The sequence below is a fragment of the Nitrobacter sp. MLSD-S21 genome (assembly GCF_058809865.1).
In genome coordinates, this window is record NZ_JBXASZ010000002.1 from 560317 (window position 1) to 673634 (window position 113318).

The 113318-nt window shown below is 60.7% G+C and carries 108 protein-coding genes, 1 tRNA gene, 1 other RNA gene and 3 pseudogenes (2 of these 113 only partly in view); 70 read left to right on the forward strand and 43 right to left on the reverse strand.

Annotation, left to right across the window (positions count from 1 at the left end; all coding sequences use genetic code 11):
• The 3 genes from AC1RT6_RS08515 to AC1RT6_RS08525 form a co-directional block, all read left to right on the forward strand.
• Positions 1–1146, forward strand: the 3' portion of a protein-coding gene (locus AC1RT6_RS08515) for an arylsulfatase (protein WP_079445510.1). It extends 678 nt beyond the left edge of the window; 1146 of the gene's 1824 nt are visible here — the last part of the coding sequence; its start codon lies beyond the left edge, outside the window; it ends in the stop codon at positions 1144–1146.
• Positions 1147–1288: 142 nt separating this feature from the next.
• The gene (locus AC1RT6_RS08520; RefSeq protein WP_244553392.1) at positions 1289–2260 is read left to right on the forward strand and encodes an HAD family hydrolase; all 972 of its coding nucleotides are present in this window, start codon (positions 1289–1291) and stop codon (positions 2258–2260) included.
• Positions 2261–2439: 179 nt separating this feature from the next.
• Positions 2440–2625, forward strand: a complete 186-nt coding sequence (locus AC1RT6_RS08525; RefSeq protein ID WP_244553386.1) for a DUF1214 domain-containing protein — start codon at positions 2440–2442, stop codon at positions 2623–2625.
• Between the two features lie 164 nt (positions 2626–2789).
• On the opposite strand, the gene AC1RT6_RS08530 is transcribed toward AC1RT6_RS08525, so the two are convergent.
• Positions 2790–3068, reverse strand: coding sequence for a hypothetical protein (locus tag AC1RT6_RS08530; RefSeq protein WP_472791571.1), 279 nt, complete (start codon positions 3066–3068; stop codon positions 2790–2792).
• Here AC1RT6_RS08530 and AC1RT6_RS08535 point away from each other — a divergent pair.
• The 4 genes from AC1RT6_RS08535 (at position 2968) to AC1RT6_RS08550 (ending at position 6452) form a co-directional block, all read left to right on the forward strand.
• Entirely contained in the window at positions 2968–3981 is a 1014-nt protein-coding gene (locus AC1RT6_RS08535; RefSeq protein WP_472791212.1) for a protein rep, read from the forward strand. The genes AC1RT6_RS08530 and AC1RT6_RS08535 overlap by 101 nt on opposite strands.
• Positions 3982–4035: 54 nt before the next feature.
• Positions 4036–4365 (forward strand): hypothetical protein, encoded by a 330-nt coding sequence (locus AC1RT6_RS08540; RefSeq protein ID WP_079445506.1) that lies wholly within the window; start codon positions 4036–4038, stop codon positions 4363–4365.
• Positions 4366–4426: 61 nt separating this feature from the next.
• Positions 4427–5140, forward strand: coding sequence for a hypothetical protein (locus AC1RT6_RS08545; protein ID WP_472791211.1), 714 nt, complete (start codon positions 4427–4429; stop codon positions 5138–5140).
• Positions 5040–6452 (forward strand): FtsK/SpoIIIE domain-containing protein, encoded by a 1413-nt coding sequence (locus AC1RT6_RS08550; RefSeq protein ID WP_472791210.1) that lies wholly within the window; start codon positions 5040–5042, stop codon positions 6450–6452. The genes AC1RT6_RS08545 and AC1RT6_RS08550 overlap by 101 nt, the downstream gene beginning before the upstream one ends.
• Before the next feature lie 104 nt (positions 6453–6556).
• Here the strand turns inward: AC1RT6_RS08550 and AC1RT6_RS08555 are convergent, their stop codons facing one another.
• The 7 genes from AC1RT6_RS08555 to AC1RT6_RS08585 all read right to left on the reverse strand — a co-directional run bounded on the left by AC1RT6_RS08555 (position 6557) and on the right by AC1RT6_RS08585 (position 11875).
• Entirely contained in the window at positions 6557–7189 is a 633-nt protein-coding gene (locus tag AC1RT6_RS08555) for a DNA methyltransferase (protein WP_079445503.1), read from the reverse strand.
• Positions 7190–7191: 2 nt separating this feature from the next.
• Positions 7192–7548: a hypothetical protein gene (locus tag AC1RT6_RS08560; RefSeq protein WP_079445502.1), complete on the reverse strand. Its 357-nt coding sequence runs from the start codon at positions 7546–7548 to the stop codon at positions 7192–7194.
• Positions 7549–7887: 339 nt separating this feature from the next.
• The gene (locus AC1RT6_RS08565; protein ID WP_079445501.1) at positions 7888–8859 is read right to left on the reverse strand and encodes a hypothetical protein; all 972 of its coding nucleotides are present in this window, start codon (positions 8857–8859) and stop codon (positions 7888–7890) included.
• Positions 8860–9076: 217 nt separating this feature from the next.
• Positions 9077–9847, reverse strand: a complete 771-nt coding sequence (locus tag AC1RT6_RS08570) for a hypothetical protein (RefSeq protein WP_472791208.1) — start codon at positions 9845–9847, stop codon at positions 9077–9079.
• A gap of 6 nt (positions 9848–9853) precedes the next feature.
• Positions 9854–10927, reverse strand: coding sequence for a ComEC/Rec2 family competence protein (locus AC1RT6_RS08575; protein ID WP_139372812.1), 1074 nt, complete (start codon positions 10925–10927; stop codon positions 9854–9856).
• A 163-nt stretch (positions 10928–11090) separates the two neighbouring features.
• Entirely contained in the window at positions 11091–11315 is a 225-nt protein-coding gene (locus AC1RT6_RS08580; RefSeq protein ID WP_079445499.1) for a WGR domain-containing protein, read from the reverse strand.
• On the reverse strand, positions 11312–11875 hold the full coding sequence (locus tag AC1RT6_RS08585; protein ID WP_079445498.1) for a recombinase family protein: 564 nt from the start codon (positions 11873–11875) through the stop codon (positions 11312–11314). The genes AC1RT6_RS08580 and AC1RT6_RS08585 overlap by 4 nt, the downstream gene beginning before the upstream one ends.
• A gap of 264 nt (positions 11876–12139) precedes the next feature.
• On the opposite strand from AC1RT6_RS08585, the pseudogene AC1RT6_RS08590 reads away from it, so the two are divergent.
• Positions 12140–12511 (forward strand): annotated as a pseudogene (locus tag AC1RT6_RS08590) (recombinase family protein); the annotation flags it as partial.
• Here the strand turns inward: AC1RT6_RS08590 and AC1RT6_RS08595 are convergent.
• On the reverse strand, positions 12474–13145 hold the full coding sequence (locus tag AC1RT6_RS08595; RefSeq protein WP_139372811.1) for a glyoxalase superfamily protein: 672 nt from the start codon (positions 13143–13145) through the stop codon (positions 12474–12476). The pseudogene AC1RT6_RS08590 and the gene AC1RT6_RS08595 sit on opposite strands and share 38 nt — an antisense overlap.
• Positions 13146–13170: 25 nt before the next feature.
• Between AC1RT6_RS08595 and AC1RT6_RS08600 the strand changes: the two genes are divergently transcribed.
• Positions 13171–13344 (forward strand): hypothetical protein, encoded by a 174-nt coding sequence (locus AC1RT6_RS08600; protein ID WP_158081482.1) that lies wholly within the window; start codon positions 13171–13173, stop codon positions 13342–13344.
• 89 nt (positions 13345–13433) lie between these two features.
• Here the strand turns inward: AC1RT6_RS08600 and AC1RT6_RS08605 are convergent, their stop codons facing one another.
• Together AC1RT6_RS08605 and AC1RT6_RS08610 are read right to left on the reverse strand one after the other, a co-directional pair.
• On the reverse strand, positions 13434–13646 hold the full coding sequence (locus AC1RT6_RS08605; protein ID WP_472791206.1) for a hypothetical protein: 213 nt from the start codon (positions 13644–13646) through the stop codon (positions 13434–13436).
• A complete protein-coding gene (locus tag AC1RT6_RS08610; protein WP_472791205.1) occupies positions 13625–14875 on the reverse strand; it encodes a hypothetical protein in 1251 nt (416 codons plus the stop codon). The genes AC1RT6_RS08605 and AC1RT6_RS08610 overlap by 22 nt, the downstream gene beginning before the upstream one ends.
• Before the next feature lie 408 nt (positions 14876–15283).
• Here AC1RT6_RS08610 and AC1RT6_RS08615 point away from each other — a divergent pair, with 408 nt between their 5' ends.
• Complete coding sequence (locus AC1RT6_RS08615; RefSeq protein ID WP_472791204.1) at positions 15284–15808, forward strand: hypothetical protein; 525 nt, start codon at positions 15284–15286, stop codon at positions 15806–15808.
• Between the two features lie 101 nt (positions 15809–15909).
• Here the strand turns inward: AC1RT6_RS08615 and AC1RT6_RS08620 are convergent, their stop codons facing one another.
• Positions 15910–16359, reverse strand: a complete 450-nt coding sequence (locus tag AC1RT6_RS08620) for a hypothetical protein (protein WP_244553385.1) — start codon at positions 16357–16359, stop codon at positions 15910–15912.
• A gap of 42 nt (positions 16360–16401) precedes the next feature.
• On the opposite strand from AC1RT6_RS08620, the gene AC1RT6_RS08625 reads away from it, so the two are divergent.
• The 7 genes from AC1RT6_RS08625 (at position 16402) to AC1RT6_RS08655 (ending at position 21221) form a co-directional block, all read left to right on the forward strand.
• Positions 16402–16677 carry a type II toxin-antitoxin system ParD family antitoxin gene (locus AC1RT6_RS08625; RefSeq protein ID WP_079445542.1) on the forward strand — a complete coding sequence of 92 codons (276 nt, stop codon included), beginning with the start codon at positions 16402–16404 and terminating at the stop codon, positions 16675–16677.
• The gene (locus AC1RT6_RS08630) at positions 16667–16975 is read left to right on the forward strand and encodes a type II toxin-antitoxin system RelE/ParE family toxin (RefSeq protein ID WP_079445493.1); all 309 of its coding nucleotides are present in this window, start codon (positions 16667–16669) and stop codon (positions 16973–16975) included. The genes AC1RT6_RS08625 and AC1RT6_RS08630 overlap by 11 nt, the downstream gene beginning before the upstream one ends.
• Before the next feature lie 677 nt (positions 16976–17652).
• Positions 17653–18543 (forward strand): phage integrase N-terminal domain-containing protein, encoded by an 891-nt coding sequence (locus AC1RT6_RS08635; protein WP_079445492.1) that lies wholly within the window; start codon positions 17653–17655, stop codon positions 18541–18543.
• Between the two features lie 8 nt (positions 18544–18551).
• Positions 18552–18848 carry a hypothetical protein gene (locus AC1RT6_RS08640; RefSeq protein ID WP_244553383.1) on the forward strand — a complete coding sequence of 99 codons (297 nt, stop codon included), beginning with the start codon at positions 18552–18554 and terminating at the stop codon, positions 18846–18848.
• Positions 18849–18984: 136 nt separating this feature from the next.
• Complete coding sequence (gene parA, locus AC1RT6_RS08645; RefSeq protein WP_079445490.1) at positions 18985–19632, forward strand: ParA family partition ATPase; 648 nt, start codon at positions 18985–18987, stop codon at positions 19630–19632.
• Complete coding sequence (locus AC1RT6_RS08650) at positions 19629–19889, forward strand: plasmid partition protein ParG (protein ID WP_472791203.1); 261 nt, start codon at positions 19629–19631, stop codon at positions 19887–19889. The genes parA and AC1RT6_RS08650 overlap by 4 nt, the downstream gene beginning before the upstream one ends.
• A gap of 48 nt (positions 19890–19937) precedes the next feature.
• A complete protein-coding gene (locus AC1RT6_RS08655; protein WP_493029455.1) occupies positions 19938–21221 on the forward strand; it encodes a replication initiator protein A in 1284 nt (427 codons plus the stop codon).
• Between the two features lie 530 nt (positions 21222–21751).
• Here AC1RT6_RS08655 and AC1RT6_RS08660 read toward each other — a convergent pair.
• Complete coding sequence (locus AC1RT6_RS08660) at positions 21752–23242, reverse strand: gamma-glutamylcyclotransferase family protein (RefSeq protein WP_079445487.1); 1491 nt, start codon at positions 23240–23242, stop codon at positions 21752–21754.
• 480 nt (positions 23243–23722) lie between these two features.
• Between AC1RT6_RS08660 and AC1RT6_RS08665 the strand changes: the two genes are divergently transcribed.
• The 3 genes from AC1RT6_RS08665 (at position 23723) to AC1RT6_RS08675 (ending at position 25027) form a co-directional block, all read left to right on the forward strand.
• Positions 23723–23905, forward strand: coding sequence for a hypothetical protein (locus tag AC1RT6_RS08665; RefSeq protein ID WP_079445486.1), 183 nt, complete (start codon positions 23723–23725; stop codon positions 23903–23905).
• Between the two features lie 6 nt (positions 23906–23911).
• Positions 23912–24040 carry a hypothetical protein gene (locus AC1RT6_RS08670; RefSeq protein ID WP_472791201.1) on the forward strand — a complete coding sequence of 43 codons (129 nt, stop codon included), beginning with the start codon at positions 23912–23914 and terminating at the stop codon, positions 24038–24040.
• A gap of 69 nt (positions 24041–24109) precedes the next feature.
• Entirely contained in the window at positions 24110–25027 is a 918-nt protein-coding gene (locus AC1RT6_RS08675) for a tyrosine-type recombinase/integrase (protein ID WP_472791200.1), read from the forward strand.
• Positions 25028–25035: 8 nt separating this feature from the next.
• On the opposite strand, the gene AC1RT6_RS08680 is transcribed toward AC1RT6_RS08675, so the two are convergent.
• A tRNA-Arg gene (locus AC1RT6_RS08680) sits at positions 25036–25112 on the reverse strand.
• Between the two features lie 371 nt (positions 25113–25483).
• On the opposite strand from AC1RT6_RS08680, the gene AC1RT6_RS08685 reads away from it, so the two are divergent.
• From AC1RT6_RS08685 to AC1RT6_RS08700, 4 genes are all read left to right on the forward strand, one after another.
• On the forward strand, positions 25484–26089 hold the full coding sequence (locus AC1RT6_RS08685) for a YidB family protein (protein WP_079445541.1): 606 nt from the start codon (positions 25484–25486) through the stop codon (positions 26087–26089).
• A gap of 93 nt (positions 26090–26182) precedes the next feature.
• Positions 26183–26461, forward strand: a complete 279-nt coding sequence (locus AC1RT6_RS08690) for a GlsB/YeaQ/YmgE family stress response membrane protein (RefSeq protein ID WP_079445484.1) — start codon at positions 26183–26185, stop codon at positions 26459–26461.
• 98 nt (positions 26462–26559) lie between these two features.
• Positions 26560–27282: a thermonuclease family protein gene (locus AC1RT6_RS08695; RefSeq protein ID WP_079445483.1), complete on the forward strand. Its 723-nt coding sequence runs from the start codon at positions 26560–26562 to the stop codon at positions 27280–27282.
• 145 nt (positions 27283–27427) lie between these two features.
• Entirely contained in the window at positions 27428–28918 is a 1491-nt protein-coding gene (locus AC1RT6_RS08700) for a M48 family metalloprotease (RefSeq protein ID WP_079445482.1), read from the forward strand.
• A 270-nt stretch (positions 28919–29188) separates the two neighbouring features.
• On the opposite strand, the gene AC1RT6_RS08705 is transcribed toward AC1RT6_RS08700, so the two are convergent.
• The 5 genes from AC1RT6_RS08705 to AC1RT6_RS08725 all read right to left on the reverse strand — a co-directional run bounded on the left by AC1RT6_RS08705 (position 29189) and on the right by AC1RT6_RS08725 (position 35989).
• Entirely contained in the window at positions 29189–30040 is an 852-nt protein-coding gene (locus AC1RT6_RS08705) for a CarD family transcriptional regulator (protein ID WP_079445481.1), read from the reverse strand.
• Between the two features lie 403 nt (positions 30041–30443).
• Entirely contained in the window at positions 30444–30782 is a 339-nt protein-coding gene (gene fdxA, locus AC1RT6_RS08710) for a ferredoxin FdxA (RefSeq protein ID WP_079445480.1), read from the reverse strand.
• Positions 30783–30949: 167 nt separating this feature from the next.
• Positions 30950–31231, reverse strand: coding sequence for an RNA-binding S4 domain-containing protein (locus AC1RT6_RS08715; protein ID WP_079445479.1), 282 nt, complete (start codon positions 31229–31231; stop codon positions 30950–30952).
• A gap of 151 nt (positions 31232–31382) precedes the next feature.
• A complete protein-coding gene (locus AC1RT6_RS08720; RefSeq protein ID WP_079445478.1) occupies positions 31383–34754 on the reverse strand; it encodes a helicase-related protein in 3372 nt (1123 codons plus the stop codon).
• A gap of 434 nt (positions 34755–35188) precedes the next feature.
• Positions 35189–35989 carry a DUF3108 domain-containing protein gene (locus tag AC1RT6_RS08725; protein ID WP_244553382.1) on the reverse strand — a complete coding sequence of 267 codons (801 nt, stop codon included), beginning with the start codon at positions 35987–35989 and terminating at the stop codon, positions 35189–35191.
• A gap of 551 nt (positions 35990–36540) precedes the next feature.
• On the opposite strand from AC1RT6_RS08725, the gene rpmB reads away from it, so the two are divergent.
• From rpmB to AC1RT6_RS08740, 3 genes are all read left to right on the forward strand, one after another.
• The gene (gene rpmB / locus AC1RT6_RS08730; protein ID WP_079445476.1) at positions 36541–36834 is read left to right on the forward strand and encodes a 50S ribosomal protein L28; all 294 of its coding nucleotides are present in this window, start codon (positions 36541–36543) and stop codon (positions 36832–36834) included.
• 383 nt (positions 36835–37217) lie between these two features.
• Positions 37218–37757, forward strand: a complete 540-nt coding sequence (locus AC1RT6_RS08735) for a heme NO-binding domain-containing protein (protein WP_079445475.1) — start codon at positions 37218–37220, stop codon at positions 37755–37757.
• Entirely contained in the window at positions 37745–39790 is a 2046-nt protein-coding gene (locus AC1RT6_RS08740) for a bifunctional diguanylate cyclase/phosphodiesterase (protein ID WP_158081481.1), read from the forward strand. Before AC1RT6_RS08735 ends, AC1RT6_RS08740 begins: the two co-directional genes overlap by 13 nt.
• A gap of 98 nt (positions 39791–39888) precedes the next feature.
• Here AC1RT6_RS08740 and AC1RT6_RS08745 read toward each other — a convergent pair whose 3' ends face one another.
• From AC1RT6_RS08745 to cobS, 3 genes are all read right to left on the reverse strand, one after another.
• A complete protein-coding gene (locus AC1RT6_RS08745; protein WP_079445473.1) occupies positions 39889–40956 on the reverse strand; it encodes an esterase-like activity of phytase family protein in 1068 nt (355 codons plus the stop codon).
• 159 nt (positions 40957–41115) lie between these two features.
• Positions 41116–43023: a cobaltochelatase subunit CobT gene (cobT, locus tag AC1RT6_RS08750; protein ID WP_079445472.1), complete on the reverse strand. Its 1908-nt coding sequence runs from the start codon at positions 43021–43023 to the stop codon at positions 41116–41118.
• 43 nt (positions 43024–43066) lie between these two features.
• A complete protein-coding gene (gene cobS, locus AC1RT6_RS08755; protein WP_079445471.1) occupies positions 43067–44065 on the reverse strand; it encodes a cobaltochelatase subunit CobS in 999 nt (332 codons plus the stop codon).
• Positions 44066–44346: 281 nt separating this feature from the next.
• On the opposite strand from cobS, the gene AC1RT6_RS08760 reads away from it, so the two are divergent.
• Together AC1RT6_RS08760 and AC1RT6_RS08765 are read left to right on the forward strand one after the other, a co-directional pair.
• On the forward strand, positions 44347–45006 hold the full coding sequence (locus AC1RT6_RS08760) for a DedA family protein (protein WP_079445470.1): 660 nt from the start codon (positions 44347–44349) through the stop codon (positions 45004–45006).
• Positions 45007–45124: 118 nt separating this feature from the next.
• Positions 45125–45448 (forward strand): polyhydroxyalkanoic acid system family protein, encoded by a 324-nt coding sequence (locus AC1RT6_RS08765; protein WP_079445469.1) that lies wholly within the window; start codon positions 45125–45127, stop codon positions 45446–45448.
• A 43-nt stretch (positions 45449–45491) separates the two neighbouring features.
• Here AC1RT6_RS08765 and AC1RT6_RS08770 read toward each other — a convergent pair whose 3' ends face one another.
• Positions 45492–46139, reverse strand: coding sequence for a J domain-containing protein (locus AC1RT6_RS08770; RefSeq protein WP_079445468.1), 648 nt, complete (start codon positions 46137–46139; stop codon positions 45492–45494).
• A 110-nt stretch (positions 46140–46249) separates the two neighbouring features.
• Here AC1RT6_RS08770 and AC1RT6_RS08775 point away from each other — a divergent pair, with 110 nt between their 5' ends.
• The 3 genes from AC1RT6_RS08775 (at position 46250) to AC1RT6_RS08785 (ending at position 48230) form a co-directional block, all read left to right on the forward strand.
• Positions 46250–46525, forward strand: coding sequence for a BolA family protein (locus AC1RT6_RS08775; protein WP_079445540.1), 276 nt, complete (start codon positions 46250–46252; stop codon positions 46523–46525).
• Between the two features lie 250 nt (positions 46526–46775).
• Positions 46776–47909 carry a DUF2336 domain-containing protein gene (locus AC1RT6_RS08780; protein WP_079445467.1) on the forward strand — a complete coding sequence of 378 codons (1134 nt, stop codon included), beginning with the start codon at positions 46776–46778 and terminating at the stop codon, positions 47907–47909.
• A gap of 3 nt (positions 47910–47912) precedes the next feature.
• A complete protein-coding gene (locus tag AC1RT6_RS08785) occupies positions 47913–48230 on the forward strand; it encodes a PilZ domain-containing protein (protein ID WP_079445466.1) in 318 nt (105 codons plus the stop codon).
• Between the two features lie 77 nt (positions 48231–48307).
• Here AC1RT6_RS08785 and AC1RT6_RS08790 read toward each other — a convergent pair whose 3' ends face one another.
• The 3 genes from AC1RT6_RS08790 to AC1RT6_RS08800 form a co-directional block, all read right to left on the reverse strand.
• Complete coding sequence (locus tag AC1RT6_RS08790; RefSeq protein WP_079445465.1) at positions 48308–49627, reverse strand: hemolysin family protein; 1320 nt, start codon at positions 49625–49627, stop codon at positions 48308–48310.
• Between the two features lie 341 nt (positions 49628–49968).
• Complete coding sequence (gene aroB / locus AC1RT6_RS08795) at positions 49969–51120, reverse strand: 3-dehydroquinate synthase (protein ID WP_079445464.1); 1152 nt, start codon at positions 51118–51120, stop codon at positions 49969–49971.
• On the reverse strand, positions 51117–51749 hold the full coding sequence (locus AC1RT6_RS08800; protein ID WP_079445463.1) for a shikimate kinase: 633 nt from the start codon (positions 51747–51749) through the stop codon (positions 51117–51119). Before AC1RT6_RS08800 ends, aroB begins: the two co-directional genes overlap by 4 nt.
• A gap of 231 nt (positions 51750–51980) precedes the next feature.
• On the opposite strand from AC1RT6_RS08800, the gene AC1RT6_RS08805 reads away from it, so the two are divergent.
• From AC1RT6_RS08805 to AC1RT6_RS08820, 4 genes are all read left to right on the forward strand, one after another.
• On the forward strand, positions 51981–52127 hold the full coding sequence (locus AC1RT6_RS08805) for a histidine kinase (RefSeq protein WP_079445462.1): 147 nt from the start codon (positions 51981–51983) through the stop codon (positions 52125–52127).
• A 16-nt stretch (positions 52128–52143) separates the two neighbouring features.
• Positions 52144–53103 (forward strand): site-specific tyrosine recombinase XerD, encoded by a 960-nt coding sequence (gene xerD / locus AC1RT6_RS08810; protein WP_079445461.1) that lies wholly within the window; start codon positions 52144–52146, stop codon positions 53101–53103.
• Positions 53104–53340: 237 nt separating this feature from the next.
• Entirely contained in the window at positions 53341–54303 is a 963-nt protein-coding gene (locus AC1RT6_RS08815; RefSeq protein WP_079445460.1) for an acetyl-CoA carboxylase carboxyltransferase subunit alpha, read from the forward strand.
• Between the two features lie 298 nt (positions 54304–54601).
• Positions 54602–56089 carry a L,D-transpeptidase family protein gene (locus AC1RT6_RS08820; protein WP_079445459.1) on the forward strand — a complete coding sequence of 496 codons (1488 nt, stop codon included), beginning with the start codon at positions 54602–54604 and terminating at the stop codon, positions 56087–56089.
• A gap of 194 nt (positions 56090–56283) precedes the next feature.
• On the opposite strand, the gene secA is transcribed toward AC1RT6_RS08820, so the two are convergent.
• A complete protein-coding gene (gene secA, locus AC1RT6_RS08825; protein ID WP_079445458.1) occupies positions 56284–59145 on the reverse strand; it encodes a preprotein translocase subunit SecA in 2862 nt (953 codons plus the stop codon).
• A gap of 519 nt (positions 59146–59664) precedes the next feature.
• Here secA and AC1RT6_RS08830 point away from each other — a divergent pair.
• From AC1RT6_RS08830 to mutT, 3 genes are all read left to right on the forward strand, one after another.
• The gene (locus AC1RT6_RS08830) at positions 59665–60585 is read left to right on the forward strand and encodes a peptidylprolyl isomerase (RefSeq protein WP_079445539.1); all 921 of its coding nucleotides are present in this window, start codon (positions 59665–59667) and stop codon (positions 60583–60585) included.
• A gap of 162 nt (positions 60586–60747) precedes the next feature.
• Positions 60748–61989, forward strand: coding sequence for a bifunctional glutamate N-acetyltransferase/amino-acid acetyltransferase ArgJ (gene argJ / locus AC1RT6_RS08835; RefSeq protein WP_079445457.1), 1242 nt, complete (start codon positions 60748–60750; stop codon positions 61987–61989).
• Complete coding sequence (gene mutT, locus AC1RT6_RS08840; RefSeq protein WP_079445456.1) at positions 61986–62387, forward strand: 8-oxo-dGTP diphosphatase MutT; 402 nt, start codon at positions 61986–61988, stop codon at positions 62385–62387. The genes argJ and mutT overlap by 4 nt, the downstream gene beginning before the upstream one ends.
• Before the next feature lie 133 nt (positions 62388–62520).
• On the opposite strand, the gene AC1RT6_RS08845 is transcribed toward mutT, so the two are convergent.
• Entirely contained in the window at positions 62521–63372 is an 852-nt protein-coding gene (locus tag AC1RT6_RS08845) for a methyltransferase domain-containing protein (RefSeq protein WP_079445538.1), read from the reverse strand.
• Positions 63373–63482: 110 nt separating this feature from the next.
• Here AC1RT6_RS08845 and AC1RT6_RS08850 point away from each other — a divergent pair, with 110 nt between their 5' ends.
• The 5 genes and pseudogenes from AC1RT6_RS08850 to AC1RT6_RS08870 all read left to right on the forward strand — a co-directional run bounded on the left by AC1RT6_RS08850 (position 63483) and on the right by AC1RT6_RS08870 (position 66356).
• The gene (locus tag AC1RT6_RS08850) at positions 63483–64298 is read left to right on the forward strand and encodes a ComF family protein (RefSeq protein WP_079445455.1); all 816 of its coding nucleotides are present in this window, start codon (positions 63483–63485) and stop codon (positions 64296–64298) included.
• Positions 64299–64351: 53 nt separating this feature from the next.
• Complete coding sequence (locus AC1RT6_RS08855) at positions 64352–65233, forward strand: carbon-nitrogen hydrolase family protein (RefSeq protein WP_079445454.1); 882 nt, start codon at positions 64352–64354, stop codon at positions 65231–65233.
• Positions 65230–65409 (forward strand): annotated as a pseudogene (locus AC1RT6_RS08860) (DUF1178 family protein); the annotation flags it as partial. The gene AC1RT6_RS08855 and the pseudogene AC1RT6_RS08860, both read left to right, overlap by 4 nt.
• Before the next feature lie 59 nt (positions 65410–65468).
• Positions 65469–65912 (forward strand): DUF1178 family protein, encoded by a 444-nt coding sequence (locus AC1RT6_RS08865; protein ID WP_079445452.1) that lies wholly within the window; start codon positions 65469–65471, stop codon positions 65910–65912.
• Between the two features lie 6 nt (positions 65913–65918).
• Positions 65919–66356 (forward strand): EamA family transporter, encoded by a 438-nt coding sequence (locus AC1RT6_RS08870; protein WP_079445451.1) that lies wholly within the window; start codon positions 65919–65921, stop codon positions 66354–66356.
• Here the strand turns inward: AC1RT6_RS08870 and AC1RT6_RS08875 are convergent, their stop codons facing one another.
• From AC1RT6_RS08875 to ubiG, 3 genes and pseudogenes are all read right to left on the reverse strand, one after another.
• Complete coding sequence (locus AC1RT6_RS08875; protein WP_079445450.1) at positions 66357–67256, reverse strand: EamA family transporter; 900 nt, start codon at positions 67254–67256, stop codon at positions 66357–66359.
• 161 nt (positions 67257–67417) lie between these two features.
• Positions 67418–67697, reverse strand: a pseudogene (locus tag AC1RT6_RS08880) (GIY-YIG nuclease family protein).
• Between the two features lie 81 nt (positions 67698–67778).
• Complete coding sequence (gene ubiG, locus AC1RT6_RS08885) at positions 67779–68552, reverse strand: bifunctional 2-polyprenyl-6-hydroxyphenol methylase/3-demethylubiquinol 3-O-methyltransferase UbiG (protein ID WP_079445449.1); 774 nt, start codon at positions 68550–68552, stop codon at positions 67779–67781.
• 411 nt (positions 68553–68963) lie between these two features.
• Here ubiG and AC1RT6_RS08890 point away from each other — a divergent pair, with 411 nt between their 5' ends.
• The 5 genes from AC1RT6_RS08890 (at position 68964) to AC1RT6_RS08910 (ending at position 76226) form a co-directional block, all read left to right on the forward strand.
• Complete coding sequence (locus tag AC1RT6_RS08890) at positions 68964–70217, forward strand: aspartate kinase (RefSeq protein ID WP_079445447.1); 1254 nt, start codon at positions 68964–68966, stop codon at positions 70215–70217.
• Between the two features lie 281 nt (positions 70218–70498).
• Positions 70499–72766, forward strand: coding sequence for a phosphoenolpyruvate--protein phosphotransferase (ptsP, locus tag AC1RT6_RS08895; RefSeq protein WP_079445446.1), 2268 nt, complete (start codon positions 70499–70501; stop codon positions 72764–72766).
• Positions 72767–73010: 244 nt separating this feature from the next.
• Positions 73011–74087: a peptide chain release factor 1 gene (prfA, locus tag AC1RT6_RS08900; RefSeq protein ID WP_173815890.1), complete on the forward strand. Its 1077-nt coding sequence runs from the start codon at positions 73011–73013 to the stop codon at positions 74085–74087.
• 69 nt (positions 74088–74156) lie between these two features.
• The gene (gene prmC, locus AC1RT6_RS08905) at positions 74157–75053 is read left to right on the forward strand and encodes a peptide chain release factor N(5)-glutamine methyltransferase (RefSeq protein WP_079445444.1); all 897 of its coding nucleotides are present in this window, start codon (positions 74157–74159) and stop codon (positions 75051–75053) included.
• 468 nt (positions 75054–75521) lie between these two features.
• Entirely contained in the window at positions 75522–76226 is a 705-nt protein-coding gene (locus AC1RT6_RS08910) for a DUF4167 domain-containing protein (RefSeq protein ID WP_079445442.1), read from the forward strand.
• A gap of 55 nt (positions 76227–76281) precedes the next feature.
• Here the strand turns inward: AC1RT6_RS08910 and AC1RT6_RS08915 are convergent, their stop codons facing one another.
• Positions 76282–77022 carry a methyltransferase domain-containing protein gene (locus tag AC1RT6_RS08915; RefSeq protein WP_079445441.1) on the reverse strand — a complete coding sequence of 247 codons (741 nt, stop codon included), beginning with the start codon at positions 77020–77022 and terminating at the stop codon, positions 76282–76284.
• Positions 77023–77356: 334 nt separating this feature from the next.
• On the opposite strand from AC1RT6_RS08915, the gene gloB reads away from it, so the two are divergent.
• The gene (gloB, locus tag AC1RT6_RS08920; protein WP_079445440.1) at positions 77357–78124 is read left to right on the forward strand and encodes a hydroxyacylglutathione hydrolase; all 768 of its coding nucleotides are present in this window, start codon (positions 77357–77359) and stop codon (positions 78122–78124) included.
• Between the two features lie 40 nt (positions 78125–78164).
• On the opposite strand, the gene recR is transcribed toward gloB, so the two are convergent.
• From recR to ffs, 4 genes are all read right to left on the reverse strand, one after another.
• Positions 78165–78770 carry a recombination mediator RecR gene (recR, locus tag AC1RT6_RS08925; protein WP_079445439.1) on the reverse strand — a complete coding sequence of 202 codons (606 nt, stop codon included), beginning with the start codon at positions 78768–78770 and terminating at the stop codon, positions 78165–78167.
• A 188-nt stretch (positions 78771–78958) separates the two neighbouring features.
• Positions 78959–79279 carry a YbaB/EbfC family nucleoid-associated protein gene (locus AC1RT6_RS08930; protein WP_079445438.1) on the reverse strand — a complete coding sequence of 107 codons (321 nt, stop codon included), beginning with the start codon at positions 79277–79279 and terminating at the stop codon, positions 78959–78961.
• 60 nt (positions 79280–79339) lie between these two features.
• Complete coding sequence (locus AC1RT6_RS08935) at positions 79340–81178, reverse strand: DNA polymerase III subunit gamma/tau (RefSeq protein WP_079445437.1); 1839 nt, start codon at positions 81176–81178, stop codon at positions 79340–79342.
• 117 nt (positions 81179–81295) lie between these two features.
• Positions 81296–81392: signal recognition particle sRNA small type (ffs, locus tag AC1RT6_RS08940), an RNA gene on the reverse strand.
• Positions 81393–81527: 135 nt separating this feature from the next.
• Here ffs and AC1RT6_RS08945 point away from each other — a divergent pair.
• The 3 genes from AC1RT6_RS08945 (at position 81528) to AC1RT6_RS08955 (ending at position 83555) form a co-directional block, all read left to right on the forward strand.
• Positions 81528–81977, forward strand: a complete 450-nt coding sequence (locus AC1RT6_RS08945) for an HIT domain-containing protein (RefSeq protein ID WP_079445436.1) — start codon at positions 81528–81530, stop codon at positions 81975–81977.
• A 58-nt stretch (positions 81978–82035) separates the two neighbouring features.
• Entirely contained in the window at positions 82036–82959 is a 924-nt protein-coding gene (locus AC1RT6_RS08950) for a sugar kinase (protein ID WP_079445435.1), read from the forward strand.
• 86 nt (positions 82960–83045) lie between these two features.
• Positions 83046–83555: an Lrp/AsnC family transcriptional regulator gene (locus AC1RT6_RS08955; protein WP_079445434.1), complete on the forward strand. Its 510-nt coding sequence runs from the start codon at positions 83046–83048 to the stop codon at positions 83553–83555.
• 120 nt (positions 83556–83675) lie between these two features.
• On the opposite strand, the gene AC1RT6_RS08960 is transcribed toward AC1RT6_RS08955, so the two are convergent.
• From AC1RT6_RS08960 to hrpB, 4 genes are all read right to left on the reverse strand, one after another.
• Positions 83676–85175, reverse strand: coding sequence for a phosphomannomutase/phosphoglucomutase (locus AC1RT6_RS08960; protein WP_079445433.1), 1500 nt, complete (start codon positions 85173–85175; stop codon positions 83676–83678).
• Positions 85176–85429: 254 nt separating this feature from the next.
• The gene (locus tag AC1RT6_RS08965; RefSeq protein WP_079445432.1) at positions 85430–85957 is read right to left on the reverse strand and encodes a TIGR02281 family clan AA aspartic protease; all 528 of its coding nucleotides are present in this window, start codon (positions 85955–85957) and stop codon (positions 85430–85432) included.
• Positions 85958–86199: 242 nt separating this feature from the next.
• Positions 86200–86919 (reverse strand): MgtC/SapB family protein, encoded by a 720-nt coding sequence (locus AC1RT6_RS08970; protein ID WP_244553381.1) that lies wholly within the window; start codon positions 86917–86919, stop codon positions 86200–86202.
• Positions 86920–87002: 83 nt separating this feature from the next.
• On the reverse strand, positions 87003–89516 hold the full coding sequence (hrpB, locus tag AC1RT6_RS08975) for an ATP-dependent helicase HrpB (RefSeq protein WP_079445431.1): 2514 nt from the start codon (positions 89514–89516) through the stop codon (positions 87003–87005).
• 264 nt (positions 89517–89780) lie between these two features.
• On the opposite strand from hrpB, the gene AC1RT6_RS08980 reads away from it, so the two are divergent.
• The 6 genes from AC1RT6_RS08980 to rocF all read left to right on the forward strand — a co-directional run bounded on the left by AC1RT6_RS08980 (position 89781) and on the right by rocF (position 99102).
• Positions 89781–90830 carry an acyltransferase family protein gene (locus AC1RT6_RS08980; RefSeq protein ID WP_079445430.1) on the forward strand — a complete coding sequence of 350 codons (1050 nt, stop codon included), beginning with the start codon at positions 89781–89783 and terminating at the stop codon, positions 90828–90830.
• 104 nt (positions 90831–90934) lie between these two features.
• A complete protein-coding gene (polA, locus tag AC1RT6_RS08985; RefSeq protein ID WP_079445429.1) occupies positions 90935–93988 on the forward strand; it encodes a DNA polymerase I in 3054 nt (1017 codons plus the stop codon).
• 151 nt (positions 93989–94139) lie between these two features.
• Positions 94140–95111: a non-homologous end joining protein Ku gene (gene ku, locus AC1RT6_RS08990; protein ID WP_079445536.1), complete on the forward strand. Its 972-nt coding sequence runs from the start codon at positions 94140–94142 to the stop codon at positions 95109–95111.
• Positions 95112–95123: 12 nt separating this feature from the next.
• Complete coding sequence (locus AC1RT6_RS08995) at positions 95124–95312, forward strand: hypothetical protein (RefSeq protein ID WP_079445428.1); 189 nt, start codon at positions 95124–95126, stop codon at positions 95310–95312.
• A 65-nt stretch (positions 95313–95377) separates the two neighbouring features.
• Complete coding sequence (gene ligD, locus AC1RT6_RS09000; protein ID WP_079445535.1) at positions 95378–98131, forward strand: DNA ligase D; 2754 nt, start codon at positions 95378–95380, stop codon at positions 98129–98131.
• The gene (rocF, locus tag AC1RT6_RS09005; RefSeq protein ID WP_472791189.1) at positions 98128–99102 is read left to right on the forward strand and encodes an arginase; all 975 of its coding nucleotides are present in this window, start codon (positions 98128–98130) and stop codon (positions 99100–99102) included. Before ligD ends, rocF begins: the two co-directional genes overlap by 4 nt.
• A 24-nt stretch (positions 99103–99126) precedes the next feature.
• Here rocF and bla read toward each other — a convergent pair whose 3' ends face one another.
• The 3 genes from bla to AC1RT6_RS09020 all read right to left on the reverse strand — a co-directional run bounded on the left by bla (position 99127) and on the right by AC1RT6_RS09020 (position 102654).
• The gene (bla, locus tag AC1RT6_RS09010) at positions 99127–100023 is read right to left on the reverse strand and encodes a class A beta-lactamase (RefSeq protein ID WP_079445426.1); all 897 of its coding nucleotides are present in this window, start codon (positions 100021–100023) and stop codon (positions 99127–99129) included.
• A gap of 120 nt (positions 100024–100143) precedes the next feature.
• On the reverse strand, positions 100144–101760 hold the full coding sequence (locus AC1RT6_RS09015) for a phosphoenolpyruvate carboxykinase (RefSeq protein WP_472791188.1): 1617 nt from the start codon (positions 101758–101760) through the stop codon (positions 100144–100146).
• 156 nt (positions 101761–101916) lie between these two features.
• Entirely contained in the window at positions 101917–102654 is a 738-nt protein-coding gene (locus AC1RT6_RS09020) for a HugZ family pyridoxamine 5'-phosphate oxidase (RefSeq protein WP_079445424.1), read from the reverse strand.
• A 210-nt stretch (positions 102655–102864) separates the two neighbouring features.
• On the opposite strand from AC1RT6_RS09020, the gene AC1RT6_RS09025 reads away from it, so the two are divergent.
• The 11 genes from AC1RT6_RS09025 to modC all read left to right on the forward strand — a co-directional run.
• Positions 102865–103566 (forward strand): response regulator transcription factor, encoded by a 702-nt coding sequence (locus AC1RT6_RS09025; RefSeq protein WP_079445423.1) that lies wholly within the window; start codon positions 102865–102867, stop codon positions 103564–103566.
• 172 nt (positions 103567–103738) lie between these two features.
• Positions 103739–105550, forward strand: coding sequence for a sensor histidine kinase (locus tag AC1RT6_RS09030; RefSeq protein ID WP_173815889.1), 1812 nt, complete (start codon positions 103739–103741; stop codon positions 105548–105550).
• Positions 105547–106074 carry an HPr kinase/phosphorylase gene (locus AC1RT6_RS09035; RefSeq protein WP_079445422.1) on the forward strand — a complete coding sequence of 176 codons (528 nt, stop codon included), beginning with the start codon at positions 105547–105549 and terminating at the stop codon, positions 106072–106074. The genes AC1RT6_RS09030 and AC1RT6_RS09035 overlap by 4 nt, the downstream gene beginning before the upstream one ends.
• 129 nt (positions 106075–106203) lie before the next feature.
• Positions 106204–106605, forward strand: coding sequence for a PTS sugar transporter subunit IIA (locus AC1RT6_RS09040; RefSeq protein ID WP_079445421.1), 402 nt, complete (start codon positions 106204–106206; stop codon positions 106603–106605).
• Positions 106602–106943 (forward strand): HPr family phosphocarrier protein, encoded by a 342-nt coding sequence (locus AC1RT6_RS09045; protein ID WP_079445420.1) that lies wholly within the window; start codon positions 106602–106604, stop codon positions 106941–106943. Before AC1RT6_RS09040 ends, AC1RT6_RS09045 begins: the two co-directional genes overlap by 4 nt.
• Positions 106944–107193: 250 nt before the next feature.
• A complete protein-coding gene (gene lepA, locus AC1RT6_RS09050) occupies positions 107194–109026 on the forward strand; it encodes a translation elongation factor 4 (protein ID WP_079445419.1) in 1833 nt (610 codons plus the stop codon).
• A gap of 216 nt (positions 109027–109242) precedes the next feature.
• Complete coding sequence (locus AC1RT6_RS09055) at positions 109243–109581, forward strand: plasmid stabilization protein (protein ID WP_079445418.1); 339 nt, start codon at positions 109243–109245, stop codon at positions 109579–109581.
• Between the two features lie 203 nt (positions 109582–109784).
• A complete protein-coding gene (gene mepA / locus AC1RT6_RS09060; protein WP_472791186.1) occupies positions 109785–110747 on the forward strand; it encodes a penicillin-insensitive murein endopeptidase in 963 nt (320 codons plus the stop codon).
• Positions 110748–111067: 320 nt separating this feature from the next.
• On the forward strand, positions 111068–111892 hold the full coding sequence (modA, locus tag AC1RT6_RS09065) for a molybdate ABC transporter substrate-binding protein (RefSeq protein WP_079445416.1): 825 nt from the start codon (positions 111068–111070) through the stop codon (positions 111890–111892).
• Between the two features lie 241 nt (positions 111893–112133).
• Entirely contained in the window at positions 112134–112829 is a 696-nt protein-coding gene (gene modB / locus AC1RT6_RS09070; RefSeq protein WP_079445415.1) for a molybdate ABC transporter permease subunit, read from the forward strand.
• Positions 112830–112831: 2 nt separating this feature from the next.
• Positions 112832–113318, forward strand: the 5' portion of a protein-coding gene (gene modC / locus AC1RT6_RS09075) for a molybdenum ABC transporter ATP-binding protein (RefSeq protein WP_079445414.1). It continues 179 nt past the right edge of the window; 487 of the gene's 666 nt are visible here — the first part of the coding sequence; it begins with the start codon at positions 112832–112834; its stop codon lies off the right edge, out of view.

Consider the following 113318-nt stretch of genomic DNA (forward strand, 5'->3'; position numbering starts at 1 on the left):
GACCACGATGATCCTACCGTCGATCCGAGATTCGGAAAAATCGGCAAACAGACGATCGAAGACACCGGCCCGCTCACCAAGAAGCGCATGGAAACAATCGACGATGAAACATCGGCGGCGGCTATCGACTACATGAAACGGCAAAAGGCAGCCGGGAAACCGTTCTTCTGCTGGTTCAACGGCACCCGCATGCACTTGCGAACACATGTCCGTGCCTCACACCGCGGCCGCTACACACACGGCGACAGCGAGTACATCGACGGCATGATGGAGCACGACGACACGGTCGGCACGCTGCTCAAAGCGTTGGATGATATGGGCATCGCGAACGATACCATCGTCATCTACTCGAGCGATAATGGTCCCCACATGAATACTTGGCCGGACGGCGCCATGACCTGGTTCCGCTCGGAGAAAAATACCAACTGGGAAGGTGCGTTCCGCGTGCCGTGCCTCGTGCGCTGGCCGGGCTCCATCAAACCCGGCACCGTCTCGAATGAACTGATGAGCCACAACGACTGGATACCGACTTTCTGCGCCATTGCGGGCGAGCCGGACATCGTCAACAAGCTCAAGGCGGGTTACACCGCGAACGGCATCAACTACAAGGTGCACCTCGATGGGTTCGATCAATCGAACTTCCTGCGCAACGTGAGCGGCAGTGCCGCGAACAACAACGGCACCAAGAGCGCTCGCAATGCGTTCTTCTATTCGAACGACGACGGTTTGCTGGTGGCCTATCGGCAGGGTGACTACAAATGCGTGTTCTCTGAGCAGCGTATGCAAGGCACCATGGGTCTGTGGGCCGAACCGTTCACGACCCTCCGATTGCAAAAAATCTTCAACCTGTTTCAGGATCCATTCGAACGCGCAGACTTCACATCCAACACCTTCTGGGATTGGCAACTCGATCATGTCGGCTTCATGTATGGCGTCATGGATGAGGTTTTTCAGTTTGCGGCGTCGTTCAAGGACTTTCCGCCGCGCTCATTCCCGCCGAGCTTCAATCCAGCGAACATCCTGGAAAGCGAGATGGATGGCATCAAACGCAGGGAGTCGTTCAAGAAGAACCTCGACCTCGACCGCATTCGCGGCGGGTTGAACAGGATGATCGACGAGCAAATTCAGCAACGCGGGGTCAAATAGGCGCGTCGCCACACCGCGCGTCACCCGGCTCGTCTACGAGCGAGCCGGGTTGATTCAACCTCTTCACTCTCAAACCTGTGTGAGGACTGCTATGGTTGCGTCCCTTGCGACCGTCGTTCGGAGCGCCGTCTTCGTTGTGCTGATGGGGTTCTGTTGCGTCATCCTTCCGTATTCCAACGCCCTCGCGCAGAATGACCCGCTGCCGTCCTGGAATAGCGGCGCGGTCAGGACATCAATCACCGACTTCGTCGCGCGGGTCACGACACCAGGCGGCGCGGATTTCGTGCCTCCGGCCGAGCGTATCGCGGTGTTCGACAATGACGGCACGCTATGGTGTGAGCAGCCGATCTATTTTCAAGCCGCCTTTGCGCTCGACCGCGTCAAGGCGATGGCGCCGCATCATCCGGAATGGAAAAGCCAGCAGCAGTTCAAGGCGTTCCTCTCCGGTGACAAGAAGGCGCTCGCCGAGCAAGGCGAGAAAGGCCTGCTGACTCTGGTGACTGCGGCGCATAGCGGCATGACAACGGATGAATTCGCAAAGTCGGTCGCCGACTGGCTCGCAACCGCGCAACATCCCCGCTTCAACAGACCCTATAACGAGCTCGTCTATCAGCCGATGGTCGAACTGCTGGCCTATCTGCGAACCAACGGCTTCAAGACCTTTATCGTGTCGGGTGGCGGCGTCGAGTTCATGCGGGTGTGGGCGGAAAAGGCCTACGGCATTCCGCCCGAGCAAGTGATCGGCTCGTCCGGCGTCACAAAATATCAGTTAGACACCGCGGGCAGGCCGTCGTTGCTGAAGACGGCCAAGGTCCAATTCATCGACGATGGGCCGGGCAAGCCCGTCGGCATCAACATGATGATCGGCCGGCGCCCGATTCTCGCCTTCGGTAATTCGGACGGCGACCATCAGATGCTGCAATGGACCATGGCGGGAAGCGGGGCGCGCTTTGCCGGGATCGTGCACCACACCGATGCGGCGCGTGAATATGCCTACGATCACCCGTCGAAGGTCGGGCAACTCGACAAAGCTTGGGAGGAGGCGAAGGCCAAAGGCTGGACTGTCGTCGATATGAAGCAGGACTGGAACAGGGTTTTCGCATTCGAGCCGTAGCCAGCAATGCAAGTCGCGAGCTGCAGGAGATGAGGTCATGATCATCGGTACGCACTTTGCCAAATGGGGCCTCGGCCTCTTCATCTTGGCGTATTCCTGACGTTCGGAATCATCGCGCACTACTGCGTGGGCGCACGGTGGCCAACCGGTGAACTGTTCATGCAAAACATATCGCTGTGGTGGGCAAGGCGCTGAAACACAACTCCGATGGTGTGCAGGCCGACGCACCGCCGGCCGCGCAGCGCGACAACTGGCTGCCGGCGCCTAAGGGTAGCGATTTCACCCTCTATGTACGTGCATACTGGCCGAAGGCGGCGTTGGTGGATGGCACCTGGATGCCACCGGCGGTTCAGCGAGTCAGTTAGGCGACGAGGCTGCAAACTAGAACTTCGGAAATGGCGTCCCGGAAGGGGATCGAGAATCCCCCGCTAACACAATAGCGTCAACCAGAGTGCGGGAAACTTCCCGCGCATGGTGCGGCCTCACGAATTTTCCAGCACGCCCGCACCTCGTCGGGTACGCCGCTGGTCTACTGGTCCTGATCCAGCCGGCCGGTTGAACGATGATACAGGCCGGATTGCCGTTCGGCGCGGGGCTGCAGGAGTCCGGCGTCTGGCAAGATTTCCTGCACTACGCCCGCGATCCCGACGACCCGCCAGTGGATGCGGGCGAAAGCGACCTGCCCGACGCCGGCAGGCGCGAGGGCAATGCGAAGCGCCGCTTCCGTCAGCTGTCGAAAGCAGTCCTCGCCAACGGCTGCGACGCTATCGGCAAGTCCGAACGGCCTCCGCCTGCGGAATTGTTGCACCAAAGTTTACAAGCACGTCCACGAACGCGGCGCCCGGTACGTCGCGCACGAATGCGGGGTTCCGGGATGCCCGGATCGCGAGCGTCGCGACGCGCGGCGGCAGGCCGCTGCGATCGAACGGAAAGTGGCCCGGTTCATGGCCAGGCACCCCGGCAGTCAGGCCGTGATGTTGACCGTCACAAACGAGGCTGTACCCGCCCATGAACTGAAAGACGCAACCTCCGCGATCATGAAAGGCACTAGTGCCCTGATGCGGAGTGCCCCGGTCAGGCGGGCGGTGCTGGGCTGGGTCCGAAGCATTGAGCTGGCGAGGCACCCGGTAAGCTGGTTGTGGGGTCCCCACGCCCATTATTTGCTTATCTTCGGCCCCGATTATTTCCGGCGCGAGAAGGGCATCTACCTCACCCAGGAGAGATGGGCGCTTCAGACACAAAAGTGCATGCGATTGTCCTACCGGCCGGTGGTGGACGTGCGGGTTCTCAGGGGCGTAAAGGCGCCGATCGATGAAGACGGCCGCAAAAGCCTCCGTGAGATCAGCAAATACAAGGCCAAGCCTACAAGCCTGATCGTGGCGCGCAACGGCAAGCCACTTCTGGTCGGCTCCGATCATTTGGAGCTTTACGACGCTGGCGACGGCCAAGGCCTGCGGCCACACTACAACGCGCCTTTGCGCGCGTTCCTCGACGCAACCAAAAACCGCCGCATGTTGTCGATGTCGCGCAATCTGCAGGGCGACGACGATCTGGAGCTGGGCGAATTCCCCGAGGATATCGAAGGCGTGCAGGCGCCCGCCGACCTCGGTCGTTTCATCTGCACGGAAGTCTACGTGTGGCGGGTTCGCGGAAGTGATGCGGATTATTTCCTCGTCGCCCGCACGTTTGAAGAACCCGGGAGGTTTGCCATGCCCCCATAGCGCTCGCCCGGAACACCGACTTCCCCGAAACCTCATCAATTCATGGAGTCCAGAATGGACGACTTCGCAATCATACTCGCTCGCGGCAAAGTCATCGGCCACAAGCGCGCGACGTTCGAGGGAAAATCCTCGTTCGCCGTCCAGCTGCAACGGCTCAACAGCAAGGACGCTGTTGAAATGCTGAATATCAAAATGCCGGATGGCGTGTCGGTCGAGGAATACGCCACGCGCTATCCTCGCGGCTCCGAAATCGAGTTTGCCATCGACGCGGTCGCGGTCGAGAGCAGCCTCTATTTCCGGTTTGTGCGCGACCTCAAGGCGGATGCCCCAGCGCCAGAAAACCGGCGCCCGCGGACAACCGATTCAAAGCCCGTAACCGCGTGATCTGGCTAAACGCTACGGCCGGGCAATTACGCCCGGCCGCCTTTTCCGAGGAAATCAGAAAATGAGCAAGCTTGGTGACTACTACGCGAAGGTTGCGAGCGGCGAGATCAGCCGCAAGGAGTTCATGCGCGATGTGCATCGTGCCAACGCGCAAAATGAGCACCCTATCGGCTTTCGTCTTAAGGACCAGGGTCTGTTCGAGCACGAGTGCGTGCAGGATTACTACAAGGCATCTGGTGAACCGCCGCCAATGCCCAAGGCAAAGGTTGGTCGGCTTGTCCCCCGTACCATCTTTCAGCTCGAAGAAGTCGGTGAGGTGTTCGAGCCGAAGTCGACTAACTACGCCGGACGCGCACCGTGGCTTTACAAACTACTGCACCGGGGGCTCGTCGAAACGACTGAGCAATATATCGAGTACGAGTCGGGCGTGCGTGTAAAGCTCTCGGATGCAGAGATAGAGCGTCTCGGCCCCCAGCCGCTCGGCACGGCGCCGCACTATGACGATCTCCAACTCACGCCGCGTTTGCAGCAGCTGTTCAATAGCGTACGGCACGCTAGGCCGCCTCAGGGTCGCGCAAATGATGGAAATATTCGCAGTTGTGGTATCGGCCCTGATCGTGGGCGGCGCCGCAAAAATGATTGCCGACAATCGGCCTCGCAAAACAGGCGACCGTTTGCCGGACGGTGTGCCGGTCTGGACAGGCAGCCTTGGCGGAATAATCGTCGCGCATGGCGGGTGGCATATCGCGGATGTGCCGGAGGAATGCAAGGGTGAAGGCAACAGGGAGTCGTTTGCATCGGTCATCGACTACCCCTTTCCGGGCGCCTACTACACCGACAACTTGCGGTTTCGATATGTTCTGCCCTTCACCCGGTCCAAAGGTTATGTCTTTCATTTTGGCGAAGAGCATCCGATCGAGCCTGAAGCAAAGCGCCTTTACATCTTGCGGGAGGTGATACAGCACATCGAGCGTACCTGTGCACCGCAGGTCAAGGCTATCCGCGAGGAGGAGGTCGCGCACGAAAACCGAAAGCGCGAACTGGCGGCGTTCACCTCGCGATTTAAATTACTCGTGGAAGCAGACGCCAGCAGGGCAATTGCGATCATCAAGAGCGGCGGTCAGGCCAAACTGAAAGATTGGCTGAACGATCCAAACTTGAAGATGCTTCCCGACGTTCGCGCAACGCTTGGTAATCTGATTGCTAACGCCGAACGGGATCTGGAATGGGCTCGGCAGCATGAGCAATCCGAAAGAGAGCGGTCGGTGCACGAAGCTGAGCAGAAGGTGATGGCTGAACGGCTCTTGCGCCTTGAGGGACCGATTGCGCTCACAAGCGTCCCTGCTGCCGTCGTGTTTGGAACGCGGGTAAAAACCGGCGAGGATTGGGTGGTGCCGGTCCGCCAGCTGCGGCACATGCTTGTTGCGGGTGTCAGCGGCAGTGGCAAGAGCGTCCTGCTTCACGCCCTTTGTCAGCAGTTTGTGCAATTGCCGGAAATCGGCCGGCTGGTGCTCGTCGACTTGAAGGGTGGCATTGAGTTCGATCGCTACCGCGACAGTGTCAAAACGGAAGTGGTGTGGGAGTTTGGCGACGTGTGCCGCGTCATCGATGATCTCATGCGGTTGATGGCCGAGCGACAGGAAGTCATGCGGCAAAACCGCTGGCAAAACTGGCCGCAGCACGATCGCGTCGTGGTCGTCATAGACGAATACGCCGAGTTGCAAACCGAAATCGACACGGCAAGTGACAAGGAAGCCAGGGCGAGAACAAAGCGGCTTGAGGCTAATATGGTGAGCCTGTCCCGTCGTGCGCGCGCCCTCGGCATTACTCTTGTTTGCGCGTTGCAGAAGGCCACGACAGATTCGATGGCCTCCTCCTTGCGGAACAACCTCGAGTTGAGGCTGGTGCTGCGCCAGAGCAATGCTCTCACAGCCTCCGGGCTGCTAGACATGAGCGGACAGGAAATGAATGAGCTATCAGTGTACCCGACCACGCTGCCCACCGGCCGCTACTATTTCTATGATGCAGGCGGAGGCGGGATCAAATTGTTGCAAGCGCAAATCGCGCCCGGCGTAGTACTGGATTGATCGCAAATATTCCGGCGGGTGGCGAGCACGGCCGCGTCAGCGGCCGCGCGCAGCCCCCGCCTCTTTTTTCCTTAGATACCTTGTAACATCTCAAGGGATTCATGTCATGCGGCCGTCAGTCGCTTCAGCGCCGTGGCATGGTGTCCAGCGTCAAGCTCGATGCCGATAAAGCAGCGCCCGGTGAGTTTTGCGGCAAGCAGGGTCGAGCCGGAGCCACAGAACGGGTCAAGCACGACACCGCCTGGCTTGCAGAATGACTCGATGAGGCGTTGCAACGGCTTCACGGGTTTCTGCGTCGGGTGTAGCCGGTTGCCGGTGTAGGCCCACGGCACCACATCCGGCAGCGGCTTTGCGGGAAGCGTGGCGCTGCCCTTGGCGAGGAGATAGCCTTGCTCGTGGCGGTGCTCGAAGAACTGCCGCGAAGCCGCGTAGCGCTTGGCAAAGACAACGTGACCGACAACCCGGAAGCCGAGGGCTTTCCAGACCGTCAGGAATTGGTCGGCAGCGTGCCAGCCGTAGAAGCTGAAACACAGCGAGCCTGGCTTCATGACGCGGTAAACCTCGGCAAAAGCCGGGTAAAGCCATGCCAGGTGGTTATCATTGGCAATCGTCTGACCGTCGCGTGAACGATAGCGCACGCCATAAGGCGGGTCTGTCAGCACGAAATCGACGGATGCGCTGGAAAGCTCGCGCATGGTCTGGATGCAGTCGCCTTGCAGGATGGTGGACTGTTGCATGGTTACCCCGCAAACGTCACGGCAAGAGCGAGCAGAATAAGAGCGCCGAAGGCACAACTGGCGAGCTGCTTCAGCTTCCGCACAAACTGGGTCGAAGGTGGCGCCAGTAAGGAGTGCGGTTCATGTTCAAGGCCCTTGCTGTGTTGAGAGATGACATAGGGGCGTGACGCAGCCACCTCCGCCTGTATGCCGCCAAATGCGTTGCTGCTATCGATGATGTGCCGCAGGTATTTGGCGACGACATCGCCGTTGCGGTACGGCACAATGCCGTCGTTGTACCGGAGAAAATCCCGCATCTGTTGTACGGCTTCGTTGTCGTTTTTGATGGTGACGGTAGTGCTCCATGTGGTTGAGGCCATGGGAAGTATGCTTTCATTATTTCAGTTTATACCCAAGGAAAGGTCAGGCGCTTGCGGAGGCCGCACGGCGGCCGAACGCATGCGCTCACCATTTTCCTTCGATACCGGCGCGCAATGTGTGGTAGGATGGGTGAGCCCCGTGGTTGAGCGGGGCTTTTATTTGGCCGCAGCTCTGTAGCTTGTCAAAAGGCTCTGCCCTACAAAAGCTGTTGTGAGGGACACGCTAAGCGTCGCGCGGCAGACTCGTCGATGTCGTGGCGAAAACACCGCCAGCAATGAAATCGGCGGCATGACTGTGCACAACGTCCAAGCGGCCTTACAGGATAACAAGCTTCGCGGTCAGGTAGCAGAATCGGCAGCTTTCGCTTCTCGTCCCAAGCGCTTGATGCCTGACACCACTTGAAATGCAAAATCCGTCAAAAAAATAGAATTCAGGGAATGCCAAACCGAGTTGTAAACGATTAGCCCGTGAATGGCCGCGTGCCGGTTGGGAACCGGATCAGACTTTAACTTCAACCTATTTAATTCATCTACCTTAACATAGATATGATCGGTCAACCGCTCATAGAGCCCGAGAGCATAATAGCCAGGCGGGTTGGTTTCGCTGATCGTCAATTCCATTCCTGGTTCGCCGATTACCTTTTCAATCTTCAGACTACCAAGGCAATCTCCCCTTAGCTCGACGCGAGCAACCCGCTCAATTTCCGGCAAAAGGAGGCGACATACAGCACGGTAGAATCCGCTTTGGTGTGCGGCTAAGGCCTCGGCTAATGTGGTTTTCGCTTCGTCATCGACATCAAACCTCTGCGCGCGACTTTCAAGGTCGTGGCAAACTTCTTTCCAGTTGTCGCGGTAATGCTGCTCAATCTTGATCTTAAGAACATCGTCGGCATCGTCACCATCAAGCAATGCAAAGGGTGTGGAGGGGTGCGGCAACAAACCGATCCTATCGAGGACGCGTTTGCGTCGTTCTGTTTTCTCCAGTTGCTCAAAGAGTCGTATTTGTTGAGGTGACGGTCGTGGAAGGAGCGCTTCAACTCGCTTCACGTTCTCCGTAATTCGTTGAACGGCTTCGAGAGAGGGAAGCGCGGCATGTTCAAGCCTGCGCTGCAACTCAACCAGCGGCCTTGCTTGTTCCGCTAGGCGCCTTTGGATTTCCGGGAATACGGCCAAGGCATCGACCTGAACCTTGGCGAGAGCGGCCATGTCGAGCTTGGGAATAGCCATTGGCTTGATGTCTGGTACCTTTGCCAGCGCCCTCAATATCGATTCGATTCCTGGAAATACCTGCCTTTCATTTTCGGATGACATCTTAAGATCGCGCTGCCTCCGCTGCGATATATCCTGCGAAAGCCGTGATAAATGACCTTAGGTTGGAAAGCTCGGACATGTCAGAAGATTCACCGGTGTGCACGGCCGCTCGCGGCGAGCTTACTCTAGCGAGATGACGCACAGCGTCGTGGAATCGCATTTGCGATTTTGTAGGCACGTTATCGGTACCCCCGCTTCAGCTTGCGGCTGCGTAGCGTTAAGATCGTTCGCACGTTGCGAACAATGCCTCGGCGTACTGCTCGGCGCCGCCCTTCACCCACTCATCGTTAACCACCAGCGTCCAAGCCAGGACGGCCAGGATGTCGATCACCAACGCGCCCCAGATTGCGGGATTTCCCGCTTTGCGTAGCTCAGCGATGAAAAGCTTCATGTCAGCAACGGCCTGTGGCCAGACATCGATCTGAGCGGCTATAGCCACTAGCGACGCTACGATTGCGATAAGGGCGCCCCACAAACCCATAGTTCGCATTCCGCGCATATTGCGACGGAATCCGTACTGTGCATTTTCTTTATCGACGAGGGGCGCCGTTTTGCGAACTTTCTCCTTTAGCCACTTAATAGCGGAGGCATAAATTGCATCGGCTGCGACCTGATTTTTCTTCTCGTCGGCATGCGACGGAAATTGCAGGTCAGGCAAACGAGCCGCTAGATATTGGTGATACCGTCGGCGGGTGTGTTCATCTAGCCTACTCGTGTGCCGCAATAGATAAGTCGTGGGCCAGCCACCCCACTCGTCCAGCAATCGTCGTTCGACAATTTTGCCACGGCTTCTGGCTATTGAGCTGAGCCAATAGAGCAAACCACACGACGTTGCGATGGTCAGCAATGTCGAGGCGATATGAGACGTGACCAACTCTGGAAACCATGCAAGGGCTGTCACGAGCGGCGTAAAAACTGTCAGCAGCGCTGGAAACAGCCGGGCCTGCCGGCTGTACCCATCGAACAAGTTTTTTAGATCCTCAACCACTGCGCTTTAGTCCTCTTGCTCGGGCGGGTAAGGCTCCGGCGTTGCAGCATACCACCCTCGATCGGGGGCGCCTTTGCTCACGCACTTGCCCGAGCCTTCCGTCGTAAGCACATTCGCGCCGCGATGAATCATGGCACGGATTACAGATTTGCGAGGATGGTCCGGGTCTGCCTTTGCCGAGCTAACAACGGCAGTCCACGTGCCGTTCTGTTGATTGGCTAAACGAGGCCCGAGAAGTTCGTCGAGTAGATCAGTAGTGACGTTGTGGCGTCCACCATGATGCGGCACCTGGAAGTAGTGAAGGCCGGGTAGCGGAATGCCGAGAGCTTTGGCGTAGTCGATCACTTCCCGAAGGCCACTCCGACCAGTATCGCCAGTAAGCATAATGCTCTTGTCTAAAATGCGCGTGTACTGCACCACGCTCATTTCGTTTTCGGTGCTTGTTTCTCCTGCCGGAAAATACTCATCTCCCCAAGCCGCCCGTACCAAGGCTGTAACCTGTTTGGCTGCTTCCACAACGAACGCACCGGCTTTCGCAAGTATCCCTTCGTCCTTGGCACCTTCCGGCGTCTTGCCGGACTCAACGATCAGATCAAAATAGCGTTGGCGCGTCGGGGCCATGACCCAGAACGCACCGATCGTGGCACCCTGAAATGGCTCGACGATCTGGATGCCGCGTTTGTTCGCGATGTCTTCGAGTGCTGCCAGGTTGGGGAAAGCCGAACGAAGCGCGCTACGGAGTCTGTCAACACTGGAATAGGTCGGAAAGCGACCAATAAGCTGATCCGAATAGAGCCAAGGTCGGAGCATCCAGAGCGCGCCGATTTCAAAGCTGTCGAGCACGGTCTGCAGCCCTCCAGCATGATCTCCATCGTTATGAGTGCAGATAACATGATCGATGCGCTGAGGATTGCCGTAATACTTGTTGATGTGGTCGACGACGGATTGTCCTGTCTTTTGATACCCGCCATCCACAACGTGGATATAGGTTTTTCCGGCTATTTCGTACCGAACACAAATGGCGTCGCCGCTGCTCTTAGCTTCAACGTCTAAAAAATCGACTTCAAAATAATCGGCCAATTCCACCCTCCGACATGATTCCGAGCATGCTACCAGACGGTGTGATACAAGAAAAATGCAATCATGATGATCAACAGAAGATCGCAATAGTGTATTGATCGGCCTAATGTCAGCCCCGGCAAACACCGGGGCTTTTGAGCCACAGCCACGGCACGAAATCTAGTCAGTGATACCCCTTGCGGGCTTTGCGGCTGTAGTGGCCAACCATGGCTAGGTCGGCGGTGCCGCGCGTCGGGTAATTCTCGGTGCGCACCTGACCCGCGCGACCGAGGCGCCCCCATTCCCGAATAAGCGACCAGCCGCCGAACAAATCGGGCTGCACGTCGAGCTTATAGAACCGCTGCATTTTTTGTGTTGGGTCGATGCGGGTGAGAACGATCGCGGTCATGCTTGCCCCCTTGATATTGTCGAGCGGTGAACGCCGTAAGACTCGGCCAGCTTCACCTGGGATTCGCCGTTGGCCAGGCGCTCGCGTATCTCTGCGAGCTGCACGGCCTTGAGCTTCGGTTTGCGGCCCATCTTCACTCCGCGCGCCTTCGCCTGCCTACGGCCCTCGTTGGTGCGTTTGAGGATGCGCTCGCGCTCGTCCTCGGCCATGGCTGAAAACAGCGCCATGAATCCTTTGCCCATGGGGGTGTCGAGGTCGATGTAAGACCTATCAAGCACGCGGATGCTGGCACCGGCCTCGATGACGGATTTGATGATATGCAGGCCGTCCCAAATCGAGCGTGTGGCCCTGTCCCACTCGGCCAGCACCAGCTGGTCGCCCTTGCGTAGCTGCTCAATCGCCAGTTCGAGCTGCGGCCGACCGGCTAGGCTCTTGCCCGAAGCCTTGTCACTAAACACCGGGTTGCAGCCGTACTGCTTCAGCGCCTTCAGCTGGCGCGTTAAATCCTGCTGGGTCGTACTGACCCGAGCGTACCCGATAAGGCGGCGTTTTCTGCTCATACATTCGCAACTGATTTATGCGGCATAATAAGCCACTGATAAATCAGCGTCAAAAGAAACGTGCAGAATTCTTAAATTTTGCACGCACGCAACACCGCCTGTAGCCCTGTTGCATCAAGGGTATGGCGATTCAGCAGGCCCTGTCAGGCATGGGAGATGCCCGTGCGTATTCCGCTGCGCGAGATTGCCGCGTTCGTGGGGAAGTAAATCGCTTTAGTGTCTGTCCGAGATAGGCGCCACAGCAATTCGATACGTCTGTGATGGCGACGAATATCAGAACGCAAGATTGGCCTGCGTGTGCTGACAGGGAAAGGTGCCAAGATCGACACCACGACCGCATCCGGCCGTATGGTGTTCGGTATCTTCGCCACACTGGCCGAATTCGAACGCGATCTGATCCGTGAGCGCACCATGGCCGGTCTCGCCGCAGCAAGAGCGCGCGGACGAAAGGGAGGGCGAGAATTCGCCCTCACTAAAGCGCAGGTGAGCCCAGCCCAAGCCGCAATGGCTCAGCGTGACACGTCCGTTTCCAAGCTGTGCAAAGAACTGGGGATCGAGCCTGTCACTCTTTACCGATATGTTGGCCCGAAAGGTGAACTCAGAGATTATGGCCTGCGGGTTCTGGGGCAGGCGTAATACATCTGGCCTCCCGAATGCGGGCCAGCTCGGCCGCACGCAGTTCATCCAGTTCGCGAGGCGAAATCTTTACTCGCTGCGTTTCAGTCAAAGCCCAGACATGCCCGAATGGATCGAAAAAGCTTGCCACTCGCTTACGTTCGTCACTGATCTCAAGGCGATTTCGGATCGTTCCTCCTGCAGCAATGGCCTGCTGCAGCGTCTTCTCAGCATCTGCGACCGTGAGCGAAAAAATCGAATTTACCGCGCCATTTGCCTTCGGGAAGAAAGGGCCTCCTCGATGAGGCTCCGCCTCCCGCCTCGGGTTGGCACCAGAGACCGTGATTTTGATCCCGCCTAAGTCGAGATCTATTGCATAGAGAACATTGCTATCTTCATGCGTTCCCATATGGGAGGCGTTAAACGCCGACCTATAAAATGCGGCGGCTTCCTGTTGGCGACCATGTTCCACGAAAACAATCACGGCTAGTTGTTTTTCATGTTCGCAAACGGCACTTAGAACCTGCCAATTTGCGAAACCAAGTTGGCGAGCGACGATTTCAAGGCATGCGCTGTGTGAAAGCTGCAGATTGTGCTCCTCCAAAACTTTGCGAAGAGCCTTAGCCATAGATTTCGAGTCGGAAAAGGAAAACATAGTTTGATCCTCAAAGGGCGCGTCGTTGTCAGTGCTTGCATTGCTGACGGTCGCCCATAAGGGTCAAACCAGGATTATCCGCGCCTTCGCCATTCCAGAGGAGCAAGCGGCTGGCCGCACGGTGCCAAGCGTCAAACTATTGGCGGAGAATGATTCGCGCAATGTCGAGCTCGCGAAAGTGGTCCTCGGCTTAGCGTAGGATTTCGCCCTTCCGCAAACGACCCCGAGATAGCGCAGCAGCTCGGAACGCAGTTTAAAACCGACGGTGGCGGCAACCATGAATGATATTTACGGTCGACATACCTCTATGAAGTGGGTAACCGGGTCGATGCGCATCGTGTTGTAGTGCGCGGCATCGCACGGCTCGCTGCCGCTGCTGGTTAGCTTGAGCGTGCCGGATACTTCGCCACCGGCACCTTGTAGTGCCTTCACGAACGCCGAGCCGCTCACGATGCGGTCGCCAGCGGAGGTAATGCCGGTCAGGCTGCTGCCGTCGCCCACAAAGCGCGAAGCCGATACGAAGCCGATACCGTGCCGGAGACCTCCAGTGCGACCGTGGGGCTGTTGATGTTGATGCCGATGTAGGTGTTGAACGCACGGCCGAGGTCGCCAAAGATGGCATTGCCGATGCTGAGCTGGTTGCTGCCGGTGCCATTCTGTACATCGGCATTGGCGCCGATGGTGATGTTGTTGGTGCCGGTGGTGATGAGGCGGCCAGCATAGGCGCCTATAGCAGTATTACTGTTACCGGTGGTGATACCATCAGCCACCATAGAACCCATCAAGGTGTTGCCGCTGGCCGTCGTCAGGTTGGCGCCGTTACCTGCCTTATAGCCGAATACGGTGTTATCGCTGGCAGTATTGTTTGTGGGCGTGCTGCTGCCGACAAGGGTGTAATAGCCAAGCGCCGTGTTGCGCACGGCACTATTGCCAGCGCCGCTCGTGCCCGAGATGTTCGCCATTGATTTTTCGCCGATGGCGATAAGCCCGGACGGCATCATATGGCTGTAGAGCGCAAAGTAACCCAGGGCGATGTTGCTGCTACCAGTCTGGTTCATTTCCAGGACATGCTGGAAGCCCATGGCGATGTTGCTGCCGCCGGTTCGGTTGTAAGTCATGGCGCCATTGCCAATGCCGATATTACCGGTACCGGTCGAGTTCAGGTAAAGCACCCAAGGGCCGACAGCAACGTTGTTACTGCCGGAGGTATCAGCGTTCAACGCGTTATACCCAATAGCGACGTTATTGGCGCTGCTGACTGTTTTAGCCAGGGCTCGGGTACCAATGGCCGTGTTTTGTGTAGCCCAGGTGGCACTGGCCAGGGCACCGATGCCAAGCCCAACGTTGTAAGTGCCAGTGGTGATGCTACTACCGCCCAGCGACCCCAGGAACATATTGCCGCTGGCCACCGTGCTGGACGCGTCAGACAGATCGTTGATACTGATGACTTCGGGCGATACGGAAGACGCTATGACGCCGGTCAGGCCGCTGCCGTCACCTATGAAGGTCGCCGCCGACAAATTACCGCTCACGCTCACATCACCTGCTGTCGTCAGGCTCGGCGCATAGGTGGGGCAGCCGATGTCACCAGCCCTTGAATGTTCGCCAATACACAGGCGATTGGTGTTGTTGCCCAGCGTCGAGGAAATGACGGCGATGTTACCCCAGTCCTGGGCCACAGCAACGCTCGCCAATAAGGCCAGCATCAACCCGAGCAACACAGCGCGCATGAACTAATAATAAGGCTAAGCCGCTGAATCTGTATCGCGCCGCGTTTACTTTGGCGTCATGTGTGTGGCTTGCCCAAGCCGCATTCCGGCTTAGGCAATGGCCAGCCGCTTGCCTGCGCCAGGCGCGCGCTCAAGCCCCCTGCCCTTGTGGTGCCGAGGCGAACACCTGGAGCCGCAGGCAGGGCTTGAACGCCAAGCGGCCTGCGCGGGGTATTGCGTAAGGGATTGTGACCCGGATGGCGGAGATAGCGCAGCAGCTCCGAACGTAGTTTAAAACTCGGCCTGTGAAGGCACGCCAATCCATCATGTTTGACACGATCACCAGCTGGCTGGAGATTGCTGAAAGGGCTTTTTTCTGAGATCGGCCTGTCAGGAGACGTAATGTTTAGGTGGTTTGTTGGAATTACCTTGAGCGTCATTGCGGCGGCGGTCATCGCAGGCGGCGTTGTGTGGTATCTGGATCGACCTAGCTCTTACGATGAATGTGTGGTCAGGGAAATGCGCGGCCAACCGTCAGTCGCGATGTATACGGTTCAGAAGGTATGCGCGATCCGGTTTCGTAAGGAAGAAGAACTCCCGCTGTCCTACCTTGGTAAAGGCCTCGATATCAGCATGATGCCGGATTTTGACAAAGACCCCGGCGTCGTTTTGATGGGAAGCAAGAATTTCGACAATCCTCCGATGATCTTCACCGTCACGAAAAACGATACTGACTACGAAATCACCCGCGCTCACGTGAAGGTATCCCACAAATGGGAGGCGGATTGCAGCGTCATCGCGGACGGCGATTGGTTCGATGGCCCCGAGCTGATCTTTAAGAACAACGTCGCTAATGTTAATATGCCCGGCGAACTCGACGAGAAAACAAAACTGCATCGCGCTCCGTTTTGCTACCGGTATACAGGCATCTGGGGAACACCTCGAAAGCAATGAGGCTATGCTGGGCTTTTGCGTGAGGGATTGTCACCCGCACGGGCGGAGATAGCGCCGCAGCTCCGAACGCAGTTTAAAGCCCGTCCGGAACGGCACGCCGATCAATTCAAAGCAACAGCACGAACAAACGCTGAATAAAACGGCTCATCCATCGACACAAGCAACGCGCGCTCGATGGGCATGCACAACGTCAACACCTTGCTACGCCGCACCGCGGGCACCTCGTCGAGGTCGAATATCAGCCCTTCGGGATAGATGGTTTTCGCCTTCACGTCGAAAGCCACCATCCCGACGCCGGGAATCCCCACGATGTAATCGGGGCGTTTGATTTGCTCGCGCAACGGCTCCGGCACGGTCAGGGGTGATTGTTCGACATAAATGTGCGGCAGCACGGCCGCGTCAAGCCATTTGCGGAAAGCGGATTCAGCCTGAGCACCCTTGGTGATGTCGGCCGGGGCGATAATATGCGGGCGGCGGCGCAGCTTCATGCTGTCGGATGATGCGCGCCGCCAGCATGCGCTGACAGTACCACGAAACTGCTGCATCAGCATGTCGGCCGTGGTATGGTTCGGTCAAAGGAAAGCGACAAACTCATGGCAGGCAAGGCAATCAACGTCGAACTCGGCTCGAAGCAGCAGGCGATTCTCCGACAACAGCTGGATTCCGGCCGATACGAGAACGCCAGCGAAGTCATGAATGACGCGCTCCGCCTGATGAGCGAGCGCGATGCCGTGTTTGATGAGTGGCTGCGGCAAGAGGTCCTGGCCTCAGTTGCCGACAAACGGCCGCCCTCGCCGATTGACGAGGTTTTCAAGCGGGTACGGACGCGGATCGCCAGGAAGGTGAAAGCCGCGAAGCGTGTCGCGTAAGGTCGTCTTCTTACGTCGCGCCGAGAACCAAATGGCCGACCTCGGCTATTACATAGCCATGGAGGCCGGCTTGGCTATAGCCAATGGCTATCTCGACCGCATCTATGCCATGTGTATGAGCCTGGCAGACTTCCCCGAGCGCGGGCGAAGCCGCGAGGATATTCTGTCTGGGCTGCGCACCATCACCATGGAGCGGCGCGTGACCATTGCATATCGCTTGCGTAAACAGCGGGTCGAGATTGTTGGCGTGCTCTACGCCGGCCAGGAATTGAGGCGAACGCTGCGTAAACGTAAATAGGGGTGCAGGGTATCCCTGCCGCCTGGTGGTGTGGAGGCGTGCGCAACGACCTCCGCTGGGTGCTGGGTGGCGTAGCCCTAAGCACCACGGGAAGGGTTCGGGGAGGCTCCCTCCCCGATGCCGGCAAACCGGCAACACCGCTGAAAGCGCCCTCACTACTCGCTGCCCTCGGTAGTGAGGGCGCGAACCGCAAGCCCTGCGGATACGTCATGGCGGTTCGATGTTCCAACCAACACGGGGATTTTTCAGGCCGTGCAGAATAGGCACGGTCCCTGCATCGCCGGAGTGCCGGCGAGTGCCAGAAGCATGATGTCCGGCTGCCACCGCGCAACACGCGGAAACCCCGGCCGCAAGGCCACTACCTTTTCAAGGAGCAAGCCATGACGAGACCAAAGCGGCCGGGCGTATCCCGGCAACCACGCGGCGTGTGCAACCCCACGGGCAATGCCAGCCGCAACCCCGAAGGAGGGAAGTAATGACAGGAACACGCCACACGTCGGCAATGCCAGTGCACAGCGCAGGAAGAGCTGGCCGCATTCCTGGTAGCGAACCGGTTACAGACCAGAACGAGGCAATGCGGCGTCGCTCGCCGTGTTGAAGCGACCACTCCGCCGAATGGCGGGCCATTGCAGCCAAGGCTGCAACGGCGGTCATAAACACTCACGAAAGCAACGAGAATGGATGTGCTAGCCTATGACCTGAAAGGCATCGCCCTGGGCGATGGTGACGGGTCGTATCTGACGCGCATGCAACGACACCGGGGCTTGCAGCTCATGGCGCGCGACCTGCGCGCCCTTGGGTTCAAGCTTCCGGCCGCGTCGTCCTTGAAGCCGCGCCATGTCGAGGCCCTGCTTGATCATTGGCGCGCGGCGCGCCTCTCGGCCGGTACCATGAAAAACCGCATGGGATGGTTACGCTGGTGGGCCGCTAAAGTGCGTAAACCCAACGTGGTCCCGCGTGACAACGATAGCGCCGGCATTGCCAAACGTGCGGCCTTCGCCGGCAACCGCGCCCATGTCGTGCAAGGCGAAAAACTCGCCGCCCTTCCCTTGTGTCACCAGCTCGCGCTGCGCTTGCAAATGGCGTTCGGCATGCGGTTGGAGGAAAGCCTGAAATTCCGGGTCGGGCAGGCCGATAAAGGCGATCGACTGGTAATGCAGCCGAGCTGGTGCAAGGGCGGCCGCGCCCGCGATATTCCGATCACGCATCCGCGCCAGCGTGCCTTGCTCGATGAACTGCGAAGGGTGTGCGGCGACGGCTCACTGATTCCACAGGGAGAGCGCTACATTGATTTTCGCAAGGATGTCGAGCACGAGACTTGGGGCGTCGGCATTCGCAACATGCACGGCCATCGCCACTGGTATGCACAATGGCGGTATCAAACGCTGACAGGCCGCCCCTGCCCTGCGGCAGGCGGCGCGACGCATGAACGGTTGAGCCGCACCGAGAAAGCGGCGGACTTCCGCGCCCGCATGCAAATCAGCAACGAACTGGGCCACGGCCGGCTGAACGTCACCGATACCTATCTTGGCAGTCGCTTCGCGAAGGCGCAGACTCGGACAAGATGAAATTTGAATTGGCCAAGCTGGTTCCAGAGCTGGAGCGCGCGCGACAAGTGGCGCTAGAGCGGTTAGCAGCCGAGCATTTGCGCAGCGACAAGATAAAGCTGCAGCTCCACGATGCCGCAAAAAACGGCCATCGTGCGCTGCGTTTACCTCTGCCCGACGGCATCGACCTCAGCAAAACGGATGGCGCGGATATGCTCAGGCAATGGGCGAAGCAGAACGCGCTCACGGTGGACTGGATTTCGCGAACAGCCACTCTTGAGGCGGGCCGCCAGGCCAGCGGTTTCGACGTTGAGATTTCCTGGTAATCGCATCGTCGTAAAATCGTAAAGGCGTTTTTGCGGCGAAACAGCCACAGAGCCAGCGCTGGTTTCAGCCAGGTAGCTGTCAAACGGCCTTTGTCGTGCAATCGTAATTGCGACAAATCGCAAAGGCACAAACACGATGATCATTGGAGTCCTCAATCAGAAAGGCGGGGTTGGCAAAACCACCATCGCGATCAACTTGGCGGGCGTATACGCCAAGAGCGGGCAGCGTGTGCTGTTCATCGATGCCGACCCGCAGGGCAGCGCGCTCGCATGGTCGGCAGCGCGGGAAGCCGAGCCGCTTTTTGCGGTCGTCGGCATGGCGAAGCCAACCTTGCACAAGGAATTGCCGGACATGGCCGCCGATTATGACGTGGTAATCATCGACGGCGCTCCTCGCGTCAGCGAGCTGGCGCGGTCGGCGATCCTGGCCAGCGACATCGTCATCATTCCCGTGCAGCCGTCGCCTTACGATGTATGGGCCGCAGCAGAAACGGTACGGTTGGTCGAGGAAGCCCGGCAAATCCGGGAAAACTTGCAAAGCGTATTTGTGGTCAATCGCAAAATCGTAAATACGGCGCTGGCCCGCGCAGTCTATGCCGCGCTGGCCAATTTCAGCGGCACCATTTCGGATGTGAGCCTGTGCCAGCGCGTGGCCTACGCCGAAAGCGCGATGAACGGCCAAGTGGTGCTGGAGACGGCCCCGCGCAGCGAGGCTGCGCGCGAAATCACCCGGCTAGCACGAAGCATCGCCGCTCAACTGACAACGAAAGCCCAAGCTGCATGAGCAAGAACATCGCCTTCAAATTGCCCCTCAAGGTCGTTGAGAACAACACCGCCGACGCCTGGGTGGGGCAAGGGGTTGAACCGCATCTGCAACCGCGCGCCGAACCGGCGGCACCGGCCGAACGCATGAAGCGTCTGACGATCGATGTGAGCGAAAGCCTGCACGCGTGCATCAAGGTGGATTGCGCCAGGCGCGGCGCCAAAATCGCCGATGAAGTGCGCGAGTTGCTGGAAAGGCATTTCCCCACATTGTCGTAAAATCGCAAAATCGTATTTGCGATGGCATAGCTGCCCAATTCGGCGGCGATGCGCTCGCCGGCCACCACTGGCAGCGCTAGATTCCGCCGCATGCACTCCCTCACGCTCGATCTGTTGCCGCGCGATACCTTCGCGGGTCTCAGCCTGCATGAGCGCAATGACTACCTGCAAAAGCTGGCGGCCGAATTTTCGGCAAAATCCGGCCGGCCGCCATTCCAGCTGGATAAAAATGCCCTGGCCCGGCTGCGTCGGTTCTACATGCGCCGCAGTTTCGCCGATCTGGAACCCAGCGAGGCGAACCCGCGCGTCGTCGACTCCGAACTGGCGGCTGCCTTGCGCCGTCTTGGCGAGACCATCAAGGCCAGCGAACGTAAAGAGGATATGGCCGGTATGCTCAAGGCTGAACTGCCGGGGCCTCTGTTACGCGAGGCACCGGCCAATGACGAGCAGTTCTCGCTATTCGTGCCGGCGATCTACGACGCGGCGCTCAAGGACGACGTGAACCTGATGGACATCGCGCCTTTCAGCATCGCCAAGAACCGCCGCGCCACGGTCATTCGTTACGAACTCAACGACAGCATCATCACCGTCGACGGCAGCGCCGAGCATGGTCTTGCCACCGTGTTCGACTACGACATCTTTCTGCACATGGTGTCGTATCTCGCCGAGGAAACGCGGCGCTACCGCATCGACGAAAGCAAGGGACTGCGGCCAAGCCTGCCGCCGCGCGCTTATTGCCCCAGCGCCTCGCACATTCTCAAATTCTGCCGTCGCAGCTCCGGCGGCAAGCAATACAAAAGCCTTGAAGCGGCGCTGGATCGCCTGGCCGGCACCCGTGTGAAGATTGTCCCACTGTATGGCGGCAAACGGCGCGAGGTGGTAAATGTCCCGCTCATCGACAAGTACCGTGTCGTCAGTTCAACCGCCAACGGTCATATCGACCACGTCGAAATCAATATCCCAACCTGGGTGTATGATTCGGTGGTGCGCGAAAAGGGCACGCCGCAAATCCTGACGCTCAATCCGGACTATTTCTTGATTACCCTCGGTCTTGGCCGCGTGGTGTATCGCCTCGCGCGGCGCGCGGCCGGCCGCACCGAAGCCCGCTATTCGATCGGGGAGATTCACAAGCGCAGCGGCTCGCCTCAAGCCCTGCCGCAATTCACCCAAATGCTGAAACAGCTGGTCGCGCACAGCAAGATGTTTCCGTTTCCTGATTATGACCTCGACTTCATCGACGGGCAGAGAGGTCAGCTTCTGCGCATGCGGTTTCGCGGCGAAGGTGCTCATTCGTCGAAGGAAACGTCTGGCGCGCTGTCTTTTGCCATTTGATTTTTGACAATCCATTTTGACAAAATCGTACATCGGCTATCGATGGCCGTACATCGGCTATGACAACCCGTACATCGGCTATGACATCCCGTACATCGGCTATTCGCAGGCCGTACATCGGCTACGTGGATGGCACCCAACCACATGAAAGCATTGAAGTGATTTTGGCATATCCCCAAGGTACGCCGCGCTAAAACTTCTTAAAACTATGAACACCCCTAAAACGCCTTCGGCTGATTTTTTTGTGAATGTCAAAAAGAAAGGAGGCGAAGAAGGAAGCGCACCCTGGTGAGCAGAACAGAGTGCGACTGTGACGCGCCACAACGGCGCTCAAATAATTTGCGAGGTTGAGGATGAAACCCAACCTAGTTCGATGACGAAAAGCATTTAAAGCCGGCTTCATAAGGGCGTGTACTCATTGTCCGCTCAATCCCAAACAGCGGCGGGATAGCAGATATTGCCCGATCTCGCAGAAGGGCTAGAAACTGACATCGCGTTCGCAGTCTTGACCGGCAACTCACACCGTCATCTCACCGCCCGGGACTTCCGAGCGTGGTCCGCTGCTTCCTGTCCCGTGTCTTGTTGGGATCTTCGATCGCCTCTACCGACTGGATGTATTCGGCAATATACTCCGGCGGCAGGCCGTGCTCCTTGCCACCTGCAAGTACAAAGTCCTTGTACCAGCCGTAGGGTTTGAGGCTGTCGTCGATGTAGTCGGGGGTGGCGAGATAGGTAAGAACCTTCCGCCTGCGGCCTTTGTCGTTGATAACCGTGACCATCGCGTGTTTGTAGCCGCTGCCGACGCCTTCGGCCTCATCTAACTTGCCTCGCTCGGCAGGATCGAAGCTGAACAGAACTCCGATCACGCTATTGTCGTTGCCACTGGCAAAAGCGTTGCACTTTCCGGACTTATCAATGCTGCGCTTATGGAAGTGAAGCGCATGACCCGGCAGGGTAGCAGTGCCAAGCGGCTTACAGCTTGGCATGTGCTTGCGCAGCCGGGCGGTCGACATGTTGGGCCCGTAGGCAAAATAGACGAATGGCTCAGGTGGCCCGGTCTCTATTTCCTTCAGCGGCTCTATCGGCGGATTGCCGGGCTTCACGATCGTGCGCAGCGGAACCGTCATGATGCCGTGCTCGTCGGAATCTTCGCCTTCGCGAGTGATGATGGCCTGTCCATTCTCAAGGTCGAGGATTGGAACGGGTCGACCGGTCCATCCGCAGTCGGCGCAGCGCGGTCGTTCCCAAAGTACGCCGGGTACCGCGGTATTTTCGGCCTGTTCGGGTTCGAGACGCGGTGAGTGGCAGTCCGGGCATTCATTAGGCACACCGCGCAACTCGCGAACGATAGGTGAAATCGCCATGCCGCTGGCGTGCTGGGTCAACGAATGCGCCATGTCGGCATCAAGCCAAGTCGCCGACTTTGAGTGCGTAAGCCAGTTGGAAAACGTCCATGCTGACTCAAGCGCACCCTTGAGGGCCCCGCGACGCTCCTTGTTGGTGTCGCCGGGCAAAAGAGCGTTGCAGATGATCTCCGTCCACGCGCGGAAGTTCGCACGCTGCGGCGGTGTGTCGGTCCAAATTGCCGCATCCTGCGCAACGGCGATCAGCTCAAGTAGCGTTTCACGACAGCGGACGCCGACGGCCTGATAACCCGCGAGGTTATGCGCCTGTGTCACGGCGGTGCCAGCTTCTTTTATCTTCTCGAAGACGGGACCGAACGGGAGGATGCGTTGATCGCCCTCGTGCTGTTCTTCTGTACGCGGGATGCGAAGGATCAGGCCAATATGGAAGGTCAGAGCAAGGTCCATATTTGGGAACTGTTCTTGAGAGTAGAGATTTGTGCCGCCTGTGATGACCCACCAGCGATCCTTGTTGGTGTGGATGTCCCACACGTCGTGTCGGGTGTTTATGACGGCCTCCGAGTAAACCTTCTGCATGAAAGTCACTTCGAGGTCGGGCGCCTGCCATTCAAAGTATTCCCGGACTTCCTCGATCTCCTCTGCGGTAGCTTTCAACATAATCAGCTCCCGCGATGGGCTCGTCGCACCGCGCTTCAGTGGGTTGCGAAAGCCTCAACAATAAACCGATGTCGCTGAGCTTTCAAAATCCAGCGCGGCAACGCGGGATGTCGGCTTTGGGTCATAAACGACAGAACTCAAGGTGAGCAATAATAGGTCCGCTGTCGGGTACGTAGCGACGCCCCCTTGGGTCGATCAAGTTGCCGCCGATTCATCCACGCCCTGGTTTTGAGCGCGACGTGTGTTGCGACCTCGCAAAGTGATTCGCGCAAAGCGATTCGCATGCGCCGTCAAGGAACCAAGCGCGAAAACAGGTGATTCGCGACAACCTTATTTTAGCCCGCGCGCCCTGCCTCCAGTAAGCATTTGAAAATATTTGAAAATCGTAAAACTCAAAAAACAATTAAGGGGGTTGCGATGTATGCAATTTTACACCCCTAAATGGGGTGGCCCTGACGCGCACGTTTTTAGGATGATGCCGTGTCCAAGCGAACTGCAAAGATTACGCAAGCTGAACTGGAGCGCGTTTTTCGCGCCGCCAAAGCGCAGGGCTTGCAGATTGCGAGGATCATCGCGCGCTCGGATGCTTACGTGATTGAGACCGACGTCAGTCCAGAGCCGACCATTGCGCCCGCAATGGCCAAGCGCAAACCGGTGCTGTGAGGAACCATGCCGAAGCGTCGCCCGCCCTATCTGCAGTCCGAGCGCACTCGCCACGGCGCGCGGGTTTGGTACGTGCGCAAGCATAAAGGCGCGCGCGTCAGGTTGCGGGCGGAATACGACAGCCGGGCTTTCTGACAGGAATATGCCGACGCGCTGGAAACCACATCGCTGGTTTCTTTGCCTGCGAAGACAAAAGCCAGTTCATTGAAGTGGGCCCTGGACAAATACCACGCCTCGTCAGCGTGGGCGGCGTTGTCGCTGGCCACGCGCCGGCAACGCGAGAATATTTTCCGGCGCGTCATTAAGAGCGGTGGACATACACCGCTGGAAGACATCAGCGATCAGATTATTCGTGAGGGGCGCGAACGCCGGGCAATGACGCCTCATGCCGCGAATGGCTTCATCAAGGCCATGCGAGGATTCTGTGCGTGGTGCGTTGAAGAAAATCTGATGGCAACCGACCCGACGGCCGGCGTCAAGCTGCTGACGGGGCCGAACGATGCGGAAGGTTTCCATACCTGGACGCAGACCGAACTCGACCGCTTCGAAGCGCGCTGGAAGATCGGCACGCGCGAGCGCCTGGCTTTCGACGTGCTGCTTTACACGGGCTTGCGCCGGGGCGATGCGGTCCGCGTCGGCCGGCAGCATGTGCGCGATGGCGTGATCAGCATCCGCACGGAAAAGCACGCGCGTGGCAAACAGGGCGAACTGATCACAATACCAATCCTGCCGCCACTAGCGACATCGCTTGCCGCCGCACCGACAGGCGATCTGACCTTCCTGATCAACGAACGCGGCCAGCCCTGGGTCAAGGAAAGCTTTGGCAACTGGTTCCGCGACGTGTGCCGTAAGGCCCATTGCCCCGGTTCCGCGCATGGCCTTCGCAAGGCTGGCGCGACGCGCGCCGCTGAACAGGGCGCCAGCGAGCGCCAGTTGATGGCGATCTTCGGCTGGACCACAGGCAAGATGGCCCAGCATTACACACGATCAGCCGACCGCGCCCGGCTGGCGCATGATGCCGCGCAACTGTTGTTGCCGGTACAGGCCACGAACGAAAAACGCCCGCACCTTGCCGAGGGTGCGGGCAGAAAACCCAAACGCTCAGGAAATTCAGGAGTCTAGTTTATGAATGGCGTCCCGGAAGGGAGTCGAACCCCTGACCCCAGGTTTAGGAAACCTGTGCTCTATCCAGCTGAGCTACCGGGACTGTACGCCGAACCCTGCCACTTATCCGGCACATCAGCGTCTCGGGCAAGCCGAATCGTTTTGCCGATTCAAAAGCTGGTGCCGTCGCGCGGCCCACTCCAACCGGACCGGAGGTCTCGCCAACATGCACTACCGGTACGGCTCGCCATTTCACAAGGCAGGCGTCCTAAAGCAGACGTCCTAAAAAGGACACGGCGACCCGTTACGCTCGTCGAGCGCTTTTTCCCGGATCCGCCATTCATCTTCCCAGCCACTCTCGTTTCGCTTGCTGAATGAAGCGGCAGCCTCTTCGCCCGCCAAAAATGCCTTGTGACTGTCATATGGCAACCTTATCTTTTTTGCCGCGGGGCTGGATCGCAACAGGAGATGATCATGGGTTTGCTCGACGTCCTCAACGGAATGCAGAACGGCCCGCGCGGTCCAAGCGAGCCCAATAAGGAAAGCGAAAGCAGCGGCATGTCGCCGCTGACAATGGCGATCCTCGCTGTGCTGGGCTACAAGGCGCTGAAACATCTCACCGGAAGCCATTCTGGAGCCAACCCGTCCGCGCCGCCGGCTCCCACGCCCAGAAGCACGATCAATGCGGGCCCACCCGGAGGCACGGTCAATGCTGGTCTGCCCGGCAGCGGAGGCGGCCTTAGTGACCTGCTCAAGGGCGGGCTTGGTGGCCTGCTGGCAGGCGGTGCGGCCGGAAGCATTCTGAGCGGCGGCCTCGGCGACCTGCTGAAGCAGCTTCAGAACAAAGGCCATGGTGAGACAGCTAATTCCTGGGTTAGCCCGGGACCAAACAAGCAGATCGCACCGCGCGACCTCGCCGACGCGCTCGGCGCCGACCAGATCAACGCCCTGACAGCACAGACCGGCCTGTCGCGGGACGAACTGCTCGCCGGATTGAGTCAGCACCTGCCCGAGGTCGTCCACCATCTGACGCCCGACGGGCGCCTGCCGACGGAGAATGAGCTATCGCGATTGCTTTAGGATTGCACTCGCTGCGGGAGTGGTCGCCCCCGGGGGCTGACCGATCTCGCGGAGAGTTCACCGTCACGATTATTTTGAGGAGGGATTTTCATCATGAGCGGCATTCTCTGGATCATTCTGGTCGGCTTCATCGCCGGCGTTATCGCAAAGTTCTTATCGCCCGGCCCGAACAATCCGAGCGGATTCATCCTCACCACGGCGCTCGGCATTGGCGGTGCGTTCCTCGCCACCTTCATCGGGCAGTCGATTGGTCACTACAGCCCTGATCAGGGCGCAGGCTTCATCACCTCAACCATCGGCGCGATTGTGGTGCTGTTCATCTGGAACAGGTTGGTCGCGCGCGGCGCGATTTCCGGTCCTGGATCGAAATAGCAACCTCGTCCTCGGATAACGTCTTGAGGCGCGGTCATCAGGCCACGGCCAAGCCTCCCGGCACGTGCAATATTTTGCTCGGAGTGGTGCTCTGTGGAATGTTGTTCAGCGCAGCGCCGACACTCGCCGACGGTTGCCAACCGGTCATTCAGAACGACGGCGTCGTGAGCGCTGTCATTGACCCGCGGACGCTCCGTCTCGATGATGGCCGTGACGTGCGTCTCGCGGGCGTCGAAGTGATCGCGGGAGAGGCCGCCAATCGCCAGCCAGCACTCGCAGGACTGATCGGTCGGCGCGTGATCCTGCGCGGAGAGCGCGACGATCCGGATCGCTATGGCCGACAAACCGCCTTCATATATCTTGGACCATCCGCGATTTCGGTCCAAAGTGATCTTTTGGCACGCGGCGACGCGCTTGTGTCTGCCGACGTCACCGACAAGGCGTGCGCGGCGGAACTCACGGCTGCGGAAACGACAGCGCGACAGGCCCGGCGTGGAACCTGGGCAGAATTATCTATCGTCAAAAACGCTGAACGTCCGGGCGATATTTTGGCGCGTATTGGGCAGTTCACCATCGTGGAAGGCTACGTCCGGTCTGTCAGGCAGGCCGGCGGCACTATATATCTCAACTTCGGCCCACGCTGGACACGAGACTTTGCTGCGACTATTTCAAGGCGCATACTGCCATCCTTCGAGGCGGCAGGCGTAGTGCCGACGTCTTTCGAACATCGGCGGGTTCGGGTCCGCGGCTGGGTCGAACGACGCGGAGGACTGCGGATTGAGGTGCTCCGGGTTGGGCAGATCGAAGTGGCCGGCGACTAGAGGGCTCGGTGTTCTGCCGAAGCCAACCGGGCCTACGCTGGACATACAAGATGCGGCGGTCGAGTGTCAGCATTTGCCATCAGATTTGCTGACAGATTGCGACTGCTGAAATCGAAACTTCAATCCGAGGGAGAACGTTGCGACCATGACGGCGAGCCCAGTATGGCGCGGGACAGGAGTGAGCCGCCTTTTGGCTGCGCCTGTCGTGCTGCTCTGCGCGGCGCTTGCCCTCAGTGGATGCGGCGACATGACCCGGTTCCAGACCGACTCTCCCTCATCCGTCAAACCGATAAAGCCCGCGCGGGCCGCGACCCATACTCCAGCGTCCGACCGCGAGCACGAGCGCATCCTCGCCTCTTACGGCGGGGCGTATGACGATCCCAAACTCGAAGCGCTGATCAACAAAACGGTCGAGCGGCTTGTGGCGGCGTCCGAGCGGCCCGACCTCACCTACAAGGTCACGATCCTCAATTCAGGCGCGGTGAACGCCTTCGCGCTGCCAACCGGCCAGCTTTACGTGACACGCGGCCTGATGGCGCTGGCCAACGACACCTCGGAATTGTCCTCCGTGCTGTCGCACGAGATGGCGCATGTTCTGGCCAAGCACGCCACCATCCGGGAAGACCAGGCGCGGCAGGCCGCCCTCGTCAGCCACGTCGTCACCGAAATGGGAACCGACCCGGATCTGACGGCGCTGGCGCTCGCCAAATCCAAACTGACGCTCGCAAGCTTTTCGCGCACCCAAGAGTTCGAGGCCGACGGCATCGGCGTCGGGATTTCCGCGCGGGCCCATTTTGACCCCTATGGCGCAGCGCGCTTCCTGACGGCAATGGAACGCAATGCGGCGCTCAAGGCCGGCAAGCCCTCGCTGGACCCGCGCTCGCAGGACTTCCTGTCATCGCATCCCGCAACGCCAGAACGCGTTCAGAACGCGCAGGTCAATGCGCGGCAATACAGTGCTCCCGCGCAAGGCGAACGAGACCGCGAGACTTACCTCGACGCGATCGACAACGTTGTCTACGGCGAGGATCCGAGTGAGGGGTTCGTTCGTGGCCGGCGTTTCCTGCATCCAAAGCTCGGCTTTACGTTTCAGGCGCCAGAAGGTTTCGTACTCGACAATACGGCTCAGGCAGTGATCGGCGTTCGCGAGGGCGGCAGTCAGGCCATGCGTTTCGACGTGGTCCGGGTGCCCGCGGAACAGAAGCTTACCGAATATCTCAACTCCGGGTGGATGGAGAACGTCAACAAGGCATCGACCGAGGAGCTAACTATCAACGGCTTTCCCGCGGCATCAGCGGTTGCCAGCGGTGAGGAATGGCAGTTCCGGATTTATGCCTTGCGCTTCGGCAGCGACGTCTATCGCTTCATTTTCGCCACCCGTCGTAAGACAACGGAAAGCGAACGCAACGCGCGTGAAACGGTCGCCTCCTTCCGCCGTCTGTCGCTGGACGAGATTCAGGCAGCACGACCGCTGCGAATCAAGGTGATCACCGTACAGCCGGGCGATACCGTGGAATCGCTGTCACACCGCATGGCAGGCGTCGATCATCCCGCCGAGCGTTTTCGCGTCGTCAATGGCCTCGATCCGCGCGCCCAAGTCAGTGTCCGCAGCCGGGTCAAGATCGTGGTGGAGTGACGCGAAGCACCGCGCATCAGGACGGATTTAAACTAGCACAGAATCCCTTGACGCTTCGCTCGCGCTTGCGAGAGCGTCCTCTCACTTCAGGCCGAAATCCGCCAAAGCCGGGTCGAGCGGGAAGCACATTGCCGATCCACATGCGCAAGTGGAGGAAGAGTGCTTGAGAGCAAACGAAGGATGCGCGCCTGACGGAATCAGAACAGCACACAGCAAAAAGCCCGGCCTCCCGGCCGGGCTTTTTGTTTGTCTTGGTTCGCCAGAACCCGGTTACGCAGCCTCGTCGGCAACCGCAGCATCATCGCCATCGGCTTCCATGTCGCCGTCGGCCTCGGCGTCCATCTCCGCCTTGGCGCCGCGGCGGGGACTCTTGGCCAACTGCCCCTCGATCTCCTTGACTGCTTCGGTCTCCGTGACGTGCTGAACGACCGCGATCTCGCGCGACAGACGATCAAGCGCAGCCTCGTAGAGCTGACGCTCGCTGTAGGACTGCTCGGGCTGAGATTCCGACCGATAGAGGTCGCGGACCACTTCGGCGATCGCAACAATGTCCCCGGAATTGATCTTCGCTTCATATTCCTGCGCCCGTCGCGACCACATGGTGCGTTTGATGCGCGCGCGGCCCTTCAAGGTTTCGAGCGCCCGCTTGACCAGACCAGGCTCGGACAGCTTACGCATGCCAACATTGGCAATCTTCGCCGTCGGCACCCGCAGTGTCATCTTGTCCTTGATGAAATTGATGACGAACAGTTCGAGCTTGGCTCCGGCAATCTCCTGTTCTTCGATCGCCAAAATCTGGCCGACACCATGCGCCGGATAGACCACAAACTCGTTGGTCTTGAACCCCTGGCGCTGGGTCAGAACCTTCTTCGGCTCCTCGACGTGTGCGGCAGCCCTTGCAACAGACTTCACTGCAGGCGTATTGACCGCAGGCTTATTAGCCATGGTTGCTTTCGCAGCGGACTTTACAGTCGGCTTGACAGAAGTCCTTGAACCTACCTTCGAGGCGGACGCGGTCTTCGAAGCAATCGTCTTCGAACCGGCTTTCGAAGCAGCAGCTTTCGAAGCAGCGGTCTTAGAAGTCGCGGTCTTAGCGGACATCCTGGCGGTCTTGCTTGGCATTTCGCCTCTTTTATTTCTTGAGGATTTTCCGGCCGAGCCCTTGGCAGCCGTCGTTCGGGTGATCGGGGCAGCAGTCCGGGTACGAGCTTTTGCTGCACCGCGGTGAGGGGTAGAGGCCCTCGAGTTCGTTTTTTTGCGTGTTTTCTGTGACACAGCCTGCGCGCGGGTATTCCCACGCCTTCCTGGATGTTCACGCCAGAGCCCTTCCGGACCCATAAGCAGGTAAAAGCATCGTCGAATTCGAAAACCCGTTCAGTTTAGCACATTTTCCGCGAAAATCAATGATTTATGCTCGCCCGCCCGCACTCTGGCGGGACTTCCGGCGCTTCTGGTCGCAAAAAGGTAAATCGTGGCCAGTAAACGCCTGCCCCAAAATCAGACGCCTGAAACACGCCGGAAAGACTCAGTCCCCCGCGCCGGGATTTGAAGAAAAATATTTCTCAAATTTGCCATTTTGGCCCTCAAATTCCTTGGCGTCCGGCGGAGCCTCCTTTTTCTGCGTGATGTTTGGCCAGCTCTTGGCGTATTCGGCATTGACTTCAAGCCACTTCTCGAGCCCCGGCTCACTGTCCGGCTTGATGGCCTCGGCGGGGCATTCCGGTTCGCAAACACCGCAATCGATGCACTCATCCGGATGAATGACGAGCATGTTCTCGCCTTCGTAAAAGCAATCGACAGGGCAGACTTCAACGCAATCGGTATATTTGCATTTGATACAGGCATCGTTGACGACGTAAGTCATCCAAGGCTCCGGCACGCTCAGTTTTGCAGGCTGGGGTAGCGCAGGAATAGCACTGCCGCAAGCGGGGGAACCGCTCAGCGGGCGTAAGTTATCCATGAACCGCGACTGAGGAACCGGATCGAAACGGACGACGACGGTCGCACGTGCGGGTGCAGCTGAATCACAATCTAGCTACCAGCTCCGCCGGAAACATCCGACATGTCGTCATAAAGGGTTCGTGCTGCGGTCGAACCGCCTCGCCGTTCGGCAAATCCCGTGACCTTAAGGATACGGATGCCTCGCTCCAGTCTGATCGTGAGCACGTCAGACATTTTGAGGGAGTGACCGGGGGATTTCTTCCTTATGCCGTTGACACGAACATGGCCGGCCTCGACCAGCGCAGCAGCTTGGGTGCGGGCCTTGACCATCCGCGCATGCCACAACCATTTATCGAGACGCTGGCGCTCCAACACACCCAACGGGTCACTCCAATCGCGAAACCACGCCGCTAGCGCGTGTTCCGTAAAAATGGATACCGGTTTTGCGATCAGAATACGCGCTAGTTATTGATTGAGAGCATCCGGATTCCACTCAGCCAGAAATGCTCTCAGGACCGACCGTTCAATCCTTGCGGCCGGCAAGCTGCTCTTTGAGTGCGGCCAGTTTGGCAAACGGCGAGTTCGGATCTATCGACTGCTCGCGCTCGCGCGGCGCGCTGCTGGCGTAGGGACGATGCGAGGGTCCGGCGTCGGAGCGCCCCTCGCGACCGCCCTTGCGGGAACCCTGAACCCGACCCTTGTCCTGGTCCCTGTCCCGACCCTTGTCTTTGAAGCGCTCGCGCGGACGCCCCCCCTTGCCTTCACGCGATTCCCTCTCGTTCCCCGCGGGCGCGCTTTCGGCTGCCCCACCGGCAGACTGTCCACGCCGGCCTCGCCCATACCGCTCGCGCCCTTGCGCTCCCTCGGACGTCTCTTTGTCAGCGGTTGCCGGCTGCGGGCCATCCGGCCGCGCCTGTTGCCGGCGATGCCGATTGCGATCGTGACGCGGACGCCGATCGGCGGACCGACCGCCGGGCCGCCAGACCTCAATCATCGCGGGCGCGCCATCCGCCTCAGCCGGTGCCGCAACATTCGCGGCGATCTCGGCGGAGACCGCATCGCCTTCGATTGCGCTCCCGGCAACAACGGGAGCGGAATCAACCGGCACACCATTGTTGATGGCCGCCTCGCCGGCGTTGGAAGCCGCCGAGGCGCCGACAACTGGCGATGCCGCGGACGGCTCCTCGGCAACTTCAGTCGCCGCTTCTAAGGCCGTCGCCGCGACTCCGGATGAACCCGCATCCACCGCGGTCTCCGGTTCAACAGGTCCGATATCGGCTGTATCCGCGCGGTCGGAAACAGACTCCTGACCCTCAAGCACGACATCCATCGCAACCGCTTGCTGCGACACGCTTTCCGGTGCTCCGCCAGAAACCGCTTCCGCGGTGATCCCCGTCACAGGACCGCTCTCCGTTGCAGGTGTCGGTACCGGACACCGCTCCATGCGATAGCCAAGAGCGCTCAGGATGGAAGCAAAATCCTCACCAGCAGTGCCCGCGAGCGACGTCATGGCCTGCGTCACGACAAACCCGCGGCCATCGAATGCGCCAGCGGGCTTTTCGCCGGGCGCCCCTTCCCGCCATGACAGAGCCGGACGGATCAGGTCGGCAAGCCTTTCGAGGATATCGACGCGGACGGCGCGTTCGCCACATTGCCGATAGCCGAGGGCGCGATAGGCGTCGCGATCGAGCAGCTTGTCCGCCGGGAACGAAGTGCGGCCACTGCTTGCGAGATGCTGCGCGCTGGACAGCGCCGAAAGGTCGGCATTCTCCTGCTTCAGCGCCCACAACAGCGAGGCCAGCGACCGTGCAGCCGGCTTCAAAAGCAAGGGGAAATAGATATGGTAAGCGCCGAAACGCACCCCGTACTTGCGCAAGGACGAGCGCGACGGCTGATCGAGATCCTTTAGTTCCGCAGCGACCTTTTGCCGCTCCAGCACGCCGAGCGCCTCGATCAACTGGAAGGCAATGCCGCGTGCGATACCGGTGATATCCTCCGCTTTAGACAACTCGAACAGCGGCCCGAGAAGCTTCTCGATATGGGTTTTCAGCCATAGATCGAGCCTGGCTTGCACCGCCTCGCGCGGCGCTCCGGTCAGCCGTTCGTCGGAAATGATCCGCAGCCGCGGATGCAGCGCGTCGTCTGCAGCCACCAGTCGCGCCACCGCGTCTCCCGTCCAGCGAATGGTGCCATCCGAGGTCAGCACAAACTGGTCGTCCGCCGCCCCCGACAATTTCTCCGCGCGCGCCTCGATTTCGCCAGCTAGCGCCTTTTGCGCGATCGCCTGCAAGGCCTTGGCTTCGGAACCCGCCTCCGCCGCATCCGGCGCGAACGTAAATCCGTCGAGACGGCCGATCACATGGCCCTCAACGATCACCTCACCCGTCTTGCCGATTTCCGTATCCAACATCGTGTTTTCCCGCAGGCGGCGCATCAATACACTGGTCCGGCGGTCAACGAAACGCTCCGTAAGCCTTTGGTGCAGCGCATCGGACAATTTATTTTCGACCTCGCGCGAAATTGCCTGCCAGTGCCCGGGATCGGCCAGCCAGTCCGGGCGATTTGCCACGAAAGTCCAGGTCCGGATCTGCGCGATCCGTCCCGACAAGGTATCGATATCTCCGTCGGCACGATCGGCCTGCGCGACCTGGGCCGCGAACCAGTCGTCAGGAATCTTGCCTTCACGCATCAGAAAGCCAAACAGTGTCGTCACCAGTTCGGCGTGAGCCGCCGGCGCGATCTTGCGATAATCCGGAATTTGGCAAGCGTCCCACAGCCGCTCCACCGCGGCCGCGCTTTGCGCCATGGCGCGCACCTCGACGTCGCGCGCCGCGTGATCGAGCACCCGCAAATCTTCGGCGATCGGCGCGCGGGTCAGCGCCTCGTGCGAAGGAGTCAGCGCCAGCGAGACTTGCAACCCGCCAAGCGAAGAAAAATCGAGATCGGAATTGCGCCACTGCAGCGTTCTGACTGCCTCAAAAGTGTGGTTCTGCAGCGCGTCCACGAGTTCGGGCTCGAACGGCGCGCAGCGCCCGGTGGTGCCGAAGGTGCCGTTGCGAGTGGCGCGGCCGGCGCGGCCAGCAATCTGCGCGAACTCAGCAGGCGTGAGCCGGCGAAACTGGTAGCCGTCGTATTTACGGTCCGAAGCGAAGGCAACGTGATCGACGTCAAGATTGAGACCCATGCCGACCGCGTCGGTGGCGACCAGATAATCGACGTCACCGGATTGGAACATCGCAACCTGCGCATTGCGGGTGCGCGGGCTAAGCGATCCCAACACCACCGCTGCCCCGCCGTGTTGGCGTCGGATCAGTTCGGCAATGGCGTAAACCTCGTCCGCCGAGAAGGCGACGATCGCAGTACGGCGAGGCTGCCGGGTGATCTTGCGGTCGCCGGCGAATTCAAGCTGGGATAGCCGCGGGCGCGTGACGATACTCGCGCCAGGCAAAAGCCGCTCGACGATCGGGCGCATGGTGGCTGCGCCGAGCAGCAACGTCTCGTCGCGGCCACGCCGGCGTAGCAGGCGGTCGGTGAAAACATGGCCCCTTTCAAGGTCGGCCGCGATCTGGATTTCATCGATGGCGAGGAAAGACACGTCAAGATCCCGCGGCATCGCTTCGACGGTCGAGACCCAAAAGCGCGGGCGGGCCGGCTTGATCTTCTCCTCACCGGTGACCAGGGCGACGGAATCCGCCCCGGCGCGGTCGACAATCTTGTTGTAGATTTCGCGAGCGAGCAGTCGCAGCGGCAGGCCGATAATGCCGGAGGAATGCGCCAGCATCCGCTCGATGGCCAAGTGGGTCTTGCCAGTATTGGTCGGACCGAGCACTGCCGTCACGCCCGCGCCGGGCGCGCGACCGTTGCCGGGCGAAGATATCGAAGATGAAAAGGCCATATTTTCCGAGGGCTTTTGCGGCGCTAGCGGAGCGGGAAGGCGAATGTCAAATCCAAAGCTCCACTGGAGGCTATTGGCTTGGCTCGATCGATCCCAACATTTGCGTAGGCACCCTGCTTGCAGGGGACGCAACCGCACCACGGGATCGGAGGTGTTTCACAATGCGACGCATGCCGAGCCGCAGCTTAAGCTTTGGAACGAGTCCGGAACGAATCGCGCCCGAATCGCTGACTCCTGATCTATCTGGCTTCGTTCACCGCAACATCTCGTGTTTGAATGGACCTATGGAAACTAGATCAAGTTCTGCACCGCTTAACAAGAGTAGCAATTTCTCTTAGTTTATGAATCCATGAACGCATGAATTCAACAGCAGGAGTCAACAGGATTCTCTTGCAGCGAAACGACCTGTCGCCAGTCCCGCGCAGTGCCCACTCCTACCGGGTTTTAGCTGCCGTCTGCGGCGGTATGGCAGTCGTGTGGAACTCGGTCGCCTCCAGCTTGCCCGTGCCTAGCGGCGTTGGAATTGTCAGACGATAGGGTACGAGCACGCGTGTGCCGGCGATCGGCGCCAGCCAGATCTCCATGTTGCGCTCGGCGGCGAGATATTTGATCGCGAAGCGGTCCGGGACGTAGCCGGCGATCGGCGAGAAAAAGATCGCACAGACCACGACCGGGCCTTGATAGCCTTTTCCCGACTTCACGGTGTCCATGCGCTTGAAGTCGAGGCGCAGGTCGTAGCGCATGCGGCCGTCGAAGATCCCGGTCGAGGCATGACAGGCGCTGGGGCCGAGCGGGTCGGTAGTGCCGGGAGCCCGCAGCAGCGTTGCGCTCATTGGATCGAACACGCCGCGCTTGTGCGCGTCGTTGACCGGAATGCGCTTGGGGTCGACCGGCGGGCTCGGCTCGATGACGAAATCCTTTACATTGCCGCCCGCCAGCGACATGCGAATGGTCTCGGATTTCTTGGAGGACGAGATGGTCGCAATATAGCTCGCGGGAATCAACGCGCCGTTGACGATGCGGCCCTGCGAGGAGCCCGTGCCGGTCCCGTGGGCAAGCGCCTTAAGAAGCCCCGTGGCGCCCCCGCTTGCCGCGGCCGAATACTGATCGTCGAGGATATCGACTGTCCAGGCGCCGGTGCCGACGAGAATCCCCGCCAAGGTGACGTCATAGCGAGCCTCAAGCTTGCCCTGCGCCGCCGCCGGCGCCGCCAGCGTCAACATCGCGGCAAACATGGCAAACGGCACGCCGGCCAGTTGCCAAATTGAACAAAGAATCCATCGGAGCAACGTCGTCCGGCATAAGCTCACAACGGGTGGCCCTGCATGTCTCCGTCTGGTCCCAAATATTCTAACAGACTTGGCTTTCCCAAGCCTGCAGACTATCGCCGGTTGTAACGACCGTTGAATCCTCATCTAAGCAGAAGCCACCGAGGGAACCCAGCCCGGCACATCTGCGAACACGTGAAAAAAACAGGGTCGGCTCGGGATTACCGCTTCGGGCCCTGACAAATCTCGGCCTCCTCTGCAACACCGTGGTCGATGGCCATCCGTCGATACGGATTGCGCCCTTTATATGATGCAGGGCACGATGCAGGCAACGCGCGCAGAAATCCGGCCGGAATCCGGAATAATGAGGGGATGGGCGCAAATAAGCCGAGTTCGGTCCCGACGCCTTGACGCCCTGCTACTGTCCCCCTATACGTCCGGCGTTCCTAAAATGGACACGATTTCGAACCCCGAGCCCGCCTTGAAGGCAGATGCCGGGGACGACAGAGGATTTTCGTATGTCCCGGCGCTGCGAACTGACGGCCAAGGCTCCTTTGGTGGGCCACAGGGTCAGTCACTCCAACATCAAGACCAAGCGGCGCTTCCTGCCGAACTTGGTGAACGTCACCTTCGTGTCAGAAACTCTGGCCAGTTCGGTCCGGTTCCGGGTGTCAACCCATGCCCTGAGGAGCGTGGACCATCGCGGAGGTTTCGATGCCTTCCTGTTGAAGGCGAAGGACTCAGAGCTTTCACCGAAAGCGGTCGAAATCAAGCGCCAGATCCAAAAGAAGCAGACCGCCAAGGCGGACTGATAACGTCGGGCTTGTTCGTTCGCTCGAACTCTCCGCCGCTACCGAGAATACGAAGGATCGGCCCCCCGCCGAACCCGGTCTTTAACTTTTGGTAGTGCGTCAGACGCACGACCTTACTTGGCACTGCCACTGCATTGCAGACGGGCGATCCCCCTTCGCGCGAAAGCTTGTGAATCTCAGTAAGGCATTGCGAATGTGATCGAGGCCGGCGTCGAGCGCCTGCGATCCGGCCGCCATCCAATCCACCCGGCCATCCAATTAGCGATTCGGTAACCGCCAATTGGGTGCGCTTCCGTGATTTTACTCATCCTTCAAGGGTCAGAAAATACAGTCCTGCCTCCGGATCGCGATTTTCGCGGCCATCGAATTCGTGGAGGCTTCCCATGAAGGGGGTAGTTTACAATCTGTTCGAAGAGGCCGTCGTCGAGAAATTTGGCGCCGATATCTGGGACGACCTGCTCGACGATGCCGGCGTAGCCGGCGCCTACACCTCGCTCGGCAATTATACCGACGACGAGATGATCGCACTGGTCGAAGCTGCGGCCGCCAAGCTGGATATGACCAGCAGCGATGTCCTGCGATGGTTCGGCGAACAGGCGATGCCGCTGCTCAAGCAGCGATACCCGGACTTCTTCTTGCCCCACAATTCATCGCGCAGCTTCGTTCTGAGCGTCAACAAGATCATCCACCCGGAGGTTCGCAAGCTCTACTCCGGCGCCAAGTGTCCGTTCTTCCACTTCCGCGAAACTCCGGAGGGCAACGTGACGATGGGCTATGAATCGTCGCGCCGGATGTGCGACCTGGCTCATGGTTTCATCAAAGGTGCTGCAGGCATTTTTTGCGAAGAAGTCAATGTTACGCATCATACCTGCATGAACCACGGTGCGGACAAATGCTTGATGGAAATCAAATGGGTATCCTGACCCCTTCCGCAGCTACGTTTGCCGATCCTTTCGATCAATTCAACCTCAGGATTCTGAAGCTCGAAAATCGCCTGCAGCGCGAGCGCGTGGCGCGACTGAAGGCGGAAGAGATCGCGGAAAAGGGTTTGAGAGATTTGTATGAGAAGCAGCAACAGCTTGCGCTGCTCGAGACCATCGCGACGGCGGCAAACCAGAGCAACTCGATCGACGACACCATGCGTTTTGCGCTCGACGCCATTTGCCAGCACACCGGCTGGGGCTTCGGCAATGTCTACCTGCCCTCCGCAACCATCCCCGACTATCTTGTACCGGCTGGCGTTTGGCATGCCGCCAACCCTGCGCATCTCGATGCTTTTATTTCGTTGACCTTGGAAACCGACTTCGCCATCGGCGAAGGATTGCCGGGCCGGGTCTATCAATCCGGCAAGCCCGTCTGGATTTCCGATCTGACCCTAGATCGCAATTTTCCGCGCACCGTGGTTGCCGCGCTGTCCGGCTGCTGCGCCGCGTTCGCATTTCCAGTGCTGGTCGGCAACGACGTGCTCGGCGTATTGGAATTTTTTCATCACAGCACGGTCAGCCCAGACAATCAGTTCCTGGGCGTGCTCGCGCAAATCGGCACCCAGCTTGGCCGCGTCGTCGAACGCCGCCGCGCCGAACAGAAACTGATGCACGATGCGACGCATGATCCGCTGACCGGACTGCCGAATCGCCTGCTGCTCACCGACCGGCTGGAGCGCGCGGTTGCGACGCATCTGCGCCGGCCGGACATCGGTTTCGCGGTGATCTTCATCGATCTCGACCGCTTCAAGCTGGTCAATGACAGTCTTGGGCATTCCGCCGGCGACATATTACTGCAGGAAATCGCCCATCGCTTCAGCCAGACGCTGATCGAGTCCGGTCATAAGCTCGCCGTCGGCGAGGCGACGCTAGCCCGGCTCGGCGGCGACGAATTCATCATCCTGCTGGAGGACGTCCAGCGCAGTTCCATCGCCGTCGATATCGCACAATCGTTGCAAGATTCTCTACAAAACCCGCTGTTCATCGACGGTCAAGAACTGTATTCGTCAGCCAGCATCGGTGTCGCCTCCAGCGAGGCGGGATATACCTGCGCGCCGGACATCATGCGAGATGCCGATCTGGCGATGTACCGCGCCAAGGCTGAAGGCCGTGCTCGCGTCGAAATCTTCGATCAAAGCCTACACGTCGACGCCAGGCGGCGCCTGACGCTGGAGAGCGAGTTGCGCAATGCGCTGAAGAAAAAAGAATTCGTGCTGCATTATCAACCTATCATCTCCCTTGGCTCGCGCGCAATGACCGGCTTCGAGGCGCTGGTGCGCTGGCAAAAAAGTGACGGGCAAATCATTCCACCGTCGGACTTCATTCCGCTCGCCGAGGAAACCGGCCTTATCGTCTTCATCGGCAGTTGGGTGCTCGAACAATCACTCAAAACTCTAGCAAGGTGGCAGCAAGAATTTCCCCGGGCCGAGCCGCTGAGCATGAGCGTCAACGTCTCGCCACGCCAGTTTCACCAGACCGAATTCGTCGAACAAGTGATCAATGCGGTAACCGCCAGCGGAGTCCCGCCACAAACGCTGCGGCTGGAAATCACCGAAAGCGTCACCATTCAGAACGCCCAGCACGCCGTCGGAATTCTGCAACGCTTGCGCGAGTTCGGCGTGCGCGTCAGCATCGACGATTTTGGCACCGGCTACTCCTCGCTAAGCTATCTGCATCAACTACCGTTCGACACCCTGAAGATCGATCGCTCGTTCGTCTCGGCGCTGCAATCGCGCAGCGACGGCGGGCAGATCGTTCAGACCATCCTTGACCTCGCGAAGAACCTCAATCTCGATGTCGTCGCCGAGGGCACCGAGTCTGAGGACCATGTCAAAATCTTGCATCAGATGGGATGCGGTTATGCGCAGGGCTATTTCTTCTCGCGCCCATTGAACGAAACCGCGGTGGTCGAGATGCTGTCGGCCAAGGACACCGCAGTGGAGGCGCTGCCGCCGTTGCTGGCAAATGGCTAGCGCGTATTTCTAATGGATACCGGCTTTGCGATCAGAATACGCGCAAGTTCTCGATTGAGAATTTTCTTCACGCGAACCGACTTCCAAGCCAAAATGCTCTAGTCGACCAGCGTGAACTGCATCAGCAGCGTGCGCTGGATTAACGAAAAGTTGTCATCGGATACGAGCGTTAGAACGACTTCGCCATCGTCGTTCACGAACGCACTGAGTCCTTCGAAATTGTCGATCTCCTGTCCGAGATCGGCATCGAAAATCGAGGGGCCATCCACCAGCGCGTCGGGCGCGATCGCATCGATCTTGATACGGCGGATGCGGACACCGATGCCGCCGGTCAGCGAGAATTTGCGTTCGAGGATCAACAGGTCCCCCGCAGGCAGCAAACAGGCGTCGCTGACATCGAAATTCTCGGTCCGATGGATGGCGAACCGGCCAGGCGAGGGTCCGCCGATCAGGAACGCGATGATATTGCGACCCGTATCGAGCCCACGTTCGGAGATCGCGATCAGCGTGCCGCCGAGCGGTCTGTCGCGTGGAACGACCACCATCGCCTCAACCCCCCGGTTGAACGGCAGCCCACCGATTGCCGCCGGCACCTCGACCTCTTCTCCCCGCGCGCGGGTATATCCCTTGTCAAAGTCGAAGCGCATGATCCGGTTGGCCCGCTCGATGCCGACATAGACCAGCGATCGATCGAGCGCGATCGATTCAGTATCGAACCAGCCGCGCGCGGTGATCGGCCTGCCATCGTGTCCTAGCATCGGCGCGGCCTCGACGTCCGCGAGCCCGACCATCTCACCGACCGTCCCGTAGACGATGCGGCCGGTGAACCAGGTGCCTTTGTCGCTGGCGGAAATGAACTGTTGCCCTTTTGAATCCAACCGCAGGCTCGACAACCCTCCGAAGCCGCGAAACGAGGAGGTGAGGATCAGCCCGCTACGAAAGGCGAGCGATCCGAAGCGCGTGCGCGAGCGATCACGCAGATCGAACGAGGCGACATGACGGGCGTTAACGGTAATCGACACCGCCGCTGGCGGCGTAAGCTCGTCAGGAGGCGGTTGTTCAGTCGCGTGGGTTGCGAATCTCGCGCGGGCCGCGGAGGGATCCGTCAACAGCAGGCCGGTTGACATCAGAAAAAGCAGGCTGCGGCGATCGATCAATGGTGCCATTCGCGGAGGACCGATCTGTCCGCGATGCGTCCCATACGCAGCACGGCATGTTGGCACCGCCGGGGACGCTGCGGACACCGGCTGTGTGTAATGGCTCCGCTTTTGCGAAGCAACGCGTTTGCGTCCCCGTTCGGGATGCCACCAACGCGCGCCGAGCTACTACGAATGCAGCTTGCGCGGGCGGCGCACTGGCGCGGGCGGCGGATCATGCGTCTCGCTGAACAGTTCGGCGAGCTGTTCGGTAATGGCGCCGCCGAGTTCTTCGGCATCCACGATGGTCACCGCGCGGCGATAATAGCGCGTCACATCGTGACCGATGCCGATGGCAATCAGTTCGACCGGGGATCGGGTTTCGATTTCCTCGATCACCCATCGCAGGTGACGCTCGAGATAATTTCCCGGATTGACCGAGAGAGTGGAATCATCGACCGGCGCACCGTCCGAGATCATCATCAAAATTTTACGCTGCTCGGAACGGCCCAGCAGCCGCTTATGCGCCCAGTCCAGCGCCTCACCGTCGATGTTCTCCTTGAGCAGACCCTCGCGCATCATCAACCCGAGGTTTTTCCGGGCCCGCCGCCAGGGGGCATCGGCGGCTTTATAAATGATATGACGGAGATCGTTGAGCCGCCCCGGCGTGACCGGCTTGCCGGCGGCGAGCCACGCCTCACGCGACTGCCCACCCTTCCAGGCTCGCGTCGTGAAGCCGAGAATTTCGACCTTGACGCCGCATCGTTCCAGCGTGCGCGCCAGAATATCGGCGCAGGTCGCGGCCACCGTGATCGGCCTGCCTCGCATCGAACCGGAATTGTCGAGCAGCAATGTCACCACGGTATCACGGAAGGTCGCCTCTTTCTCGTGCTTGAACGATAGTGGCTGATAGGGATCGATCACCACGCGCGCCAACCGCGCCGGATCGAGAATGCCTTCCTCCAGATCAAACTCCCAGGCGCGATTTTGCTGCGCCATCAAGCGACGCTGAAGGCGATTGGCGAGCCGCGCCACGATGCCCTGCAGGTGCGCAAGCTGCTTGTCGAGATAGCTACGCAGCCGCTCCAGTTCGTCATGATCGCAGAGGTCTTCAGCAGCGATGATCTCATCGAATTTTGGCGCGAAAGCGTGATATTCCGGGCCGCGCGGTTCATTGGCGCCCCTCACATTGGGCCGCGTTGCCTCGCCGGGCATCTCATCCTCAGCAAGGTCGCCATCCTCGAAAGCGTCGCTCGCGGAAGCCTGCGCGCTTTCCATGGCGCCGTCCGGCATTTCATCAGTCGCATCCTGCGCCTGATCCGCATTCATCTCCTGAGCGGCCTCGCTGTCGAGCGAGCCTTCCGCGCCGGACTGATCGTTCTCGCCCTCGCGGTTGTCGTCCTGGTTCTCCTCCTTCTCTGTCTCGGTATTGGTGTCATCACCGAGATCGAGCTCCGACAACAGGTCGTGCACGAGGTCGCCGAACTTCGCCTGGTCCTCGGTAAAATGGCTGAGCTGATCCAGCCGAGTGCCGATCTTGTCTTCCAGGAACGGTCGCCAAAGATCGACCACCTTGCACGCAGCGGTAGGCGGCGGCAGGCCGGTCAGCCGCTCGCGCACCATCATCGCCAGCGCATCCGACAGCGGCGCGTCGGCACGGTCGGTGATCTCATCGTATTTGCCGCGATGGAAATGATCGTCGAGCATCGCAGTCAGATTCTTTGCGACCCCTGTCATCCGGCGAGAACCAATGGCCTCGACCCGAGCCTGCTCTACTGCGTCGAATACGCCCTTCGCCTGCGGATTACCGGGCATCAGCTTGCGGTGCACTTTCGGATCGTGGCAGGCGATCTTCAGCGCGATGGAATCCGCATGACCCCGCACGATCGCCGCGTCGCGCCTGCTCATCTTGCGTCCGGGCTCGGGCAGCCGCGCCTTACCCGGCGACAGACCGGGCCGCTCGATGGCAAACGTCACTTCAAGCTCAGGTTGTCGGGCGATGGCGCGCAGGCAGGACGTCACCGCACGCTTGAAAGGCTCGGTCGGCGCTTCCTTCGGCGCGGTACGGAACTTGTTACTGGGTGATGCGGTGCTCATAACGCCTTTCCCTCGACCCGCGCGCGGGGAGAGGTATACAGAATCAACTCAACGCCACGTTGACCGCGGATTCGCTCAGTTCGACGTTGAAGCAGCGCTGGTAGAATTCAGCGACCAGCGGGCGCTCGAGTTCGTCGCACTTGTTGAGGAAGGTGACGCGAAAGGCAAAGCCCAGATCGTCGAAAATCTCGGCGTTCTCCGCCCAGGTGATGACGGTACGCGGGCTCATCACCGTGGAGAGATCGCCGTTGGCGAAGGCATTACGCGTGAGATCCGCTAACCTCACCATTTTACCGACAGTATCGCGGCCTTCTGGCGTGCGATAGCGTCGGGCCTTGGCCAGAACAATCTCGACCTCGTTGTCGTGCGGTAAATAGTTCAGCGTGGCAACAATGTTCCAACGGTCCATCTGCGCCTGATTGATCTGCTGGGTGCCATGATAAAGGCCGGAAGTGTCGCCGAGACCGATGGTATTCGCAGTCGCGAACAGGCGGAACGCCGGATGTGGCTTGATGACCCGGCTCTGATCGAGCAGCGTCAAGCGTCCTGAGGATTCCAGCACGCGCTGGATCACGAACATCACGTCCGGACGACCGGCATCGTATTCGTCGAAGCACAACGCCACATTGTTCTGGTAGGCCCATGGCAGAATGCCGTCGCGGAATTCGGTGACCTGCTTGCCGTCCTTGACCACGATCGCATCCTTGCCGACGAGATCGATCCGACTGATGTGACTGTCGAGATTGACGCGCACGCAAGGCCAGTTCAACCGCGCCGCCACCTGCTCGATATGGGTTGATTTGCCGGTACCATGATAACCGGTGACCATGACACGGCGGTTCTTGGCGAAGCCGGCGAGAATTGCCAGCGTGGTTGCGCGATCGAAGCGGTAGTCGGGATCAACATCCGGCACGTGCGGATCGGTCCCGGAATAGGCGGGAACCTCGAGATCACTGTCGATTCCGAATACCTGCCGCACCGACACCTTCATGTCTGGCAGGCCTGCGGAGGTTTCGGTTTTGGTCATGGCGGCGGTCGTCATCAATCCTCCGAGGTTCGGGGGGCGCTCCCGAAACCAGGACGCGCATGGCTACGGATGAGAGGCCCGCGCGAAATTTAGCAGAGAGCAGCAGCCGGCAGAAGCCCGTCAGGCGATCAAAGTTCCATTGGGATATCATCGAGATATGCACCAAATGCAGATTTTGAAGGACTGCTCCGCGAATCAGGCCCGCTCAGCCAAAATTTGCCGGAAGAACTCTTGAACCAAGGAGACCTTGGAGACATTTGGTGTAACTAGGCGTCAGCCGGGGCGCGAGGACTTTCGTGACCGATTTCATCGCGCATTTGAGCAGCCTCGTGGCCGCCCATGCAGGGCTCGCCTATTCCGCCGTCTTTCTCGCCGCGTTGCTCGAAGCCGTTCCGGTGTTCGGCTCGCTCATCCCCGGTTCGACAATCATTCTCGCAATGAGCGCCCTGATCGGCAGTGGCGAACTGAAACTTTTACCGGTCATGCTTGGCGCGATCGTCGGGGCCGTCATCGGCGACGGCAGCGCGTTCTGGATCGGGCATCGATCCGAACGCGAAATCCTCGGGGTCTGGCCGATGTCGCGCTATCCCGGCCTCGTCGCGCAGAGCAAAACCTTCTTCAATCGTTATGGCACGCTGGCCGTATTCTTTGCCCGCTTCGTCGCACCGGTACGCGCCCTGGTGCCGCTGACAGCCGGCGCGCTGGGGATGCCGCCGTTGATATTTTCTGCCGTGAACATCCCGGCGATCTTGCTCTGGGCTTCCGCGCATATCTTGCCCGGCGCGCTCGCAATATCGGCGCTGCATCATTATGGCGGGCTACCTCATCATTTCGGCAAACTGATCTGGATTGCTGCCGTGATCGTCGTTGCCGCGATCATCGGCGCCGGGACATGGTGGCGTTACCGCGGGCGCGGCTGCAACGTGTCTGCCACTGTGGATAAGCGAACCGGCTAGTGACCACTAGCAACTATAAACTTCTAGTGGAGTTTTGGATTCTACATTCGCAATGCGAGCCCGCAGCAGGTGGGGTGCGAATGTCAAATCCGCTCCACTAGCTATCATTGGAGCGATCATGACCAAACCTCTTGTGGTGTCGATTCCACACCGCCTCGGCAAGGACGAAGCGGTACGCCGGATGAAAGCGGGACTTGGCAGCGCCCGAACGCAATACGCCCAGTTGATCCAGGTCAATGAAGAACTGTGGAGCGGCGACCGCCTAGTTTTTTCCGTCACGGCCATGAAGCAGCAGGTGTCGGGAATTATGGACGTCTCCGAAGACCATGTTCGTCTCGAAGTGACATTGCCGTGGCTGCTCGCTCGCCTAGCCCACGGAATTCAGGGCGTGATTCAGAAAAAAGGCACGCTGATGCTCGAGAAGAAAACGGATGAACGTTGACAGGTGACGCCAACGTTCGATGGGAGCAGCGCGAGGCGACGCCTCACGCGCTGCGCACGACCGTCTTCAGGTAATTGTATGCCTTGATGATCTCGATCAGGCGGTCTTCCGTCGAGCGATCGCCGCCGTTGGCATCGGGATGATGCTGCTTCACCAGCATCTTGTATTTCGCCTTCACAGTTTCGAGCGTCGCGTCGGCGCCGAGGCCCAATACTTGTAACGCCTTGCGCTCCGCGTTGAATACCTTGCGCGTCTCGGGTTTGGCTTCGGAACCTGACCCCGGACCGGGACGCCATTTTCCGCGGCCATTGAGTTCACCGAACACGCTGAAGGGATCGGCCATGCCGTCGAGATCGATGTCGCCGGCCTTGCCTTTGCCCTTGGTGCCGTTGGCGCCCATCTTCCAGGTCGGGCGGTGGCCGGTCAGCGCATCCTTCTGATAGCGCGCGACCGCGTCCGCATTCATGCCCTGAAAGAAATTGTAGGACTGGTTGTACGCGCGAACATGATTGAGGCAGAAATGGAAATACTCGCGCTCGTTGCCGCGGCCTTTCGGTGCGCGGTGTGATCCTCTGCTCTCACAGTCCGGCCACTCGCAGGCGACCACTTCCTCGCGCGCGCGCGGCTGCTTCGCACCGGCCCTCGGCTTGATGCGGATGCTATCGAAGAATTTCGACGAATCTATCGGCATGATGTGTTTGACACCGCAATGCTCTAGGCTTCAAGTCTTGACATCGCATTTATTCCGTCCGGCGTCCGCACCATTGACGGAAACGAACGATGGGCGTTAAGTCGCTCGCCATGAGCGTGAAGGATAGCATCTCGCAGAAACTCAACGAAGCTTTCGCCCCAGAAAGCCTCGATGTCGCCGACGAGTCGTATCTTCATGAGGGTCACGCCGGCCATCGGCCGGGCGGCGAGACGCATTTCCGTATTCATATTGTGTCGCGAGCTTTCGAAGGAAAGAGCCGGGTCGAGCGTCATCGAATGATAAATACGCTGCTCGCCGCGGAACTGGCCGGACCCATTCACGCGCTGGCGATTCGGGCGACGGTACCGGGCGAACCGGGAAGCTAAATGCGGGGCACGCGGACAGCAAGGTCCGTCCCTCGTGGTGGTTTCAACTGGATGTGGATAGTCGGCCGGCAAGAGCCGCTTCGAAGCAGCGTGTCCATCGCCAGCGCACACGCCGCTCAAAATTCACCTTGCGCTTTTATCGGATATTAACCCGCTTTTCAGTACATCGGAGCAGACTACCTCCGTGTTACGGCAAAACGCGCACGCAGTAGGGCGTAACACATTCGGATTCGACTCGCTGGAATCATCCATGGCCGAAGCAGCCTCGACGGCGCTCATCGCCGAACTGGAAAGTGCGGTGAAGGGCGGCTCATCCGAGCGACGGCTCCAGATGCTTCGCCAGGTCACCGACCTGTTCCTGTCCGATGCCGACCGGCTCAACGAAAATCAGATCGGCGTCTTCGATGACGTTCTCGTCCGGCTGATGGAGCAGATGGAGGCGCGCACGCTGGCGCAACTCAGCACGAACCTTTCGGGGTCAAGCCTCGCACCGAAGGAGACCGTCCGGCAACTTGCTTATCATCAGGATGAGTCAGTCGCAGTACCGGTTTTGACAAAATCAACCAGACTGTCTGACGGCGACCTGATTGAAATCGCGAGCCTGCGCGGGCCGCAGCACCTGCTCGCCATATCGCACCGCGATACTTTGAGCGAGGGAGTGACCGACGTGCTGCTTAAACGCGGCGACTCGCGGGTCTCCCATACGCTGGCCAAGAATGCAGGCGCGCGCTTCTCCGAAACCGGTTACGCGGTCCTGGTTGAAAGCTCCGAAAAGGACGATACTCTCGCTGAGAAGCTTGGGCTGCGGTTGGACATCCCGCTCAAGGTGCTCCGCGAACTTCTTTCCCGAGCCAGCGCCGCGGTGCGAGAGCGTCTGCTCAAGGCGGCGCCCCCTGAAATGCGCGCGAAGATTCAAGCCGCGATCCAATCAGTGGTCGAACAGATCGCCTCTCCCAGCGTGGCACCGGTCAACTACGCCGAGTCGGAGTCGATGGTCCTTGCCCTGAACCGGGCCGGAAAGCTCGGCGACCAAACCATCAACCGGTTTGCGATACAGGGTGAGTACACCCACATTATTGCTGCGCTCGCGCTGTTGAACTCCGTGAGAACCGAAGCAATCGAGCCGCTGATCACCAACCCTCGCCCCGACGGATTGATCGTTGCCTGCAAGGCAGCGCGGCTGGACTGGTCAACGACCAATATGATCCTTCGCAATCGCCCGCATTGCCGTCCTCTGACCAAGCAGGAATTCGAAAACGGCCGCGAAGTGTTCGACGCGCTCTCTCTGTCATCAGCGCAACGCACCATCCGGTTCTGGTCCGCGCGCGGCTCGGCGAGGAAAGCCGATGCGCCGGACACGGCGGTCGCCATTTCGGACATCTGAGCCATGAGTTGGGGCAATCGGAAAGACGACCGGGTGACATTCGCTACCGGCTATTCCGTTCTGATGATGGGAATCGACGGAACATGGCAACGGTCATGCACCATGCTGGACATCTCCAACAGCGGCGCGCGTCTTCAGGTGAAAGACTCGATCGAAGGATTGAACCTCAAGGAGTTCTTTCTGCTGCTGTCATCGACCGGCCTCGCCTTTCGTCGCTGTGAGCTCGTCCGCGTCAATGGCGACGAGATTGGCGTCAAATTCGTTGAGGACAAGGTTCCGAACAAGAAGAAAGGCCGGGCGCTTGCCAAATCCGATTCGTGACATAGCGCGTTTTTGAGCGAAGCATGTCCTCGGACTTGACTCGATGATGGATACGCTCCTGCCCGCTTCGAGCCGTTCTAGATCGTCTCCACTCCGCGCGGCACCGGCTGAATGCGCAGCGCGGTGATGCGATTGCGCTCGCGCCGCAAAACCCTGAAGCGAAAACCGTAAAAGGTAAAATTCTGGCCACGCTCCGGGATCGAACGCGCCTCGTGAATCACGAGGCCTGCGATGGTGGTCGCCTCCTCGTCTGGAAGATGCCAGTCCATGGCGCGATTGAGATCACGGATCGGCACCGAACCATCCACCACGACCGAACCGTCGGCTTGTTGCCGAACCCCGGCTACGACCACATCGTGCTCGTCGGAGATATCGCCGACGATCTCCTCGAGAACGTCTTCCAGCGTCACCATGCCCTCGACTTCACCGTATTCGTCGACCACCAGCGCGAAGTGAGTCTTGCGGCGGCGAAACGCCTTAAGCTGATCGGAAACGGGGCGCATCTCCGGCACGAACCACGGCGGCAGCGCAATCGCGTTGACGTTGATTCGGGCAATATCGCCCTCCGAGGCGTGGATCGCCCGCAACAGATCCTTGGCATGGAGCACACCGACAATGTTCTCCGGCTTGTCGCGCCAGAGCGGAATGCGGGTGTATTCGCTAACAAGCACCTCGCGGACGAGATCCTCGGGGGGCAAGTCGGCATTGACCGTCACCATCGCGGTGCGATGAACCATCACGTCTGACACCGCGAGATCACCGAAGCGGAACACATTCTGGATGTATTCGGCCTCACCGCTTTCGATTCCGCCGTGCTCGGCGGATTCACCGATCAGCCCTTCGATCTCTGCGCCGGTCAACACGTCATGTTGCGAGACTTCCTTGACGCGAAGCGCGCGCAGGATGGCGCGCGAGGCCGAATTGAGCAGCCAGTTCAGCGGGTAGAACAGGATGTAGGATACATACAGCGGATAAGCGATCCACTGCGACACCGGCTCCGGCTGCCGGATCGCCAGGGTCTTCGGCACCTGCTCGCCGATCACGATGTGCAGCGACGAAAACACAAGAAATCCGGTCAGGAACGAGGTCAAATGCAGCGCCGGTTCCGGCATGCCGAGCGGCCGCAGCAGGGGATCGAGCAGGGCCGCAACCGTTGGCTCGCCGACCCAGCCAAGGCCGAGAGATGCCATGGTAATGCCGAGCTGGCAGCAGGCGAGATAGGCCTCGATGTTGCCCAAGATGTCGCGCATCAGCCGCGCCCCGAACCGACCGCGTTCCGCCATCGCCTTGACGCGATAGCCGCGGCTTTTCACCAGCGCGAATTCCGCCGCAACGAAGAACCCGTTGGCAGCAAGCAGCAGCAAGGCGAGCAGTATCTGCAGGAAAGTCGAACTCATTGCGGCCCCATGGCCTTGCCGAACTTATCCGATTCGACCATTCACATCCCCTCCACCAGGCATTGCCTGCGAATGTCAGAATCAAAATTGCTGCAAGGACATTGCGACGTCGTAATCAACACTTGATCACGTTCATGACTTTGAATCGAATCGACCCAAACTCATGACCGTGATTGATTCCAATATTTTGGAGCGCTATGCGGGCGGAAAACCGCCCCACACTTTTTCTCATCTCGCCCTATAGCGTTTTCGAGCGAAGTGGGAACCGGTTCGCGTGAAGAAAACGCGCCAAATCAAGATCATAGAGCCTCGCTTCTGATTCCATCAGAAGCGAAAAGGCTCTAGGCCGGCGCGTCTGCGAGCTTGCGGACCAGAAAATCCCGTACCATCGAAGGCTCGACGTCCGATGACACGACCGCCTGACCGATCGCCTTCAGCAGAATGAAGGTCAACCGGCCGCGCTTCACCTTTTTGTCTTGCGCCATCAGCGCCATAAGCGCGTCCGCATCGGCCAAGCCTTCTTGCTTGAATCCGGCGATGTCCTGCAAGCGCGTCGGCAGACCCGCCGCCGCCAGGTGCCGCTGGACGCGAGACACGTCGGCAACCGCGATCATTCCAAGTTGCGCCGAGAGTTCGGCAGCCAACACCATGCCGATCGAGACGCCCTCGCCGTGATAAAGGCGACCGCAAAATCCGGTGGCTGCTTCCAGCGCGTGGCCGAAGGTGTGTCCGAGATTGAGCAACGCACGCTCGCCGGTCTCGCGCTCGTCGCGGGCGACGATGGCAGCCTTGGCACGGCAACTGGTGGCGACCGCATGCTCGCGCGCCGCGCCGCCTTGGACGATGCCTGCATGATTGGCTTCCAGCCACGCGAAGAACGCCTCATCGCCGAGCAGGCCGTATTTGGCGACTTCGGCATAACCAGCACGGAACTGACGCGGCGACAACGTATCCAGTACGGCAGTGTCCGCGACCACCAGGATCGGCTGGTGAAAGGCACCGACCAGATTTTTTCCCTGCGGCGAGTTGATGCCTGTCTTGCCGCCCACGGACGAATCCACCTGCGCTAACAGCGAGGTCGGCACTTGCACGAAATCGACGCCACGGCGTACGATCGCGGCGGCGAAGCCCGCGAGATCGCCGACCACGCCTCCGCCAAGCGCGACGACAAGATCGTTGCGCTCGATCCTGGCCTTGATCAGTTCCTCACAGACAAATTCGACGCCTTCGTAGCTCTTTGAGACCTCCCCTTCGTCGACGACAATCCGCGACGTTGCGAGACCGGCGCCGATAAGCGATGCCTCGGTTCGCTGAAGCCAATGAGTGGCAACATATTCGTCTGTGACGACGGCGACGCGTGCGCCGGGACGCAACGCGGCGATTCGCTCGCCGAGCGACGGCAGGATGCCCCGGCCGATGACAATGTCGTAGGAACGCTCACCGAGCGCGACGTCAACCGTGATCGGGTCCGGGTTTTTCAGCGGAGTGGTCATTGCGTGGTGTTAAATCCCTCATCAGGTTTTGCAGTCACTTCGCCGCGGCAAAGCCCGAGATGAAGCAGGCCGATGCATTCATCGACGATCCGTTCGTACGGCGCATCGCGCGAGACGACCGTGATATTCGCCAGCTGGTAGATGGGCTCGCGCTCGGCGATCAGACGCTCGATCGTCGCGGCAGCATCGCCCGTTTGCAGCAAGGGTCGATCGGCTCGGCGCCTCACCCGGCGCAGAATCACCTCGGCGTCCGCCTTGAGCCAGATCGAGACCGCCCGCTCGCACAGGCGCGCCCGGGTTTCCTCGCGCAGCACGGCGCCACCACCGGTCGCGAGCACGATCGGGCCACCATTCAACAGCCGCGCGATCACGCGTGCTTCACCATCCCGGAAATGGGGCTCGCCATGGGTTTCGAAAATTTCGGGAATCGACATTCCGGCCGCGAGCTCGATCTCGGCGTCAGCATCAACGAATCGCATCCCGAGACGCGCCGCGAGACGCCGCCCGATGGTGGACTTGCCGGCACCCATCATGCCGACAAGCGCCAGCGACCGCCCGGCGAGCGCCGCGACTATGGCGGTCTCGGGGGATGCGCCGACGTTGGTCGGTGAAACGGTTTCGGACGTCAAAGGACACCTGCTGGAACGCGATTGCACGTTTGAAGTGGATTTGACGGTCGGCCTTCCATGATCCAGGCGGCGAACGTTCGAATCCAAGCCCACGACAAGTCGGGACCGCTCATCCCGGCCAGCTATACTACTCTCGTCGAGGAGGTTGCCAGAGACTCTTGCGCCTGGCTTGCGAACATGTTGGTACTTGTTGCGCTCGCCTGAAGGTCAATATCGTGCTCGGGACTGCAAATGCCCAGCCTGTTCCGCTTTCTGACAATCGTCGCGGCGCTCGGTGCGATCGGCTACGGCGTGATTTTCGGGCTGGCGAATTTCGTCGACCCGACGCCGCGGGAAATGGCGGTGACCATCCACCCGGATCAATTTCTCAAGAAATAGCTGCTACGCCTGCGGTATGAAATCCAATAATTCCCCCGACGCGAAGCTGGCCACCCTGTTCCTCGACATGCTGGCGGCCGAGCAAGGCGCCGGCGACAACACGCTCGACGCCTACCGCCGGGATCTCGAGGACTTATCCGCATTCTTCGCCCGCTCGCGGCAGAATTTCGTCATCGCCGGCACCCAGACGCTACGAGACTATCTCAATGACCTCGACCTTAGGGGGTTTAAGTCATCAAGCGTCGCGCGGCGCCTGTCAGCGATGCGTCACCTGTTTCGTTTTCTGCTGAGCGAACGCGTCAGGAACGACGATCCCGCGGCCATCCTTTCGGGTCCAAAACGCGGACGCAGCCTGCCGAAAATCCTGTCGATAGGGGATGTCGACCGCCTGCTCGCGCACGCAAAGATGGATGCCGAATCTCCGGACATCTCACCTGCCCGGCGATTGCGCGCGGCGCGGCTGTATTGCCTGCTTGAAGTGCTATATGCCACCGGGCTCCGCGTATCCGAACTGGTCTCGCTACCGCTGTCGGCGGCACGGCGCGATGCCCGCATGATCGTGGTGCGCGGCAAGGGCAACAAGGAGCGATTGGTACCGCTCAACAACGCGTCACGGCAGGCGATGGCAGACTATCTCGTCGCAATGGACGATCAGCGCGGCACAGGCAAAGCCGCAGGAGCACGGCCAAAATGGCTGTTTCCATCGTTCGGCGAAAGCGGTCACCTGACACGCCAGCACTTTGCGCGTGAGCTGAAGGAACTGGCGTCGGCGGCCGGTCTCGCGCCCCGGCTGGTCTCACCGCACGTGCTGCGCCATGCTTTCGCAAGCCATCTGCTGCATAACGGCGCAGACCTGCGAATCGTACAGACGCTGCTCGGCCATACCGACATCTCGACCACGCAAATCTATACGCACGTCGTGGAAGAGCGCCTGAAAAGCCTGGTACGCGACCTGCACCCGCTGGCGGAGGCCTGACCGGCGCTCATGCGCAGACGCCATCGAAACCATCGCGACCCGACCCTGACTTCAAGTATTCCGCTTCACCCTTGACTTAACGCCCATCAGCCGCGAAAGAGCGCTCGCGCCCAACTGTACCTAACCAGCCATCGGGCCCCCAACCTCACCCGCTTTCTAAATATTTGAACAAAAAGACTTTTATCTATTCGATCGATAGATTTCGCCTCCCCGCGCCTTCGTCTCTATACTGCTGGAATGCCCGATCCCATGCGTAGCTACCTCGATTTCGAAAAACCCGTCGCCGAACTCGACTCCAAGATCGACGAACTCCGTGCGCTCGCCGCCTCCGGCAGCGACATCAGCGAGGAGATTTCCAGTATCGAGGAGAAGGCCGCGCAGGCTCTGAAGGATCTCTACGCCAACCTGACTCCCTGGCAGAAAACCCAGGTGGCACGGCACCCGCAGCGGCCGCACTTCTCTGATTTCGTCAAAGGGCTGATTACCGAGTTCACGCCGCTGGCCGGCGACCGCAAGTTCGGCGAGGACGAGGCGCTTATCGGCGGCTTCGGCCGCTTCCGAGGCGAAAGCATCTGCGTTATCGGACAGGAGAAGGGCGCAACCACCGAAAGCCGGCTGAAGCACAATTTCGGGATGGCGCGCCCGGAAGGCTATCGCAAGGCGGTCCGGCTGATGGATATGGCCGACCGTTTCGACATTCCCGTGCTGTCGCTGGTCGATTCCGCCGGAGCTTATCCCGGCATCGGCGCCGAGGAGCGCGGCCAGGCCGAGGCAATCGCGCGCTCGACCGACGCGTGCCTGTCGCTCGGCGTCGCCAATATCGCCGTGATCATCGGCGAGGGCGGCTCCGGCGGCGCCATCGCGATCGCCACCGCAAACCGCGTTTTGATGCTGGAACATGCGATCTATAGCGTGATCTCGCCGGAAGCGGCGTCGTCTATCCTCTGGCGCGACGGAAGCAAGGCACAAGAAGCAGCGACCAACATGAAAATCACCGCGCAGGATCTGCTGCGGTTCGGCGTGATCGACACCATCCTCAAGGAGCCGCGGGGCGGCGCACACCGCGATCCCGCCGCCACTGTCGCGCTTGCCGGAGACGCTATCGCCGATGCGTTGAACGATCTGCGTACTCTCGACCGCGACTCGCTTCGCAAGCAGCGCCGCCAGAAATTCCTCGAAATCGGGCGTAAACTGGGCTGAGCACCAGCGCTTTACCCACGTTTCGGCGACACGAATCTGTGCCTTGTTCCAATTGTCGTGACCGGGTTCGGCTCCCGGCAAATCCCATGGCTTTGGTTCCGGAAGCCGCTGAGCCGCCCTAATTCAGCCCCGTCCGGAATATTTAGTCTCCATTCACCACTCGAAGTCGTAGTTCATCTTGTTCGGTTCCACTTGGCTTGCGGGCTCGGAGGCTTAAGGATAATATTTTATTCAATGGCTTGGGGCACGATGCCATGAATTTGGGGTGCAGCTTGCCCGTCCTTTGCGGAGCTTTGCTTTGATTAATCGCTCGGCTGCTCGCGCGATCGTGACCTTTGCCGTGCTGACGGGCGGTGCGCTTCTGGCCGGCTGCAACACCGACGACGCCTCACTCGCGAGCAACGCCAAGGCCAACCAGCCGGTGCCGCCCAAGGTTGTCACCGCCATGACCGCGAAGGACATGGAACTGCAATCGCCGATCCTGATCCGGCTATTTAAGCAGGAGGCCGAACTCGAGGTTTGGAAGCAGGACCGGTCCGGCAAGTTCGCCTTACTCAAGACCTACCCGATCTGCCGCTGGTCCGGCGATCTCGGCCCGAAGACACGCGAGGGGGATCGTCAGGCTCCGGAAGGATTCTACAGCATCTCGCCGGCGCAGATGAATCCGCGCTCCGCCTACTACCTCTCGTTCAACACCGGCTATCCCAACGCCTACGACAAGTCGCTGGGTCATACTGGTTCCGAATTGATGGTGCATGGCGACTGTTCCTCGCGCGGCTGTTACGCCATGACCGACGAGCAGATCGCCGAAATCTACGCAATCGGACGGGAGTCATTCTTCGGCGGTCAGCGCGCCTTCCAGTTCCAGGCCTATCCATTCCGCATGACGCCCGTAAACTTTGCGAAGCATCGCAACAACCCGAACATGCCGTTCTGGAAAATGATCAAGGAAGGCAACGATCATTTCGAGGCCACGCATCAAGAGCCGAAGGTCGCCTTCTGCGAGCATAAGTACGTGTTTGATCCGGCGCCCCCGACCGGCTCCGTCAGGCCGCTTGAGTTCAACGCCTCAGCGAAGTGTCCGGCCTATGCGGTGCCTGACGAGATCGCAAGCGCGGTGCGCGAGAAGCAGCAGCGCGACAATACCGAAATAGCCAACCTGATCTCGAAGGGATCGCCGGTCGCCAAGCTCAACACCGGAATCGACGGCGGCATGAACCGGGTGTTCGCCGCCAAGCTGCCCGAGGGTCAGACGGGGCTTTCAGATCCCGTGGAACCCGGCCTGAAGACCACGGCGTTTTCGCCGGCGCCTGGCACCATTCCACCGACCGTCAACCCGCCACGCAATTCGGCAGCAGCAACAGTCGCGACCTCCTACGAACCGGAGGCCGACGCGACAAGGCCGTCGTCATCTTTGCTAGCCCCCTCCAAGCCGAACAGCATCTTCACCAATCTTGCCCGCAAGATAGGTTTCGGAGACGCCGACACGACCGCCACAACCAAGGAACCTGTTTCGGCTTCGGCCAAACCCAAAGAGTCTGCTTCGGCCAAGCCAAAGACGGCAACTCCGGCGCGCAGCGTTCCGCTTCGCCCGGCCGTGGAGAAGCACACAGCACCCAAAACGGCAGAGAAGACGGCTAAAAAGGGAGCTAAGCCAGAACACGTCGCAACCGCGCGGCCCCCGCTCAAGCCCGCAGTCGACGCTCCCGCGACGGCTTCGATTCCGAGCGCAGCACCGTTGGCGTCATCGAACTCGTTCGATAGCCGCTTCTCGGTCTCCCGGTAATATCCAGACCTGTCGGACAGGTGTTATTCCGAGCGCGGCGACGAAGGCCTCAAGAGCTTTTCTGCTTCTGACAGAATCAAAAGCGTAGCTCTATAATTTAAACCTGACGCGTTCTTCACGCGAACCGGTATCCACTTCGCTCGAAACGCTCGAGGTCTCTCGCCGGCTGGAATGACAGCCGCGTCGGGAGGGCTTCAGGCGTAGCGGCCGTGGCAATGCTTGTATTTCTTGCCTGAACCGCAAGGACAGTCCTCATTGCGGCCGACCTTGCCCCAGCTCGCCGGATTATTCGGATCGCGGCTGGAACGGTCCGCATGCGCTGCCGGCGCCAGCGAGGCCCCGGCAAAACTGCTTTGCGCAAACGCCATCTCGTCCTCACCGGTATTCGGATCGAACTTATGGGCTTCCATCACAGGCAGCGCCGGCTGTTCCTCCTCGGGCGGCACGATCTCGACGCGCATCAACTGCCCCGTCACCGCCTCGCGCAGATTGGCAATCAAGCTTTCGAACAGGGAAAAGGCTTCCGACTTGTATTCCTGTAGCGGATCGCGCTGGCCATAGCCGCGCAGGCCGATAACCTGACGCAGATGATCCAGCATCACCAGGTGTTCGCGCCAGAGATGGTCCAGGGTCTGCAGCAGGATGGTCTTCTCGACGTAGCGCATGACGTCAGGCCCCCATTGCCCGACCTTGGCCGCCATATGCTCGTCGACACGGCTTTCGATACGCGACAGCAACTCCTCGCCGGCAATGCCTTCTTCTGCGGCCCATTCATCCACCGGCAACTCGATATCGAGCACGCGGTTCAGCTCTTCTTTCAGGCCGGCGACATCCCACTGCTCAGGGTACTGGTTCTCCGGCACATGCTTTGTGACGAGGTCCTCGACGAACGCATGGCGCATGTCGACGACGGTTTCGGCGACGCTTTCGTTCTGCATCAGATCGACACGCTGTTCGAAGATCACCTTGCGCTGGTCGTTCTGCACGTCGTCGTACTTCAGCAAATTCTTGCGGATGTCGAAGTTGCGCGCCTCGACCTTCTGCTGTGCTTTCTCCAGCGCCTTATTGATCCAGGGGTGGGTGATGGCCTCGCCTTCCTTAAGGCCAAGCCGCTGCAGCATGGTGTCGAGCCGATCCGACCCGAAGATCCGCATCAGGTCATCGTCCAGCGACAGGAAGAATTTCGAACGGCCAGGATCGCCCTGGCGGCCGGAACGGCCGCGCAACTGGTTGTCGATGCGCCGCGACTCGTGGCGTTCCGAACCGATGATGTAGAGCCCGCCGGGGCGGGTCACGGTCTTGGCCGGCTTTGAACCCTTGGCCGGCTCAATCTCGACGATATCCTCCGCCTTAAGCACCATTTCACGGAAGCGCTCGATATCGGCCTTGACTTCCCCTATTTTCGCTTCTCTTTCAGCTTCGTCTGTGATGTCGGCCGTCTCGACTTGAGCGCGCATCTCCAGCGAGCCACCGAGTTTGATATCGGTGCCGCGACCGGCCATGTTGGTCGCGATGGTGATCGCGCCGGGCACGCCGGCTTCGGCGACGATATAAGCTTCCTGCTCATGGAAGCGGGCGTTCAGCACCGCGAACAGCTTTGCCGGTTTGCCGGCGCGAGCCGCAGCGTACAGCTTCCGCATCGATTTCGGATCGCTGAAGTCGATCTGCTTGTAACCATGCTTCTTCAGATAATCGGCGAGAACCTCGGATTTCTCGATCGAGGCGGTTCCGACCAGCACGGGCTGCATCCGCGCATTGGCGCGCTCAACCTCAGCCAGGATCGCGGCGTATTTCTCGTTCTGGGTACGGTAGACCTCGTCGTCCTCGTCGAGACGCGCAATCGGCAGGTTCGTCGGTATCTCGACGACTTCGAGCTTGTAGATGTCGGCCAGTTCGTCGGCTTCCGTCGACGCCGTGCCGGTCATGCCCGCGAGCTTCTTGTACATCCGGAAGTAGTTCTGGAAGGTGATGGAGGCGAGCGTCTGGTTCTCCGGCTGCACCGGCTGATGCTCTTTCGCTTCCAGCGCCTGATGCAAGCCTTCCGAATAGCGGCGGCCCGGCATCATGCGGCCAGTGAATTCATCGATGATGACGACCTCGCCGTCGCGGACAATGTAGTCCTTGTCGCGGGTGAACAGCGAATGCGCGCGCAGCGCCTGGTTGATGTGGTGGACGACGGAGACGTTCTCGACATCGTAAAGCGAGTCGCCTTTGAGCTGGCCGGCCTCGCGCAGCAGCGTCTCGATCTTCTCCATGCCGGCTTCGGTGAGCGCCACCGAGCGCTGCTTCTCGTCGACCTCGTAGTCTGTCACCTTCTCGAGATTCGGCATGAAGGTGTCGATGGTGTTGTAAAATTCGGAGCGGTCGTCGAGCGGGCCGGAAATGATCAGCGGCGTCCGCGCTTCGTCGATCAGAATCGAGTCAACCTCGTCGACGATAGCGAAGAAGTGCTCACGCTGGACCATATCCTCCAGCCGGTACTTCATATTGTCGCGCAGATAGTCGAAGCCATACTCGTTGTTGGTGCCGTAGGTGATGTCGCAGGCATAGGCTACCTTGCGCTCGACGTCGTCGAGGCCGTGCACGATCACGCCGGTGGTGAGGCCGAGGAAGGAGTAGATCTGCGACATCCAGCCGGCGTCGCGGCGTGCGAGATAATCGTTGACGGTGACGACGTGAACGCCATTGCCGGCGAGCGCGTTGAGATAAACGGCAAGCGTGGCGACCAGCGTCTTGCCTTCGCCGGTCTTCATCTCGGCGATATCGCCCTCGTGCAGCACCATGCCGCCGATCAACTGCACGTCGAAATGCCGCTGGCCGAGGGTTCGCTTGGCTGCCTCGCGCACTGTGGCGAAGGCGGGAACCAGAATGTCATCGAGGGTTTTGCCGCTCGCAAGCTGCTGCTTGAATTCGGCGGTGCGCGCCCGCACCGCCTCATCTGACAGCGCGGCGATTTCGGGCTCCAAGGCGTTGATGGCTTTGAGGCGGGATTGATATCCCTTGACCCGCCGATCGTTGGCGGAACCGAAAAACTTGCGGGCAAACGCGCCAATCATCCCAAATTCCTGTCTTCGCGGTTCGCCGTTGCAGCCATGTGGGTAGTCTCCTGAACCCTCCGCTTCTGATGGATCAGAAGCGGCAACGAGTTTGCTTCACGCGACCGGTCATCCCGCTCGAGAACGCTATAGTGTCCGAACCCGAAAGTTCGCCTTGGTTCTGCACAGCGAACCTCGCAACCACCGCACAAGCCGCCTATCAACTCAACTCATCGTGACGCATCAGGGCCGTAAGTCCCGAAAGCCGAGCGTCCGCATATGGGTTGAGATTCGGTGACCCGGGGTTCAATCGCAAAAGCACAGCCAGAACCCGCCTTTGCCGTCGACCGTCCGGCAGAAATATGGCCGGCCCCGTGGGTTGTCAACGGTGGCCGGAGCACCGATCCGAAGCGTTTGCGACAAAAGCGGCAGCGTCCGCCGGTCTGGGAGTTCATGATTTTGACAGAGTTTTCGCATTGCCAAGAACCCACGATTGAGCGAGTGTCCGCCCACATCCTCCTCCTGGAGATCAAGGATCCCATGACCATCTCATTGCCCGCAACAAAATATAGTCTGCGCGTTCGCCTGGCGTCGTCCGCTCTCGGCGGCTGCCTGGCCGCGGTCTTGTTCGTCGGCACGCCGCTCCACGCCGATGCGGATCCCGTGCTGGCAAAAGTTAACGGCGCCGAGATCCACCAGAGCGACGTTAATCTTGCCACGGAGGAACTGGGTCCGAGCCTCGCGCAGATGGATCCGGCGGCGAAGCAGGAGAATGTGCTGTCTTTCCTTATCGACATGAAGATCATCGCCAAGGCCGCAGAAGAAAAGAAAATTGAAAACAGCGAGGAGTTCAAAAAACGGCTCGCCTTCGCCCGCGACCGCCTGCTGATGGACCGACTGCTGGCATCCCAAGCTAAAGCGGCGATCACCGACGATGCCATGAAGACGGTCTATGCGGATGCCTCCAAGCAGATCACCAGCGAACAGGAGGTTCATGCGCGCCACATCCTGGTGCAGACAGAGGACGAGGCCAAGAAGATCGAGGACGAGTTGAAGAAGGGCGCAGACTTCGTCGAACTCGCCAAGAAAGAATCCAAGGATCCCGGCGCCTCCGACGGCGGCGACCTCGGCTTCTTTACCAAGGAGCAGATGGTACCGGAATTTTCAAAGGTCGCCTTCGCGCTGGAGCCCGGCAAGATTTCCGACCCGATCAAAACCCAGTTCGGCTGGCACATCATCAAGGTCGAGGAAAAGCGCGCCCGCAAGGCCCCCGACTTCGATGAGGTAAAGCCGCAAGTCGAGCAGTTTGTGACACGAAAGGCGCAGGCGGAATACGTCACCAAGCTGCGCGAGGCCGCCAAGGTCGAGCGTATGGACAAGCCAGCCCACCCCGCGAATGCAAGCGGGGACAAGGCCAACTCTGCCAAACCCGCGGACGGCAAAACGCCAGCGAAGAAATAAAATCCGCTGTCGCGTCGTTGAAACCGATAGTATTGACAATCGTCATGGTCGGGCTCGTCCCGGCCATCCACGTCTTTGGAATCCGCTCAACGCAAGAAAGACGTGGATGGCCGGAATAAATCCGGCCATGACGACGAAATTTGCTGTCGACAGGCCTCACACATGTCCACCGGCATTTCTCCCCTCGCCCCGACCGATATCCCCGATATGCCCGAAATCGCGGGCGTGCGCCTCGCGACCGCCGCTGCCGGCATCCGCTACAAGGGCCGCACCGATGTACTGCTGGCGCTGCTGGACAAGGGCACGGCGGTGGCCGGGGTGTTCACCAAATCCAAATGCCCGTCGGCGCCGGTCGAGTGGTGCCGCACGCGGTTGAAGGGTGGGCGCGCGCGGGCCTTGGTGGTGAATTCGGGCAACGCCAACGCCTTCACCGGCAAAACCGGCCGCCAGGCTACCAAACTGACCGCCGACGTCGCCGCCAAGGCGGCCGGCTGCAAGGCAAGCGACATCTATCTCGCCTCGACCGGCGTGATCGGCGAACCGCTCGACGCCACAAAATTCAACGGCGTGCTGGAGGCATTGTCGCGCGACGCCGCGCCGGATCGCTGGATGGACGCGGCGCGCGCCATCATGACCACCGACACTTTCCCCAAGGTTGCAACCGCGAGGGTGAAGCTCGGCAAGGCGACCGTCACCATCAACGGCATCGCCAAGGGCGCTGGCATGATCGCGCCCGACATGGCGACCATGCTCTCCTTCGTCTTTACCGATGCGCCGATAACGGCGACAGCATTGCAGTCGCTGTTGAAAAGCGGTGTCGAGGACACCTTCAACGCCGTCACCATCGACAGCGACACCTCCACCTCCGACACCCTGCTAGCGTTCGCGACCGGCGCCGCAAGCGCCCGCGGCGCGCCGAAAATTACCCGCGCCAGCGATCCGCGCCTGAAAGCGTTCGCGAAAGCATTTCACGGCGTGCTGGCCGATCTCGCCGAACAGGTGGCGCGCGACGGCGAAGGCGCGCGCAAGCTGGTCGAGGTCATCGTCGAAGGCGCAACGTCGAAGGCATCGGCGCGCAGGATCGCCAAGTCGATCGCCAACTCGCCTCTGGTGAAGACCGCGATCGCCGGCGAGGACGCCAACTGGGGCCGCGTGGTGATGGCGGTGGGCAAGGCTGGAGAGCCGGCCGACCGCGACAAGCTGTCGATCTATTTCAACGGCATTCGCGTCGCCAAAAGCGGCGCGCGGGACCCGTCTTACGACGAGGCGGAAGTGTCGAAAGCCATGAAGAACGACAAGATTCAGATCAAGACGACGCTAGGTCTCGGCAAGGGCCGCGACCGCGTGCTGACCTGCGACCTCACCAAGGAGTATGTCGCGATCAACGGCGATTACAGGTCGTGAAACTCACTCTCGTCGTCGCCTGCGCCCTGATCGACGCCGACAACCGGGTGCTGATCGCGCAGCGACCGGAAGGCAAGCAGCTTGCCGGCCTGTGGGAATTTCCCGGCGGCAAGTTCGAGCATGGAGAACGCCCCGAAGAGGCGCTGATTCGTGAGCTGCGCGAGGAGCTCGGCATCGTCACGCAGGAGGGGTGCCTGGCGCCGCTGACCTTCGCGAGCCACGCTTACGAGAGCTTCCATCTCTTGATGCCGCTCTACATCTGCCGGCGCTGGGAAGGCACGGTGACCTCAAAAGAGGGGCAGGCGCTGAAGTGGGTTCGTGCCAATAAGCTTCGCGACTACCCGATGCCGCCCGCGGATATACCTCTTATTCCGCCGCTGGTTGATCTGTTGATGTGAGTTCGCGCCCCGGGCGCGGCGCAGCGCGAAACCGTGCTGTGCAGAGTCGAGACTCATGTACGGAATACGTTTCGGCAGTCCCGGTTCTGCGGAGCGGCATCGGGAATGCCGCATCGCGCCCGGGACACTTTTTTCAAGTCTTGCCACGCCCCTTTACCGCTTGCTCCAGGCTCGCTTTCGCCGAACCGGGCTGCAACGGCTTCTGCTGGCTCTCATGCGGCGCCCATCCCGACAGCCAGACGATATCGAAGGTGGCGCGGATGCGCCCGTCGGGATCAGTGAAGCGCTCATGATAGATTTGCGCCATCCGTAGCAGCGTTGCGCGGCGCAAAGACGTCCGCCGCCGTTCGGTCATGATATTGGTCGCGCCCATGCGACGCAGATCATGCATCAGCGCAAAAGCATCGTTATAGCGCACCACGACGCGGTCAACGTCCGTCACCGGCAGTGCGAAGCCCGCGCGTTGCAGCAGCGCGCCGACATCGCGAAGATCGGCGAACGGCGCGACGCGCGGCGAGATGCCACCCTCAAGCTCCACCTCGGCTATCGCGAACGCCTGACGCAGCTCGGTGAGCGTCTCGCCACCGATCGTGGCTGCCAACAGAAATCCGTCCGGCTTCAGGGCACGGCGGATCTGCACCAGCAGGCCCGGAAGATCGTTGACAAACTGGAAGGCCAGTCCGGAGACGGCAAGATCGAGAGAGTCCGGCGACAACCGCACGGCCTCACACTCGTCAATCGGGAGATCGACGCGCGCAAGCTCTCTGAGACGAGCCGCGAGCGCGCCACGCACCTGATCGCCCGGCGTACCGATATCCGCCGCGTGTTGAAATTCGCGCAACACGACATTCAGCCGCTCCGCCATATCCTCCGCGACGCGATCGAGCAAAAACGGCACCGCTCCCACTTCGGCCGCGCGTCTCTGCCGCACGCCCAGCAGGGTGCGATCGAACAAAACGGGCGGCGATGATTGGTTCGGAGCCATGCGGCTTGGTACGCCGATCATCCCGTCGCTGGCAATCCGCCGTAACGCGATTGCAAAGGACCTGCTTTGTCTGGCTTGAGTACCGCCACCTCGAGGAATAGCCTTCCGCTATGGATACCACAACGGACAACCTGGTTTCGCCGCAGCGAGCCAATCCGCTGCGCGGCGCATGGCGCGCGTGTCGCGACGTCATGTCCCATGCGGCGCGCTCGGCGCTGGACATCGCGCTGCCAACGCTCTGTGTCGCCTGCCGCGAACCGGTGGCTGGCGTCGGCGTCTGTGCGGATTGCTGGACGCAATTGTCGTTCATCGAACGTCCTTATTGTCCTCGCCTCGGCACGCCCTTTGTTTATGATCCGGGTTCCGGCATGCTGTCGATGGAGGCGATTGCCAATCCCCCGGCCTATCAGCGCGCCCGCGCTGCGGTACGCTATGACGACGTCGCCAAGGTCCTGGTTCATGCACTGAAGTATCAGGACCGCACCGATCTCGCACCAGCGATGGGCCGCTGGATGGCTCGTGCGGGCTCGGAATTGCTCGACGGCGCCGACGTTCTGATCCCGGTGCCGCTGCACTGGCGACGTGGCTGGAGCCGCCGTTACAACCAATCGGGCGCGCTGGCGCGCGTCATCGCCCGACAATCCGGAATTCCGGTCGCGCCGGACGCGCTGCGGCGCACCCGTCCGACCCGGCAACAGGTTGGATTGTCGCGAAATGACCGCGCCCGCAATGTGCAGGGCGCGTTCAAAGTCGCGGCGGAACGCACCAGCCAGATCCAGGGCCGCCGCGTCACCCTGATCGACGACGTCCTGACGTCTGGCGCCACAGTGGATGCCTGCGCGCGCGTCCTGCTGCGCGCGAAGGCCGCACAGGTCGATGTGCTGGTATTCGCGCGGGTTGTCGACACCATGAAAGCCCCCATATAATTGAGCTTTGACCCCGGAGCCTTGTTCTGTTTTCGCGGGCGAAAGGCAAGGACATGAACACCAAGCCCACGTTCACCGCCGCAATGATCCAGATGCGGAGCGGTCTTTTTCCCGAGCCGAATTTCGATCAGGGTTCAAGGCTGATTCGCGAGGCGGCGGCACAGGGTGCTGACTTCGTGCAGACCCCCGAAGCCAGCAACATCATGCAGGCCGATCGCGTCGCACTCTTTGAGCATCTTCGGACCGAGGACGACGACCGCTCGCTCAGCGGTTATCGCGATCTTGCGCGCGAATTGAAAATTTACCTCAACGTCGGCTCGCTCGCATTGCGGCTCACGGCTGAGAAAGCCGTCAACCGCTCGTTTCTGATCGGACCGTCCGGCGACATCCTCGCGCGCTATGACAAGATTCACATGTTCGACATCGATCTCGGAGGCGGCGAAAGCTATCGGGAGTCGGCCAACTATCAGCCGGGCGAGACTGCCGTGATAACGGACCTGCCCTGGGGCAGGCTGGGCATGACGATCTGCTACGACGTCCGTTTTCCTGCGCTGTATCGCGCGCTGGCCGAAGCCGGCGCGTCGTTCCTCACGGTGCCAGCGGCCTTCACCAGGAAGACCGGCGAGGCGCATTGGCACACCCTGTTGCGCGCTCGCGCGATCGAGAACGGTTCCTTCGTGTTTGCCGCCGCCCAAGGGGGAATGCACGACAACAACCGCGAAACGTTCGGCCATTCGCTGATCGTCGATCCGTGGGGCACAGTGTTGGCCGAAGCGAGCGGCACCGAACCCGGCATCGTGTTGGCTACGATCGATCCAGCCAACGTCGCGACCGCGCGCAGGGCCGTACCCTCATTACAGCATGGGCGGCGCTTTTCCCTCGTCGACCATAAGTCGCCAAGCGACCATCTGCATCTTGTGCGAGGCTCTGCATGATCCGCTACAACCTGCGCTGCGAGCGGGGCCACACTTTCGAGAGCTGGTTTCAGAGCTCCTCGTCCTACGACGCGCAGGTCAAACGCAAACTCGTCACCTGTGCGCTCTGCGGCTCGGCGAATGTCGAGAAGGCGATCATGGCGCCAAGGATCGCCGGCTCCAAGCGCCGCTCGCCGAGACTCGCAGCCGCTCCCGCATTTACGATAGACGAGCCTCCCGAGCGAGGAGGTTCGGCATGATCCGCTACAACCTGCGTTGCGATGGTGGCCATACCTTCGAAAGCTGGTTTCAGAGCTCGTCGGCCTATGATTCACAGGTCAAGCGCAAGCTTGTGACCTGCGCGATCTGCGGCTCTGCCAAGGTCGAGAAGGCGATCATGGCGCCGAGGATCGCCGGCACCAAAAAGCGCGGATCGGCGGCACCTGCGGACTCATCCACATCGGCAACAATGGCCGAGGGGCGCGAGCTGCGTGCCGAGCTCAAACAATTGCATGATCATCTCGTCAAGAACGCCGACAATGTCGGCGCGCGGTTTCCGAGCGAAGCTCGCAAAATGCATTACGGCGATATCGAGCATCGCCCGATCTACGGCGAGGCCTCGCCCGAGGAAGCGAGATCGCTGATCGAGGAAGGCGTCGAGGTCGGGTCGCTGCCGGTGCTGCGGGACAACCGGAACTAACGGGCGATGACGCTCACGCTTCCCTCCTGGCTGTTCTGGGCACTGCTGTCGGCGGCATTCGCGGCACTGACCGCCATCTTTGCCAAGGTCGGCGTCGAAGGCATCAATTCCGATCTCGCCACTTTCCTCCGCACCATTGTTGTCCTTGTCAGTCTCGGCCTGATCCTGTCGGCGACGGGGCAGTTCAGCCACCCCGGCCCAATCCCGACCCGGAGCTGGATTTTTCTCGTACTATCGGGACTGGCCACCGGTGCGTCGTGGCTCTGCTATTTTCGCGCGCTCAAGCTCGGTCCGGCCACACTGGTCGCGCCGATTGACAAGCTGAGCGTCGTACTGGTTGCCTCGTTCGGCGTCGTCTTTCTTGGCGAGCGCCCCTCGCTAAATGGCTGGATTGGAATCGCCCTGATCGCAGCCGGCGCCGTCATTATCGCCGTCAAACGCTGATTATACCGCGACCAACAGCCCAACGCCGATCACAATCAGCACGATGCCGCCGAACTCATGTAACGAAAGCGGCTGCTTGAACGAATAATATGACACCGCCTGCGCGAACAGCACCTCGACCAGCGCCAACGTCCGAACGTTGGCAGCGGCGGTGAGCGCGAACGCCAGGAACCAGAATTGCGAGGCGAACGCGCCCAAAAAACCCGCGAACAGCGATGGCCGCCACAGGCCGAGAATTCTTTTCGGTACGTCGGGCGCGCGCAACAACAGATATGCCGTCAGCACCGCCGTCTGCACGAATAGCCCGAACACCAGCGTGTAGGATGCCGCGGTGACGAACGACACGCCCGGCACGGCGATGATGGCGCCGCGAAAGCCGACCGCGGACAGGGCGAAGCAGGCGGCTGCGACCAGCCCCAACGCCGTCGGCTTGAGATCGGCGAAGCCCTTGGCGCCGCCGGGACGGAGCGCGGTGATAACGACGCCCACGGTGGCGATCAGAATCGCGACCACCTTTAACAAGGTGAGATGATCGCTGAGAAACACAAATCCAAAGATCGCGGTCTGGATCGCTTCGGTCTTGAGGTACGCGATCGTCACCACGAACGAGTTGCCGTCCATCACGAGCAGCATCAAGCCGGTGCCGACGATCTGGGTGAGTGCGCCGAGCAACAGCCACAGCCAGAAGGCGACGACGGGCCATGGGACCGGGTCCCCGGTGAACCCGATCACCATGGCGAAAAAGATCAGCGAGAACGGAAAGCCGAACAGGAAGCGGATGTTGGTCGCGCCCCACGTGCCGAGCGGACTGGTCAGCGACCGCTGCATCGCGTTACGCGCGACCTGTCCGAACGCTGCCGTGACGGTGAAGGGTATCCAGAGCGAGGCGACGGTGAACATGGAGGATGACTTCCAGGTCGTCCCTGCGAACTCAAGGGACCTTTAGCCCCTGCCCCACCTGGAGCAAAGGACCCTGGTGTCCAAGAGGTAAAGTCCTCGCCGTATGGGTCCCTGCGTGCGCAGGGACGACTCGTTGAGGGTTTGTACGCGACTCAAGCTGTTCAATCGAGCAAATCATCCAGATCGCACCATTCCAGATTATCGCGCTCGATCAATTCGATTTTCCAGTCCCGTTTCCAGCGCTTCAATTGCTTTTCGCGCGCAATGGCCTCCGGGCCGGTCGTAGCTTTCAACATAAACGAGGCGGTAGACTTTGTATTTCTGGACGAATTCGGACCCCTTCCCGCTGCGATGCTGCGCCAATCTCGCCAGCAGCGAATTGGTCACGCCGATATAAAGCGTTCCATGGCGACGGCTGGCAAGGATATAGACGTGATACATGCTGAGCCCGGCGCGCCTGTAGCCTATCTTCGTCGTCCCTGCGGACGCAGGAACGACCATGTAGTCAGGCCGCGAACCCCGTCACCCCACCGCTTCCGCCACCACCATGTAGTTGACGTCCATGTCGGATGACAGGCTCCACTTGTCCGCGAACGGGCTGTACACCACGCCGGACTGCTCGGTGATGCCGAGCCCGTTGCGCTCGAGGTGGCGCGCAAGTTCGTCCGGAGTAACGAACTTATCCCACTGATGAGTACCGCGCGGCAGCCAGCGCAGCACATATTCGGCCGCGACAATGCCCAGAGCAAAGCTCTTCCAGTTACGATTGAGGGTGGAGGCCACCATGATGCCGCCCGGCTTCAGCATCGCGGCGCAGCGATCCAGAAACAGCCCGACGTTAGCGACGTGCTCCACCACCTCCATCGCGAGGATGATGTCAAAGCGCTCTCGTACGTCCATGTCTTCCACGGTCGTGCAGCGATAATCGATCGACAGATGGGCTTTCTCGGCGTGGAGCTTCGCCGCCGCGATATTGGACGCGGAGGGATCGACCCCGATCACCTGCGCGCCGAGCCGCGTGAACGGCTCGCATAGAAGGCCCGCGCCGCAGCCGATATCAAGCAGCCGCAGGTCCGCCAGACAGTTCAGGCTGCGGACGCTGCGCTCGAACTTGCGGCAGGCGGCGTCGCGGATGAACTGGAGCCGCAGCGGGTTGATCCTGTGCAGCGGCGCCATCTTGCCGGTGGGATCCCACCACTCCTGCGACAGTTTTGAGAACTTCTCGATCTCGGCGCGATCGACGGTCGTTTCGGATGCGGCTGAAGAATTGGCAGAAGGGTCGGCTTGCATCGTCATTGCCGGGCGGCTCCTTGGGCGACGTGATGGGATTGCGGAACGCCGGCCGCGGCGGCGATGGTTCTGACCCTCTCAGCCCAGTCGTCGACCCCACATAGGGTTTCGTGCAAAACCTGCAAATGGGTCACCTCGGTCCTCATGGTCCGGCGGGCCGTGCAGTGCACATTGTTCGAATACAACATCGTCTCATCCGGTTGCAGAATCGTTGATATGGCAGCCCATCGGCCTGCCTCACGCCGTTCCCTGGAGCGTCCGGCCGCCGCAGGACGACCGAAAGCCGGGTTGCCTGCCCGCATCCGCCCCGTTATGTATACGCGCCTTCTCGCCCGTGCGCCCCCGCTTTTCGCATTTCATCGAGTTGGCTTGTATCCAGAGCCTTCTTGTAGAGAGCCTTAGGAACGCACACCCGTCATGAGCCGGCTTGTGATGAAATTTGGCGGCACCTCCGTCGCCAATCTCGACCGTATCCGCAACGTCGCGCGGCATGTCAAACGCGAGGTCGATGCCGGCCACGACGTCGCGGTGGTGGTGTCGGCGATGTCGGGCAAGACCAACGAGCTGGTGGCATGGTGCAGGGACGCTTCGTCGATGCACGACGCGCGCGAATACGACGCCGTGGTGGCATCCGGCGAGCAGATCACCTCGGGGCTTTTGGCGATCGCGCTACAGGCGCTCGGCATTCAGGCACGCTCATGGCAGGGATGGCAGATCCCGATTCAGACCAGCGACGCCCACGCCTCGGCCCGCATTCTTGAAATCGACGGCAGTGAACTGGTCAACCGCTTCACGGAGCGCAAAGAGGTTGCCGTGATCGCCGGTTTTCAGGGAATTAGCCCGCAGACCGGCCGGATCACCACGCTTGGCCGCGGTGGCTCCGATACCTCGGCGGTGGCGATCGCCGCTGCCATCCGCGCCGACCGCTGCGACATCTACACCGATGTCGACGGCGTCTATACCACCGATCCACGGGTGGTCCCGAAAGCGCGCCGGCTCGACAGGATCGCGTTCGAGGACATGCTGGAACTGGCATCGCAGGGCGCCAAGGTGCTTCAGGTTCGTTCCGTGGAACTCGGCATGACCCAGAACATGCCGATTTTCGTCCGCTCCAGTTTCGACAAGCCGGAGGACATCGATCCCCATGGCACGCCGCCGGGTACGCTGATCTGCGGCGAGGAGGAAATCATGGAAAGCCACGTCGTTACCGGGATAGCCTTCTCCAAGGACGAGGCCCAGATCTCGGTCCGCCAGATCGAGGACAAGCCGGGCGTCGCCGCCTCGATCTTTGTCCCGCTTGCCGATGCCAATATCAACGTCGACATGATCGTCCAGAACGTCTCAGAGGATGGCAAGACCACCGACCTGACGTTCACGGTGCCTGCCTCCGACTATGCCCGCGCCAAGGAGACCATCACCGGCGCCAGGGACAAGATCGGTTATGCGCGCCTCGACAGCGCCACCGACGTCGCGAAGATCTCGGTAATCGGGTCCGGCATGCGTAGCCATGCCGGCGTCGCGGCGCAGGCGTTCAAGGCGCTGTCCGATAAGGGTATCAATATCCGCGCCATCACGACCTCGGAGATCAAGTTCTCGTTGCTGATCGATACCGCCTATACCGAACTCGCGGTACGGACCCTGCATACGCTCTACGGGCTCGATCAGACCTGAAACGCGCGCTTGCAGCCACCTCCATCGTCCTCGGCTGAGCCGGCGCGGCGCGGCCCCAGCGAAGCCCATTGTAGCGCGAACGCCGTTGCCGTTTTTCAGACCTTGTGCTCCTCAACGGCAGGCGTTTTGCTTGGCAAAATGGACGTCGATTGGCTATACGGCGAATGACATGGCCGTTGCGGCTGGGGCAACGACTTCAGACAATCGCGCTACGCTTCTGACGCGGAATGTCGTTTTTTAGGCTAATCCAAAAACTGGCTCGCAGGGGAAGGGACCGGGATATGCGGAGCGCGTCGAGCGGCCCCCGCGTCTTGTTGAGACGGCTCCGCGAGGTCATGGCGGAGCGGGTCAGCGCGCAAGAGCGTCTCGACAAGGTCGTGGTGCTGATCGCCGCCAATATGGTGGCGGAAGTATGCTCGACCTATGTGCTGCGCGTCGATAACACGTTGGAACTCTATGCGACTGAAGGCCTCAATCGCGATGCCGTGCATCGCACCGTTCTGACCGCGCACGAAGGCCTCGTCGGCCTGGTCGCAAGCGAAGCGACGCCACTGAACCTGTCGGACGCACGCAGTCATCCGGCATTCTCGTTCCACCCTGAAACCGGCGAAGAAATCTACAATTCGTTCCTCGGCGTGCCGATCCTGCGCTCGGGCAACACGCTTGGCGTGCTTGTGGTGCAGAATCGCGCCAAGCGCACCTATGTCGAGGAAGAGGTCGAAGCGCTTCAGACTACGGCGATGGTGCTCGCCGAGATGATCGCTTCCGGCGAACTGGCTGCCCTCGCGCAGCCCGGCCTTGAGCCTGCCACCCGCCACACAATCCACCAGGTTGGCGCGATCCTGTCCGATGGCATCGCGCTGGGCCATGTTGTGCTGCACGAACCGCGCGTCGTCATCACCAACTACATTGCCGACGATGTGCCAAAGGAGATCCGGCGGCTGGATACGGCGCTCTCCAAGCTGCGCGCCGATCTCGACCACCTGCTGGAGCGCGGCGACGTTGCTGACGGCGGCGAGCATCGCGAGGTGCTTGAGGCTTACCGGATGTTCGCCAACGACCATGGCTGGTCGCACAGGCTACAGGAGGCGGTTGCAACCGGCTTGACGGCCGAGGCCGCTGTTGAGCGTGTGCAATCGGACACCCGCGCGCGAATGTTGCGCTCGACCGACCCTTATCTGCGTGATCGCCTTCATGACCTCGAGGATCTCGGCCACCGCTTGATGCGACAGCTGGTCGGGCAAGATCACGCGCCTTCCCGCGAGCAGCTTCCCGATAACGCGATCCTGATCGCGCGCGCCATGGGACCGGCGGCCCTGCTGGATTATGACCGCAAGCGGCTGCGCGGACTGGTGCTGGAGGAAGGCACGGCGACCTCACACGTTGCCATCGTCGCGCGCGCGCTGGGCATCCCCGCCGTCGGCGAGGTGCCGAACGCGGTCGGAATCGCCGATCCCGGCGACGCCATCATCGTCGACGGCACCTCTGGTTCGATTTACCTGCGGCCATCGGCGGAAATCGAGTCGGCCTATGCGGAGCGCGTGCGTTTTCGCGCCCGGCGGCAGGCGCAGTACATCGCCCTGCGCGACAAACCCTGCGTCACCAGGGACGGCGAACCGATCGATCTCATGATCAATGCGGGCCTCGTGATCGACCTTCCGCATATCGAGGATACCAATTGTTCTGGCATCGGACTGTTCCGGACCGAACTCCAATTCATGATCGGACAGAGCCTGCCGCGCGCAAGCGAGCAGCTTGCACTGTACCGCACGGTACTGGACGCCGCCGGGGACAAGCCGGTGACGTTCCGCACCCTCGACATTGGCGGCGACAAGGCGCTTCCCTATATGGAAGCCGCAGTTGAGGAAAATCCTGCGCTAGGCTGGCGCGCGATCAGGCTCGGGCTCGATCGTCCCGGCCTGCTGCGCGGCCAAATTCGCGCGCTGCTGCGCGCCGGAGGCGGTCGCGCGTTGCGCATCATGTTCCCGATGATCTCGGAAGTCGCCGAATTCGATCAGGCCAAAGCCATCGTCGAGCGCGAACTTACCTATCTTCGCCAGCATGGCCACACGCTGCCGGAACGGGTGGACGTCGGCACCATGGTCGAAGTCCCCGCGCTGTTGTACCAGCTTGACGAATTGCTTGCGAAAGCCGATTTCGTCTCCGTTGGATCGAACGACCTGTTTCAATTCATGTTTGCAGTCGATCGCGGAAACAGCAAGGTGTCGAACCGCTTCGACACGCTCTCCTCCCCGATCCTGCGTGCGCTGCACGACATCGTGGTCAAGGCCCGGGCCGCGGGGAAAACCGCTTCGCTATGCGGGGAAATGGCATCGCAACCGCTGGGCGCACTGGCTCTGATCGCGCTCGGCTATCGCTCGCTCTCGCTCTCGGCCACTGCACACGGTCCCGTCAAGGCCATGATACTCGATCTCGATACCAAAAAGGCGGAGGCGGCCATCATGCCGCTGCTCGAAGCGCCCTCCGGCAGCATTTCGATCCGCGACAAGCTCAAGAACTTCGCCGACGCCGAGGGGCTGTCGCTGTGACCTTTTTTTCGGTGATCGTCTCCCGAACCGGGACGTCGTTTTCCCTCCCCCCTCGCGGAAGAGCGTGCATGGGCGGCCAATGGCCGCCGTCACAGAACACACCGATGCTTTGGATCGGCCATGGTGAAGCGAGGGCGGGAAAAGCGAATTTGCCTGTCACGTACGAAAGCTTTCTCACCCGGCACGGACGTGGTCCGCGTCATCCTCTCCCGCAAGGGAAGGGGGAAAGAGGCCACTTCTGACAATGCTGCCCGAAGCCAAACTCGACCTCCTGCTGGTTCGCCACGCCGCGCTCGAAAACGAGCTGCTGAGCCAGGTCAGTGCTGACAGATACGTCCAGATGACGCGCGAATTGGCGGAACTCAATCCCATCGTGGATGCCGTCAGGAACTGGCGCGCTGTCACGACCGAGATTGCAGGAATCGACGCGATGATCGCCGATCCCGCCACGGACGCTGAGATGCGTGCGATGGCGGAGGCCGAGCGCCCCGCGCTGGAGGCGCGCAACAACGAACTTATGCAGAGTATCCGAGTAGCACTGCTGCCAAAGGACGCGATGGACGAACGCAACGTCATGCTCGAAGTCCGGGCTGGCACCGGCGGCGACGAGGCCTCATTGTTCGCTGGCGATTTGTTTCGAATGTACGAGCGCTTTGCAGCCCTGCTGGGATGGAAGGTGGAGGTGATCTCCGCAAGCGAGGGCACCATGGGCGGCTACAAGGAGATCGTCGCTCAGGTGCAGGGACGCGGCGCCTACGCCAAGATGAAATTTGAATCCGGCGTGCATCGTGTGCAGCGCGTGCCGGATACCGAAGCGCAGGGACGTGTCCATACCTCAGCGGCCACGGTGGCGGTGCTGCCCGAAGCCGAAGAGGTCGATGTGGAGATCAAGCCCGATGATCTGCGAATCGAAACCATGCGCGCGCAGGGCGCAGGCGGCCAACACGTCAACAAGACGGAATCGGCGATCCGCATCACCCACATCCCGACTGGCATCGTCGTCAACATGCAGGACAGCCGCTCACAGCACAAGAACCGCGCGTCGGCGATGAATATCCTGCGTTCCCGCATCTACGACGCCGAGCGGCAGCGCATCAATGCCGCGCGCTCGGCCGACCGCAAGGATCAGGTTGGATCGGGCGATCGTTCCGAGCGCATCCGCACCTACAATTTTCCGCAAGGCCGCGTCACGGACCACCGCATCAACCTGACACTTTACAAGCTGCCGCAGGTGATCGCCGGCGACGCGCTGCACGAATTGATCGATGCGTTGACCACAGAGCATCAGGCCGCGCAGCTGGCAGCCGAAGGTGGCCGGTGAACATTCCCCTATCGCGACGCGGCGTCTTTCTTTCCGTCTTCCCTGGCGGGAGAGGGAAAAAGCGATCACATGACCGCTTCGTTTGCCACTGAGACGATAGAGTCCGCGCGGCGGATGCTGACGGCACGCTTGGCGGCCGCGGGGATCGACAGTGCCGCGCTCGAAGCCCGCACACTCACCGGCGAAGTGCTGGGCCTCGATCTTACTGGACTGATCGCGCAAGGCTTGCGGAGACTCAACGAGGATGACGCGGCGCGCCTCGATGCTTTTGCACAACGCCGGCTTGCGGGCGAGCCCGTGGCGCGCATTCTTGGAAAGAAAGAGTTCTGGGGCCTGCCGCTGAAGTTGTCGGCGGACACGCTGGTACCTCGGGCCGACACTGAAACCGTGGTCGAGGCCGCGCTTGACGTTCTCCGCGCTGAAGGCCGGATCCAAGCTGCGCTCCGCATCGCGGACCTTGGCACCGGCAGCGGTGCGATCCTGCTCGCATTGCTGACCGAACTGCCGGCTGCCACCGGCGTCGGGACCGACCTGAGCGCCGCGGCACTCGACACGGCCAGAACCAATGCGCAAGGCGTCGGCCTCACGACGCGCGCGCAATTCCTGGTCAGCGATTATGGAGATGGTCTGTCAGGCCCATTCGACCTGATTGTCTCGAACCCGCCCTACATCCCGTCGGCCGACATCGCGATGCTGTCGCCAGAGGTACGCGACCACGATCCGCATCTCGCACTGGACGGCGGCCGCGACGGGCTTGATGCCTATCGCCGGATCGCGCCGCAGGCGGTGTCGCTGCTGGCGACCGACGGCCTCCTGGTGTTGGAGATCGGGCAAGGTCAGGACAGCGCCGTCAGCCGGCTGGCGACCGCGGCGGGGTTGGCGGTCATGGAATCGGCAAGGGTTGATCTCGCGGGTATCGGCCGCGCCATCGTGGCCCGCAAGATTGCCCTTAGAAAGCCCGATTGAGCCATAAAAAACCACTTGGAATATCCCTCGGGAGCGATTACGTTTCATGCACAATCATCGGTCCCGGGTTGGCCCCGCAGCTTTGCTGCTGGTGAGCCTTAGAGTTTTCGGACGAAAACCGGCCCGAGTGAACGGTTCCTAAAGGCAGGTCATATCGAGCGCGATGGCCGAGAGCTGCGCCGCTTGCGACCGCGAAGCGAACGAAAGCCTGAATACTGCGCTTGAACACTCACGCGAGAAAACCTGAGTTTGAAGTCTCTGGCTGAATGATCTGGCCGTGCTGGCGCCATGCGCCTGCCGGCGACCCGGGAACGCGTCTTTGCTATGGAGATGAGTGGCGGCCGATACGCGCTTTGCGTAGGCCGCGTCGAGGGGCGGGAAATCGCACCAAAACGACAGGGCAATACCCAAATACCCAAGCGAAAACTTCAAAGCTGGAACTTCAAGGCTGATAACTGAAGGCGGGACATGAGAAACGGTCAGAATAACAACAAGCGGATGCGTAACCGGAACAATAATAACAATAATAACAATAACAACCGGCGCGGCCAGAACCCGATGACACGGGTTTTCGAATCCAACGGCCCCGACATCAAGATCCGCGGCACCGCCTCTCACGTCGCCGAAAAATACGTCCAACTCGCCCGCGACGCTCGCTCATCCGGCGATCCCGTGGCCGCCGAAAACTACTATCAACATGCGGAGCATTATTTCCGCCTGATCGCCGCAGCGCAGGAACAGTTTCGCCAAAGCCAGCCGCAGCAACAGCCGCGAACCGACGTCGATGTCACGGATGAAGCGGGTGACGACGACAGCGAAAACTACTCGAATTTTGGAGCGGAGCCCGGCTTCGTTCCGGTTCAGCAACCGCGTGACAATCATCAGCGCGAGGCGCAGCCCTACCAGCGCGATCAGCAGCAGCCCCGAGAATATCGTCAGCCCCGGCCGGCGATGGAGCCCGCCGACAATGGCGGCGTCGATCGCCTCCCGTCGTTCATTACGGGATCTCAGCCGCAGGTGAATGGCGGCCGGTTCGAAGGCAACGGCCATCAGGGCGGCGAGCGCAGCGACCGCTTCCCGCCACGCCGTCGCCGACGTCCGCATGGCCCGCGGCCGGACGGCATGGTGCAGCCGCCGGCTCCGAGCGAGGACTTCAATCCCGGAAACGAATAGCGATTCACCTCACCTGTTCTGGGCGGGTGAACCACTCGGATCACGATCGGATATATCACTCCTCGGCGTTACACGAGGACGGCGCGAGCGTTGGCTGCAACACCGGGATCAGCCGGCTGTGCTCCCGTTTCGCGGCAATGGGCCGGTAAACTTGCTTGGTTGCCTCAACGATGTGAACGCCGGCAAACGGCAGCGACAGTGCCGCGCCGATGCGCTCCCACGCCGCGGCCGAGCGCAGGAACCAGTTGCCATTGATCGGCGGGACGAATAGCGCCTCGCCCCAGGCGGACGGCGTGAACCATGTCTGCCGCAGCAGTTGAGTGATCTGCGAGCGCGAATAAGGCTGACCGTGGCCGAACGGCGTTGTATCGGTACGGGTCCAGATACCCCGGCGATTGGGAACGATCACCATCATTCGGCCAGACGGCGAAAGAATTCGCCACACCTCGCGCAGGAGACTTTCCGGATCGTCCGACACTTCCAGCGCATGAACCAGCAAGATCCGGTCTGCGACCGCGTCCTGCAGCGGCAACGAAAATTCATCGACCAGGGTCGCCAGCGCCGGCCGCGCCGTCGGCCATTTCAAGACGCCCTGGGCCGCCGGCATCAAGGCGATACAGCGCTCGCACTCCTCGCGGAACAGACCGAGGTAAGGAGTGGGATAGCCAAGGCCGACCACGCACTGCCCCTCCAAACTCGGCCAGTGTGCATGAATGGCGCGATTGATCAGCCGCCGGGCCACCATGCCGAGACGTTGCGCGTAGAAATCACGAAGGTCGATGACGTCGATCGCCATGTCCACATCTACCATGTTGCCGGCAAGCCGGGCACCCCCGCCCTGCCGATTTGTGCAATCGTAAACTGCCGTTAACGGCTTGTTTCGCCACGCAATTGCCTATGCTATAGCGTTTCCGAGCGAGCATGTCTTCGGGATCGACCTGAGGATGTCTACGGATCCCGCAAGATCAAGATAACGTGTCAAAACAAAAGCTCGAGCGGCTCGATCCCCTCAAAGCCGGAATAGTTCTAGTCTGGTTTTCCCGGAGTTCGCGTCATTTTCCCCGCAAGTCCGACGAGCGAACTCCGCGGCCGGGACACTCGCGTCGACCTCTCGGACTCACGGAGACGACATGACCGCCGATATCCGCCTGTTCACCTGCCTCACCGATAATTTCGGCGCGCTGATTCACGACCCCGCAACTGATGCGACCGCCGCGATCGACGCGCCGGACGCCGAACCGATCATCCAGGCGCTGGATCGCGAAGGCTGGATGCTGACCGATATTCTGGTCACCCATCATCACAGCGATCATGTCGGCGGCATCACGAAACTGAAACAGAAATACAACTGCCGGGTGGTCGCACCGCATGACAGGGGCGCCGGAATTGCCAACGTCGATCTGCGAGTCGGCCAGGGCGACATCGTCAAGGTCGGAACGCTGCTGGGACGCGTGCTGGAAACGCCCGGTCACACGCTGGACCACGTTAGTTACGTGTTCGACGACGAGAAGGTGGTCTTCGCCGCCGATACTCTGTTCTCGATCGGCTGCGGCCGGGTTTTCGAGGGCACCTATCCAATGATGTGGGACTCGCTTTTGAAGCTGCGCGCGCTGCCCGACGATTTCCGGCTCTATTGCGGCCACGAATACACCGCATCAAACGTGAAATTCGCGCTGACCATCGAGCCGAATAATCCGGTTCTCAAGGCCCGCGCCGAGGAGGTCACGCGGCTGCGCGCCGAGGGCAAGCCGACGGTGCCGACCCTGATGGGCGAGGAAAAGAAGGCCAACGTGTTCCTGCGCGCCGACGATCCTGCGGTGGCGGCCGGCGTGCACATGAAAGGAGCCAGCGGAGCCGACGTGTTCACCGAGTTACGCGAACGCAAGAACAAGTCGTGAGCGTATGATGTTCATGCCCGCGCCGGGCCGACACCACCAGCTAAAATAGCGTGCGCTGTCGCATCGCGGCCGACAGCGTCCCTTCATCGAGATAATCGAGTTCACCCCCCACTGGAACGCCGTGGGCGAGCCGCGTGACCTTCACGTTGGCGTCGCCAAGCAGATCGGTGATGTAATGCGCTGTGGTCTGGCCGTCGACGGTCGCGTTCAGCGCCAGGACGATTTCCGCTACACGCGGATCATGCGCCCGCGACACCAGCGCATCGATCGTCAGGTCCTGTGGACCGACGCCATCGAGCGGTGACAGCGTCGCTCCCAGCACGTGATAGAATCCGTTGGTGGCGCCGGCGCGCTCCAGCGCCCAGAGATCCGCCACATCGGCAACCACGACGATGATAGACGGATCGCGCCGGGCATCCGTGCAGACCGTGCAGGGGCTGCGGGTGTCGATGTTACCGCAGGTTTCGCAGACCCGGATCCTGTCGATTGCAACCTGCAGCGCGCCTGCCAGAGGCGTCATCAACGCCTCGCGTTTCTTGATCAGATGCAGCGCCGCCCGCCGCGCCGAGCGCGGGCCAAGCCCCGGCAGCCGCGCAAGCAACTGGATCAAACGATCGATCTCAGGTCCGGTGACGGCGGTCGGCATCTCTTAGGGTTTCCGAATCCGAAATTCGCCAAAGTGCACTGCGCCTCTTCGCGAATTTCGATTCGAAGGACACTAGCGCCTTTTTCGCTTCTGACAGAATCAGAAGCATGGCTACTATGATTGATCTGACGCGTCTTCTTCACGCAAACCTGAGTGGTCCGATTTCAGCATTCGCATCGTGCTACCGATCACGAGAAACCCAGGCCGGGCGGCAGACCAAGGCCGCCGGTCAATGTCTGCATCTTCTCCTGCATTGCGACCTCCGCCTTACGGCGCGCATCGCCAAGCGCGGTCACGACAAGATCTTCGAGAATTTCACGTTCGTCTGGCTTAATTAGAGACGGATCGATCGAGATCCCCTTGACATCCATCTTGGCGGTCATCCGCACAGTGACAAGACCGCCGCCGGACGTGCCCTCGACCTCAATGTGGTCGAGCTCGTCCTGCATCGCCTTCATCTTGGATTGGAATTGAGCCGCCTGCTTCATCATGCCGAGAAAATCAGCCATCAAAAAGTTCCTTTTCTTGCTGGAGCCTTTCCGCTTCCTGGTACCAGAAGCGGAAAGGCCCTAATCGTTGCTGTCGAGATCGTCGGCCGGCTCGTCAGGAGCGGCATCGGAATCCGGCGAGGACAAAGCGAACTTGCGTACCTCGACCACTTTGGCACCGGGAAAACGCGCCAGCACATCCTGCACGCGCGGGTCGGCCTCAGCGGCGCGCTCCCGTTCGTTTTTTTGCAGCAACGCCTGGGAGCGCAATGTCGGCTGGCCCGGCTCGTTGGAAACGATCACCGTCCAGCGCCGGCCTGTCCACTGTTCCAGCTTGCGCGAAAGATCGTTCACCAGCGTGCGCGCCGCACTGCGCTCCAGCGCGATCTCAAGCCGGCCGTCCTCCATCCGGACTAACCGCATGTCGGCCTCGAGCGCCGCCTTGATAATCAAATCGCGTTTTTCGCCGGCGAGCGCCACGAGTTCGGTAAAGCTTTCGATGGCCGTCACCGGACTCGCATCCGCTCTATCGGCCACCAGCGCGATGGCTTGCGGGCGAGCCGGTTCTGCTGCGGCGCGCTGCGACAATGAACGCGCAGCCGACGATCGGGCGGATGACACCGATCCTGAGCTCGATCTGGGCGGCGCGGCGTTGTTCGGGACAACTGGCGATTCGCCGCCATTGCGATCCAGCAGCCGGATCGCCTCATCGGGCGGCGGAAGGTCCGCGACATAGGCGATGCGCACCAGCACCATCTCGGCCGCGGCCGCCGGCCGCGTCGCGCCCTGAACTTCTGCGATCCCTTTCAGCAGCATCTGCCACATCCGCGACAACACGCGCATCGACAGTTTCACGGCAAAATCGCGAGCGCGCAGACGCTCCGTTTCCCCGAATGAGACATTGTCGGCGATCGCCGGAACAATCTTGACGCGGGTTACGAAGTTGACGAACTCGGCCAGATCACTGAGCACCACGACCGGATCGGCGCCGGTATCGTACTGGTCGCGAAACTCGCCGAATGCGCTCGCGATGTCGCCTCGCGCCAGTGCCTCGAACAGATCGATGACCCGCGTACGGTCAGCAAGTCCCAGCATTTGCCGTACAGCATCGGCCCGAACCACGCCAGCCGCATGGGCGATGGCCTGATCGAACAGCGACAGGGAATCGCGCACCGAGCCTTCGGCCGCCCTCGCCACGATGCCGAGCGCCTCCGGCTCCACCTCGACGTTCTCTTTCGCCGCAATATTGGTGAGGTGCGCCATCAGCACCTCGGCTTCGACACGTCGGAGATCAAACCGCTGGCAGCGCGACAGCACCGTCACCGGAACCTTCCGGATCTCGGTGGTCGCGAACACGAATTTCGCGTGCTCCGGCGGCTCCTCCAGCGTCTTCAGGAACGCATTGAAGGCCGCCGTCGAAAGCATGTGAACTTCGTCGATGATATAGACCTTGTAGCGAGCGCTCGACGGCGCATAGCGCACGCTGTCGTTGATCTGCCTGACGTCATCGACGCCGGTATGAGAGGCCGCGTCCATCTCCAGCACATCGATATGCCGGCTTTCCATAATGGCCCGACAATGAACGCCGAGTTGCGGCATCCGAATCGTCGGTCCTTGCACCGAGCCGTCCGCAAGCTCGTAGTTCAGCGCGCGGGCAAGAATACGCGCGGTGGTGGTTTTTCCCACGCCGCGCACGCCGGTCAGGATCCAGGCCTGCGGAATCCGCCCCGTTTCGAACGCATTGGACACCGTGCGCACCAGCGCCTCCTGTCCGATGAGGTCGTCAAAGCTGGAGGGGCGGTACTTGCGCGCCAGCACCCGGTACTGCGCGCTCGTTTCCGATGGTATCACGCCGAGGTCGAGGCCGGTTTGACCGGCGGCGTCATCGGGGAGCGTTGAGGGATGGCCAGCATCGGTCATTGAGCGATCCGCAATTTTCTCTCTCGAAGCCGGCTTGCGGAACAACGAAGCGAACCTTCGGACCGCGCCTATCCGGCGCTGGCAAGATTTCCGAAAAACATGGTTCGCCCAAAAGAGGTAGGAGACTGACGAGCGACCCGATCCGGACCTCGTTAGGGCTGCTTCCTTCCGGATCTGACCCGGTTGGCGAGTGGCTCGTCCACCGCCAATCTCCCAATTCCTATTTGGGGCCAAAAGCCCAGGAAAGCAAGCAGCGAGGACGACCCCGGAACGAGCCGTCTGAACCATTGACCTCGGCGGATCGCCGCGCCAGTTTGCATCGGCCGTCCTCAAAAAGTGTCCGCGAACGATGTCCGAAGCCTGGTCGCTTCACCCGCAGCTGGAGGAGGACACGGTCTCCATCAGCGACCTGCCGCTCAGCCGTCTGCTGCTCAGCAAGGATGCCAGCTATCCCTGGCTTATTCTGGTGCCAAGACGAGCTGGTGCGATCGAGATCATCGACCTTGATCGCGACGATCGCGCACTCTTGATGACGGAGATCGGTCAGGCGTCAGAAGCACTCAAGGACATCACAGGTTGCGACAAACTCAACGTGGCCGCGCTCGGCAATCAGGTGCCCCAGCTTCACGTCCATATCATCGCGCGTCGCAAAGGAGACTTTGCATGGCCCCGCCCGGTCTGGGGCGTGGCGCCCGCGCTCGCATACAAGGCAGCAGAACTCGAAGCATTCTTGGGTGCTATCAGGCGCAGGACAGGGCTCGGTGAGACCATTGTTAGAATTCCGGCCGACGGAACCTGAGCAAAACCTGCCGGTTTAACCGCTTGTCCCGATCTTCCTCATTGGCAAGGATTTCCGCATGATGAAAAAGCCACGCATCCTGTGTATTGGCATGCCAGTGCGCGACCTGACCTTTCACGTGCAAGGCCTCCCGAAACGCGGCTTGAAAATCGGCGCCGAGCGCTTCGAGGAAATCGCCGGCGGCAACGCATTCAACGCGGCGGTCGCCATTTCCCGACTCGATGGCGGAGTGGCGTTTTGCGGCCCCATGGGGGACGCCGGCGAAACATCCAGCCGCTACATCTTCGACAAGGCGGCGGAGCTCGGCATCGCGATGCAGGACATCGTTCACATGCCCGGTCTGGTGACGCCGATCTCCACCGTCATGATCGATCCGGGCGGCGAGCGAACCATCATCACCTTCCGCGATCCCGAATTGTGGAAAGTGCGTTTACCCGAGGCTGACAGGATGCTCAGCGATTGCGACGCCATCCTTGCTGAAAGTCGATGCGCGGCGTTCTGCACCGGTCTTTGCGCTGAAGCGCGGCGCCGCGGCATCCCGGTCGTGATCGATGTCGATTCCGCCATGTCAATGCGCGAGGGTCTGCTCACTGCATCCTCACATCTGATTTTCTCGAGTGAAGCCCTTCAGGCCACTGCCGACATCGCCGACGACGCGGCGGCATTGCAGAAGCTCGCCAAGGTCACTCCATCCTTCCTAGCCGGAACGCGCGGCTCCCAAGGAACAGTGTGGCTCGATCCGAATGGCGGCGGCCTCCGCCAGACCGCCGCCTTCCCCGTCCACACCGTGGACACATTGGGCGCCGGAGACGTCTTCCATGGCGCTTTCACTCTCGCCATGACCGAGAATCAGGATCTTGAAGACGCACTCAGGTTCGCCTCCGCCGCAGCCGCCATCAAATGCACCCGCTTCGGCGGCGCCTTCGCCTGCCCGCAACGTGCTGAAGTGGAAGCCTTTTTAGAGCACGGCGGTTCGAACTGAGCCGAGCCCCGCTGACGACACTTGCATTGGAATATTTTTCTATATATGAGCTTGAATAACCTCAATATTGGAATAATGTTCTAGCCATGAGCGATCTTGCCCTTCAGACCATTGAATCCGGTCGCCGCCTCGACGCCATCGACCGCAAGATTCTCACCGTGCTCCAGGAGGACGCATCCCTGTCGGTAGCCGAGATCGGCGACCGGGTCGGTTTGTCCTCGACGCCCTGCTGGAAGCGTATCCAGCGGCTCGAAGCCGACGACATCATTCTGCGCCGCGTGGCGCTGGTCGATCAGAACAAGATCGGGCTCGGCATAACAGTGTTCGTATCGGTTGAAAGCGGAGACCACTCGGATACGTGGCTAACAACCTTCGCCAATGCGGTCCGCGCGATGCCCGAGGTGATGGAGCTCTACCGCATGGCGGGGGACGTCGATTACATGCTGCGCGTCGTGGTCGCCGACATGGCGAGCTACGACCTCTTTTACAAGAAGCTGATTAGTTCGGTCGCGCTGAAGAACGTCACCTCCCGATTCGCGATGGAGAAGATCAAATCGGTGACGGCACTGCCGGTGCCGGCGGCAAGCGCAGTGTAGTCGGCACGGCCTTCGTCGGAAATGCTCTGCCACGTCATTGCGAGGAGCGTTGGCGACGAAGCAATCCAGTTCTTTTTTGCCGCCTGGATTGCTTCGCTTCGCTCGCAATGACGGACGACCTCAAATCTTCTGATTGTATTCGCCGACCTCGGGATGGGTACGCAGCACGCTGTCCATCACCTCGAACATATCGCGCATCCGCTGCTCGGAGACCGGGCTTTCGACCACCACAACAAGCTCTGGCTTGTTCGATGACGCCCGCACCAACCCCCAGCTTCCATCCTGCGCCGTCACCCTGATGCCGTTGACGGTGACGAGATCGCGGATCGGCTGGCCGGCGATCTTGTCGCCGTTGGCCTTGGCCGCCTCGAAATGCTTCACCACGCTGTCAACGATGCCGTACTTGGCCTCGTCGGCGCAATGCGGCGACATGGTCGGCGAGGACCAGGTTTTGGGCAAGGCGTCCTTCAGATCTGCCAGCGATTTGCCCGCTGCGCGATCGAGCATCTCGCACACAGCGATCGCCGAGATCAGTCCGTCGTCGTAACCCCGGCCCATCGGCGCGTTGAAAAAGAAGTGCCCGGATTTTTCGAAACCAGCGAGCGCGCCGAGCTCATTGGTGCGCCGCTTCATGTAGGAGTGGCCGGTTTTCCAGTAGGTCGTCCGCGCGCCCTGCTGCTGCAATACCGGATCAGTGACAAACAATCCTGTGGACTTCACATCGACCACGAAATGCGCATCCTTGTGGATCGCCGACATGTCGCGCGCCAGCATCACGCCGACCTTGTCGGCGAAGATTTCCTCGCCGGTGTTGTCGACCACGCCGCAGCGATCTCCGTCGCCGTCGAAACCGAGACCGGCGTCGGCCTTGTGTTCGAGCACCGCGTCGCGGATCGCGTGCAGCATCTTCATGTCTTCGGGATTGGGATTGTACTTCGGAAAGGTGTGATCAAGCTCGGTATCCAGCGGGATCACCTCGCAGCCGATCGCCTCCATCACCTGCGGCGCGAAGGCGCCGGCGGTACCGTTGCCACAGGCCACCACGACCTTCAGCTTGCGCTTCAGTTTCGGCCGTTTCGTCAGATCAGCGATGTAGCGCGCCGGGAAACTGTCGTGAAACTCATAGGAGCCGCCCGCCCTGGTGGCGAAGGCAGCGCCGAGCACGATTTCCTTGAGCCGCGTCATCTCGTCTGGCCCAAACGTCAGTGGCCGGTTGGCGCCCATCTTGACGCCGGTCCAGCCATTGTCGTTATGCGAGGCCGTCACCATGGCGACGCAGGGGACGTCGAGCTCGAACTGCGCGAAGTATGCCATCGGCGTCATGCAAAGTCCGATATCGTGAACCTTGCAGCCCGACGCCAACAAGCCGGAGATCAGCGCGTACTTGATGGAGGACGAATAGCTGCGGAAATCGTGACCGGTGACGATCTCCTTCTTCTGGCCGAGTTCGCCGATCAGCGTGCCAAGGCCCATGCCCAATGCCTGGATGCCCATCAGGTTGATTTCCTTGCCGAACAGCCAGCGCGCGTCATATTCGCGAAAGCCGGTCGCCTTCACCATCGGCTCGGATTCATAGGCATAGGTGTTCGGTGCCAGAACGGGTTTCGGCTTCGGAAACATGCGGATGGGCCTCTCAAGGAAAGGACATGAGGAAATGCAGCGCTGGCGATACCACTGCTGCTGGAATGCGGGAGCTAGAACTATTCCTGCTTTGATGACATCAAAGCCGGGCTCAAGCTTGTTATTTTAACGCGTTTTCTTTGACGCGAACCGGTACCCACTTCGCTTAAAAACGCTACAGGTCTGTGAACGGCAATTGCGGCATAATTCGCGACGGCAAAACGACACGCGTCAACCCCGACGCCGATGCCGAATTACTGTTCCAGCATCATCCGCCCGTTCGCGAATTCGAAGCGCTTGAGTTTAGACAAAAAAGATAAACCAAGCAGATTTTCCGACAGCGCTTCGTCGGGCAGCACCATGGCATCGACATCGCGCACGATGAGACCGCCGATGTCGACCATGGCGAGCCGGGTACGCGCCGCCTTGAGCTTGCCGTTGGCCGTGGTCACCGTCGTCGTGTAGTCGTTCTGCGAGGGCCGCACGCCGAGCCGCGCGGCCGAGCTTTCGTTGAGCGCGACGACGGAGGCACCGGTGTCGACCATGAAGCCGATGCGCTGGCCGTCGATTCGGCCTTCTGTCTGGAAGTGGCCCCGGCCGTCGCGTGCAATGCTAATGCTGCGGATGCCGGCCTGGGCATTATCCTGAAGCGCGGCGAACGCCGTCGGCTGCGTCGACGTGGTGGGCCGCGCGGCTGCGGACGTGGTCATCTCGTCAGCCAGTTGCGCCATATAGGAGCCGGCGCCGATCAGAAGCGCGGCAAGAATTATCAGATTACGCATGGCGCACACTCACTGACAAATGACGACGCGGCGATCTCGCGACCGCCACCAGCCGGCTACGAGCAATGGCGAAGCTGCTATTTGTGCCAATAAGGATGAGCGAAGCGTTAACACGCGCGCGAAGCTGTGCGGCCGATCGGGAAAGTACCTATAGCGTTTTCGAGCGAAGTGGGTACCGGTTCGCGTGACGAAAACGCGTCAGGTCAAAAAGCTAGAGTCTTTCACATGAGCGTTGAAAGACGCTAGCGGCCATCTTCCGTCGTCAAGGCAAATGCCACAACCGCATAGCGCCTGTGGATCAGCATCAATAGTTCGGTCGGCGACGAGGACCGCCCAGCGCGCCGCCACGAGATGTCGAATGAGCAATCGATCCATCCGTCATCGCGACGCTTGGCTTCCGCAAAACTAGCCTGGTAGCCCACTTCTTGGGTCATCACAGGCAGTTCGATGACCGCCCGCATTTGCGTATCGTCCGCGACGATCAACCGGGCCCTGCGTTCACGGGGAATGAAATAGTCGACCCACCTGAGCGCCCCTAGAGTCATGACGGCCAGTACGGTGGCAGCCATGCCGAGCACGAGCTGGCCTCCACCCAGCGAGAGCCCGATCACGGTCATCAGCCACAGCGTCGCCGCGGTGGTGACGCCGGCGATGAGGTCACCCTTCTTGAAGATGGTGCCGGCGCCGATGAACCCCACGCCGGTCAAAATGCCGAGCGGCAAACGCATGACGTCAATCTGGACAAAGGACTCGACCGTTTTGCCGCTGGTCGATAGCAGGATGTTCGCTTGGATCATGGCGATCGAAGCAGCAAGACCGACCAGAATGGTGGTGCGAAATCCGGCCGCATGCCCTTGCACGCCCCGGTCAAATCCCACGATACCCCCCGCAACCATTGTCAGAGCGAGACGGATCGCGATATCCGACCAGGTCGGCTGCAGAAGCATGTCCATCATGTCCATGAAGGGCCTCAAGGTGGGTCACGGCGAGAGACGTCACGTCAACGCCTCATCAATGGTGCGAGTTCCCCGGTCAATCGGCCCCTTCAGGTCCCGCGTGGCTTAACCCGCCGTGTCGGCGGCGCATTCGCCGGATCATCCGGCCAGGGATGCCGGGGATAGCGCCCGCGCAGATCAGAACGAACGGCGGCATAGCTGCCGCGCCAGAAGCCCGGCAGGTCGCGCGTCACCTGCACCGGGCGATGCGCCGGAGACAGCAATTCCAGAACCAGCGGCACCTTGCCTTGCGCGATCGACGGATGCGTCGTCAGGCCAAACAATTCCTGCAATCTGACGGCGATGGTCGGCCCCTGCTCGGCTTCGTAGTCGATCGCGAGTATCGTACCAGTCGGCGCCTCAAAATGGGTCGGCGCCTCGCGCTCCAGCCGCGCACGCAAACTCCAAGGCAACAACGCCATCAGCGCTTCCGACAGATCGCCGGCTGAAAATTCCTTCAAAGCGGTCTTGTCGAACAGCGCGGGCGCCAGCCACATGTCGGTTGTGGCCACAAGCCCGGCATCGGACAGGTCCGGCCACTCCTCGCCTTCCGCCGCGCGCAGGAACATGACCCGGTCGCGCCATTGCTTGAGCGGCTTCGACCACGGCAAGCGATCCAGACCCGCTCCTATCAATCCTTCGGCGAGGATGCGCGCTGTCGTAACCGACGGCGCGACCGCCACCGGAGCTTCGGCAAGCGTGATCGCATGCAGCCGCTTGCGCCGCCGTGCCCGCAAACTCATCGCCGCGCGATCGAATGAGATCTCCTCGTCGGTCTCGATCTGGTCGGCGAAGCGCGATTCGATCTCCGCCTGCGCGATCGGTGCAGCCAGCAAGATACGGCTGTTCGCGGCGGTACCGGTCAGTTCAGCAACCGCGATAAAAGGCGACCGCGCCAGCGCCGAGGCCTGATCGGCCGACGCGCCGCGACCGTTGGCGAGCACGAACGACCCGTTGCCGCGATTGCGCGCCACGCGATCGGGAAACGCGAGAGCGAGCATCACACCGCTGGAAGGAAAGGTTTCTCCCTCCCCACCAGAGGCGGGAGGGGTAACAGGCACCGCTACCTGAGACGCCCAACGTTCCGCAAGCTGCCTCGCGCCGGTGGCGCGTGGCGAGCGGTCGCGGCGAAAGCTATCGAGCCTCGCATCGAGATCGACGCTGTCGCCGCCCAGACCCCGCTCGGTCAGCACCGCCGCAATGTCCGCAGCCTCCCGGCCTGCGCCGAGACGATGCGCGCCCACGATCATGCGCGCGAGCCGAGGGGGCAGCGCCAACGCCCGCAAACTTTTTCCTTCGTCGGTGATGCGGCCATCGGCATCCAGCGCGCCAAGCTCGCGCAGCAGGCTTCGCGCCTCGTTCAACGCGGGAGCAGGCGGCGGATCGAGAAACGTCAGTGTGGCGGGATCGCGCACACCCCATTGCGCGAGATCGAGCACCAACGACGACAGATCGGCTGAGAGGATCTCGGGCTGGGTATAGGCGGACAGCGAGGCGGTCTGCGGCTCGTCCCATAGCCGATAACATACACCAGGCTCCGTGCGGCCGGCGCGGCCCCGGCGCTGGTCCACCGCGGCGCGCGAGGCACGCATGGTTTCCAGCCGCGTCAGGCCGATGTCAGGCTCAAAGCGCGGCACCCTCGCCATGCCGGAATCCACCACGATGCGGACGCCCTCGATGGTCAGCGAGGTTTCTGCGATCGATGTGGCCAGCACCACCTTGCGACGCCCCCTCGGCGCGGGCGCGATGGCGCGATCCTGCACCGCGGCGTCGAGCGCGCCGAACAGCGGCACGATCTCAATGGATGCATCGTGCACCCGTTCAGCGAGCATATTTTGCGTGCGCCGGATTTCGGCCGCGCCCGGCAGGAACGCCAGCACGGAGCCTGCATCGGTGCGCAGCGCTGTCGCGATCGCGTCAGCCATCTGCCGCTCTAGTGGTGAATCGGGCTTGCGGCCAAGATATCGCGTTTCAATCGGGAAGGCGCGGCCCTCGCTTTCGATCACGGGCGCGCAGCCAAGACGTTTTGCAATCCGCGCGCCGTCGATGGTCGCGGACATCACAAGAATCCGCAAATCCTCCCGCAGTCCGGTCTGGACGTCACGCGCCAGGGCGAGCCCAAGGTCTGCATCGAGCGAACGCTCATGAAACTCGTCGAACAGGATCGCGGCAACACCGTTCAGTTCGGGATCGTCGAGGATCTGCCGCGAGAAGATCCCTTCGGTGACGACCTCGATACGCGTTCTGCGCGAGATCTTGGAGCCGAAGCGCACGCGATAGCCCACGGTCTCGCCAGCGCGCTCGCCCAACGTCTGCGCCATTCGTTCCGCGCTGGCGCGCGCCGCGATCCGGCGTGGCTCCAGCACGACGATCTTCCTGCCGGCGACCCAGGGCGTGTCGAGCAGTGCCAACGGCACCCGCGTCGTCTTGCCGGCTCCCGGCGGCGCCACCAGCACCGCGGCGTTGTGCGCAGCAAGCGTGCGTCCAAGTTCGCCGAGCACGGCGTCGATCGGAAGCGGGTTGGCGAATGTTTCCGTCAAGGAATAGGTCCGCGCGTACGGCATGGTAACGGGGAGACCGTCCTATAGCGTTTTCGAGCGAAGTGGATAACCGGTTCGCGTGGAGAAAACGCGTCAGATCAGAATGATAGAGCCCCGCTTCTGATTCCATCAGAAGCGGAAAGGCTCTAGCGCACCACTTGCCAAACGGCCAGGCGATACCTCTATCCGATCACTTTCCCGGGAAACCGGCACATTATTTGATTGGTGAAAGGAGAACGCAACCGATCCGCCTGTAAACAGGCCCCATCGCGCCGAAAAGAGACAACCATGACCGGAAACGGCACAGCTGCGCAGAAAACCGAACGGGTCGACTGGGTCGACTATGCCAAGGGCATCTGCATCATCATGGTGGTGATGATGCACTCGGTGCTGGGCGTTGAGGCCGCAGCCGGACAGACCGGTTTCATGCACCTCGTGGTCGAATTCGCAAAACCGTTCCGGATGCCGGATTTCTTCCTGATTTCCGGCCTGTTCCTGCCGCTCGTCATTAACCGCGACTGGCGCACCTACCTCGACCGCAAGGTCGTGCACTTCTTCTACTTCTACGTTCTGTGGACCGCGATCCAGTTCGGCTTCAAGGCCCCCCACTTTGCCGCCGAGGTGGGCTGGCCGGGCGTCGTCCATCTCTATCTGATGTCGTTCATCGATCCGTTCGGCACGCTGTGGTTCATCTATCTGCTGCCGGTGTTCTTCGTGGTCATCAAGGCCACGCGCCGGATCGCGCCTTGGGCGATCTGGGGCGCTGCGGCGGCGCTCGAGATGACGCACATCTCGACCGGCTGGACGCTTATCGACGAATTCGCCGCTCGCTTCGTCTACATCTATTCCGGATACCTGTTCGCAAACTACGTATTCGCATGGTCGGCCCGCGCCCGCGCTTATCCGGGATTGACGCTGGCGGCGCTTGCGCTGTGGGCTGTTGTCAACGGCGGCCTGGTCCATACTGGCATCAGCGAATGGCCAATCGTTTCGCTCGCGCTCGGTCTCGCCGGCGCCAGCGCCATCATCGCCGTTGGCACTTTGCTTGCGAAAATGCGCTGGCTGAACGTCGTGCGCTATTGCGGCGAGCACTCGATCGTCATCTATCTCGCGTTCTTCCTGCCGATGGCCGCCTCGCGCACGATCCTGCTGAAAGCAGGTTTGATCCACGATGTCGGCCTGATCTCTCTGATCGTCACCATCGCCGGCGTGATCGGCGCGGTGCTGATCTGGTGGGCCTGCCGCAACACGCGGGCGAACTTCCTGTTCGAGCGTCCTGACGCCTTCTGGATCGCGCCGAAGAAACGAGCCTCCGCGATTCAGGCGGCGGCCGAATAATCCGGCTCGGTCGCCCGGTCAAGGCCCGAAACCCTTGCGATTTTTGTCGGTCATGAGAACGCCGCGGGGGTGCCATCAGCGGGAAAACTCCTTAAGTTGCGGCCATGCCGAAGAAGCCCGCCGCCAAGCCCGCTGCCGCGATCGACGCAGCCGAGATCCCAGCCGCCATCCCCGCGACGATTCCTGCGGCGAAAGCTGAAGCTGGGACCAATATGCAGGGACAGCACGTCTTTCTGGTCGACGGCTCATCCTACATCTTCCGCGCTTATCACGCTCTGCCGCCGTTGAACCGCAAATCCGATGGGCTGCAGGTCAACGCGGTGCTCGGCTTCTGCAATATGCTGTGGAAGCTGTTGCGCGACATGCCGAAGGACGACAAGCCGACACACCTCGCGATCATCTTCGACAAGTCCGAGGTCACGTTCCGCAACAAGCTCTATCCCGACTACAAGGCGCATCGGCCGCCTGCACCCGACGACCTGATCCCGCAATTCGCGCTGATCCGCGAGGCGGTGAAAGCGTTCGACCTGCCCTGCCTCGAACAGATCGGCTTCGAAGCCGACGACCTGATCGCGACCTATGTGAGGCAGGCGTGCGAGCGTGGCGCGACCGCGACCATCGTATCTTCTGACAAGGACTTGATGCAGCTCGTCACCGACTGCGTCACCATGTACGACACCATGAAGGACCGCCGCCTCGGCATACCTGAAGTGATCGAAAAGTTCGGCGTGCCGCCGGAGAAGGTGGTCGAGGTACAGGCTTTAGCCGGTGACAGCGTCGACAATGTACCGGGCGTGCCGGGCATCGGCGTCAAGACCGCCGCGCAACTCATCACGGAATACGGCGACCTCGAAACGCTGCTACAGCGCGCCGGCGAAATCAAGCAGCCGAAGCGGCGCGAGACGTTGATCGAGAATGCCGAAAAGGCCCGCATCTCGCGGCAACTCGTATTGCTCGACGACAAGGTCGCGCTCGATGTGCCGCTGGACGACCTCGCGGTGCAGGAGCCCGACGCCCGCAAGCTGATCGCCTTCCTGAAGGCGATGGAATTTACCACGCTGACAAAACGCGTCGCGGACTATTCCGAGCTTAACGCGACCGAGATCGAGCCGGACAGAAAAAACGCCAGCGGGGCCTCTTCGACAGCGCCCAAGGCGTCCGTAGCCGCCGTCACCGGCGATCTGTTCGGTAGCAGCGATGGCGTCGTGAAAAGCACGCCGATCATCAGGGCAAAGGGCGACGCGGAGATCAAAACGCCTGCGGCCCTTGCCGCCGCCCGCCTTGAAGCGGTGCGCAAGCTGCCGGTCCAGCGCGACACCTACGAAACAATCCGCACGCTAGAGCGGCTGAAAGACTGGGTTGCCCGCATCGATAACAATGGCAGCTTTGCCTTCGAAGCCCTGGCACCGACGATTGATCCCATGCAGGCCGAATTGTCGGGCTTCACTCTGGCTCTCGCGCCGAACGATGCATGCTACATCCCGCTCAGCCACAAACAGGCCGGCGACGGAGCCGGCCTGTTTGCCGCCGGTCTTGCGCCCGGTCAGATCGCGGTCCGCGATGCGCTGGAGATCCTGAAGCCGATCCTTGAATCCAGCGGTCACTTGAAGATCGGGCTCAACATCAAGTTCAGTGCCGTGCTGCTCGCGCAGCATGGCATCGTCATGCAGAATCAGGACGACGTCGAGCTTATCTCCTACGCGCTCGATGCCGGGCGGGGCTCCCACGATCTTCAATCGCTGGCACAACGCTGGCTCGGGCACACCGCTTTGAGTTATGGCGAACTGACCGGCAGCGGCAAGAACAAGCTTGCCTTCGATCAGGTGGCGATCGAGCGCGCCACGGCCTACGCAGCGGAACATGCCGACCTCACCATGCGGCTGTGGCAGATCTTAAAGCCACGGCTGGTCGCCGAGCGCATGAATGCGGTGTACGAGACGCTCGAGCGGCCGATGGTCGCGACGCTGGCGCGGATGGAGCGGCGCGGCATCACCATCGACCGGCAGGTGCTGTCGCGTCTCTCGGGTGAATTCGCGCAGACCGCGGCCCGGCTGGAAGCCGAGATCCAGCAACTTGCCGGCGAGCCGATCAACGTCGGCAGTCCGAAGCAGATCGGCGACATCATGTTCGGCAAGATGGGCCTGGCCGGGGGCAGCAAGACCAAGACCGGCGCGTGGTCGACCTCGGCGCAAATCCTCGATGAGCTCGCCGAGCAGGGCCACGACTTCCCGCGCAAGATCCTGGACTGGCGACAGGTGTCCAAACTGAAATCCACCTATACCGACGCGCTGCCCGAATACGTTCATCCCCAGACCAAGCGCGTGCACACGACCTATGCGCTCGCCGCCACCACCACCGGCCGATTGTCGTCGAACGAGCCGAACCTGCAGAACATTCCGGTGCGTAACGAAGAGGGACGAAAGATTCGTCGTGCCTTCATCGCGGCCCCCGGACACAAGCTGGTGTCAGCCGATTACTCTCAAATCGAACTGCGGCTGCTTGCGGAAATCGCCGATATCCCGGTGCTGAAGCAGGCGTTCCGCGACGGCCTCGACATCCACGCCATGACCGCGTCGGAAATGTTCGGCGTGTCCGTAAAGGGAATGCCAGGCGAAATCCGCCGCCGGGCCAAGGCCATCAACTTCGGCATCATCTACGGCATCTCGGCTTTCGGCCTCGCCAATCAGCTCGGCATCCCCCGCGAAGAAGCAGCCGCCTATATCAAGAAGTATTTCGAGCGCTTTCCCGGCATTCGCGCCTACATGGATGCGACCCGCGATTTCTGCCGCGAGCACGGCTATGTCACGACCCTGTTCGGCCGCAAATGCCATTACCCCGACATCAAGTCGCCGAACCCGTCGCATCGCGCCTTCAACGAGCGCGCCGCGATCAACGCGCGCCTGCAGGGGTCGGCTGCCGACATCATCCGCCGCGCCATGGCGCGGATGGACGATGCGCTTGCGGCGAAGAGGCTGTCCGCACGGATGCTGCTGCAGGTCCATGACGAGTTGATTTTTGAAGTGCCGAACGAGGAGGTCGCGGCAACGCTGCCGGTCGTACAGCATGTGATGCAGGATGCGCCATTCCCGGCGGTGTTGCTGTCGGTGCCGCTGCAGGTCGACGCCCGCGCCGCTGATAACTGGGACGAAGCACATTAGGATCATCCCAACGGCGACCTGACAAGAACACAACAAGAACTGCACGACGACGCTGACGCCTGCACGCGCCGCCTTCGACTCGGAACGTTTCGCCGCTCGTGATATTGAATCCCTTTCTGCAGTTTTCAGCCCATTGCGTATGGAGTTTTCGATGGCCCCGCGTGCTAACTGGAAGGGCTTTTTGCGCCTTTCGCTCGTGACCTGCCCGGTAGCCCTGTTTCCCGCGACCTCGGAGTCCGAGAAGGTCAGCTTCAACCAGATCAATCGCAAGACCGGGCACCGCATCAAGTATCAGAAGGTCGATGCCGAAACCGGCGACGAGGTCGACAACGACGATATCGTCAAGGGGTACAAGATCGATACCGATACCTATCTCGAAGTGACGAAGGACGAACTCGACAACATCGCGCTGGAGTCCACCCACACCATCGATATCGACCGGTTTGTGCCGCGCGCAGAGATCGACGATCTTTATATCGTCAGGCCGTATTATCTGGTGCCGGACGGCAAGGTCGGACACGATGCCTATGCCGTGATCCGCGACACCATCAAGGCGACGGGCAAGGTCGCGCTGGCTCGGGTGGTGCTGACCAATCGCGAGCACGTCATTGCCCTTGAAGCGCGCGACAACGGGTTGGTCGGCCTGCTGCTGCGCTACGCTTACGAGGTACGCGAGACATCGGACTATTTCGACGACATCAAGGAGGTGAAGATCACCAAGGACATGCTCGATCTCGCCAAACATATCGTCGAGCAGAAGTCCGGCCGCTTCGAGCCGACCGCCTTTAAGGATCATTATGAAGCGGCGCTGCTGGACCTGATCGAGCAGAAGAAGGCAGGCCACCCGATCGCAAAAGCCAAGGTCAAGACCGAAGGCAATGTCATCAACCTGATGGACGCCTTGCGGCGGAGCCTGAAGGGCGGCAGGTCTGAGCGGACAGAAATCACCGCCGCTCCCGCGAAGGGCAAGAGGTCAAAGAAGCGGGTCGAAGGTCAGCGCGAAATGTTGTTTCCGATCGAAGGCAAGAAAGCCGCGAAGGAACCCAAGCGCGAGACTGCGAAGCGGCCAGCCAGGACGCGCGCCGCAAAAAAGGTACCCGCGGCAAAGCGCAAAGCCGGATAGCCGGGCGCGGACATGCGCAAGCTGATCGCCTTCGACGACGAGACCATGACCGCGCTGACGCAACTTGGCCATAGCCGCATGGCGACCCTCCAGGATCTGGCAGACGAGGCGTTCGCCGACCTTTTGAAGAAGCACGGCGTGCCGATTGATCTCAAGGATGCCCTGCGGAAGAGTGCGGGTGTCGGAAAGAAAAAGGCGTGACGCCGGCAGCACTCTTGCGCTTACCGGGCGTTGCCGACGTTTGATCCTTGATCGGAGCCGTCGCCGTGCCATCCCGAAAGCTCAGCACCTACCGCAAGAAACGCGACTTTTCGAAAACCGCCGAGCCGAGCGGCAAGGCGCGCGTCGTGCCCGCTAGGCAACTGCGGTTCGTGATCCAGAAGCACGATGCCACCCGGCTACATTACGATCTCCGCCTTGAGTACGAGGGGGTGTTCAAATCCTGGGCTGTGACGCGAGGTCCCTCGCTCGACCCCGGCGAGAAGCGGCTGGCAGTCGAGGTGGAGGATCACCCGCTCGACTACGGCGACTTCGAAGGCACCATCCCGAAAGGTCAATATGGCGGCGGCACGGTGGAAATCTGGGATCGCGGCTACTGGTACGCCGAAGACCCGGCGAAAGGCCTCGCGAAGGGCGACCTTAAATTCGCGCTGATGGGCGAGAAGCTTCAAGGCGAATGGGTGCTGGTGCGCATGAAGCACGACCGCAGCGGCGGAAAGCGCACCAACTGGCTGCTGATCAAACACCGCGACGACTACGCAAAGCCGGGCGGCGGCGAGGATGTGCTGGAAAATGACCGTTCGGTCGCATCGGGTCGGACCCTCGAACAGATCGCCAAAGGCAAGGGCAAGGCGCCGGAGCCTTTCATGATGACCAGGCGGATCGCCGGCTCTGACGCGGTTTGGGATTCGAACAAGGGCGCTGCCGCGGAGGCGCGCGCCAGGGAATCGAAACGGTCGGCAAAGCCGAGCGCAAAGCCCGCGTCGACCGGCAAGAAGGCGCCGAAGAAAGCCCGAGTACAAATTGCCAAGGCTCGCGCGATCAAGGGCGGGATACCGAACTTTGCCGGACTTCAGCTTTGTGAAACGGCAACGCGCCCGCCATCGGCGGAGGGCTGGGTGCATGAAATCAAGTTCGACGGCTATCGCATCCAGATACGGATCGAGAACGGTGACGTGACGCTCAAAACCCGCAAAGGCCTCGACTGGACCGATAAGTTTTCAGCCATCGCAAAGGCGGCCGCGAAACTGCCCGACGCCATCCTCGACGGCGAGATCGTCGCGCTCAACGCAAAGGGCGATCCGGATTTCTCCGCGATGCAGGCCGCGCTGTCCGAAGGCAAGACGGATGCGCTGGTGTACTTTGCTTTCGACCTTCCGTTTGCCGAGGGCGAGGATCTGCGCCCGCTGCCGCTGCTGACGCGCAAGGACCGGCTTCGCAAGCTGCTCGGGCGCTCTGCAAGATCCGACCGCGCACCGATCCGCTACGTAGAGCATTTTGACGTGAACGGCGAACAGATGCTCGCAACGGCGCACGAATCCGGCCTCGAAGGCATCATCTCCAAACGCATCGACGCGCCCTATCGCGCCGGCCGCGGCGGTAACTGGGTCAAAACCAAGAGCCGTCCCGGCCATGAGGTCGTGATCGGCGGGTGGAAGACAACAGGCGGCAAGTTCCGCTCGCTAATGGCCGGCGTCTATAACGGCGACCACCTCGTCTATACCGGCATCGTCGGCACCGGCTACGGCCGCGATACCGTGAAACGCATCATGCCGGCATTGAAAGCCGCGGCCGCATCGAAAAGTCCTTTCACCGGCAAGAATGCGCCGGCCGGCGGTCGCAACGTTCATTGGCTGAAACCTGAACTGGTCGCCGAAATCGAATTCGCCGGTTGGACTGATGACGGCATGGTCCGGCAGGCAGCCTTCAAAGGGCTGCGCGCGGACAAGCCGGCGCGCGAGGTCAGGGCGGAAATGCCGGCCCGTGCGGCCGCCCCACGATTCAACAAGACACGGCCCGACAAGACAAAGCTCAACGCAACACAGCCCAACGCGCGAGCCACACCAGCAGCGAACACCGACACGACCAGATCGCGGCAACCTCGCACGTCTACGGCGCGCGATCGCTCGACGGTGATGGGTGTTGTGATCTCGCATCCAGATAAAGCGCTATGGCCGGATGCGGACAGGCAGCCGGTCACCAAGCTCGATCTTGCCGCCTACATGGAAGCCGTGGGCGGCTGGATGATCGGCCACATCCGCGGACGGCCGTGTTCGATTGTTCGCGCACCAGATGGCATTGATGGCGAAACGTTCTTTCAGCGCCACGCCATGCCGGGTCTCTCGGATCTGGTCACGCAAGCGAAGGTATCAGGCGACCGAAAGCCTTATCTGCAGATCGACCGCGTCGAGGCACTGGCGGCGGTGGCGCAGATCGGCGGTATCGAATTGCATCCGTGGAACTGCGTGCCCAACGAATACACGGTGCCGGGACGGCTGGTATTCGACCTCGATCCCGCGCCGGGCATCGCATTCCCCGACGTGATCGCTGCGACCAAGGACATGAAGCAGCGGCTTGAGGCGCTCGGGCTCGAAACGTTCTGCAAGACCACCGGCGGCAAGGGGCTGCACGTCGTCACGCCGCTTGCAATCAAGCAAAAAGACGGATTGAACTGGAAGCAAGCCAAGATGTTCGCCCAAGCCGTCTGCGAACAAATGGCCGCTGACGCACCCGATAAATATCTCATCAACATGTCGAAGAAGCAGCGCGAGGGAAAAATCTTCCTCGATTATCTTCGCAACGATACCAAATCGACGGCTGTCGCGCCGCTGTCGCCGCGCGCGCGCCCCGGCGCCACTGTATCCATGCCGCTGAACTGGTCTCAGGTGAAAGCCGGTCTCGATCCTAAACGTTTCACACTCCGCACCGCGCCAGACCTCTTGAAAAAGAGTAAGGCATGGGCGGACTATGACAAGGCCGCGCGTCCGCTAACCACCGCAATCAGCAGGCTCGTACGATGACGAACATGACAGGTAGTAGCCGAAGGATCGCGCTGCTCGGCATTCCCATCGACATGGGCGCATCGCAACGCGGCACCTTGATGGGGCCAGCAGCACTGCGGACCGCGGGAATCAAGCCGGTGCTGGAAAACCTGGGCATCGATGTCCTGGATCATGGCGACATCTCCATTGCTCAGGTCGTGCCGGCAACCGACCCAATTCCCGCGAAGGCCAACAACTACCGCGATATCCAGGCATGGATCCGCGCACTCAGCCCGCGCGCTTATGATCTGACGACGTCCGGCGCGATCCCGATTTTTCTTGGCGGCGACCACAGCCTGTCGATGGGTTCGATCAACGGTGTCGCGCGCTATTGGCACGAAAGAGAGCGCGAACTGTTCGTACTTTGGCTCGACGCTCACGCCGATTACAATACACCGCTGACGACCATGACCGCGAACATGCACGGCATGTCGGCCGCTTTTGCGTGCGGCGAGCCCGGGCTTGATGGGCTGCTCGGCGACGAGCCGCGCGCCTCTATCTCGCCAGCGCATCTGGACCTGTTCGGCATCCATTCGATTGACCCGCTCGAGAAGAAGCTGGTGCAAGACCGTCGCATCGCGGTCGCTGACATGCGCGCGATCGATGAGTTCGGCGTATCCGTATTGATTCATCGCGTCCTCGAGCGAGTGAGGGCGCGCAATGGCGTCCTGCATGTCAGCTTCGATCTCGACGTCCTGGACCCCGGCATCGCGCCCGGCGTCGGCACGACCGTTCCGGGAGGAGCGACCTATCGCGAGGCACATCTCGTCATGGAACTGCTATACGATTCCGGACTGGTCCGTTCGGTCGACATCGTCGAACTCAATCCGTTTCTCGACGAACGCGGGCGAACCGCGCGGGTCGCGGTGGAATTGATCGCGAGCCTGTTCGGGCAGCAGATCACCGACCGCCCGACTCCAAGCAATGCGCTGGAGCCGGATAGAATCTGAACACGCGCGGCAGTCTTGCGGACATCATGCAAATGCGGTCGTGACCGCGCGTCCGACGGCCGCGATGACAGCGTTTTGCCGATCCGCCGAGGCGGTGGCGCCCGTGAGATAGGCCGTCACAATAAACGGCGCCCGATCCGGCGGCCAGATCACAGCGACATCATTCGCTGTTCCCCGCTCGCCGGACCCGGTTTTGTCGCCGACGCGCCACGCGGCCGGCAATCCGGCGCGCAGGCGCTTGCCGCCAGTCGTATTGGCGGCGAGCCAACCCGCGAGTTGAGCGCGCGACTCCGCCGACAGCATGCCGTCCAACACCAACGCCCGCAAATCGGAGGCCATCGCGTTCGGCGTCGTGGTATCGCGCGGATCGCCTGGCAGCGCTTCATTAAGTGCCGTCTCGGCGCGGTCGAGACGCGTCATGTCGTCGCCCAGACCCCGCACAAAAGCGGTCAGGCCCTGCGGGCCGCCAATGCTCGCGAGCAGCAGATTTCCCGCCGTGTTGTCGCTGAGCGTAATTGCGGCCTTGCATAGTTCTGCGACGGTCATGCCGTGCGGGCCGACGTGCTTCTGCGTCTCCGGCGAATGGGTCACGAGATCGGTCTCACTGAAATAAATCCGCCGCGAGAGATTTTCCTTGCCGGCATCGACCCCTTGAAGAACGGCGCCCGCCGCTAGCACCTTGAAGGTGCTGCACATTGGAAACCGCTCGTCCATCCGCTGGCCGACGCGCTGGCCGGTGCTGGTATCGAGCAGCGTGACACCCAGCCGCCCGCCGCCGCTTTCATTTTCCAGCCTTTTCAATTCGTCGACAAACTTCTCATGCAATGCCGAGGCCGCCCGGACTCGGCCAGCCCGGCCTATGACGACCAGCCCCGCCAGGCCCGCACCCGTCGCACACAGCAATCGTCGTCTGCCGATCATTTTTTAATCGTCCTCATATTTGGCTGTGCCGAGATAGTTAGATATGCCGTAGCGCGGCGTAACTATCGAAGAATGGATGGGCGAGCATCGAACCGCTCTTCAAGACATCGATGTGCAGGCTTACTCTGCCGCCTCCTTAGCCGCCGGAGCCGCGGCCTTGACCTCGGCATCGACGTCGTTCTCGAATCTACCGAAATTCTTCCGGAACATGTCGACCAGGGCGCGCGCGGTCCTGTCGAACTCGACCTTATCGGCCCAGGTCTTGATCGGATCGAGGATATGCGGCTCGACGCCTGGTACCGAGGTTGGGACTGCGAACCCGAAATATTTGTCATTGTGAAACTGGACGTCGCGCAAGGAGCCGTCGAGCGCTGCGCCGAGCAGAGCGCGCGTGACCCTGATTGGCATGCGACGGCCGGTCCCGTATTTGCCCCCGGTCCAACCGGTGTTCACCAGCCAGCAATCGACCTTGTGCTTCGCGATCAAGGCGCGCAGCATGTTGCCGTAGACGCTGGGATCGCGCGGCAAGAACGGCGAGCCGAAGCAGGTGGAGAATTCTGGCTGCGGCTCGTTGCCGAGGTCGCGCTCAGTTCCCGCTACTTTCGCGGTGTAACCCGAAAGAAAATGATACATTGCCTGCGCCGGCGTCAGCCTGGCGATGGGCGGCAGTACGCCAAAGGCGTCAGCGGCCAGCATGATCAGATTTTTTGGCTGGCCGGCACAGCCTGTTAAAGACGCGTTCGGAATGAATTCGAGCGGATAGGCCGAACGGGTGTTCTCGGTCTTCGGGTCGTCATTGAAATCGGGTACCCGCGTGGCTTCGTCGTGTACGACATTCTCAAGCACTGCGCCGAAGCGTTTCGAAGCGGCGTAAATCTCGGGTTCGGCCTCCTGCGACAGCCTGATGCATTTGGCGTAGCAGCCGCCCTCGAAATTGAAGATGCCGTCCTTGCTCCAGCCGTGCTCATCGTCGCCGATCAGCGTGCGTTTGGGATCGGCGGACAGCGTGGTCTTTCCCGTTCCCGAGAGGCCGAAGAAGATCGCGCTGTCACCGCCGGGGCCGACATTGGCCGAGCAGTGCATCGGCAACACGCCTTTGTCGGGCAGATGGTAGTTCAGCGTGGTGAAGATGCTTTTCTTCATCTCCCCGGCATAATGAGATCCGCCGATGAGAATGATCTTGCGGATGAAATCGATGGCCACAACGTTCTCCGAGCGAACGCCATGCCGTTTGGGATCGGCGCGAAAGCTCGGCAGGTCGATGACGGTCAGTTCAGGTACGAAGTTGGTAAGTTCCGATATCTCCGGCCGGCGCAATAGGGTGCGAATAAAAAGCGAATGCCAGGCCAGCTCGGTGAAAACGCGGGTCTTGATACGGAAATTTGGATCGGCACCACCATAGAGGTCCTGTGCGAACAGCGTCTTGTTCCCGGCGTGCTCAAGAAAGTCGGAATACAACGCGCCGAATTGCCCCGACGTCATCGACTGGTTGCCTGCCCACCATATATTTTTATCGGTGGTCACATCACGGACCACGAACTTATCCTTGGGGCTTCGGCCGGTGAAGATACCGGTCTCCGCGCATAACGCGCCATCCGCATTCAGCATCGCTTCGTTTGTACGTAGGGCATGCTCGTAAAGCTGCGGCGCGCCAAAATTCCAGTACACGGCCTTGAGATTTTTTAGGCCGAACTTTTCGGCGCCGAAGGCGCCGTTACGCACGCCTGTCTCAGGCACGGAAAATTCCTCCTCGTCGAATCCGCATCGCAGGGCGCGATCATAACCAATCGCGCTTCCGCAGCGATGTCTAAATTATAGCCGTCCAGAGCCGGCATTGATCAAGGCCAAACTCATCTGGCCAATCCCGGCTTACTCCAGGAATTCGGATCAAGCCTATGCTGACGCGCGGGCCTTTTCCGCCAATTCCTTCAAGACACCGCGAAGTTCCTCGGGCGTGACGACCCGCCGCGGAAAATCAAGGCGCAACGCATCACGCTTGTCGGCACTCATGTCCAAGCCGTCGGGATCGCAGCCGGTGCAGCGCCAGTCGGCCGTCTCCGCGCCGAGCAACCGCGTTGCATAAAGATTCAAGGCGTCGCGATGATCGCCATTCATATGTTCGATCGCAGTTTGTTCGGCCGCGACCAACGCGTCCGCGCCCTCAAGGCTGGTCAGAATCTTTTCCGGCCTGAGATCAACAATCCGTCCGAAACCGGCCACCAAATGAACTCCGGTTAGCCGAATCCGGAAGAACGAAAAATCATTGAAATCCGCGAAAGATTCCGCCGAGGGGTGAACGTTCAGATAACGCCTTCGCAGGATTGCCTTGAGTTCCCCATCCGCCTCCTCGGCTGTTCCCGCGACCATGATCCGCGAGCCTTCCAGAGGGTCGCCGGCTGCGCGCTCGTCCAGCATCAGCGACACCCTGGGATCGGCGAGCAGATTTTTCGTATGCACTGCAAGGCGTGAAATCAAAAGAATTGGTGAACCATCGTAATGGCTTGCGACATTCACAAGGGAGCAATAGGGGTCGCCGCTACCTGCCATTAAGGTTGCAAGTGCGCCTTGCCGGCTGCGGCGTAGCAGGGATCGGGTCAGGTTTGCGGCTGTGAAATTGGCGGTCGGCTGCATGGCTTAAATCCTCAAATTTGAAAAACCACCTTTTCAGGGCTAAACTGATAACCGAACAGAGTGGGAACGGTAGGGCCTTTCGCACGTTTAAAGAGCCTCGGTCACACTTCAGCCTCGCTTGCATTGCTCGTTGACTGCGTTCTTAAGGTTACACCAATGGCAGACGGTCGAATTGTTCGCCTCTCGCCACCCGCTTCGGAAAGCAGGCATATGCCCACAATTGCTTTGGTCGATGACGACCGCAACATTCTCACATCGGTGTCGATTGCGCTCGAAGCCGAAGGCTATCGCATCATGACTTATACCGATGGAGCGTCGGCACTCGACGGCTTCCGCACCAGCCAGCCGGACCTTGCGATCCTCGACATCAAGATGCCGCGCATGGACGGAATGGAGACACTGCGACGACTGCGTCAGAAATCCGACCTGCCCGTTATTTTCCTCACCTCCAAAGACGAAGAGATTGATGAACTGTTCGGCCTCAAGATGGGTGCCGACGATTTCATCCGCAAGCCGTTCTCGCAACGGTTGCTGGTCGAGCGCGTCAAAGCGGTTTTGCGCCGAGCCTGCCCGAAAGATCCTGCCGCCGTACCCAAGGAGAGCGACGCAAAGGCGCTCGACCGTGGCCTGCTGCGCATGGACCCGGAGCGTCACACCTGCACCTGGAAGAATGAGCCCGTCACCCTGACCGTCACGGAGTTCCTTATTTTGCAAGCGCTGGCGACACGCCCCGGCGTCGTCAAAAGTCGCAACGCGCTGATGGACGCCGCCTACGATGATCAGGTCTACGTCGATGACCGCACCATCGACAGCCACATCAAGCGGCTGCGTAAGAAGTTCAAGGTCGTCGACGACGACTTTGAAATGATCGAAACCCTGTACGGCGTGGGTTACCGCTTCAGGGAAACCTGATAACATCGTTATGGGCGCGGCCCGTGAACCGGATGTTCGATGACATGTCCGGTTTGCTTTCGGTGTGAATGCGAACGTTCGTCGTCCAGCCGCATCTTCAGCGACAAACGCGAAGCGTTTACGCGGGAATGACAGCAATAGTGAATTTGGTGCAACCGGGCAGTTTCAGTCCTTGCTTGATCGAACGCAGCCTGATTTGAATCCCGAGACCGAGGACACCTCACAAGTCCTGGCGGCGGAAGGTCTTGCCGATCAGGCCCAACGGACGCCGCCCTGGCAACGGCCGCTTGGCTGGCTCAGGCGCGCAGGCCAGTTTCTCTTCACGCTCAGCTTTTCGAGCCTGACCCGCCGCATCGTATCGCTTAATCTCGCCGGCCTGATCGCGCTGGTCGCCAGCATTCTCTATCTCTCGCAATTCCGCGCCGGCCTGATCGATGCGCGCGCGCAAAGTCTGCTGGTACAGGGCGAGATCATAGCCAGCGCCATTGCCGCCTCGGCCACGGTCGAGACCAACACGATAACAATCGATACGGATCGCCTGCTCGATCTCAAGCCCGGCGAGAGCTATGGCGCACCGGACGAAATTTCAGGGCTGGACTTTCCAATCAATCCTGAGCGGGTCGCTCCCGTGCTGCGGCGGCTGATCTCTCCGACCAAGACCCGGGCGCGCATCTACGATCGCGACGGAGTATTGATTCTCGACAGCCGCAGCCTCTTTCGCCGCGGCGACGTCATACGTTTCGAACTGCCGCCCCCGACCGACGTCAAACCGGGGTTCATAGAACGCACCACGATCGCGATCCGCACCTGGCTCAATCGCGGCGATCTTCCGCTCTATCGTGAGCTCGGTCCCGAAAACGGCAACGGCTATCAGGAGGTTGCGCAGTCGTTAAAGGGTGAGAAATCCAGCATGGTGCGCATTAACGATCGGGGCGAAATCATCGTTTCGGTCGCCGTTCCGGTCGAACGCCCCCGCTCCACCATTTTCGGCTCGCTGATGCTATCCACTCAAGGCGACGATATCGACCAGATGGTCATGGCGGAACGGCTGGCAATCCTGAAAGTATTCGGCGTTGCCATGATCGTCATGATCGTGCTGTCGCTGCTGCTCGCAAGCACCATCGCCGGACCGGTACGGCGGCTCGCAGACAGTGCGGAGCGTGTGCGGCGCCGTATCAAGACGCGCATCGAGATTCCCGACTTCACTCGCCGCCGCGACGAAATCGGTCACCTATCCGGCGCGCTGCGCGACATGACCGACGCGCTCTACAACCGTATCGAGGCGATCGAGACCTTCGCGGCCGACGTTTCCCATGAACTGAAAAATCCCCTCACCTCGCTGCGCTCCGCGGTGGAGACCCTGCCGCTCGCGAAGACCGACACCAGCCGCAGCCGGCTACTGGAAGTCATCGAGCACGATGTCCGCCGACTTGATCGACTGATCTCCGACATATCCGACGCAAGCCGACTCGACGCCGAGCTACAACGGCAGGATGAGGCGCCCGTCGATATCCAGCGTCTTTTGACCATGCTTATATCGGTCGCGAACGAAACCAAGCTCGGCCGCGACATCAGTGTCGACGTGCGCTTCGAAGGCAGTCGCACCTTCTCGGTGCCGGGGCATGACTTGCGACTAGGACAGGTGATATCCAACCTCCTGACCAATGCTCAATCGTTTTCGAAACCCGGCGGCCGTGTGCGCATCGTGTGTCGCCGCTTGAAATCCGAAATCGAGATCGTCGTGGACGACGACGGTCCCGGCATTCGCCCCGACGCGTTGGAGCGCGTGTTCGAGCGCTTCTACACCGACCGACCCGACCAGGGTTTCGGTCAGAACTCCGGGCTTGGCCTTTCGATTTCGAAACAGATCATCGAAGCGCATCGCGGACGGATCTGGGCTGAAAACCGCCCCGGACCGACAGATGCCCATGGCGACATCCGGATCGCCGGCGCGCGTTTCATCGTCCGGCTTCCCGCGTCATGATCGCGTCGTCCGGACCGACGATCCATGGCTCCGCGGTTCTGGTAGGAGATCGCGCCGTTCTGATCCGCGGCCCCTCCGGCGCCGGCAAGTCTCGTCTCGCCTTCGACCTCATCCTCGCCGGCCGCAGCCGCCAGCTCCCCGTAACGACGCTGGTCGGCGATGACCGCCTCTTCGTGACGCCGCTTCATGATGGGCTGCTCGTCAGGCCCGCGCCTGAGCTTGAGGGAATGATAGAAATCCGTGGGTTCGGGATTCGCCGGTGCGCTTTCATCGCGGAGGCGCAGGTCGGCCTCGTGATCGATCTCGAGGCGCCCGACGCGGAGCGCTTGCCGCCGCCAAAAGCGCTGCGAACCACCATATTAGGGGTCGATCTGGCCCGAATTCCGGTTGCAGCTACTTTTTCGCCACTTCCGATAGCCATCGCTGCGCTGACGACTATTCCGGGTTGCAGCGACACTCGCTCCACTACCGATTGTCCGGGGGAATCCGGTAACCATATAAGTCCTACTACAGCCATGGAGTAAACCATCCCGGCTTTCAGAGCGGACCCGCTTTTCAGGGAAAAACCTAGCACTCCCCCTTGCGTGAGAGCTCTGGATGGTCAAAGTGGCCTGTTCGTGCGGTGCACCAAAAGCACCCGCGAGGAGTTTTCAATGATTGGTCTGGTACTTGTGACCCACGGGCGCCTTGCCGATGAGTTCAAGGCGGCACTCGAACATGTGATGGGCCCGCAAAAGCAAATCGAAGCCATCACCATCGGCGCCGAGGACGATGCCGATCTGTGCCGGGGCGATATCATCGAAGCCGTCAATCGCGTCGACAGCGGCAACGGGGTTGCCATTCTCACCGACATGTTCGGCGGTACGCCTTCAAACCTCGCGATCTCTTGCATGAGCCGGCCCAAGGTCGAGGTGCTCGCAGGCATCAACCTTCCCATGCTCGTCAAACTTGCCAAGGTGCGCAACGATCTCCCGCTGCCGGAAGCCATCGCGGCGGCGCAGGAGGCCGGACGCAAATACGTGACGATCGCCAGCCGGGTACTCGCCGGGAAATGACCGGACAGCCTGACGACGCAGCCTCCTCGGGTCCCCCACCGACGGTGAGCGAGGCATCTCCTGCCGGAACGGTCTCCTGCGAAATTTCGATCATCAACAAGCGCGGCCTTCATGCGAGGGCGTCCGCGAAATTCGTACATCTGGTCGAACGCTTCGACGCCGACATTAGCGTAACGCGCAATGGCGAGACGGTCGGAGGCAATTCGATCATGGGATTGATGATGCTGTCCGCGGGAATCGGAACGACGATCATCGTTTCGGCAACTGGTCCGGAGGCGAAAGCGGCGGTCGACGCGATCACAGAGCTCGTCGGCAATAAGTTCAACGAGGACGAGTGATCGTCTTCTCGCTCTTGCCCTTAAAACAGTCGTCAGAAAGCGTTTCCCGAGGTTGACGCTTGCTTGCCCGCCGTTCGGGCGGGTGCTATCCCGCGCCCCATGACGACCAGTGCCGCCGGTTTGCAGTTCCTGCAGCAATTGCAGCGTTTTTCGAGCGAAGTTTGCGGCGGTTCGAAAACGCATCAAATCACAATCAAGGAGCCCCGCTTCTGATTCCATCAGAACCGGAAAGGCTCTAGAGGTTGCCGTAATGTCTGACGAGCTTCAAAAGCAGGGCACGCCCCCCACTGCAAACATCCGCAACTTTTCCATCGTCGCCCATATCGATCATGGCAAGTCGACGCTGGCTGACCGCCTGATCCAGATAACCGGCGGCCTGACCGATCGAGAGATGGCGGGCAAGGAGCAGGTGCTCGATTCGATGGACATCGAACGCGAGCGCGGCATTACCATCAAGGCGCAAACGGTGCGCCTGAAATACCGCGCCAAAGACGGCAAGGATTATGTCTTCAACCTGATGGATACGCCCGGACACGTCGACTTCGCTTACGAGGTTTCGCGTTCACTCGCTGCTTGTGAAGGTTCGCTACTGGTGGTGGATGCGAGCCAGGGCGTAGAGGCGCAAACGCTCGCCAACGTCTATCAGGCGCTCGACAACAACCACGAGATCGTGCCCGTCCTCAACAAGGTTGATCTGCCTGCGGCCGAGCCCGATAAAGTGAAGCAACAGATCGAGGACGTGATTGGAATCGACGCCTCGGACGCGGTGATGATCTCGGCCAAAACCGGCCTTGGCGTGCCCGATGTCCTGGAGGCCATCGTCACCCGGCTGCCGCCGCCGAAAGGCGACCGCGACGCCACGCTGAAGGCGCTCCTGGTCGATAGCTGGTACGACGTCTATCTCGGCGTCGTCGTGCTGGTCCGCATCATCGACGGCGTGCTCAAGAAGGGCAGCCGCATCCGCATGATGGGCACTAACGCGGCTTACGATGTCGAGCGCGTGGGCTTCTTCACGCCGAAAATGCAACAGGTCGACGAACTCGGCCCCGGCGAGATCGGCTTTATCACAGCCGCCATCAAGGAAGTCGCAGACACCCGCGTCGGCGACACCATCACCGACGACCGTCGGCCGGTGGCGGAGATGCTGCCCGGCTTCAAGCCGGCGATTCCCGTGGTGTTCTGTGGCCTGTTCCCGGTGGACGCCGACGATTTCGAGACGCTGCGTGCCGCGATGGGCAAGCTGCGTCTCAACGACGCCAGCTTCTCGTTTGAAATGGAAACCTCCGCCGCGCTCGGCTTCGGCTTTCGCTGCGGCTTCCTCGGCCTGTTGCATCTTGAGATCATCCAGGAACGGCTCTCCCGGGAGTTCGATCTCAACCTGATCGCCACCGCGCCGAGCGTCATCTATAAGATGAAACTGACCGACGGCGGCGAGATCGAGATCCACAATCCGATCGACATGCCGGACGTGGTGAAGATCGCCGAGATCGAGGAGCCGTGGATCGAAGCCACCATCCTCACGCCCGACGAGTATCTCGGCAGCGTGCTGAAGCTTTGCCAGGATCGCCGCGGCGTGCAGAAAGAGCTCACCTATGTCGGCGCGCGCGCGATGGTAAAATACGATCTGCCGCTCAACGAAGTCGTGTTCGACTTTTACGACCGGCTCAAGTCCGTCTCCAAGGGCTACGCCTCATTCGATTATCACCTCACCGACTACAAGCCAGCCGATCTCGTGAAGATGCAGATCCTCGTCAACGCCGAGCCGGTCGATGCGTTGTCCATGCTGGTGCATCGTACCCGTGCCGAAGGCCGCGGCCGCGCCATGGTCGAGAAGATGAAAGAGTTGATCCCGCCGCACATGTTCCAGATACCGATCCAGGCGGCAATCGGAGGCAAGGTGATCGCGCGCGAGACGGTGCGTGCATTGCGTAAGGACGTCACCGCGAAGTGCTACGGCGGCGATGTCAGCCGTAAGAGAAAACTTCTCGAGAAGCAGAAGGAAGGCAAGAAGAAGATGCGGCAGTTCGGCAAGGTCGATATTCCGCAGGAAGCCTTCATCGCCGCACTGAAGGTCGATAGCTGATGCTTCACATCAGCCCCAAAAGATGGTGGGGCTATAGCGTTTTCGAGCGAAGTGGATACCGGTTCGCGTGAAGAAAACGCGTCAGATTAGAATCTGAGAGCTCCGCTTCTGATTCCATCAGAAGCGGAAGGCTCTGACGGCCGCAGCGCGACTGCCAGGAACCCTCGCAACCGCCGGACGTTTCGATTCCACCGAAACGCAACCGGGAGAGGCGTCATGCCGCGCGGCGACAAGTCAGCCTATACAGGCAAACAGAAGCGCAAGGCCGAGCATATCGAGGAAGGCTACGAGAAGCGCGGGGTGAAGAAAGAGGAAGCCGAGCGCCGGGCGTGGGCGACCGTCAACAAGGAGAGCGGCGGCGGCAAGAAGAGCGGCTCGGGCCGCGGCCGCAAGACCACGAACGTCTCATCGAAGCGCGGTGGCAAACGCGGCGGCAAGGCTTCGGCCACCCGTTCCGCAGCCGATCGGTCGCGCTCGGCGAAAAAGGCCGCGGCGACCCGCAAGCGCAATGCCGCAAAGCGCTCTCCGGCCAGGAAAGCCGCTGGCAAGCGATAACGGCCGTTGCCACGAGCCCGGATCGACAGCCCGTGATGGCAACCGGGGCACCTACGGCGCGGGGCTATGACTGACCTGAATCTTGGCGGTCGCGGAGCTGAAGTCCGGTGGATTCAGCCAAAGCCGTCCGGCAGCGTTCGACGCGTTTTCGATACACGAACGGGGTATCCACATCGCTCGAAAGCGCTATAGAATCGCCTCTCATGAATGGCCGCGCGATTCTATTTCTGTTTCTACTGTCCACGTTCGCCGCCTCCGGCGGTGGCGCGCTGGTGTCCAGAGCGATCGCGCAAGACAAAGGCACGCTGCACCCGAAACCGCTGCCGCCACTGGCCAATCCCGAAGACCCCGCATTGGCCGCCAAACAACTGTTCGGCCGCAAGACGCTTCCGGCTGCCGGCGCGCCTTACGTCATTGGCTATTATGCGCGGGGCTGCATGGCCGGGGCCGAGGCGCTGCCGATCACCGGGCCGACCTGGCAGGTGATGCGACTGTCGCGCAACCGCAACTGGGCGCATCCGGCTATGGTGGCGTTGCTTGAACGACTATCGGGGAAGGCGCGCAAAGACGCCGGCTGGCCGGGGCTTCTGGTCGGCGACATGGCCCAACCGCGCGGCGGTCCGATGCTATCCGGTCATGCCAGCCACCAAATCGGACTCGATGCCGACGTTTGGCTCACGCCAATGCCGGACCGGCTTTTGTCGCGCAACGAGCGCGAGGAGATGTCCGCGGTCATGATGGTGCGCCACGACCGCCTGGATATCGATCCCCACGCCTGGACGCCGAGTCACCTCAGCGTCATCCGTGCCGCTGCCAGGGAGCCGGCGGTCGAGCGTATTTTCGTCAATGCCGCGATCAAAAAGGCGCTGTGCCGCGAGGCCAAAGGCGACCGCAGTTGGCTCTCGAAGGTTCGCCCCATGTACGGCCACGACTATCACTTCCATATTCGCATCAAGTGTCCGCCGGGCAATCACCAGTGCGAATCCCAGACTCCGCCTGAGCCGACAGACGGATGCGGCGCGCACGATCTGGCCTATTGGTTCAGCGACGCCGTGCTGCACCCGAAACCGCCGAAGGTGCCGCCGAAGCCAAAACCCCCGATCACGTTGTCACAACTACCCGCGAACTGCCGTCAGGTTCTGGCTGCGCCGGATGCCAGCCACTAACAGTCGCCACGAAGGATGGGTCCGGGGAATTCATGACCGCCCACGGACCGTTGGCGGAAAAGAGTCGGCTCGCCTTCTTGTGCCTGGAAACGCTAAAGGTTAGCGGCTCAACCAGAGTCTACAGCCACCTCGCCTTTCAAAAAAACCAGTGGCCACCGCTCTTTACGTACGCATCGTGCGGCTGATACTGTCGTCAAAGCGATCTTTCCGGCTGGCCGTAAGCCTCCTGGAAACCATGGAACGGCGCTTCCACTGATCGTCATGTCAATCCCTTGCATCGTCTGCGCGGTCACTCGCGTCGGACCGATTTGGAGCGCCTTATGAAGATATTCACCCATTCATTGTTCTCGGCATTGCTGGTCGGTGCCCTCCTCGCCGTGCCGGCCACTGCCAAGGATGCCAAACCCTCGGCCATGGCGCCCGCCGCCGCACAGGACAAGACGCTGACCGTGTTCGCAGCCGCCTCGATGAAGAACGCGCTTGACGAGGTCGACAACGCCTACACCGCGAAGTCCGGCGTAAAGATCGTTGCGAGCTATGCGGCGAGTTCGGCGCTTGCCAAGCAGATCGAACAGGGTGCGCCGGCCGATGTTTTCATGTCCGCCGATACAACGTGGATGGACTACGTGAAGGACAAGAAGTCCATCAACGAGCCGACGCGCGTCGACCTGCTCGGCAACAGCATCGTGCTGATCGCGCCGAAGGATTCGAAGATCGACAAAGTCACCATCGACCAGGGCTTTGATCTTGCCCAGCTCGCAGGCGACGGCAAGATCACGACCGGCGATGTCAAATCCGTACCCGTCGGCAAATATGCCAAGGCGGCACTGGAAAAACTCGGCGCATGGGCCGCGGTAGAACCGAAAATGGCGATGGCGGAGAACGTTCGCGCAGCGCTGGCGCTAGTGGCGCGAAACGAAGCCGTGCTCGGCATCGTCTATTCAACCGACGCCAAGGTCGAACCCGGCGTGAAGATCGTCGCCACATTCCCGACGAACTCGCATCCGCCGATCGTCTATCCGGTCGCGGCGACCTCCACCGCTCATAAGGACGCAGCGGATTATCTTGCCTTCCTGCGCAGTTCGGAAGCCAAGGCGATCTTCGAGAAATACGGCTTCTCGTTCCTGGTCAGCCCGACAACCTAAAACTGAATACAACCTAAAACTGAATAATGTCGCCATCGCCCTCCCTCCCCCGCTTGCGGGGGAGGGTTAGGGTGGAGGAATGCTTCGTCGCAGTCAGACTGATATTTTTTGAAGCGCGATCGTATGCAAAACCGGAATCCACTTTGCTGATCGCGCTCCAGGCATCGTCCTTGAGCCAAAAGAAAAATTGGAAACCAATTTTAGTTCGACCTCGTTATGACAAACACATTACCGAGACCTCATGTTTGATATCTCGCCAACCGAATGGATAGCGATCCTGCTTTCGCTCAAGGTCTCGGTGGTCGCGACGCTGTTCGCGACACCGATCGGCATCGGATTGGCGTGGGCGCTGGCGCGGTATGAGTTCTGGGGCAAATCGATTATCGACGCCGCCATTCATTTGCCACTGGTGCTGCCTCCTGTCGTGACCGGCTATCTGCTGCTTCTGACCTTCGGCAGGCGCGGGCTGGTCGGCGAATGGCTTGCCGATCACCTCGGGATCGTTTTCGCATTTCGCTGGACCGGCGCAGCGCTTGCCTGCGGCGTGATGTCGTTCCCGCTGCTGGTACGGCCGATCCGGCTGTCGATCGAAGCTGTCGACCGGCGGCTGGAACAGGCCGCGAGCACGCTCGGGGCTTCGACATGGCAGGTCTTCGCCACCGTGACGCTGCCGCTGGCGTTGCCGGGCATTCTGGCCGGCATGGTGCTCGGCTTTGCAAAAGCGATCGGCGAATTCGGCGCGACCATCACATTCGTCTCCAATATTCCCGGTGAAACCCAGACCATTTCCGCGGCGATCTATTCGCTGATCCAGACGCCGGATGGGGATACGGCAGCGCTACGGCTGGTCGTCGTGTCGATTGCCCTGTCGATGGCGGCGCTGGTCGCCTCTGAGCTGTTCGCACGGCGCGCGACACGTCGGCTGCACGGAAACTGATCATGCTGGGTGTCAAGGTGTCGAAACGGCTTGGCAGTTTCTCGGTCGATGTCGCATTTGCGAGCGAAGGCCGCGTCACCGGCCTTTTCGGGGCATCAGGCTCAGGCAAGACATCGCTGATCAACATGATCGCGGGGTTGCAGACACCGGATCGCGGCGTGATCTCCGTCGACGGCGACGTGCTTGACGATACCGACCAACAGCTTCATCTCGCCGTGCATCGCCGGCGCATCGGCTATGTCTTCCAGGATGCGCGGCTTTTTCCGCATCTCGATGTGCGCAGGAACCTCGACTACGGGCGCCGGATGAACCACCTCACCCGCGACACCGCGCAAGAAGCCCGGCTGAACGAAATGCTCAATATCGGTCATTTGCTGGATCGCCGGCCCGGCCAGCTCTCCGGCGGCGAGCGCCAGCGAGTGGCGCTCGGCCGGGCGCTGCTGACACGGCCCCGCCTCCTGCTGATGGACGAACCGATGGGAGCACTGG

Bases quoted from the DNA above. Each gene is read 5' to 3' on its own strand.
- AC1RT6_RS08520 (WP_244553392.1), top strand. From the start codon at position 1,289: ATGGGGTTCTGTTGCGTCATCCTTCCGTATTCCAACGCCCTCGCGCAG.
- AC1RT6_RS08535 (WP_472791212.1), top strand. From the start codon at position 2,968: ATGCGAAGCGCCGCTTCCGTCAGCTGTCGAAAGCAGTCCTCGCCAACG.
- AC1RT6_RS08540 (WP_079445506.1), top strand. From the start codon at position 4,036: ATGGACGACTTCGCAATCATACTCGCTCGCGGCAAAGTCATCGGCCAC.
- AC1RT6_RS08545 (WP_472791211.1), top strand. From the start codon at position 4,427: ATGAGCAAGCTTGGTGACTACTACGCGAAGGTTGCGAGCGGCGAGATC.
- AC1RT6_RS08555 (WP_079445503.1), bottom strand. From the start codon at position 7,189: ATGCAACAGTCCACCATCCTGCAAGGCGACTGCATCCAGACCATGCGC.
- AC1RT6_RS08560 (WP_079445502.1), bottom strand. From the start codon at position 7,548: ATGGCCTCAACCACATGGAGCACTACCGTCACCATCAAAAACGACAAC.
- AC1RT6_RS08565 (WP_079445501.1), bottom strand. From the start codon at position 8,859: ATGTCATCCGAAAATGAAAGGCAGGTATTTCCAGGAATCGAATCGATA.
- AC1RT6_RS08580 (WP_079445499.1), bottom strand. From the start codon at position 11,315: ATGACCGCGATCGTTCTCACCCGCATCGACCCAACACAAAAAATGCAG.
- AC1RT6_RS08585 (WP_079445498.1), bottom strand. From the start codon at position 11,875: ATGAGCAGAAAACGCCGCCTTATCGGGTACGCTCGGGTCAGTACGACC.
- AC1RT6_RS08595 (WP_139372811.1), bottom strand. From the start codon at position 13,145: ATGTTTTCCTTTTCCGACTCGAAATCTATGGCTAAGGCTCTTCGCAAA.
- AC1RT6_RS08610 (WP_472791205.1), bottom strand. From the start codon at position 14,875: ATGCGCGCTGTGTTGCTCGGGTTGATGCTGGCCTTATTGGCGAGCGTT.
- AC1RT6_RS08620 (WP_244553385.1), bottom strand. From the start codon at position 16,359: ATGCTGATGCAGCAGTTTCGTGGTACTGTCAGCGCATGCTGGCGGCGC.
- AC1RT6_RS08625 (WP_079445542.1), top strand. From the start codon at position 16,402: ATGGCAGGCAAGGCAATCAACGTCGAACTCGGCTCGAAGCAGCAGGCG.
- AC1RT6_RS08635 (WP_079445492.1), top strand. From the start codon at position 17,653: ATGGATGTGCTAGCCTATGACCTGAAAGGCATCGCCCTGGGCGATGGT.
- parA (WP_079445490.1), top strand. From the start codon at position 18,985: ATGATCATTGGAGTCCTCAATCAGAAAGGCGGGGTTGGCAAAACCACC.
- AC1RT6_RS08650 (WP_472791203.1), top strand. From the start codon at position 19,629: ATGAGCAAGAACATCGCCTTCAAATTGCCCCTCAAGGTCGTTGAGAAC.
- AC1RT6_RS08655 (WP_493029455.1), top strand. From the start codon at position 19,938: ATGCGCTCGCCGGCCACCACTGGCAGCGCTAGATTCCGCCGCATGCAC.
- AC1RT6_RS08660 (WP_079445487.1), bottom strand. From the start codon at position 23,242: ATGTTGAAAGCTACCGCAGAGGAGATCGAGGAAGTCCGGGAATACTTT.
- AC1RT6_RS08670 (WP_472791201.1), top strand. From the start codon at position 23,912: ATGCCGAAGCGTCGCCCGCCCTATCTGCAGTCCGAGCGCACTCGCCAC.
- AC1RT6_RS08685 (WP_079445541.1), top strand. From the start codon at position 25,484: ATGGGTTTGCTCGACGTCCTCAACGGAATGCAGAACGGCCCGCGCGGT.
- AC1RT6_RS08690 (WP_079445484.1), top strand. From the start codon at position 26,183: ATGAGCGGCATTCTCTGGATCATTCTGGTCGGCTTCATCGCCGGCGTT.
- AC1RT6_RS08695 (WP_079445483.1), top strand. From the start codon at position 26,560: ATGTTGTTCAGCGCAGCGCCGACACTCGCCGACGGTTGCCAACCGGTC.
- AC1RT6_RS08700 (WP_079445482.1), top strand. From the start codon at position 27,428: ATGACGGCGAGCCCAGTATGGCGCGGGACAGGAGTGAGCCGCCTTTTG.
- AC1RT6_RS08705 (WP_079445481.1), bottom strand. From the start codon at position 30,040: ATGCCAAGCAAGACCGCCAGGATGTCCGCTAAGACCGCGACTTCTAAG.
- fdxA (WP_079445480.1), bottom strand. From the start codon at position 30,782: ATGACTTACGTCGTCAACGATGCCTGTATCAAATGCAAATATACCGAT.
- AC1RT6_RS08720 (WP_079445478.1), bottom strand. From the start codon at position 34,754: ATGGCCTTTTCATCTTCGATATCTTCGCCCGGCAACGGTCGCGCGCCC.
- AC1RT6_RS08725 (WP_244553382.1), bottom strand. From the start codon at position 35,989: ATGTTTGCCGCGATGTTGACGCTGGCGGCGCCGGCGGCGGCGCAGGGC.
- rpmB (WP_079445476.1), top strand. From the start codon at position 36,541: ATGTCCCGGCGCTGCGAACTGACGGCCAAGGCTCCTTTGGTGGGCCAC.
- AC1RT6_RS08735 (WP_079445475.1), top strand. From the start codon at position 37,218: ATGAAGGGGGTAGTTTACAATCTGTTCGAAGAGGCCGTCGTCGAGAAA.
- AC1RT6_RS08740 (WP_158081481.1), top strand. From the start codon at position 37,745: ATGGGTATCCTGACCCCTTCCGCAGCTACGTTTGCCGATCCTTTCGAT.
- AC1RT6_RS08745 (WP_079445473.1), bottom strand. From the start codon at position 40,956: ATGGCACCATTGATCGATCGCCGCAGCCTGCTTTTTCTGATGTCAACC.
- cobT (WP_079445472.1), bottom strand. From the start codon at position 43,023: ATGAGCACCGCATCACCCAGTAACAAGTTCCGTACCGCGCCGAAGGAA.
- cobS (WP_079445471.1), bottom strand. From the start codon at position 44,065: ATGACGACCGCCGCCATGACCAAAACCGAAACCTCCGCAGGCCTGCCA.
- AC1RT6_RS08765 (WP_079445469.1), top strand. From the start codon at position 45,125: ATGACCAAACCTCTTGTGGTGTCGATTCCACACCGCCTCGGCAAGGAC.
- AC1RT6_RS08770 (WP_079445468.1), bottom strand. From the start codon at position 46,139: ATGCCGATAGATTCGTCGAAATTCTTCGATAGCATCCGCATCAAGCCG.
- AC1RT6_RS08775 (WP_079445540.1), top strand. From the start codon at position 46,250: ATGAGCGTGAAGGATAGCATCTCGCAGAAACTCAACGAAGCTTTCGCC.
- AC1RT6_RS08780 (WP_079445467.1), top strand. From the start codon at position 46,776: ATGGCCGAAGCAGCCTCGACGGCGCTCATCGCCGAACTGGAAAGTGCG.
- AC1RT6_RS08785 (WP_079445466.1), top strand. From the start codon at position 47,913: ATGAGTTGGGGCAATCGGAAAGACGACCGGGTGACATTCGCTACCGGC.
- AC1RT6_RS08790 (WP_079445465.1), bottom strand. From the start codon at position 49,627: ATGAGTTCGACTTTCCTGCAGATACTGCTCGCCTTGCTGCTGCTTGCT.
- aroB (WP_079445464.1), bottom strand. From the start codon at position 51,120: ATGACCACTCCGCTGAAAAACCCGGACCCGATCACGGTTGACGTCGCG.
- AC1RT6_RS08805 (WP_079445462.1), top strand. From the start codon at position 51,981: ATGCCCAGCCTGTTCCGCTTTCTGACAATCGTCGCGGCGCTCGGTGCG.
- xerD (WP_079445461.1), top strand. From the start codon at position 52,144: ATGAAATCCAATAATTCCCCCGACGCGAAGCTGGCCACCCTGTTCCTC.
- AC1RT6_RS08815 (WP_079445460.1), top strand. From the start codon at position 53,341: ATGCCCGATCCCATGCGTAGCTACCTCGATTTCGAAAAACCCGTCGCC.
- secA (WP_079445458.1), bottom strand. From the start codon at position 59,145: ATGATTGGCGCGTTTGCCCGCAAGTTTTTCGGTTCCGCCAACGATCGG.
- AC1RT6_RS08830 (WP_079445539.1), top strand. From the start codon at position 59,665: ATGACCATCTCATTGCCCGCAACAAAATATAGTCTGCGCGTTCGCCTG.
- argJ (WP_079445457.1), top strand. From the start codon at position 60,748: ATGTCCACCGGCATTTCTCCCCTCGCCCCGACCGATATCCCCGATATG.
- AC1RT6_RS08845 (WP_079445538.1), bottom strand. From the start codon at position 63,372: ATGGCTCCGAACCAATCATCGCCGCCCGTTTTGTTCGATCGCACCCTG.
- AC1RT6_RS08850 (WP_079445455.1), top strand. From the start codon at position 63,483: ATGGATACCACAACGGACAACCTGGTTTCGCCGCAGCGAGCCAATCCG.
- AC1RT6_RS08855 (WP_079445454.1), top strand. From the start codon at position 64,352: ATGAACACCAAGCCCACGTTCACCGCCGCAATGATCCAGATGCGGAGC.
- AC1RT6_RS08865 (WP_079445452.1), top strand. From the start codon at position 65,469: ATGATCCGCTACAACCTGCGTTGCGATGGTGGCCATACCTTCGAAAGC.
- AC1RT6_RS08870 (WP_079445451.1), top strand. From the start codon at position 65,919: ATGACGCTCACGCTTCCCTCCTGGCTGTTCTGGGCACTGCTGTCGGCG.
- AC1RT6_RS08875 (WP_079445450.1), bottom strand. From the start codon at position 67,256: ATGTTCACCGTCGCCTCGCTCTGGATACCCTTCACCGTCACGGCAGCG.
- ubiG (WP_079445449.1), bottom strand. From the start codon at position 68,552: ATGACGATGCAAGCCGACCCTTCTGCCAATTCTTCAGCCGCATCCGAA.
- AC1RT6_RS08890 (WP_079445447.1), top strand. From the start codon at position 68,964: ATGAGCCGGCTTGTGATGAAATTTGGCGGCACCTCCGTCGCCAATCTC.
- ptsP (WP_079445446.1), top strand. From the start codon at position 70,499: ATGCGGAGCGCGTCGAGCGGCCCCCGCGTCTTGTTGAGACGGCTCCGC.
- prfA (WP_173815890.1), top strand. From the start codon at position 73,011: ATGCTGCCCGAAGCCAAACTCGACCTCCTGCTGGTTCGCCACGCCGCG.
- prmC (WP_079445444.1), top strand. From the start codon at position 74,157: ATGACCGCTTCGTTTGCCACTGAGACGATAGAGTCCGCGCGGCGGATG.
- AC1RT6_RS08910 (WP_079445442.1), top strand. From the start codon at position 75,522: ATGAGAAACGGTCAGAATAACAACAAGCGGATGCGTAACCGGAACAAT.
- AC1RT6_RS08915 (WP_079445441.1), bottom strand. From the start codon at position 77,022: ATGGCGATCGACGTCATCGACCTTCGTGATTTCTACGCGCAACGTCTC.
- gloB (WP_079445440.1), top strand. From the start codon at position 77,357: ATGACCGCCGATATCCGCCTGTTCACCTGCCTCACCGATAATTTCGGC.
- recR (WP_079445439.1), bottom strand. From the start codon at position 78,770: ATGCCGACCGCCGTCACCGGACCTGAGATCGATCGTTTGATCCAGTTG.
- AC1RT6_RS08930 (WP_079445438.1), bottom strand. From the start codon at position 79,279: ATGGCTGATTTTCTCGGCATGATGAAGCAGGCGGCTCAATTCCAATCC.
- AC1RT6_RS08935 (WP_079445437.1), bottom strand. From the start codon at position 81,178: ATGACCGATGCTGGCCATCCCTCAACGCTCCCCGATGACGCCGCCGGT.
- AC1RT6_RS08945 (WP_079445436.1), top strand. From the start codon at position 81,528: ATGTCCGAAGCCTGGTCGCTTCACCCGCAGCTGGAGGAGGACACGGTC.
- AC1RT6_RS08950 (WP_079445435.1), top strand. From the start codon at position 82,036: ATGATGAAAAAGCCACGCATCCTGTGTATTGGCATGCCAGTGCGCGAC.
- AC1RT6_RS08955 (WP_079445434.1), top strand. From the start codon at position 83,046: ATGAGCGATCTTGCCCTTCAGACCATTGAATCCGGTCGCCGCCTCGAC.
- AC1RT6_RS08960 (WP_079445433.1), bottom strand. From the start codon at position 85,175: ATGTTTCCGAAGCCGAAACCCGTTCTGGCACCGAACACCTATGCCTAT.
- AC1RT6_RS08965 (WP_079445432.1), bottom strand. From the start codon at position 85,957: ATGCGTAATCTGATAATTCTTGCCGCGCTTCTGATCGGCGCCGGCTCC.
- AC1RT6_RS08970 (WP_244553381.1), bottom strand. From the start codon at position 86,919: ATGGACATGATGGACATGCTTCTGCAGCCGACCTGGTCGGATATCGCG.
- hrpB (WP_079445431.1), bottom strand. From the start codon at position 89,516: ATGCCGTACGCGCGGACCTATTCCTTGACGGAAACATTCGCCAACCCG.
- AC1RT6_RS08980 (WP_079445430.1), top strand. From the start codon at position 89,781: ATGACCGGAAACGGCACAGCTGCGCAGAAAACCGAACGGGTCGACTGG.
- polA (WP_079445429.1), top strand. From the start codon at position 90,935: ATGCCGAAGAAGCCCGCCGCCAAGCCCGCTGCCGCGATCGACGCAGCC.
- ku (WP_079445536.1), top strand. From the start codon at position 94,140: ATGGCCCCGCGTGCTAACTGGAAGGGCTTTTTGCGCCTTTCGCTCGTG.
- AC1RT6_RS08995 (WP_079445428.1), top strand. From the start codon at position 95,124: ATGCGCAAGCTGATCGCCTTCGACGACGAGACCATGACCGCGCTGACG.
- rocF (WP_472791189.1), top strand. From the start codon at position 98,128: ATGACGAACATGACAGGTAGTAGCCGAAGGATCGCGCTGCTCGGCATT.
- bla (WP_079445426.1), bottom strand. From the start codon at position 100,023: ATGATCGGCAGACGACGATTGCTGTGTGCGACGGGTGCGGGCCTGGCG.
- AC1RT6_RS09020 (WP_079445424.1), bottom strand. From the start codon at position 102,654: ATGCAGCCGACCGCCAATTTCACAGCCGCAAACCTGACCCGATCCCTG.
- AC1RT6_RS09025 (WP_079445423.1), top strand. From the start codon at position 102,865: ATGCCCACAATTGCTTTGGTCGATGACGACCGCAACATTCTCACATCG.
- AC1RT6_RS09035 (WP_079445422.1), top strand. From the start codon at position 105,547: ATGATCGCGTCGTCCGGACCGACGATCCATGGCTCCGCGGTTCTGGTA.
- AC1RT6_RS09040 (WP_079445421.1), top strand. From the start codon at position 106,204: ATGATTGGTCTGGTACTTGTGACCCACGGGCGCCTTGCCGATGAGTTC.
- AC1RT6_RS09045 (WP_079445420.1), top strand. From the start codon at position 106,602: ATGACCGGACAGCCTGACGACGCAGCCTCCTCGGGTCCCCCACCGACG.
- lepA (WP_079445419.1), top strand. From the start codon at position 107,194: ATGTCTGACGAGCTTCAAAAGCAGGGCACGCCCCCCACTGCAAACATC.
- AC1RT6_RS09055 (WP_079445418.1), top strand. From the start codon at position 109,243: ATGCCGCGCGGCGACAAGTCAGCCTATACAGGCAAACAGAAGCGCAAG.
- mepA (WP_472791186.1), top strand. From the start codon at position 109,785: ATGAATGGCCGCGCGATTCTATTTCTGTTTCTACTGTCCACGTTCGCC.
- modA (WP_079445416.1), top strand. From the start codon at position 111,068: ATGAAGATATTCACCCATTCATTGTTCTCGGCATTGCTGGTCGGTGCC.
- modB (WP_079445415.1), top strand. From the start codon at position 112,134: ATGTTTGATATCTCGCCAACCGAATGGATAGCGATCCTGCTTTCGCTC.